The sequence below is a fragment of the Aurantivibrio infirmus genome (assembly GCF_054767315.1).
Genome location: NZ_BAAFSK010000001.1, coordinates 57672 through 173014, shown reverse-complemented (window position 1 = coordinate 173014; position 115343 = coordinate 57672). Strand labels below are relative to the sequence as shown.

Annotated in this window: 101 protein-coding genes and 1 other RNA gene (1 of these 102 only partly in view); 55 read left to right on the top strand and 47 right to left on the bottom strand. The window is 43.6% G+C overall.

Annotation, left to right across the window (positions count from 1 at the left end):
• The 8 genes from ubiE to tatC all read left to right on the top strand — a co-directional run.
• Positions 1–291: the final stretch of a bifunctional demethylmenaquinone methyltransferase/2-methoxy-6-polyprenyl-1,4-benzoquinol methylase UbiE gene (gene ubiE / locus ACYUCY_RS00755; RefSeq protein WP_460224523.1), read on the top strand. The gene continues 477 nt to the left of window position 1, outside the view; only the last 291 of its 768 coding nucleotides appear in the window; its start codon lies off the left edge, out of view; it ends in the stop codon at positions 289–291.
• Positions 292–350: 59 nt separating this feature from the next.
• Positions 351–986 (top strand): ubiquinone biosynthesis accessory factor UbiJ, encoded by a 636-nt coding sequence (locus ACYUCY_RS00750; protein WP_460224522.1) that lies wholly within the window; start codon positions 351–353, stop codon positions 984–986.
• Positions 987–1040: 54 nt separating this feature from the next.
• Positions 1041–2675 carry a ubiquinone biosynthesis regulatory protein kinase UbiB gene (gene ubiB, locus ACYUCY_RS00745; RefSeq protein ID WP_460224521.1) on the top strand — a complete coding sequence of 545 codons (1635 nt, stop codon included), beginning with the start codon at positions 1041–1043 and terminating at the stop codon, positions 2673–2675.
• Positions 2676–2741: 66 nt separating this feature from the next.
• Complete coding sequence (gene hisI, locus ACYUCY_RS00740) at positions 2742–3152, top strand: phosphoribosyl-AMP cyclohydrolase (RefSeq protein ID WP_460224520.1); 411 nt, start codon at positions 2742–2744, stop codon at positions 3150–3152.
• 38 nt (positions 3153–3190) lie between these two features.
• Positions 3191–3526: a phosphoribosyl-ATP diphosphatase gene (locus tag ACYUCY_RS00735; RefSeq protein ID WP_460224519.1), complete on the top strand. Its 336-nt coding sequence runs from the start codon at positions 3191–3193 to the stop codon at positions 3524–3526.
• Between the two features lie 79 nt (positions 3527–3605).
• Complete coding sequence (locus tag ACYUCY_RS00730; protein ID WP_460224518.1) at positions 3606–3830, top strand: Sec-independent protein translocase subunit TatA; 225 nt, start codon at positions 3606–3608, stop codon at positions 3828–3830.
• A 12-nt stretch (positions 3831–3842) separates the two neighbouring features.
• Positions 3843–4340 carry a Sec-independent protein translocase protein TatB gene (tatB, locus tag ACYUCY_RS00725; protein WP_460225098.1) on the top strand — a complete coding sequence of 166 codons (498 nt, stop codon included), beginning with the start codon at positions 3843–3845 and terminating at the stop codon, positions 4338–4340.
• Positions 4341–4355: 15 nt separating this feature from the next.
• Entirely contained in the window at positions 4356–5141 is a 786-nt protein-coding gene (gene tatC / locus ACYUCY_RS00720; RefSeq protein WP_460224517.1) for a twin-arginine translocase subunit TatC, read from the top strand.
• Between the two features lie 257 nt (positions 5142–5398).
• On the opposite strand, the gene ACYUCY_RS00715 is transcribed toward tatC, so the two are convergent.
• From ACYUCY_RS00715 to pip, 3 genes are all read right to left on the bottom strand, one after another.
• Positions 5399–5620 (bottom strand): hypothetical protein, encoded by a 222-nt coding sequence (locus ACYUCY_RS00715; protein ID WP_460224516.1) that lies wholly within the window; start codon positions 5618–5620, stop codon positions 5399–5401.
• Positions 5621–5775: 155 nt separating this feature from the next.
• Positions 5776–6219 (bottom strand): D-aminoacyl-tRNA deacylase, encoded by a 444-nt coding sequence (gene dtd / locus ACYUCY_RS00710; RefSeq protein ID WP_460224515.1) that lies wholly within the window; start codon positions 6217–6219, stop codon positions 5776–5778.
• Between the two features lie 181 nt (positions 6220–6400).
• Complete coding sequence (pip, locus tag ACYUCY_RS00705) at positions 6401–7366, bottom strand: prolyl aminopeptidase (RefSeq protein WP_460224514.1); 966 nt, start codon at positions 7364–7366, stop codon at positions 6401–6403.
• A 216-nt stretch (positions 7367–7582) separates the two neighbouring features.
• Here pip and ACYUCY_RS00700 point away from each other — a divergent pair, with 216 nt between their 5' ends.
• From ACYUCY_RS00700 to ACYUCY_RS00690, 3 genes are all read left to right on the top strand, one after another.
• Entirely contained in the window at positions 7583–8170 is a 588-nt protein-coding gene (locus ACYUCY_RS00700; RefSeq protein WP_460224513.1) for a DNA-3-methyladenine glycosylase I, read from the top strand.
• Between the two features lie 217 nt (positions 8171–8387).
• Entirely contained in the window at positions 8388–9083 is a 696-nt protein-coding gene (locus ACYUCY_RS00695; protein ID WP_460224512.1) for a tetratricopeptide repeat protein, read from the top strand.
• Between the two features lie 36 nt (positions 9084–9119).
• Positions 9120–10265: an MbnH family di-heme enzyme gene (locus tag ACYUCY_RS00690; RefSeq protein ID WP_460224511.1), complete on the top strand. Its 1146-nt coding sequence runs from the start codon at positions 9120–9122 to the stop codon at positions 10263–10265.
• Between the two features lie 10 nt (positions 10266–10275).
• Here the strand turns inward: ACYUCY_RS00690 and typA are convergent, their stop codons facing one another.
• From typA to thiI, 4 genes are all read right to left on the bottom strand, one after another.
• Positions 10276–12081 (bottom strand): translational GTPase TypA, encoded by a 1806-nt coding sequence (typA, locus tag ACYUCY_RS00685; protein ID WP_460224510.1) that lies wholly within the window; start codon positions 12079–12081, stop codon positions 10276–10278.
• A gap of 170 nt (positions 12082–12251) precedes the next feature.
• Positions 12252–14669 (bottom strand): bifunctional diguanylate cyclase/phosphodiesterase, encoded by a 2418-nt coding sequence (locus tag ACYUCY_RS00680; RefSeq protein ID WP_460224509.1) that lies wholly within the window; start codon positions 14667–14669, stop codon positions 12252–12254.
• 206 nt (positions 14670–14875) lie between these two features.
• Positions 14876–15352, bottom strand: a complete 477-nt coding sequence (locus ACYUCY_RS00675; RefSeq protein WP_460224508.1) for a hypothetical protein — start codon at positions 15350–15352, stop codon at positions 14876–14878.
• 2 nt (positions 15353–15354) lie between these two features.
• Positions 15355–16812, bottom strand: coding sequence for a tRNA uracil 4-sulfurtransferase ThiI (gene thiI / locus ACYUCY_RS00670; RefSeq protein ID WP_460224507.1), 1458 nt, complete (start codon positions 16810–16812; stop codon positions 15355–15357).
• A gap of 470 nt (positions 16813–17282) precedes the next feature.
• Here thiI and glnA point away from each other — a divergent pair, with 470 nt between their 5' ends.
• The 7 genes from glnA to ACYUCY_RS00635 all read left to right on the top strand — a co-directional run bounded on the left by glnA (position 17283) and on the right by ACYUCY_RS00635 (position 25169).
• Positions 17283–18689 carry a glutamate--ammonia ligase gene (gene glnA / locus ACYUCY_RS00665; RefSeq protein WP_460224506.1) on the top strand — a complete coding sequence of 469 codons (1407 nt, stop codon included), beginning with the start codon at positions 17283–17285 and terminating at the stop codon, positions 18687–18689.
• Between the two features lie 395 nt (positions 18690–19084).
• Positions 19085–20176, top strand: coding sequence for a nitrogen regulation protein NR(II) (gene glnL / locus ACYUCY_RS00660; protein ID WP_460224505.1), 1092 nt, complete (start codon positions 19085–19087; stop codon positions 20174–20176).
• On the top strand, positions 20163–21578 hold the full coding sequence (gene glnG / locus ACYUCY_RS00655; RefSeq protein ID WP_460224504.1) for a nitrogen regulation protein NR(I): 1416 nt from the start codon (positions 20163–20165) through the stop codon (positions 21576–21578). The genes glnL and glnG overlap by 14 nt, the downstream gene beginning before the upstream one ends.
• A gap of 231 nt (positions 21579–21809) precedes the next feature.
• Positions 21810–22664 (top strand): HDOD domain-containing protein, encoded by an 855-nt coding sequence (locus tag ACYUCY_RS00650; protein ID WP_460224503.1) that lies wholly within the window; start codon positions 21810–21812, stop codon positions 22662–22664.
• 118 nt (positions 22665–22782) lie between these two features.
• Entirely contained in the window at positions 22783–23295 is a 513-nt protein-coding gene (locus ACYUCY_RS00645) for a chorismate--pyruvate lyase family protein (RefSeq protein WP_460224502.1), read from the top strand.
• Positions 23296–23432: 137 nt separating this feature from the next.
• Positions 23433–24218: a hypothetical protein gene (locus tag ACYUCY_RS00640; RefSeq protein ID WP_460224501.1), complete on the top strand. Its 786-nt coding sequence runs from the start codon at positions 23433–23435 to the stop codon at positions 24216–24218.
• Positions 24219–24296: 78 nt separating this feature from the next.
• Entirely contained in the window at positions 24297–25169 is an 873-nt protein-coding gene (locus tag ACYUCY_RS00635; protein WP_460224500.1) for a dienelactone hydrolase family protein, read from the top strand.
• Positions 25170–25493: 324 nt separating this feature from the next.
• On the opposite strand, the gene ACYUCY_RS00630 is transcribed toward ACYUCY_RS00635, so the two are convergent.
• The gene (locus ACYUCY_RS00630; RefSeq protein ID WP_460224499.1) at positions 25494–26093 is read right to left on the bottom strand and encodes a peptidylprolyl isomerase; all 600 of its coding nucleotides are present in this window, start codon (positions 26091–26093) and stop codon (positions 25494–25496) included.
• 18 nt (positions 26094–26111) lie between these two features.
• Complete coding sequence (locus ACYUCY_RS00625) at positions 26112–27104, bottom strand: hypothetical protein (protein WP_460224498.1); 993 nt, start codon at positions 27102–27104, stop codon at positions 26112–26114.
• A 128-nt stretch (positions 27105–27232) separates the two neighbouring features.
• Here ACYUCY_RS00625 and ACYUCY_RS00620 point away from each other — a divergent pair, with 128 nt between their 5' ends.
• The 3 genes from ACYUCY_RS00620 (at position 27233) to ACYUCY_RS00610 (ending at position 31900) form a co-directional block, all read left to right on the top strand.
• Entirely contained in the window at positions 27233–29461 is a 2229-nt protein-coding gene (locus ACYUCY_RS00620; RefSeq protein WP_460224497.1) for a PQQ-dependent dehydrogenase, methanol/ethanol family, read from the top strand.
• Between the two features lie 263 nt (positions 29462–29724).
• On the top strand, positions 29725–30996 hold the full coding sequence (locus ACYUCY_RS00615; RefSeq protein WP_460224496.1) for a serine hydrolase domain-containing protein: 1272 nt from the start codon (positions 29725–29727) through the stop codon (positions 30994–30996).
• Between the two features lie 103 nt (positions 30997–31099).
• Complete coding sequence (locus ACYUCY_RS00610; RefSeq protein WP_460224495.1) at positions 31100–31900, top strand: SDR family oxidoreductase; 801 nt, start codon at positions 31100–31102, stop codon at positions 31898–31900.
• Between the two features lie 82 nt (positions 31901–31982).
• Here ACYUCY_RS00610 and ACYUCY_RS00605 read toward each other — a convergent pair whose 3' ends face one another.
• The 4 genes from ACYUCY_RS00605 to ACYUCY_RS00590 form a co-directional block, all read right to left on the bottom strand.
• Positions 31983–32330: a rhodanese-like domain-containing protein gene (locus tag ACYUCY_RS00605; RefSeq protein ID WP_460224494.1), complete on the bottom strand. Its 348-nt coding sequence runs from the start codon at positions 32328–32330 to the stop codon at positions 31983–31985.
• A gap of 126 nt (positions 32331–32456) precedes the next feature.
• A complete protein-coding gene (locus ACYUCY_RS00600) occupies positions 32457–32852 on the bottom strand; it encodes a VanZ family protein (protein ID WP_460224493.1) in 396 nt (131 codons plus the stop codon).
• Positions 32853–32855: 3 nt separating this feature from the next.
• Positions 32856–33362: a protein-export chaperone SecB gene (gene secB, locus ACYUCY_RS00595; RefSeq protein WP_460224492.1), complete on the bottom strand. Its 507-nt coding sequence runs from the start codon at positions 33360–33362 to the stop codon at positions 32856–32858.
• 114 nt (positions 33363–33476) lie between these two features.
• A complete protein-coding gene (locus tag ACYUCY_RS00590) occupies positions 33477–33884 on the bottom strand; it encodes a rhodanese-like domain-containing protein (RefSeq protein ID WP_460224491.1) in 408 nt (135 codons plus the stop codon).
• A gap of 348 nt (positions 33885–34232) precedes the next feature.
• On the opposite strand from ACYUCY_RS00590, the gene gpmI reads away from it, so the two are divergent.
• The 5 genes from gpmI (at position 34233) to ACYUCY_RS00565 (ending at position 40234) form a co-directional block, all read left to right on the top strand.
• Positions 34233–35780 (top strand): 2,3-bisphosphoglycerate-independent phosphoglycerate mutase, encoded by a 1548-nt coding sequence (gene gpmI / locus ACYUCY_RS00585; RefSeq protein WP_460224490.1) that lies wholly within the window; start codon positions 34233–34235, stop codon positions 35778–35780.
• 109 nt (positions 35781–35889) lie between these two features.
• Positions 35890–37041 carry a murein hydrolase activator EnvC family protein gene (locus ACYUCY_RS00580; RefSeq protein WP_460224489.1) on the top strand — a complete coding sequence of 384 codons (1152 nt, stop codon included), beginning with the start codon at positions 35890–35892 and terminating at the stop codon, positions 37039–37041.
• A 255-nt stretch (positions 37042–37296) separates the two neighbouring features.
• A complete protein-coding gene (locus ACYUCY_RS00575) occupies positions 37297–38733 on the top strand; it encodes a S41 family peptidase (protein WP_460224488.1) in 1437 nt (478 codons plus the stop codon).
• Positions 38734–38791: 58 nt separating this feature from the next.
• A complete protein-coding gene (locus tag ACYUCY_RS00570; RefSeq protein ID WP_460224487.1) occupies positions 38792–39784 on the top strand; it encodes a divergent polysaccharide deacetylase family protein in 993 nt (330 codons plus the stop codon).
• Between the two features lie 219 nt (positions 39785–40003).
• On the top strand, positions 40004–40234 hold the full coding sequence (locus ACYUCY_RS00565; protein WP_460224486.1) for a DUF6316 family protein: 231 nt from the start codon (positions 40004–40006) through the stop codon (positions 40232–40234).
• 207 nt (positions 40235–40441) lie between these two features.
• Here ACYUCY_RS00565 and hisF read toward each other — a convergent pair whose 3' ends face one another.
• From hisF to ACYUCY_RS00525, 8 genes are all read right to left on the bottom strand, one after another.
• Positions 40442–41215: an imidazole glycerol phosphate synthase subunit HisF gene (hisF, locus tag ACYUCY_RS00560; protein WP_460224485.1), complete on the bottom strand. Its 774-nt coding sequence runs from the start codon at positions 41213–41215 to the stop codon at positions 40442–40444.
• A gap of 39 nt (positions 41216–41254) precedes the next feature.
• The gene (hisA, locus tag ACYUCY_RS00555; protein ID WP_460224484.1) at positions 41255–41989 is read right to left on the bottom strand and encodes a 1-(5-phosphoribosyl)-5-[(5-phosphoribosylamino)methylideneamino]imidazole-4-carboxamide isomerase; all 735 of its coding nucleotides are present in this window, start codon (positions 41987–41989) and stop codon (positions 41255–41257) included.
• 66 nt (positions 41990–42055) lie between these two features.
• Positions 42056–42709 (bottom strand): imidazole glycerol phosphate synthase subunit HisH, encoded by a 654-nt coding sequence (gene hisH, locus ACYUCY_RS00550; RefSeq protein WP_460224483.1) that lies wholly within the window; start codon positions 42707–42709, stop codon positions 42056–42058.
• Between the two features lie 161 nt (positions 42710–42870).
• A complete protein-coding gene (gene hisB / locus ACYUCY_RS00545; RefSeq protein WP_460224482.1) occupies positions 42871–43464 on the bottom strand; it encodes an imidazoleglycerol-phosphate dehydratase HisB in 594 nt (197 codons plus the stop codon).
• A 324-nt stretch (positions 43465–43788) separates the two neighbouring features.
• Positions 43789–45057, bottom strand: coding sequence for a UbiH/UbiF/VisC/COQ6 family ubiquinone biosynthesis hydroxylase (locus tag ACYUCY_RS00540; protein WP_460224481.1), 1269 nt, complete (start codon positions 45055–45057; stop codon positions 43789–43791).
• Between the two features lie 71 nt (positions 45058–45128).
• Positions 45129–46385 (bottom strand): 2-octaprenyl-6-methoxyphenyl hydroxylase, encoded by a 1257-nt coding sequence (ubiH, locus tag ACYUCY_RS00535; protein ID WP_460224480.1) that lies wholly within the window; start codon positions 46383–46385, stop codon positions 45129–45131.
• A gap of 30 nt (positions 46386–46415) precedes the next feature.
• Positions 46416–47729 carry a Xaa-Pro aminopeptidase gene (gene pepP, locus ACYUCY_RS00530; protein WP_460224479.1) on the bottom strand — a complete coding sequence of 438 codons (1314 nt, stop codon included), beginning with the start codon at positions 47727–47729 and terminating at the stop codon, positions 46416–46418.
• Between the two features lie 70 nt (positions 47730–47799).
• The gene (locus ACYUCY_RS00525) at positions 47800–48381 is read right to left on the bottom strand and encodes a UPF0149 family protein (RefSeq protein WP_460224478.1); all 582 of its coding nucleotides are present in this window, start codon (positions 48379–48381) and stop codon (positions 47800–47802) included.
• 319 nt (positions 48382–48700) lie between these two features.
• On the opposite strand from ACYUCY_RS00525, the gene ACYUCY_RS00520 reads away from it, so the two are divergent.
• From ACYUCY_RS00520 to ACYUCY_RS00505, 4 genes are all read left to right on the top strand, one after another.
• Positions 48701–48910 carry a TIGR02449 family protein gene (locus ACYUCY_RS00520; protein ID WP_460224477.1) on the top strand — a complete coding sequence of 70 codons (210 nt, stop codon included), beginning with the start codon at positions 48701–48703 and terminating at the stop codon, positions 48908–48910.
• A gap of 76 nt (positions 48911–48986) precedes the next feature.
• Positions 48987–49286 (top strand): cell division protein ZapA, encoded by a 300-nt coding sequence (locus ACYUCY_RS00515; RefSeq protein ID WP_460224476.1) that lies wholly within the window; start codon positions 48987–48989, stop codon positions 49284–49286.
• A 139-nt stretch (positions 49287–49425) separates the two neighbouring features.
• A non-coding RNA gene (ssrS, locus tag ACYUCY_RS00510) (6S RNA) lies at positions 49426–49602 on the top strand.
• 120 nt (positions 49603–49722) lie between these two features.
• The gene (locus tag ACYUCY_RS00505; RefSeq protein WP_460224475.1) at positions 49723–50391 is read left to right on the top strand and encodes a 5-formyltetrahydrofolate cyclo-ligase; all 669 of its coding nucleotides are present in this window, start codon (positions 49723–49725) and stop codon (positions 50389–50391) included.
• 128 nt (positions 50392–50519) lie between these two features.
• Here ACYUCY_RS00505 and ACYUCY_RS00500 read toward each other — a convergent pair whose 3' ends face one another.
• Together ACYUCY_RS00500 and ilvA are read right to left on the bottom strand one after the other, a co-directional pair.
• The gene (locus ACYUCY_RS00500; RefSeq protein WP_460224474.1) at positions 50520–50666 is read right to left on the bottom strand and encodes a hypothetical protein; all 147 of its coding nucleotides are present in this window, start codon (positions 50664–50666) and stop codon (positions 50520–50522) included.
• Between the two features lie 331 nt (positions 50667–50997).
• Positions 50998–52512 (bottom strand): threonine ammonia-lyase, biosynthetic, encoded by a 1515-nt coding sequence (gene ilvA, locus ACYUCY_RS00495; protein WP_460224473.1) that lies wholly within the window; start codon positions 52510–52512, stop codon positions 50998–51000.
• Between the two features lie 284 nt (positions 52513–52796).
• On the opposite strand from ilvA, the gene rpiA reads away from it, so the two are divergent.
• Positions 52797–53471, top strand: coding sequence for a ribose-5-phosphate isomerase RpiA (rpiA, locus tag ACYUCY_RS00490; RefSeq protein ID WP_460224472.1), 675 nt, complete (start codon positions 52797–52799; stop codon positions 53469–53471).
• Between the two features lie 25 nt (positions 53472–53496).
• On the opposite strand, the gene ACYUCY_RS00485 is transcribed toward rpiA, so the two are convergent.
• From ACYUCY_RS00485 to ACYUCY_RS00470, 4 genes are all read right to left on the bottom strand, one after another.
• Positions 53497–54456, bottom strand: coding sequence for an alpha/beta hydrolase (locus ACYUCY_RS00485; RefSeq protein ID WP_460224471.1), 960 nt, complete (start codon positions 54454–54456; stop codon positions 53497–53499).
• Between the two features lie 161 nt (positions 54457–54617).
• Positions 54618–55820, bottom strand: a complete 1203-nt coding sequence (locus tag ACYUCY_RS00480) for a tetratricopeptide repeat protein (RefSeq protein WP_460224470.1) — start codon at positions 55818–55820, stop codon at positions 54618–54620.
• A 365-nt stretch (positions 55821–56185) separates the two neighbouring features.
• Positions 56186–57250, bottom strand: a complete 1065-nt coding sequence (fba, locus tag ACYUCY_RS00475; RefSeq protein WP_460224469.1) for a class II fructose-bisphosphate aldolase — start codon at positions 57248–57250, stop codon at positions 56186–56188.
• 117 nt (positions 57251–57367) lie between these two features.
• Positions 57368–58414: a phospholipase A gene (locus tag ACYUCY_RS00470; protein WP_460224468.1), complete on the bottom strand. Its 1047-nt coding sequence runs from the start codon at positions 58412–58414 to the stop codon at positions 57368–57370.
• A gap of 198 nt (positions 58415–58612) precedes the next feature.
• On the opposite strand from ACYUCY_RS00470, the gene argJ reads away from it, so the two are divergent.
• Positions 58613–59797, top strand: coding sequence for a bifunctional glutamate N-acetyltransferase/amino-acid acetyltransferase ArgJ (gene argJ / locus ACYUCY_RS00465; RefSeq protein WP_460224467.1), 1185 nt, complete (start codon positions 58613–58615; stop codon positions 59795–59797).
• Between the two features lie 96 nt (positions 59798–59893).
• Here argJ and ACYUCY_RS00460 read toward each other — a convergent pair whose 3' ends face one another.
• The 3 genes from ACYUCY_RS00460 to ACYUCY_RS00450 form a co-directional block, all read right to left on the bottom strand.
• Positions 59894–60181, bottom strand: a complete 288-nt coding sequence (locus ACYUCY_RS00460; protein WP_460224466.1) for an encapsulin-associated ferritin-like protein — start codon at positions 60179–60181, stop codon at positions 59894–59896.
• Positions 60182–60243: 62 nt separating this feature from the next.
• A complete protein-coding gene (locus ACYUCY_RS00455) occupies positions 60244–60996 on the bottom strand; it encodes a class I SAM-dependent methyltransferase (RefSeq protein WP_460224465.1) in 753 nt (250 codons plus the stop codon).
• A gap of 16 nt (positions 60997–61012) precedes the next feature.
• On the bottom strand, positions 61013–61423 hold the full coding sequence (locus tag ACYUCY_RS00450) for a GFA family protein (protein ID WP_460224464.1): 411 nt from the start codon (positions 61421–61423) through the stop codon (positions 61013–61015).
• Positions 61424–61658: 235 nt separating this feature from the next.
• Between ACYUCY_RS00450 and ACYUCY_RS00445 the strand changes: the two genes are divergently transcribed.
• Positions 61659–62150, top strand: a complete 492-nt coding sequence (locus ACYUCY_RS00445; RefSeq protein ID WP_460224463.1) for a GNAT family N-acetyltransferase — start codon at positions 61659–61661, stop codon at positions 62148–62150.
• Positions 62151–62209: 59 nt separating this feature from the next.
• On the opposite strand, the gene ACYUCY_RS00440 is transcribed toward ACYUCY_RS00445, so the two are convergent.
• The 4 genes from ACYUCY_RS00440 to tkt all read right to left on the bottom strand — a co-directional run bounded on the left by ACYUCY_RS00440 (position 62210) and on the right by tkt (position 67276).
• Positions 62210–62881, bottom strand: coding sequence for an outer membrane protein (locus tag ACYUCY_RS00440; RefSeq protein WP_460224462.1), 672 nt, complete (start codon positions 62879–62881; stop codon positions 62210–62212).
• Positions 62882–63000: 119 nt separating this feature from the next.
• Positions 63001–64155: a phosphoglycerate kinase gene (locus ACYUCY_RS00435; RefSeq protein WP_460224461.1), complete on the bottom strand. Its 1155-nt coding sequence runs from the start codon at positions 64153–64155 to the stop codon at positions 63001–63003.
• 48 nt (positions 64156–64203) lie between these two features.
• Positions 64204–65223, bottom strand: coding sequence for a type I glyceraldehyde-3-phosphate dehydrogenase (gap, locus tag ACYUCY_RS00430; RefSeq protein WP_460224460.1), 1020 nt, complete (start codon positions 65221–65223; stop codon positions 64204–64206).
• Positions 65224–65290: 67 nt separating this feature from the next.
• Positions 65291–67276 carry a transketolase gene (gene tkt / locus ACYUCY_RS00425; RefSeq protein ID WP_460224459.1) on the bottom strand — a complete coding sequence of 662 codons (1986 nt, stop codon included), beginning with the start codon at positions 67274–67276 and terminating at the stop codon, positions 65291–65293.
• 347 nt (positions 67277–67623) lie between these two features.
• Here tkt and ACYUCY_RS00420 point away from each other — a divergent pair, with 347 nt between their 5' ends.
• The 6 genes from ACYUCY_RS00420 to ACYUCY_RS00395 all read left to right on the top strand — a co-directional run bounded on the left by ACYUCY_RS00420 (position 67624) and on the right by ACYUCY_RS00395 (position 76464).
• Positions 67624–68637 (top strand): ArsR/SmtB family transcription factor, encoded by a 1014-nt coding sequence (locus ACYUCY_RS00420; RefSeq protein ID WP_460224458.1) that lies wholly within the window; start codon positions 67624–67626, stop codon positions 68635–68637.
• A gap of 39 nt (positions 68638–68676) precedes the next feature.
• Positions 68677–69831 carry a methionine adenosyltransferase gene (gene metK, locus ACYUCY_RS00415; RefSeq protein WP_460224457.1) on the top strand — a complete coding sequence of 385 codons (1155 nt, stop codon included), beginning with the start codon at positions 68677–68679 and terminating at the stop codon, positions 69829–69831.
• A 30-nt stretch (positions 69832–69861) separates the two neighbouring features.
• Positions 69862–71256, top strand: coding sequence for an adenosylhomocysteinase (gene ahcY / locus ACYUCY_RS00410; protein WP_460224456.1), 1395 nt, complete (start codon positions 69862–69864; stop codon positions 71254–71256).
• A gap of 169 nt (positions 71257–71425) precedes the next feature.
• Positions 71426–72154 (top strand): 16S rRNA (uracil(1498)-N(3))-methyltransferase, encoded by a 729-nt coding sequence (locus tag ACYUCY_RS00405; protein WP_460224455.1) that lies wholly within the window; start codon positions 71426–71428, stop codon positions 72152–72154.
• 150 nt (positions 72155–72304) lie between these two features.
• Positions 72305–73285, top strand: coding sequence for an ABC transporter substrate-binding protein (locus ACYUCY_RS00400; protein WP_460224454.1), 981 nt, complete (start codon positions 72305–72307; stop codon positions 73283–73285).
• A gap of 23 nt (positions 73286–73308) precedes the next feature.
• Positions 73309–76464 (top strand): hybrid sensor histidine kinase/response regulator, encoded by a 3156-nt coding sequence (locus ACYUCY_RS00395; RefSeq protein WP_460224453.1) that lies wholly within the window; start codon positions 73309–73311, stop codon positions 76462–76464.
• Positions 76465–76554: 90 nt separating this feature from the next.
• Here ACYUCY_RS00395 and ACYUCY_RS00390 read toward each other — a convergent pair whose 3' ends face one another.
• From ACYUCY_RS00390 to pilG, 8 genes are all read right to left on the bottom strand, one after another.
• Positions 76555–77034 (bottom strand): chemotaxis protein CheW, encoded by a 480-nt coding sequence (locus tag ACYUCY_RS00390; RefSeq protein ID WP_460224452.1) that lies wholly within the window; start codon positions 77032–77034, stop codon positions 76555–76557.
• Positions 77035–77135: 101 nt separating this feature from the next.
• A complete protein-coding gene (locus ACYUCY_RS00385; RefSeq protein WP_460224451.1) occupies positions 77136–78179 on the bottom strand; it encodes a chemotaxis protein CheB in 1044 nt (347 codons plus the stop codon).
• On the bottom strand, positions 78179–84334 hold the full coding sequence (locus ACYUCY_RS00380) for a hybrid sensor histidine kinase/response regulator (protein ID WP_460224450.1): 6156 nt from the start codon (positions 84332–84334) through the stop codon (positions 78179–78181). The genes ACYUCY_RS00385 and ACYUCY_RS00380 overlap by 1 nt, the downstream gene beginning before the upstream one ends.
• A gap of 229 nt (positions 84335–84563) precedes the next feature.
• On the bottom strand, positions 84564–85412 hold the full coding sequence (locus ACYUCY_RS00375) for a CheR family methyltransferase (protein ID WP_460224449.1): 849 nt from the start codon (positions 85410–85412) through the stop codon (positions 84564–84566).
• Between the two features lie 40 nt (positions 85413–85452).
• Entirely contained in the window at positions 85453–87681 is a 2229-nt protein-coding gene (locus tag ACYUCY_RS00370) for a methyl-accepting chemotaxis protein (protein ID WP_460224448.1), read from the bottom strand.
• A 169-nt stretch (positions 87682–87850) separates the two neighbouring features.
• Positions 87851–88411: a chemotaxis protein CheW gene (locus tag ACYUCY_RS00365; RefSeq protein WP_460224447.1), complete on the bottom strand. Its 561-nt coding sequence runs from the start codon at positions 88409–88411 to the stop codon at positions 87851–87853.
• A 34-nt stretch (positions 88412–88445) separates the two neighbouring features.
• Positions 88446–88808, bottom strand: a complete 363-nt coding sequence (pilH, locus tag ACYUCY_RS00360; protein WP_460224446.1) for a twitching motility response regulator PilH — start codon at positions 88806–88808, stop codon at positions 88446–88448.
• A gap of 103 nt (positions 88809–88911) precedes the next feature.
• Positions 88912–89304 (bottom strand): twitching motility response regulator PilG, encoded by a 393-nt coding sequence (gene pilG, locus ACYUCY_RS00355; protein ID WP_460224445.1) that lies wholly within the window; start codon positions 89302–89304, stop codon positions 88912–88914.
• 367 nt (positions 89305–89671) lie between these two features.
• On the opposite strand from pilG, the gene gshB reads away from it, so the two are divergent.
• The 4 genes from gshB (at position 89672) to ruvX (ending at position 92824) form a co-directional block, all read left to right on the top strand.
• Positions 89672–90631, top strand: coding sequence for a glutathione synthase (gene gshB / locus ACYUCY_RS00350; RefSeq protein WP_460224444.1), 960 nt, complete (start codon positions 89672–89674; stop codon positions 90629–90631).
• 48 nt (positions 90632–90679) lie between these two features.
• Positions 90680–91582, top strand: a complete 903-nt coding sequence (locus ACYUCY_RS00345) for an energy transducer TonB (RefSeq protein WP_460224443.1) — start codon at positions 90680–90682, stop codon at positions 91580–91582.
• 123 nt (positions 91583–91705) lie between these two features.
• Positions 91706–92371, top strand: a complete 666-nt coding sequence (locus tag ACYUCY_RS00340; RefSeq protein WP_460224442.1) for a YqgE/AlgH family protein — start codon at positions 91706–91708, stop codon at positions 92369–92371.
• Between the two features lie 27 nt (positions 92372–92398).
• Positions 92399–92824 carry a Holliday junction resolvase RuvX gene (gene ruvX / locus ACYUCY_RS00335; RefSeq protein WP_460224441.1) on the top strand — a complete coding sequence of 142 codons (426 nt, stop codon included), beginning with the start codon at positions 92399–92401 and terminating at the stop codon, positions 92822–92824.
• A 35-nt stretch (positions 92825–92859) separates the two neighbouring features.
• Here the strand turns inward: ruvX and ACYUCY_RS00330 are convergent, their stop codons facing one another.
• Both ACYUCY_RS00330 and ACYUCY_RS00325 read right to left on the bottom strand, forming a co-directional pair.
• Positions 92860–94002 carry a PilT/PilU family type 4a pilus ATPase gene (locus ACYUCY_RS00330; RefSeq protein WP_460224440.1) on the bottom strand — a complete coding sequence of 381 codons (1143 nt, stop codon included), beginning with the start codon at positions 94000–94002 and terminating at the stop codon, positions 92860–92862.
• A 122-nt stretch (positions 94003–94124) separates the two neighbouring features.
• Positions 94125–95159, bottom strand: coding sequence for a type IV pilus twitching motility protein PilT (locus ACYUCY_RS00325; RefSeq protein ID WP_460224439.1), 1035 nt, complete (start codon positions 95157–95159; stop codon positions 94125–94127).
• Between the two features lie 155 nt (positions 95160–95314).
• Between ACYUCY_RS00325 and ACYUCY_RS00320 the strand changes: the two genes are divergently transcribed.
• The 7 genes from ACYUCY_RS00320 to rdgB all read left to right on the top strand — a co-directional run bounded on the left by ACYUCY_RS00320 (position 95315) and on the right by rdgB (position 101290).
• On the top strand, positions 95315–96028 hold the full coding sequence (locus ACYUCY_RS00320) for a YggS family pyridoxal phosphate-dependent enzyme (RefSeq protein WP_460224438.1): 714 nt from the start codon (positions 95315–95317) through the stop codon (positions 96026–96028).
• A 111-nt stretch (positions 96029–96139) separates the two neighbouring features.
• Complete coding sequence (gene proC / locus ACYUCY_RS00315) at positions 96140–96955, top strand: pyrroline-5-carboxylate reductase (protein ID WP_460224437.1); 816 nt, start codon at positions 96140–96142, stop codon at positions 96953–96955.
• A gap of 64 nt (positions 96956–97019) precedes the next feature.
• On the top strand, positions 97020–97565 hold the full coding sequence (locus ACYUCY_RS00310) for a YggT family protein (protein WP_460224436.1): 546 nt from the start codon (positions 97020–97022) through the stop codon (positions 97563–97565).
• 44 nt (positions 97566–97609) lie between these two features.
• Positions 97610–97912 (top strand): DUF167 domain-containing protein, encoded by a 303-nt coding sequence (locus ACYUCY_RS00305; RefSeq protein ID WP_460224435.1) that lies wholly within the window; start codon positions 97610–97612, stop codon positions 97910–97912.
• Positions 97913–98114: 202 nt separating this feature from the next.
• Positions 98115–100118, top strand: a complete 2004-nt coding sequence (locus tag ACYUCY_RS00300; RefSeq protein WP_460224434.1) for a dynamin family protein — start codon at positions 98115–98117, stop codon at positions 100116–100118.
• A gap of 58 nt (positions 100119–100176) precedes the next feature.
• Positions 100177–100689: a DUF4426 domain-containing protein gene (locus ACYUCY_RS00295; protein ID WP_460224433.1), complete on the top strand. Its 513-nt coding sequence runs from the start codon at positions 100177–100179 to the stop codon at positions 100687–100689.
• Positions 100682–101290, top strand: coding sequence for an RdgB/HAM1 family non-canonical purine NTP pyrophosphatase (gene rdgB / locus ACYUCY_RS00290; RefSeq protein WP_460224432.1), 609 nt, complete (start codon positions 100682–100684; stop codon positions 101288–101290). Before ACYUCY_RS00295 ends, rdgB begins: the two co-directional genes overlap by 8 nt.
• 56 nt (positions 101291–101346) lie before the next feature.
• On the opposite strand, the gene ACYUCY_RS00285 is transcribed toward rdgB, so the two are convergent.
• The 3 genes from ACYUCY_RS00285 to ACYUCY_RS00275 all read right to left on the bottom strand — a co-directional run bounded on the left by ACYUCY_RS00285 (position 101347) and on the right by ACYUCY_RS00275 (position 107802).
• Positions 101347–102279 (bottom strand): glutathione S-transferase family protein, encoded by a 933-nt coding sequence (locus ACYUCY_RS00285; protein ID WP_460224431.1) that lies wholly within the window; start codon positions 102277–102279, stop codon positions 101347–101349.
• A 160-nt stretch (positions 102280–102439) separates the two neighbouring features.
• Positions 102440–105979 carry a translocation/assembly module TamB domain-containing protein gene (locus ACYUCY_RS00280; protein ID WP_460224430.1) on the bottom strand — a complete coding sequence of 1180 codons (3540 nt, stop codon included), beginning with the start codon at positions 105977–105979 and terminating at the stop codon, positions 102440–102442.
• Entirely contained in the window at positions 105976–107802 is a 1827-nt protein-coding gene (locus ACYUCY_RS00275) for an autotransporter assembly complex protein TamA (RefSeq protein WP_460224429.1), read from the bottom strand. The genes ACYUCY_RS00280 and ACYUCY_RS00275 overlap by 4 nt, the downstream gene beginning before the upstream one ends.
• Positions 107803–107886: 84 nt before the next feature.
• Between ACYUCY_RS00275 and hemW the strand changes: the two genes are divergently transcribed.
• The 5 genes from hemW (at position 107887) to ACYUCY_RS00250 (ending at position 115030) form a co-directional block, all read left to right on the top strand.
• Positions 107887–109089 carry a radical SAM family heme chaperone HemW gene (gene hemW / locus ACYUCY_RS00270; RefSeq protein ID WP_460224428.1) on the top strand — a complete coding sequence of 401 codons (1203 nt, stop codon included), beginning with the start codon at positions 107887–107889 and terminating at the stop codon, positions 109087–109089.
• A gap of 145 nt (positions 109090–109234) precedes the next feature.
• A complete protein-coding gene (gene trxA, locus ACYUCY_RS00265) occupies positions 109235–109561 on the top strand; it encodes a thioredoxin TrxA (RefSeq protein ID WP_460224427.1) in 327 nt (108 codons plus the stop codon).
• A gap of 701 nt (positions 109562–110262) precedes the next feature.
• On the top strand, positions 110263–111522 hold the full coding sequence (gene rho, locus ACYUCY_RS00260; protein ID WP_460224426.1) for a transcription termination factor Rho: 1260 nt from the start codon (positions 110263–110265) through the stop codon (positions 111520–111522).
• A gap of 71 nt (positions 111523–111593) precedes the next feature.
• Positions 111594–113063 carry a 4-hydroxy-3-polyprenylbenzoate decarboxylase gene (gene ubiD / locus ACYUCY_RS00255; RefSeq protein WP_460224425.1) on the top strand — a complete coding sequence of 490 codons (1470 nt, stop codon included), beginning with the start codon at positions 111594–111596 and terminating at the stop codon, positions 113061–113063.
• Between the two features lie 218 nt (positions 113064–113281).
• Positions 113282–115030: a methyl-accepting chemotaxis protein gene (locus tag ACYUCY_RS00250; RefSeq protein ID WP_460224424.1), complete on the top strand. Its 1749-nt coding sequence runs from the start codon at positions 113282–113284 to the stop codon at positions 115028–115030.
• Positions 115031–115343: the final 313 nt, after the last annotated feature.

The following is a 115343-nucleotide window of genomic DNA, read 5'->3' as shown; positions in this document are numbered from 1 at the left end:
ATGTTACGAGTTCTCAAGCCTGGCGGGCGTTTGTTGATTCTAGAATTTTCAAAACCACAAAATGAATTGTTAGCGAAAGCCTACGACACCTACTCGTTTAAATTATTGCCAACGATGGGCAAGTTAGTCGCCAATGATCCCGACAGTTATCGCTACCTCGCCGAATCTATTCGCATGCATCCAGACCAAGACACGCTTAAGTCTATGATGGTCGACGCAGGCTTTGAGAAATGTGAATTTTTTAATCTTACCGGTGGCATCGTTGCACTGCACAAAGGAATCAAACCTTGAGAGCAACGGGTATCAAAAAAACTGTCTCGCGAAGCACGAGCGAATCAAAGTAAGTTGTGATGATTGATAAAACGCTGCAAACGGCCATCGGCTTAGTTGTCGAAAAAACAATAAACACTGCACTTCGCTACGATCCAGCCTCGCAACTCGCGATTGCAAAGCTAAGCGGGCAAGTGTTGGCGGTTGAATTAAGCAAGCCCAGCTTTATTTTTTATTTTTTGCCGAACACCGACGGCATAAGCATTCAGAATTATTTTGAAGGTGATGTAACGACAAAAATCAAAGGCTCAGCACTAGCGCTTGCTTCTATTGCCAATGGCAACAACATGAACTTGGCGGATTCCGGCGTCGAAGTATTTGGCAACACCGGCCTGCTCATCGAGTTGCAAGGGATAATGCAAAATCTTGATATCGACTGGGAAGACGCATTGAGCGATGTACTGGGTGATGTCAGCGCACATCACCTAGCCGATAGTTTGCGAGGCTTGGGCAGCTGGATCGATGGCAGTAAAAATAGTATTCGCCGACTAACAAGTGAATACTTAAGTGAAGAACTTAAAGCCACGCCGAGTCGCCCAGAACTGAATAAGTTTTATCAAAATGTCGACGCCTTACGAATCGATACCGATAGAGTTGCGGCAAGAGTTTCACAACTACTCACCAAATTGAATCTGAACGATAGAATAAAAAATTAGCTTAAAAATTTATTTTTTATATGTATCGGCCAAATGAAAAGGATCACTTAACTTTTGATTAGTTTTTTTCGCTTCCTCGTAATATTTCGAACTTTACTTAAATATCGTCTCGATACACTAGTAAAGGAGTTTGACTTACCACTGCTACCGCGTGTCTTATGTAAAACCCTGGGCTTATTACCTACGCCAAAAACCGATCGTGGTATTCGATTACGCAAAGCTTGCGAAGATCTTGGTCCGATTTTTATAAAATTTGGGCAGCTACTATCAACCCGTCCCGATATCGTTCCTAGCGACATCTCCACAGAGCTGGCTAAACTACAAGACGACGTGCCGCCTTTTACAACTCAAGAATTCGTCCAGATTGTTGAATGCGAACTCGGACAAAGCGTAAGCGAATTGTTCGCGAGTTTTGAGCAGCAAGCGCTCGCCTCTGCTTCAGTTGCACAAGTTCATGCGGCAACCATGCACAATGGCAACCAAGTTGTCGTTAAAGTGATTCGCCCCGGAATCGAAAAAACGATAGCAAAGGATATTCGTTTGATGCACTGGTTGGCGCGAATTATCGAGGCAAGTTCCGCTGACGGAAAACGCTTACGAGCCATTGAGGTCGTCGAGGAATATAGAAACACTATTATTAACGAACTCGATTTAAAACGCGAAGCATCGAACGCCTCACAACTCCGTCGAAATTTTTCTCAATCACCATTGCTCTATGTACCAGAAGTAGTTTGGTCAATGGTAAGAAAAAACGTGATGGTAATGGAACGCATTCACGGTATCCCGGTTACCGATATCGCCACGCTCAATGAAAGCAACACAAATCTCAAACTATTGGCTGAACGCGGCGTAGAAATATTCTTCACGCAAGTGTTCGAACATAATTTTTTTCATGCCGACATGCACCCAGGAAATATTTTTGTCGACATTAAAGATCCTAAGCAACCCAGTTATATCGCTGTTGATATGGCCATTGTTAGCTCATTGAATCAAGATGATCAATATTATGTCGCACGAAATTTATTGGCGATGTTTCGTCGCGACTATCGCATGGTCGCAGAACTCCATGTGTTTAGTGGCTGGGTCGACAAAGACACCAACGTAAATGAATTTGAAGCGGCGATTCGAAGTGTTTGCGAACCCATTTTTGAAAAACCCCTAAAGGAAATTTCTTTCGCACAGGTCTTGGTGACCTTATTTCAAACCGCACAACAATTTAATATGACGGTGCAACCGCAATTAGTATTACTGCAAAAAACTCTCATCAACATTGAAGGTTTGGGTCGCCAACTTTATCCAGAACTTGATCTTTGGACCACCGGCCACCCCTTTATGGAAAAATGGCTACAAAATCGCTTTCACCCAAAAACCCTACTGCAACAATTAAAACGCTATGGGCCTGAGTGGATGGAGAAGTTTCCTCAGATCCCAAATCTTGTCTTTAGTGGGCTACAGCAACTCGGTCAATTCGAAGAGCAATCAGAAAGCCTGTGCCGCAGCATAGAAACCCAAAGCGTCAAACAGTCACGCTCTCGTCGTCGCCACTGGATCGCCGTCGCCGCTTTCATTGGTGCCGGAATCGTCGCTTGGCCGCAATTAATCCAGTCTGCATCACAATCCTTAGCGATACTCCCCGCCACCAGTCTAGTATTACTGGCAATAGGCGCATTGGCCCTGTTATTGCGGTAGAATTGCCAGCACACAAAATCCTCACTCGTAGCCAGACTCTTACGCCAACAATATTTGAGCAAATTCATGACTCTTGACTCTTCAATAGTTAATAACTATCTAGACGCTATCCGCTGGACGGCTGAAGGACTCGTTCCCGCTATCGCTCAAGACGCTAGCAGTGACAGAATTCTAATGATGGCATGGATGAATCGAGAGGCACTGGCGCTGAGCGTAGAGGAAGGGCAAGCTGTCTATTGGTCTCGGTCTCGGTGTAAACTATGGCGCAAAGGTGAAACGTCTGGACACATTCAAACAATTAAAGAAATTCAGCTTGATTGCGATGCCGACGTTATTTTATTAAAAGTGGAACAGCAAGGCGGGGTCGCCTGTCATACCGGCAGACAATCTTGTTTCTTTCGCGTATTACGGAATGGCGAATGGAAAAGTTTTGAACCCATTGTCCGCAACCCCAGTGAGATTTACCCAGGAAACTAGATTAGTAATCTTAGATTTAGAACAAGCAGAATTTTGGTATGAATGACACCTTAAGCAAACTTTCAAGCCTACTGGATGAGCGCAAAAAAAATAGCGACGACGAAACATCTTATGTTGCTAGCTTGCATAGAAAAGGTCTCAATAAAATTCTCGAAAAAGTCGGTGAAGAATGTACCGAAACAGTTATAGCGGCGAAGGATGCCGAACAAAGTGGTGATAATAGCGCGTTAATTTATGAGACCGCTGATTTATGGTTTCACTCCTTAGTGATGCTATCCCACTTGGGAGAATCGGCTGACGCTGTTGTCAGCGAATTAGAAAAGCGCCTAGGAAAATCAGGCATCGAGGAAAAAAACTCTCGAGAGAGTAAATAAACTGTAAAGTTTTAATACAAAATTTAATATTGATAACGTGGCGTAGCGTTTACGCCGTTTATAGAAGTTGGAGAAATTTATGAGTCCGAGTTTTTGGCAATTATTAATCGTTTTTGCAATCGTCATTTTGATTTTTGGCACTAAGCGCCTAGGTAATATCGGTAGCGACTTAGGGAACGCCATTAAGGGTTTCAAGAAAGGTATAAAAGATGATGAAAAGCCTAGCGTAGAAGATAATTCTTCTGAAGCGAATCAAGAAAAAGTCATCGAAGGTGAAGCCGAAAAGGTTCAACAGGATAAATAGTTCGTGCTGAATATGGGTTTCACTGAATTGCTTTTAATAGCGGGCATAAGCCTTTTGGTCATTGGCCCGGAACGACTACCTGAAACTGTTCGCAATGTGAGCTTGTGGGTTGGTCGTCTTAAACGTGGGCTGCGCGACGCTCGCCAGGAAATAGAAAAGCAAATCGGTGCCGATGAAATCCGCCGCGAATTACACAACGAAGAAGTGCTTAAGAATCTCGAAAAAATTCGCAGTGATGTAAACGAGTCGATGAAAGATGTAGAGAATTTCGACCCACTGTTAGAAAACCCCGAGGCCGAACTGGCTAAACACGACGCGAATAACGATATCGATGATGGACCATCGTTTGAATACCCTCCCGGTACAGAACCTGAAGCCAACACAATAGCTTCAAGCTCCCCTGAGACAGATCTAAGCTCTCCTGAAACAAACGAAGTAATTAATGACATCGCGAATAAAGACGTAGGTGTATCAGACACTGATACCAACTCACAACATAAATCTGCGTAAGTAAAACACCTTCCTATGAGTGACACTAATTCCCAACAAGATCAAAACAACGATAGTGCTAACGACGTTGAATTACCTCTAGTACAGCATTTGCGTGAGCTTCGTGACCGCTTATTAAAAAGTTTATTGGTAGTGGTGGGGATTTTTGCTTCATTGGTTTATTTTGCAGACAATATTTATTCCTTTATCGCTGCGCCAATTAAAGATGCCTTACCGGAAGGCGCCAACTTAGTAGTAATAGGTCTGCCCTCAACAATTTCTGTGCAATTGAAGGTTACTTTTTGGGCCTCCGTCATGATCGCGATGCCGATCATCATTTTTCAAATCTGGCGCTTTATTGCCCCTGCCTTGTACCAAAAAGAAAAACGCATTGTGATTCCACTTTTTGCTTCGACGGTTGTGCTTTTTTATTCTGGCTTGGCATTTTCGCGCTACGTAATCTTCCCGCTGGCATTTCCGTTTTTGGTTGGCTTTGCACCGGCAGATGCGCAAGTAATGCCCGACATTAAGGAATACCTAAACTTAGTGCTGCAATTATTCTTCGCATTCGGCTTAGCGTTTGAAGTCCCGGTCGCAACATTTTTATTAATTTGGTCTGGGGTCACCGATTCTGAATCCTTAGCGAAAATTCGACCTTATGTTTTTATTGGCTGCTTTGTCATTGGTATGTTTCTTACACCACCGGATATTTTTTCACAGACACTACTCGCCTTGCCAATGTGGCTGCTATTCGAGCTAGGGATTTTGTTTGGGCGCATGGTTCGACCGATAGAAAAAGAACAACAAGCGGATGCCGGCTAGACTAAATCATCGCGATCGCGGATCTTTGATGAAAGAAATATTGTGGCAGAAAACCACTTTTTGAAATGGCTAAACTTTGAAGTAGATAAGCTTTGAGATAGCAAGGCTTTGAAATGAACCTTCTAGTGATACCGACTTGAGCTGATCGCTCGAACACTACCTTCAAGCCTTATGATTCAACTCAAGCGTTGTAGAAACTCCGCCAAATAATTCACGCCGAGCCCTACTTAAAAATTACCGTATTAAGCAGTGTAGAGCTACGCGAGTATGACTAAAACCCAACCTAAGAGAGCAAATAGAATTGCATCTTTCGCTTTGGCCCAGTTAAACAAGCCATAAAAATAGGCAGCGGGTGGTAAAAATACCGAACACAGACCCCAGGTGAAATCATCACTAAATGAGGCAATCACCAGCATTATCCAACTCGCCAACAAGATGGCTAGGCCGAAAGTTAATAAGGCAGCGGAAGTGGGTTCCATGGGTATCTCCTAAACTAATTCTGTTTTCAATTTTGGCCCAGAGCCACAATCAGCCCAATTTTGGGAGCGCGCATCATACCAGTCCTCTCAACAAACTTTAAGCCCCGTTAGTGCCTATTTGTACTTTAGCCTACCTGCGACAGAGTGCACTGTGGTTACACTTCAAGTAAAAACGTAACGGGGCCATCGTTGACGAGAGATACCTGCATATTGGCCGCGAAAGACCCTGTTGCCACCCGAATACCAGGCTGTTCACCTTTAAGCCTAGCAACAAATTTGTCATAGCAGCGCTCCGCCTGATCCGGCGCCTCTGCCATCGAAAATCCGGGCCGCAGACCCTTACGGGTGTCCGCCGCTAAAGTGAATTGGGATACCACCAATACCCCTCCAGATATATCGAGCACACTCCGATTCATCTTCCCCTCGTCATCGGCAAAAATTCGATAGTTGAGGATTTTATGAGCCAACTTCTCAAGCTTGCTATCGTCATCATGCTTTTGCACGGCAAGCAGCAATAAAATGCCCTGCTCGATACTACCGATGACTTCATCATCAACACTAACACTTGCACTGCTAACACGTTGAATTAGACCACGCACTCAAAGCCCTCCTAGCACATGATTAATCGGCGGATAAGGAATGAAAAGTGTGGAGGCGGGTGTTTCTGAATACATCCTAGTGCTTGCTCAGGTGACTGTTTTCTCGAGTGGCTAGCTTTTCGAGTGGGCAGTTTTTTTAAGTGATTTTTTTCGGGGCCAGCCACCAACTTAGATAGGCATTTTAAATTGGGAAATCTTCTTCAAATCGATAAGCCATATCACGGGTCGCCCGCACTAAGGCGTCGACGATACTGGGCTCACGTGAGGAATGTCCAGCATCGCGAATAATGTGTAACTCCGATTCATGCCAAACACGATGCAATGCAAAAGCATTATCTAAAGGACACACTGCATCATAACGACCATGAACAATGATGCCGGGAATATTCGCCAGCTTATCGGCGTTTTGAAGAATGCTGTTTTCATCCATGAAAATATTATTGACGAAATAATGCGCTTCAATTCGCGAAAGAGACATTGCCTTATGTGGATCCGAAAAATCTTCGACCACTTCATGATTAGGACGAAGCGTTGCGCACAGCCCCTCCCATATTGACCAAGCCTTCGCAGCGCCCATTTTCGCAAGCTCATTGGCGCCAGTTAATCGCGAATAATAGGCTTTAATCATATCGCCTCTTTCTGGCTTCGGAATCTGATGTAAAAAATCTTCCCAGTAGTCCGGAAATAATCGGCTCGCTCCTTCTTGGTAAAACCAACTCAGATCTTCTTTGCGACACAGGAAAATTCCTCGCAAAATTAAACCCAGTACTTTTTCAGGAAACTTCTCCGCATAGATTAAACTCAATGTTGAGCCCCAAGAACCGCCAAAGAGAATCCACTTTTCAATACCTAAGGAACTTCGAATAAATTCCATGTCTTCGATCAGCGCTTCCGTTGTATTGTTCTCAAGCTCAGCGTGAGGTGTAGAGCGCCCAGCACCGCGCTGATCAAATAAAATAATCCGGTATTTTTCCGGATCGAAGAAACAACGGTCTTGCTTACTACAACCGGCACCAGGGCCACCATGAACAAACAAAACCGGAATACCGTCGGGGTTACCGCATTGCTCCATGTATATGGTATGCACGGAGTCTACTTTTAGATTCTTAGTTTCGTAGGGTTTGATATCTGGATAGAGAATAAGCATTGCTGAACCTTTCGGATATATCTAAACGAATGTATACCATGGGCCGGACTGTTTGTATTGAGCGGCCAATTTAACACTTGAATTTAACCAGTGTAGACTAAACGACTTGTTTTGGCATCGGTATCAATTCTCAAAATGTTAGAATTATCCCTTTAATTTCCCCGAAACTCGACTAGATCAACTGTACTGCGCAGCCTTATTTTCGAGAACACGCTAATGAAGAACAAGTTGGATAAACGATGCTCCTGGTGTCATGGAGACGCCCTGTACGAGGCCTATCACGATAACGAATGGGGGGTACCTCTGTATGACGATGACAAATTATTTGAATTTCTGCTCTTAGAAGGCGCACAAGCGGGTTTATCATGGATAACTGTGTTAAGAAAAAGAGAGGGTTATCGCTTAGCCTACGACAATTTTAATGCAGAAAAAATTGCTCGTTACTCTGATAAAAAAATTGAAAAATTACTAAGCAATCCAGAAATAATTCGCAATCGCTTAAAAGTTAACAGCGCGATTAAAAACGCTAAAGCTTTTTTAAAAATAAAAAAAATTGAATCAAGTTTTACAGATTATATTTGGCAGTTTGTCGACGGAAAACCAATACAGAACCACTGGGAGTCGATGGGAGATGTTCCCTCCTCAACGCCCATTTCTGATCTGATGAGTAAAGACTTAAAAAAACGCGGCTTCAACTTTGTTGGCAGCACGATTTGTTATGCATTCATGCAAGCAACCGGAATGGTAAACGATCATTTGGTTTCCTGCCCTAGCTACAAGCCTTGTCAAACTGACAAAAAATAGCACATAAAAATGTAGTCGGTGATCACTTTATTTTCAGAACAATTGAACTTTATTGCCAGATTGGCGTACTCAATAATGGCAAAGCTTGAATGAGAAACCATGGGTTAAGATTACTAGTTGAATTTCAGGTTTTGGAATAAGGGCATGTAGGCGGAGTTTTTATCTGAGTATTTCGCCATATATGCTAAAAATAATTAACTGCCAGGGAACACATGTCATGACAAATAAAATAATCTACATAACTTTAGTGCTGTTCGCATTTTCCGCTCCCAGTTTTTCCGCGCCAAGTGGGGGCAGTGCTGGCCCATCCAACGATAGCTATAATTCTCAACCAAGAAAAAGCAAAGAACAGATTGCGGTTGAACGCTATCAAAAAGGCTTAAAGGCTCGGGACCGCGCATGGAAATATGAAGAACAGGCGCTCACTGAAAGCAATGAAAAGAAACAACAAAAACTGCTTAAGAAAGCTCAAAAACAATATAAAACAGCACAAAAAAATTATAAGCGCGCGCTAAAAACCATTGCTAATGCTTATGAGATCCACACTGATCTTGGCTACGCCTATCGAAAAACGGGAGAGTATGATTTATCGCTCGCCTCCTATGATGAAGCATTGCGATTACAACCTGCGTATACCGAAGCCATCGAGTATCGTGGTGAGGCTTTTTTGGGTTTAAATAGGCTTGATGATGTAAAGACTAGTTACATGGTTTTATTTCGCAATGACCGAGAAAAAGCCGATATTCTTATGAAAGCCATTCAACAATGGATTGCCACGGCCGCTGACAATAATGATGTATCTGAAGCGGCTAAGTCAGAGTTCTCTGCCTGGGCTTCCGAGCGTATACAACTCAATCAGCAAAGTTTAGATTTAAGCCCCGAAGCGACGAATCCTTGGAATGCGGCAACGTAAACAACGCTTTACCTTTTAAATCATCGTGACTTGCCAATGAAATTTACCGCTGCAACAACACTTTTTTTATCAAGCCGCTTTGTTACAGCGGCTTTTTTGTTTTCTTTCTTACCGATTGCACATGGCCAAAATCTAGAAACTCATTCGAATGATTCAAGTTATCAGTGGAATCTTCCGCCAGGCTTTCCACTTCCTTTCGTTCCTGCAAATAATCCCATGAGCGCTATCAAGGTCGAGCTTGGACGTCACTTATTTTACGAACCCTTGTTGTCGTTTAATGAGCTCTATACTTGCGCGAGCTGTCATCAACAAGACAAGGCATTTACTGACGGGAAAGCCCAGGCGATTGGGGTTACTGGAATTTTACATTCTCGCAGTGCGATGTCCTTAACAAACGTTGCCTACAACCCTGTATTTAGCTGGGCTAGCGAAAAGGTTAGTTCTCTAGAACAACAGGCCTTAATCCCGCTTTTCAATACAATGCCAGCGGAAATGGGCTTAACGCAGCCAATCAGTAAATTGTTAATTAGGCTCGAATCAAAAAATACTTATCTGGCGATGTTCCAACAAGCATTTCCAGAAGATGGCGAGTGGATCACACTGAATCAAATAACAAAAGCCATTTCAGCTTTTGAGAGAACATTGATCTCGGGGAATTCCGCTTATGATCGCTACTTATTTTTTGATGAAAACGACGCTCTCGATGAGTCGGCAAAACTAGGTATGAAATTATTTTTTTCAGAAAAAACAGCTTGTGGACAATGTCATTTCGGGATCAATTTTTCCAGCGCTTCACGCTACGCTGACTTACCCGAATTTCCTACAGAATTTCACAACACCAATCTTTACCAATACTATCCGGAAGATGATACGGGCATCCATTTAGAGTCCGGAGAGGAAGAGGATAGGGGGAAGTTTAGAGCACCCACCTTACGCAATATAGCGTTGACAGCGCCCTACATGCACGACGGCAGTATCAATACACTGTCAGAAGTTATCGACCACTATGCCAAAGGGGGCAAAACAAATAGAACTGAAAACAACCCTCGAAGGAGCCCGCTCATTCGAGGGTTTGAAATTTCGGAGAGGGAGAAAAAAGCACTAATAGATTTTTTATTAGCGCTTACAGATTATGAATTTATCAAAAACGAAAAATTTTCTAACCCGAACACAGCACAATAATTTTCACAATTTATTTTGCGCGCTTACGCTCGTTCTCAGTGAGTAATTTTTTTCTAATACGAATGCTGGCTGGCGTGACCTCAACCAATTCATCGTCCTCAATAAATTCTAGCGCTTGCTCTAATGTATGCTTGATCGGTGGCGTTAAAGTTAAAGCCTCATCCGTTCCGGATGCACGTACATTGGTGAGCTGCTTACCCTTAATCGGGTTAACCGCCAAATCATTTGATCGAGAATGAATACCGATAACTTGACCTTCGTAAATATCTACGGCATGTCCCAAAAATAATCGGCCACGCGGCTGTAAATTGAAGAGCGCATAAGCGGCAGTTTTACCTTTCAACATACTAACCAAGACACCATTTTGACGTTTTGCAACTTCGCCATCTTTAACTGGGCCATAGTGGTCAAAAATACTGGTCATAATTCCGGAACCGGAAGTAAGCGTCAAAAACAAACCACGAAACCCAATCAAACCGCGAGAAGGCATAATAAATTCTAAACGCACCCGGCCTTTGTTATCGGGTTCCATGTTAGTGAGCTCTGCTTTTCGCAAACCCAGCTCTTCCATGATTGCACCTTGATGCTTTTCTTCAACATCAATAACAACTTGTTCAAACGGCTCTTGAATCTGGCCGTCGATTTCTTTTTTCACAACTTCTGGGCGCGACACACCCATTTCATAACCTTCGCGACGCATGGTTTCAATAAGCACAGACAAATGTAATTCACCGCGACCTGATACGATAAATTTATCCGGCGTATCGCCCTGCTTTACGCGTAGCGCAACATTGTGAATCAGTTCTTGATCTAAACGGTCTTTAATATTTCGCGTGGTGACGAACTTACCTTCTTTACCTGCGAAGGGTGAATCGTTAACGATAAAAGTCATGCTAACCGTCGGCTCATCGACACTCAATGCGGGCAATGCTTCAACCACTTCAGGATCACACAAGGTATCTGAAATACTTAAACCGTCGATGCCATTAACACAGACAATATCACCAGCGTTGGCCAGCTGGGTTTCAACTTGCTCAAGACCCATATAGCCTTTTACGTTTAACACTTTGCCTTTGCGTTCTTTGCCGTTCGCACTTTTAACGACGACTTGCTGATTCGGTTTTAGCTTGCCTCGAGTGATGCGACCAACACCGATAACGCCTACATAACTATCGTATGCCAGCGCTGAGACCTGCATTTGGAATGGTCCGTCTGGATCCACATCCGGCGCGGGGACCCGTTCAGTAATCATTTCATAGAGCGGCGTCATATCTTCCGCCATGTCTTCCGGATCGTTCCCAGCGATACCATTAATCGCCGAAGCATAAATCACTGGAAAATCTAACTGCTCGTCAGTAGCGCCTAGATTGTCGAAGAGGTCAAATACTTGATTTAAAACCCAATCAGGTCGAGCACCAGGGCGGTCTATTTTGTTGATAACTACAATCGGGCGCAGCCCTTGTTCAAAGGCTTTTGAGGTGACGAAGCGGGTTTGTGGCATGGGGCCATCAACCGCATCAACCAAAAGAAGTACCGAATCCACCATCGAAAGCACGCGCTCAACCTCACCACCAAAATCGGCGTGCCCTGGGGTGTCGACGATATTGATTCGGTAATCATTCCAACGAATAGCGGTGTTTTTGGCGAGAATTGTAATCCCACGCTCTTTTTCCTGATCATTGGAATCCATGATGCGCTCCGCACCTTCGTCCTTGCGATCAAGGGTTCCCGATTGACTCAGGAGTTTATCAACCAGGGTGGTTTTACCATGGTCGACGTGTGCAATAATCGCAATATTGCGTAGTTTCTCAATCACTTGGAACCTCGATATAGGGTACTGCGGACGGGATGGATATCACGGCAGGCTAAAAATGGCTCGCGATTATACCTACGGGATTGGAAAACACAAAGAAATCAGCGCTCTGAGTTAGATGATTTTGTTTGGGTCTTAGGCGGAATAGCGAGCAATAACTACCAAAATACCCGCTAAGACATCGCGAGATAACTTGGATCTTCTAGAAAGGCCATCACCTCATGGCTAGGTAATGGTTTAGAAAATAAAAATCCTTGCCCCTGATCGCAACCATGCTCCATTAAAAACTGTAGTTGCTCAGTGGTTTCAATACCTTCAGCAATGGTTTTAACCTTTAACTCTCGACACAAATTTAGCAGCGAAACGACAATCGCCCGAGCTTCACTATTGTGAATAACGTTGGCGGTAAAACTTTTGTCGATTTTGACGGTATCGATAGGAAGCTTGCGCAAAAAGCTAAGGGAAGAGTAGCCTGTTCCGAAATCATCTAAACTGATTTCAACACCCAGCTCGCGTAACGCATGTAGATGATGAATAGCTAAGGTTTCATCCTGTAAAACACTCGTTTCAGTTAATTCAATCTCAAGTCGTCGTGGCGATAAGGAAAAGTGCTCCATCATCATCGCAAGCTGATCAACCAAATCGGTTTGTGACAATTGTCTTGCAGAAATATTAACGGCGATGCGGACCCCATCCGGTAATACACTTTCCCACAATTGGATTTGCTGCATCGACTCACCGAGCGTCCAGTTACCAATATCGCGAATCAAATTGCTCTCTTCTGCTACGGGAATAAATTTTCCAGGAAGAATCATGCCTTTATCTGGGTGCTGCCAGCGAATCAGTGCTTCGAAGCCCACGGGTCGCATATCTACCAAACTAATTTTTGGCTGATAAAACATTCTAAATTGGTTTTGCACCATCGCCACTTGCAATGCATTTTCCAATGCCAAACGTCTATGCACTTGTTCGTTAATGGCGGAGGTAAATATATGGTAATTATTTTTTCCTTTCGCTTTCGCTTCGTACATTGCCAAATCGGCGTTACGTAAAAGGGTATCTGCATCAGAACCGTCATCGGGAAAGATTGCAATACCAACGCTAGCGCCAACGTGAATTTCACTTTTAGAAATATAAAAAGGCTCGTTGAGATCTTGAATAATACGCTCAGCAACAATTGCTGCATCGTGCGGTGCTTTTAAATTTGTTAAAATCGCGTTGAACTCATCACCACCCCGACGACTAATTAATTGATCGACAGAAGTAACACCACTTTGCTCAAATAATAGATCAGCCTGACGCAAACGATTTTTAAGGCGCTCGGAAATTTGTACAAGCAATTCATCTCCCGCTTCATGACCTAAACGATCGTTTACTTTTTTAAAATCATCGAGGTCGATAAACAACACCGCCGTCTTCCATTGGCCGCGTTCAGATTGGTTTAACAAACGATTTAAAGTTTCACGCAAGGTCGTTCGATTTGGAAGCTGGGTTAGTGGATCAAAATACGCAAGCTGACGAATACGCCGACTGGTTTGACGCAACTGCTTACCCATCTGGCGAAATGCTAGCGCTAACTCCCCTAATTCATCCTTCGATTTAACGGTTATTTCGGGCTTGAAGTCACCGCGTGCGATCAGTCGTGTAGCGTAAATTAATTTCTGTATAGGCTTGATGGCGATATTGTTAACGATGAAATTAAAAACCAACCCGGATAGTAATAAGGTAAGACTCAATGTCATCGAAAAAATAATAATATAGGGCATTTTACGCTGCAGGATGAGCCCATTGTCCGTTATAGACGCTAACCAAAAGCCACCATTTAACTTATCAAGTGTTAGGAAATAACTGTTGCCACCGCGATCAAAATTTTCGGCAACAAGATTGTTATTTTCGTTATCCCCTTTAGCCAATTCGGCCATTGGTAAAGCACTCAGCTCAATATCATCGAGAGGTGTAAGCAAACGCCCTGCGCTATCAACAATAAAAAAACGATTCAAGATATTCGCTTGTATCGACACAATTTCAGTTAGCGGCTGAACTTCAGCCACCAAGGCAACGTAACCCAAAATGAGTGAATCATTTTTTGAGTCTTTTACCGGTGCAAGAACAATTGCACTGCCTCGCCTGCCACCATTACTTTCGAGCAAATGATGAACACTAACTTCATCGCCCGCCAGATTAGCGAGCGAAGACAAATCCGTCATCTGATTTTTTACGCTTTGATTTCTCGCTTTCATAACCAGGGGTTGCGAGAAATCTGTTTTCTTAATTAATTGGTACTCTTCGAGATTAGAATAGCTGCTTAGAAAACTTAGCGCGGTGATTTCAGAACCGCTGGAAACTGAACTACTGGGGTTTAGTAGAGAAATAACTTCGGAATTTTTTGAAGCGCTGTCAGCGGCTTCAATAAGGATATTAAAATATCGATTTACCGAGTCCGCCAAGGTCAGCGTCAACTCGGTTTGCGAAGTGACCGCATCTTTGCGCAACTGGTCGTCGATATATACATAACCCACACCACCTAAAATAATTAAGGGTGCTAGCAATAATCCAAACCAAACCAGGAGTAACTTTACGCGTAATCCCATAATATTAAATTCATCTAATTAGGAATATTAAACAGCAACGACGCTTCGTTGCTGACAGAGGTGTCACTAAAACAGATTATTCTGTCGAAAATATTCCTCAAATTATCGTTATATGCGACAAGAGATAAATTTAAAAAATTTCCCTTTCGTCAAACCTTTCGCGGCAAGAAAGACAGGGCTGAACAAGGTGCAATTCAACTACAGAATTAAAAACCAAACACGTTGCTATCGGATTCGCGAATTGGCTTGGCACCCACTTCCTTCTCCGGCATGCTTTCAAAATTAACCACTGTTCCGCGCGAGCCATGTACAAAACAATTCACAAAATGACGTTGGCTAACATTGCCACGCTCATTTCCCGGGTATAAGTCCGCATGGAAAAACAGCTTGTAGCGATTCGCTTTTTCATCAAAGCGACTTGAGTGTGCGTCTGGTGTTAGCAATCTCAAGCGCTCGCCAAATTCGTCTTTTGCTTCCGCCTCGCAACTTAGCTGGGCGTCAGTATGAGTAACATTCCGGTAACCGCCGTTTTCGTCCTTGTCACTACCCGAAAAATTAAAATCGATTTCCCCGCTGACGTAGAGTGTAACGACAATCGAAACCCCGATCACGCCTATGGCTCCGCCAATAAACCCAACGGCTCGCAAAGGGGTCGAACGGCGTGATTTGGACTTCTTCTTCATGGCTAATCCTCGGCTTGATACACCCCCACATTTTCGAAGCCCTCATCTCGCAAGTGGGCCGCATGTAACTGGCTCATTACGCCTTTGTCACAATACAGGAGGTAAAATTTGTCCTGGTCGAGTGTTTGAAATTGTGTATTCAATTTGTAAAAGGGTATTTTGAGTGTAGCTGCGGAAACCGTCAGCGGCTCAATTTCGGCCTCATTGGGGTGCCGGATATCGACAACGACATCACTTTCTTCTAATTTTTTCGTGACCGATAAGGATTCAAGCTCGCCGCCGAGATCGTTAGCGACTTCGCTAATCGCCATATCCCTGCGCGCTTCGTAGGCTGCATCCAATATCTGCCAATTGAAGTTCGCCTCTTCGGCCTCAATGCGCTCAATGGTCGCGCGGGTCGTGGGTTTGACCGAGATCACGCCACAGTACTCGGGCATATTGGCGGCGTACTCTTCAGTCCCTATCGCTCGAGATAAATTGATAATCTCACCCTTGTCCATCGTAATAAGCGGCCGCAGCACCAACAATTCAGTCACTGAATTGATGACCCGTAGATTGGTCAGGGTTTGACTGGAAACTTGAGCCACGCTTTCCCCAGTCACTAAGGCGCCAATTTTTAAGTCGCGAGCCACCTTCGTTGCCACCCTTAACATCATCCGCTTTAACACCACTCCCATTTGAGAGTTGTGGACATTCTCTAAAATCTCGCTCACAACACCCTCAAAAGGCACGCTTATAAACCGTACATTGTGCGATGCTGCGAACTTCTGCCAGAGGTAATAACTTACTTCCTTCACGCCTAGCTCATGGGCTCGCCCACCGAGATTAAAGAAACAAAAATGAGTGGTTAAGCCTCGCTTGTTAGTAAGATAGCTCGCAACCGTCGAATCGAAGCCCCCGGAAACCAAAGAAAGGACTGGCTCTTGAGTTCCGAGCGGATAACCCCCCAAACCCTGCTGCTGCTTCAACACTATAAAACAGCGCTGTTTTACGATTTCCAAACGGATGGTGATGTCTGGGTTCTTTAATTTCACCTGAGCTGATTCGCAACCGCGATTCAACACCGCGCCGACCATACGCTCCACGTCTATCGACTTAAAGGCATGCTCGCCAGAACGTTTCACCCTTACAGCAAAGGATTTACCCATTAAAGATTCCTGCCAAATCAATAGCACCTGGGGGCCGATATCTTCTATTTGCTCGAAATCAAATACGGTCACTTCTGCGAAATAAGCAATTCCTGGAGTATTCGCCAACACCCCTGCTACCTTCGCGGTATCCTGTTTGGAGTCACTCGGGGCGACAATATCGAACTTATCCCAACCCGCTTTAACTTCTATCCCCGCGACTAAAGATTTCAGCAAGCGGTGCAGATTGCGTCTCAGCTGCTTTACGAAACGCTTACGGACTGGCGGGCTTTTAATAGTAATTTCAGGAAAAAACTTAACAACAAAATGCATGTAGACGTAAAACTCCAATATGTATTGAATTCAGCTCGAAAAGTTTGAGCACAAGAGGGGCTGAGCAACTCGGCCTAATTCTCGCCGCGAAGTATAGGCTAAGCACTACAGCAACTCATCGACTAGCGATTAGAATGGAATCGGAATCTATACACTATGAATACAATATTTAGAGACAGCACCCTCAAGAAGCACCGATAGCACCGTTATGGATCACTTTTACCCAAAACGAACCTATTTGGTGCACACCTCGCTCTATTTACGCCAGACTTATGTCCTCATGCCCCGTTTTCCTTGGGCTCTAGAACTGATGTAGAATGGCAAGCGTTTTGCTAATTCACGAACATCCTTTAGCTTGATCTACGATCTGCAATGATCCTTGGGGCAGCAATAAGGAGTGTGAGGATCAAAATCCCTATAAAACTTTTAAACCATAACGATTTGGCTAGGCCATTATTGGAGGACCCAGCATGTCAGAGAACACTCTGAAATTAATAAAAGAAACAGAAGCTCAGTGGGTTGATCTTCGCTTTACAGACACTATCGGCAAAGAACAACATGTATCAATTCCTGCATCAGTTGTTGATTCCGACTTTTTTGAAGAAGGTAAAATGTTCGATGGTTCTTCTATCGCGGGATGGAAGGGTATTAACGAATCAGACATGATTTTGATGCCAGATGACTCTACTGCTTTACTTGACCCATTCACCGACGAAGCCACCGTCATCCTTCGCTGTAATATTGTTGAGCCTTCATCGGGACAAAGTTATGAGCGTGATCCACGTTCAATCGCGCAAAAGGCAGAAGATTACTTAAAATCAACCGGTCTCGGTGATAAAGCGCTGTTTGGTCCTGAGAACGAGTTTTTCGTTTTTGACGACATTAAGTGGGGCGCAGACATGTCTGGCGCTTTCTACAAAATTTCATCTGAAGAAGCAGATTGGTCTTCTGAGCACCACTTTGAAGACGGTAACATGGGCCATCGGCCTGGCGTTAAAGGCGGTTATTTCCCAGTTCCTCCTGTCGACTCACTACACGATCTACGTGCAGCAATGTGTGCTGCGATGGATCAAATGGGCTTAGACATTGAAGTTCACCATCACGAAGTAGGCACTGCGGGCCAATGTGAAATCGGCGTTGGCGCAAATACGCTTGTTAAGAAAGCTGATGAAGTTCAGGTTTTAAAATATTGCGTTCACAATGTGGCGCACTCCTACGGCAAAACAGCGACTTTTATGCCTAAGCCATTGGTAGGTGATAACGGTAGTGGTATGCACGTTCACCAATCGTTTATGAAAGACGGCGTTAACCAATTCGCAGGTGATGCGTATTCAGGAATGTCTGAAACGGCGTTATTTTACATTGGTGGCATCATCAAGCATGCGCGCGCCTTGAACGCTTTCTTGAACGCCTCAACAAACTCCTACAAGCGTTTGGTCCCTGGATTCGAAGCACCAGTCATGTTGGCTTATTCAGCACGTAACCGTTCTGCATCAATCCGAATTCCTTTCGTTCCTAGCCCGAAAGGCAAGCGCATCGAAGCACGTTTTGGCGACAACACAGCAAACCCATACTTAGGTTTTGCCGCCTTCTTAATGGCTGGCCTCGACGGTATTAAGAATAAAATCCACCCTGGTGATCCAGCTGACAAAGATTTGTATGACCTTCCTCCAGAAGAAGCCGCAGAAATCCCAACTGTTTGCTCTAGCCTTGAACAAGCATTGCAGGCACTCAGTGATGACCGTGAATTCCTCAAGGAAGGTGGCGTGTTCACTGATGATGCGATCGATGCATACATCAGCTTGAAGTCAAAAGAAGTTCAGACTTTGAACATGACAACTCACCCAGTTGAATTTGATATGTACTACAGCGTTTAATTTAATCGCAAGCAACAAATTAACCCCCTATCGCGCGAGCTATAGGGGGTTTTTATTGCCCATAGTTTGGGTGCTAAACCACCATAGATTTGATAATCCTATCTCGACTCACCAACACGAGCCAAAATTTGGCTTCTAAACAATCAATACGCACCAGAATCAACCACCCCTTGAAGTACTGATCTCCTAAGCTTACATCAACAGCGCATCACTGTTAGTGCGCCATACGCGCAATCTGCACCAATTTGGATCACGTTATTAGCTTTTCTGCTACACTCGATTAACCCAACGCCCGTACAAGTCGCGAGATTACTCACTCCCCAAAAAGTCCCTCCGAGTTAAGCAAACTGGTTTATTTTTTGCAGTCGTCCCGCTAATTACATAAGGCTTTATTCATGTCGCAAGATCTCGACTTCAAACTTTTATTGGAAAACTTATCGACCGCAGTTTTGGTTGCTGATAGCCGCTTGAGTTGCCAATACCTCAACCCCGCTGCAGAAGTTCTGTTTGCTGTGAGTCGAGAGCAAGTGTATGGAGGACCCATAACGAATTGTTTTTATGAGTCTGAATCAGCGCTAGAGACCTTCCAAACCGCAGCGGATCTGCAAGACAACTACACCAAACGACAGGTGCTTTGGCAGATTCCCAATGGCTCAAAGGTTACCGTGGATTATTCGGTAACGCCGATCGGAGAGAATGCGAGCCTATTGATCGAAATTCAGCACCTCGATAGATTGCTGCGGATTAGTCGCGAAGAAGCGACTTCTGCGACGCAAGAAACAACTCGAAATTTAGTTCGCGGGTTGGCCCACGAAATTAAAAACCCTCTGGGCGGGATTCGTGGCGCGGCGCAACTATTGGCTAGAGAGTTACCCAATGAGAGTTTGGAAGAATATACCCACATCATCATCCAGGAAGCCGATCGTTTACGTAACTTGGTCGACAAAATGCTGGGGCCACACCAGCCTTCATCGTTTGATTTCATTAACGTTCATGAAGTTCTGGAGCGTGTGGCAGCAATCATTCATGCAGAATCCGCCGGCAGACTTGTCATCGATAGAGACTACGATCCCAGTATTCCGGCCTTAGCCGCGGACAAAGAACAACTTATCCAGGCAATCCTGAATATCGTCCGCAACGCTTGGGAAGCTCTTGAAGACGCAAACATGGTCGACGAAGGCAATATAACCTTGCGAACCCGCATACAGCGGCAATTTACAATCGGACGTTTTCACCACAACCTGGTTTGCCGAATAGATGTAATCGATAACGGCCCGGGGATTCCATCTGAGTTAATCGAAGATATTTTTTATCCGATGATTTCAGGACGCGCAAAAGGCACCGGGCTCGGCCTCGCCATCTCACAACAATTAATTAGTCAACATTTGGGTTTTATCGACTGCGAAAGTTTGCCGGGCAGAACTCAATTCTCAGTTTACATTCCTTTAGAACAAAACGATTCGGATCAAGCAAATGCAAAAAACTAATCAGGTATGGATTATTGACGATGACCGCTCTATCCGCTGGGTATTAGAAAAATCTCTACACCAAGCAGGCATCGAAACTTGCAGCTTTGAGAGCGGCGACAGAGCGCTTACGCAAATGCGCAGCCAAACCCCCGAGGCGGTGATTTGCGACATCCGTATGCCGGGAATTAATGGCCTGGAATTATTAAAAACCTTACACAAAGATAACCCCAGCGTTCCCGTAATTATCATGACGGCACACTCCGATCTCGACAGTGCAGTTGCCGCTTATCAAGGCGGTGCTTTTGAATACCTCCCCAAACCTTTCGATGTCGACGAGGCACTGGCCGTAACCCAACGCGCTCTTGCTCACGCTAAAGAACAAAGGGGCTTTTCAATTGCGGAAAAACCCGATATTGGAGGCGAGATAATTGGTGAAGCACCAGCAATGCAGGAAGTTTTTAGAGCGATCGGACGCTTGTCACAATCGAATATTACCGTACTCATTAATGGCGAATCCGGCACCGGTAAAGAATTGGTCGCCCACGCCTTACATACTCATAGCCCGCGTCGTGAACACGCTTTTATCGCATTAAACATGGCAGCCATTCCACGGGATTTAATTGAATCAGAATTATTTGGTCATGAGAAAGGCGCTTTCACCGGCGCTGGTGCACAACGTTCTGGTCGTTTTGAACAAGCTAACGGGGGAACATTATTTCTTGATGAGATTGGCGATATGCCAGCAGAAGCACAGACTCGATTGCTACGGGTTTTGGCCGATGGCGAATTTTATCGAGTAGGTGGCCATACGCCAGTTAAAGTTGACGTACGCATTATTGCTGCAACTCATCAAAATCTTGAGCAATTAGTTGATGCAAATCGTTTCCGAGAAGATTTATTTCATCGCTTAAACGTGATTCGAATTCATATTCCAAAATTGTCCGATCGCCGCGAAGATATTCCTAAATTAACCAAACATTTTTTTCATAAAGCAGCGAGCGAATTAAACGTCGAGCCAAAAATATTATTGCCCGCAACAGAAAACTATATTTGTAGTTTGAATTGGCCCGGTAACGTTCGGCAGCTAGAAAACACTTGCCGCTGGATCACCGTTATGGCGTCTGGCAGGGAAGTTCATTTGGAAGATTTGCCGCCAGAATTGATCGACCGTAAAGACACCAGCCCTCCTGCCGGGGACTGGGAAAATGCTTTGCGATCTTGGGCTGATCAAGCCTTGGCTCGGGGTCAGAATGACATCTTATCGGAGGCCGTTCCCACCTTTGAAAAAGCCTTAATCGAAACCGCTCTCAAACACACTGCAGGCCGAAAACGTGATGCGGCTAACTTGCTCGGCTGGGGTCGTAATACTTTGACTCGAAAACTAAAAGAACTCGATATCGCGTCGTCTGGATCAGATTGATCACTATCTTTCGAACAAGTTTTAAATAAAAACTAGCGATCTTATTTAGAACTTTACCTTCGCTAATACACACAGAGCTGAATCGCCGGCTGCTCCCAAGGCCACATCGGCTCTGGCTTAGATCAATATAAATTATCGTGACAAAATTTATATAACTTAGCTGCGCGATCCATTTCCTTGTCTATACTGAAATTAACAGTAAATTTCAGCCATTCGAAGACAGGTATTGTTATGACTAGCGACGATTTGACGGCCCTCTACAAAGAGGTACTTGATCGTGTCCTCAAGGAAGATTTTCGCCTACCCAATCTACCTGACATAACGATGAAGGTTCGCGCCGCGATTGATTCAGACAATACCACTGCTGAAACTCTAACCCAATTAATCTCCAAGGATCCATCTCTTACAGCACATTTAATTCAATGTGCATCGAGCCCTATTTATCGACGCCCCGTCCCTCCAAAAACACTGAGCGAAGTGATTGGACTACTAGGGTTCGCCGCAACAAATAGCTTGGTAATGTTGCACAGTGTCCGAAATATGATTGAACTGAAAACAACTGTCGAAAAGCATTTGTTTAATCACACCTGGGAACGGCTCATTGTTAAAACCAGCCTTGCTTGCTTCTTCGCGCAAAAATTAGGTTACCGTCCTGTCGATCAAGTACAGATGGCAATGTTGTTAACCGAAGTCGGTTCACTTTCAGTTTTATCCTCAATGTTAGAAGGGCCCGAACCACCGAACCCCGCCGTTTATTTTCAAATGTGCCGCCAATACAGTAAAGCCCTAGGCGACGTACTGTTAAGAAAATGGGGTGTTGATTCCTCAATTATTAAAATGCTGCGCCACTGTGGTCAATGGCAAGAAACCTGGGAAGAGAAAATAAATCTGCTAGACATTGCGAACTTATCGCTTTACTACACGGTCTTGTTGACCGTCAAAGAACCTACCCTACCAAATTTAGACACCTTAGCAGTATACGAAAAGATCCCGAACGATTTACGGGAGTGCGACAAAGCCAACTGGCTTAATCTAGTTACTGAGAACAACGATGAAATTCAAAGTTTTATCAGCTCACTAAAATAAGCACCTCTCAATCTAAAAGCTAAGTTTCCAAAAAATCTCGACGTAAAGCGCAGCCTTTTAGTTGCGCTTCGCGTATCATGTCGCGTTTTAAAATGCCCCAAAAAAGCGATGAAAAGTGATGCCCCTAGCGCACAATATTAAATTAAGTTTATTTCAGCGAGTTTTATTACATTCCGATGGGACGGTAACTGATCTAATTTCTACCTACCTCCAAAGTCCTATTCATGTCACCAAGTTGAAGCAAGAGATTATTTTTTCGGAAACATTAGAATACCTCAAAGCCCCTAAAGACTCGGAGCTATTAGCAAGAAAGATTTTATTAACCGACACTAAAAATGATCACTATCTTTATGCGGAATCCATTTTCGTTTTAGATCGAATGGAAAAAAAGTTTCGCGTCGAGCTATTAGAGACCGAAACCCCCATTGGCTTACTGTGGCAACAAGAACGCACTGAGACTTTTCGCGAACTCGTCGATCAGCGATTAGAAAAACAACCGTCATTACAACAATATTTCAAAAACGCCAAAGACGATCAGTTCTTATCCCGCACCTATCTGGTTTACCAGGCCGGCGCCCCCCTTGGTCAAATTACCGAAAAATTCCCTTTTTCTTATTTTTGCGAGTCTTAACAGCGACGGTCGATGTAAACCACCAACAAGAATCTGCACAATTTTATTTCGATGTGATGAAATTGGCAGCCGCTACATTGCAGAAGCTCGATAATCCTTTAAACTGAGCGACAACTAAAAACTGCGAGGAGCACGAAATGAAAGCCGTCAGGACAATATGTTTACTTGTTTTAGTCGCTCTGCTTGCCCTAGGAGGGTTGGTATATTACGGATTGAATAACCTTGATCGTTTTGTCGTTCAGGCAGTCGAGCACTTCGGTACTAAAGCGGTGGGAACTGAAGTAAGTTTGGACAGCGCCAACATCGAGGCTCAGCGAGGACGCGTTGAGCTATCAGGTTTTCAAATTGCCAACCCACCAGGATTCGACAGCCAATACGCTTTCGCTTTAAACAAGATAGTTACGCAAGTTGATTTAAACCTCGCATTAGCCGATGAAAGCCAGGCCATTAATGTTCGAGAGATCAGTATTGACGGCGCCAGCGTAATTGCAGAACAAAAAAACCTTACTGACACTAATCTCACCACCCTTGCCGACATGCTTGGCAAAAATTCTGGGAATTCGAGCACGCCACAAGAGGGATCGAATGATGCGCCAGGCGCATCCAGGCGCATCAAAATTGGCAGCTTCACATTTAGCAACGCTAACATTTTGCTGATTACAGAAGAATGGGGTGAGCGTAATATTAAGCTACCTACCATTAGCGTAAAGAACCTAGGCGGCAACGAGGGTATGTACCCAGAAGCGCTAGCAACCGAGCTAATGGATATTGTTTTGGCGCAAGCCGAAACAGCAGTCACCAAAGAAATCGAAAGCCTCGGTAAGAAGAAAGTACGGAGTGAACTAAAAGACCGATTGAATGAAAAATTAGATGATGAGCAAAAAGAAAAATTAGATGGCTTAAAGTCCCTTTTTGATCGCTAAAGCCTGCAAAGTAATATCTCAAGCCTCGTCGAAATAACGACGAGTGAATTTAAATCTTAACAGGAGAGGAAAGAAAAGATGCCCAAGCTCTTATCAATTGGTATCAGTATATTTATCAGCGTTTTTTTATTGGCCTGCGAAACAAAGACGAATCAAGTATCAGAAAACATAAGCGAAGCAGAAAACATTGCGAATGAAAGATCGAACCCTGAAATTATCAAGAAAGATATCCGTGGCGAAGAAGTTAGCTATCAAGTCGGAGACACAACTCTCACCGGTTATTTAGCTTTTGATGCCAATCAAAGAGGCCAGCGCCCAGGAGTGATCGTTGTTCACGAGTGGTGGGGGCACAACGACTATGTACGCACACGCGCACACATGCTCGCCAGTATGGGTTACACCGCATTCGCTTTAGATATGTATGGCGACGGCAAACAAGCGGCACACCCTGATGACGCCCAAAAATTCATGATGGAAGTAATGAGCAATGCCGAAATGGCACAACAACGTTTCGTTGCCGCTCGTGAGATTTTAGAACAACACGAAACAACTTACCCCGATAAAACTGCTGCGATTGGTTATTGCTTTGGCGGAGCTGTGGTCTTGCAAATGGCCAGAAACGGCTTAGATCTAAATGGCGTAGCCAGTTTTCACGGCAACCTAGCCACTGAGTCGCCAGCGATGGAGGGCCAGGTCGTCGCGAAAATTCTCGTCATGCATGGTGCCGATGATCCGTTTGTTCCGGAAGAACAAGTAAAAGCTTTTCAAATGGAGATGGAAGGTGCAGCAGCAGATTTTGAATTTATCACCTACCCGGGCGCTGTCCATGCTTTTACCAATCCGGGCGCCACCGCGATGGGCGAGAAATTCAGCTTACCTTTGGCTTACGATGAAGAAGCCGATACAAAAAGCTGGACTAGATTAGAAGCATTTTTAAAAGAAATTTTTTAATTTACCAAGAACACTTATTGGCGCAGGATTAAGGCTGCATACATTCAGCTTAGTCCTGCCTAATAAATAGCGGACTATTCTTATAAAGAGCTAAAGCTCATATCTTCTTCAACATGCTTTTTAACTCCGAAGCGATCAATAACTTTAAAAACCTTTCGTTAAGCGCCCGACGCGTTATCGATATACTCAACCAGAAAAATTGCTTAGTTAATCGAAAATAGTAGTATGTGTTCGCAGTCTAAAAATATACTACCGAAATACTCATTGAAATCGCTTGCTTATATATTTCCAGTTAATTCTTTATTGCTATGTCAATAAAGATCGCTAAAAAGAAAAAATTGACATCTTTGTCACATGTTCAATAACCACCGCATCAGTCGGAACATCGCGATGAAAACCTTGCGTCGAGGTGGACACGGCTTCAATCTCTTTCACCACTTCCATCCCTTTAACCACCTTACCGAACACCGCGTACCCTGGGGGCCGAGTTACAAAATCTAGATTTACGTTATCGTTCACATTTATATAGAATTGAGAAGTTGCGCTATGTGGGTCATTCGTTCTCGCCATAGCGATAGTACCTGTCGCGTTCGAGATTTCATTCTCGGCCTCATTTTGAATCGGTGCACGCGTGGGTTTTTCAGTGTATTGGTTGCGGTAAAATTCTTCGGTAAAACCACCGCCTTGAATCATAAAACCGGGAATCACACGATGAAAAACTGTGCCGCTGTAAAAATCATCATCAACATAGGTCAAAAAATTTTCAACCGTTATGGGTGCTTCTTTTTCGTATAGTTCAATAACGATATCGCCCATGCTGGTTTCTATTTTTACTTTAGGGTTCTGCGAGGATAAATATAAAACCCCGCCCCCAAGCGCTAGAACTACCACCAAGGAAACCACGACTATCATGTTCGTCTTCATCACTACCTCTTTGTTTTTCTACATTTCATAAAATTCAATCAATATGCCGTCCGGCCCCGTCAGTAAAAATGCATTTTTCACCTTAAGCCCTGTTGTAGAATGATCGCTTAATGCTTGCAAAGAAAATTCTGGGAAAGCGTTGCTAAACTTCGAATATTTCGATTTAAGATCTTGAATCTGAATTTGAATGAGTGAAAATCCAATTTTTTCATCTGGCCTAGCACTCCAAATATCCAAACCATTACTCGCTTGAAAAAATTGTATGGCGAAATTCTCAACTCCACAGATGTCCGACGAGCTGGATTCGCACTGTAAAAATTTAATAATTTTATCGATTGTTTTTGTCGCGTCATTTTTATTCTCGACAAGTAATCCGAGTCTGAAGCGATCTCTGCCAGTTAAATAGTTTTTATTATCCACAAACTGAATCTGTATTTGATTACCATCTGCGTCGAGGACTGATGCGACTTGATAAGCTTCACCGCTAGCAAAAGTCTTTGCTTCGAGTATCGGATTCCTACCCGTAACATGTAATCGTCGCAACACTTCTGTTTTTGCTTCTTGAGGCATATTAATTGACAACAAGCGTATACCTCGGGCTAAGTTTGCGCCGCCCTTTAGTTTAGGTAGTTTTTCTCTCGCAATAACGAAATGTAATTCGGCGCGTAAGTTGCTGTCTTCAAGTTGGTAACGCATTATTGAGTAAGCATTATCAATCAACACGTCAGGCAAGCGCGTTAAACCCAGCGCTTTACCATAAAAACGATCAACTGCTATCGAGCTGGATGCTGAAATAACCACGTTCATCTGCTGATTTAAATTCTGAATTTTCGATTCTTGCGCTGTTTGATCAGATTGAGCACTGGCCACCTGGGAAATATTAAGTGTCAGCACACAGATCAATATCGAAACTAAAGATTTAAAATGGATAGAGCGCCTGTCAGCAATGTCGTTGTAGGATTCGCAAAAATTTAGGCGTATACTCGATTTTACAAAAATGTTTAAAAACATAATAAAAAACTTGCTCTTATTTGGGTCAAAAAACATAAGAAATCTTTTCGGGATTATTATTTTCTTTAAATGTTTTAGCGCCTGATTTTCCCATAAAACAAACTGAGCACAAATCATAAAGGCTAATTATGCGTAAATTATTATTCGTTGTTGTTCTTCTCGGCGCCGTATACGGCATTTATTTTATGTCGAATTTGGGTGAGCAAATGCAAACGAGCTCACCATCTTCAAGCGCGGATACCAGTGTTAGCACCTCGACTGCCCTTAACCATAGTGCTGCAAATGTCGATGGTAATCGCATTCGCCAGGCTGACAGCGAGCCTGAAAACTGGCTAGCTCATGGGCGAACTTATGATGAATCACGCTTTAGCCCTTTGCAACAAATCAACGATCAGAATGTGTCTGAGCTAGGGCTGGCATGGTCCTTCGACACCAATACCAGCAGAGGCCTAGAGTCCACGCCCATTGTTGTAGATGGAGTTATGTATTCCACCGCCTCATGGAGCGTGGTGTTCGCCCATAACGCGAAAACGGGGGAACTGTTGTGGAGCTACGACCCGAAAGTGCCTAAATCCTGGGGTGCCAATGCCTGTTGCGATGTCGTCAATCGCGGTGTGGCAGTGTGGGAAGGCAAGGTATTCGTCGGAACTATCGACGGCTACCTCGTCGCCCTTGATGCCGCTAATGGCGAACAACTCTGGAAAACCAACACCATCGATCGAGAAAAACCCTACACCATCACTGGCGCTCCTCGTATCGTAAAGGGAAAAGTCATTATTGGTAACGGCGGCGCTGAATACGGGGTAAGAGGATACGTCACCGCGTACGATGCGCAGAGTGGAGAGCAAGCGTGGCGATTTTACACAGTGCCCGGCAATCCCGCCGATGGCTTCGAGTCCCCTGCCTTAGAAGAAGCCGCCAAAACCTGGTCAGGCGAGTGGTGGCAATACGGTGGCGGTGGCACTGCCTGGGACTCAATGGCCTATGATCCAGAATTAAACTTGTTATACATCGGCACCGGCAATGGCTCCGTTTGGAATCGCGAGGTACGTAGCCCAGGTGGCGGAGACAATTTATATTTGTCTTCTATCGTCGCCATCAACCCCGACTCTGGTGAATACGTATGGCACTACCAAACCACGCCGGGAGATAGCTGGGACTACACTGCGACCCAACACTTAATTCTTGCTGACTTGGAGCTCGACGGCAGTATCCGTAAAGTCATCATGCAAGCACCGAAGAATGGCTTCTTCTATGTCATCGACAGAACCAATGGAGAATTTATTTCCGCGAATAATTATGTCCCAGTGTCTTGGGCGACTCATATAGACCCCGACACTGGCCGCCCTGTCGAAACTGCCAACGCTCGCTATCAAGCGGCAAACCCTCTTGCTGCGCTAACGCCGGAGCAAGTGGTCGATACCTTAAAACAACTTTCTGATGCCGATTTCGAAAACGCTTTTCACAAACCCGGCCCATTAGGCGGCCACAACTGGCACCCTATGTCATACAGCAAGCAAACCGGATTAGTGTATATCCCCGCGCTAGAGATTCCCTTTGCTTATGGGAATGAACCGCAATTTAATTTTATTAATGGGCGCTGGAATCTCGCTGTCGATCCACTGCTAAATATGCCAACCGACGACAAAGAACTGGATGATCGCATCGATGGCTTATTGCGTGGCCACATCAGTGCTTGGAATCCCGTTACGCAACAAGAAGTATGGCGAGTTCAACACGCCGGAAGTTGGAATGGCGGCATTTTATCGACGGCGGGCAATTTAGTTTTTCAGGGCACGTCCCACGGACAGCTCGTCGCTTACGCTGCGGACACCGGTGAGCAATTGTGGTCAGCACCAACCCAAACCGGAACCGTCGCACCGCCAGTCACCTACTCCATCGATGGCGAGCAATATGTCACGGTCGTGGCGGGCTGGGGTGGCGCGTTTCCGTTAGTCGCTGGAGGCGCTGCAGAAAAAATTGATACTCAGCATCGTGGCCGCATATTGACTTTCAAACTCGGTGCCAATCAACAGCTTCCAGCAATCGAAGCAGATGCGCCGCTTCCAGATATCCCTGCTCTAGAAGCAAGCGCCGAGCAAATATTAAACGGCAAAGCGGTTTACCATACCTATTGTGGTGTTTGTCACGGTCCCGGTTTACACGGCGGTGGCGTGATAGCAGACCTGCGCCACATGGGCATCGCCAAGCATAATATTTTTAAAGACATTGTCTTGAATGGCGTATTTAGCGACTTAGGAATGGTGAGTTTCGCGGATGTCATCGACGAACAGCAAACTGAAGATATCCAAGCTTACATTATTAGCGAAGCCGCGAAATTGAGGGCCTCACAATAAATTAACGCTTAATGTCGATAAGTCAGCATTGGAATTTTCTAATGCTGACTTAAATTGAATTGCTCGACAGCTAAAAACCCCTTTCTCAATAGATAACAATAAGTAGGGCATACTTTTTCAGTTACAAATCTTGATAGTCAATCAGGGTCTTCCAGCACCGCGAACTGATAGAATGCCTGCCAAATTCAAAACCACGAAATATTTTTATATATAAAAATAGCCCTACAATTAGTGTTAAAACCATCAATAATATCGAGGCTTTTATGCGCATACTTGCAAGCTTACTTACCCTAATTTTTATTAGTGCCTGTTCTTCGACGATAAGAACAGCAGATGTTCATGCACAAGGTTTATCTTTTGCCAAGCCGGAAAGCGTTGGCCTTTCATCCACGCAACTCGCCACCATTGATCAAGTGCTCAAAGAGTACATTGCTGATGATCAGCTTGTTGGTGCTGTAAGCATGGTCGCGCGAAAAGGCAAAGTTGTTCACTTCGAAAACTTCGGTGATTTAAACAAAGAGAGCGGTGCCGACATGGAGAAAGATAGTTTATTTCGCATCTACTCAATGTCTAAACCCATCACTACCGTCGCCGCAATGATGCTCTACGAACAAGGAAAGTTTCAATTAACCGATCCCGTCGAAAAATATTTACCTGAATTCAAAAATATTTTGGTACTCGAAAACGGCACGCCGGTAAAACAAAACAAGACCTTCACTATTCAAATGTTGATGTCCCATACGGCAGGTTTTACCTATGGGGTATTTGGTAATACTCCCGTAGATCAGCAATACCGAAAAGCAGGAATTCTGGGCAACAAAGATCTTGCGGAAATGGTTACGGAGTTGAGCAAGATACCTTTACAAAATCAACCGGGTACACAGTGGCACTACAGCGTTTCAACAGATATTTTGGGCCGCTTAGTAGAAGTGATTTCTGGGCAAGCATTTGATGAATATCTAGCACAACATATTTTTCAACCACTTGGTATGAATGACACCTTTTTCCAAGTTCCTCAAGACAAGCTCAATCGTTTTGGCACCAACCATCGCTACAATCCGCAAACAAAAAAGTTAGAAGTATCTGAAGGCGTAACTGACAGCCCCTACGTAAAAGATGTGACGTTTTTCTCTGGCGGCGGCGGCTTAGTTTCTTCTGCTGAAGACTATATGAAGTTTTCACAAATGCTACTCAATGGCGGTGAATTTAATGGTCAACGCATACTGGGCAGAAAAACTATTCAATACATGGCGCGAGACCACCTAAACGGCTTAACCGCAAATGTAAGTGGCGAAGGCTTAGCGAATCGGCCCGGAGCAGGTTTCGGTTTAGGCTTTGGAATTCTGAATGACGCTGCCTTATCTGGCGTAATTGGTTCCGAAGGAGAATATTATTGGGGCGGCGCGGCCGGCACAATTTTTTGGATCGACCCCGTCGAAGAATTGATTGCCATAGTAATGATCCAGCATATGAATGTGCAGATACCGCTCCGCAATACTATTAAAGCGATTACTTATAGCGCAATCACGAAGTAACGCAAAGTAAATTTACTCTATTTGCTTTTAAGCAAAACAGTTTTTGATTGGCATAGATGCGAGTCGAAATTTAATTTTTTAATATATATTTTAGGAAGAATAAATGTCGTTAAAAATTTCAGATTTATTTTCGGTACAAGGAAAAGTAGCCGTTGTTACCGGCGGATCGCGAGGGATTGGTAAAATGATTTCTCAAGGCTACGTCGAAAACGGCGCGAAAGTTTATATCAGCGCACGCAAAGCCACACAGTGCATTGAAACCGCCGAAGAATTAAGCAAGCTCGGTACCTGTATTGCGATCCCTGCAGATCTTTCCACTAAAGAAGGACGCGACTCTTTCGTTGGGGCAATTAAAGAGCGAGAAAATAAAATCGATATTCTTGTTAATAACGCAGGGGCCGCCTGGGGAGCGCCTTTCAATGAGTATCCCGATGAAGGTTATGACAAGGTGATGGAAATCAATGTCAAAGCGATTTTTACATTAACCCGAGACCTGCTGCCGCTGCTAACAAAAGATGCTTCACAATCCTCTCCCAGCAAAGTCATCAACATTGGCTCTATTGACGGTCTTAGGATTTCCTCTACCGATAATTATGCCTACGGAGCGAGTAAAGCCGCGGTACATCATCTGACAAAAAACCTTGCGGTTCGTTTAGCAGAACAGGGGATAACCGTGAACGCCATCGCGCCTGGACCCTTTGAAAGTAAAATGATGGCCGCGACACTAGATAAATATAAAAAATCAATTGAAGCGAGTAATCCCATGGGCCGAATCGGTGCGCCGGAAGATATGGCCAGTTTAGCGATTTATTTGGGCTCGAAAGCGAGCAATTATGTGACGGGACAAATAATTGCTCTAGATGGTGCCGCACATATGGCAATCGTAGGCCGAACAGAAGAGTAAAAAGATTTTACAAAATAGAAGTCATAAAAAAAACCCGGCAAAGTATGCCGGGTTTTCTTATTATGCAAACTCTACTAGAAAATTATTTGTCGGCTGATTTCGCCATCAATTTTTTAGCGTCATCCATACCGCCGACATTCACCACGTCCGTATAGCCCATCTTCTCTAAAGATTTTTGTGCAATTCCAGCACGACCACCACTACGGCAATGAAGCCTTATCGGTGTATTTTTCTCAAGGTTGAGTGAGGCGATTTTATCTGCGACTTCAGTATGAGGAATATGAACGACACCCTCTAAATGTTCTTTGTTATATTCTTCAATTGAGCGAACGTCTATCCACACCTCTTCTGCCGCACTAACAGATACGGCAAATAATATGGCACTGAGTACCAGCACTAAGCGAAAACAACTATTATTTAATACCTTCATAACTTACTCCCCCGTTTAGAATTAGACCTGAAACATCATACCAAGTCTTAGTTTCAATTAACTCGATCTAGTTCCCTCTTAATCTGATAAATCTAGCTAATAAATGTTATTTGGCTTAGGAGTTTCCTAATACTTGGTAAAAAACTTATTGCAAAACAAAACAACAAATCGCCAGAACAGAAAAATAATAAGGTAGCCAATCAATATACCAATAGCATTGGCTAGCAAATCCGAAAGCTGGAAATCCCTTCCTGTAAACCCTTGCAGTATTTCCATTAGGAACGAATAAGCAAGTAAGGCCAGTCCAGGTAAAAGTCCAAAACCGGCTTTGTGCCAGGCGAAGCGCAAGGAAATTAACAGCGTTCCCCAGCACAAGACATGTAAAAACTTATCCCAAACCGAAATAAAAATTTCGGCAGGCTCAGGACTCAATGTCAAGCAGGTGGCTGCTACAATTAAAACACCAAACTGCGCCCAGCCAACTATTGCGAACCACTTCGAATAAGCACCGGAAACTATCATTGCTTAGTTAATACTTTTGTTTTCTTCCGCTTTTTCTGCTTTTGCATTTGCTTGTGCGATCGCATTTGCAAACAAAGCATCGAAGTTTACTGGCGGTAACATCAAGGGAGGAAAACCACCTTTCACTACAGCATTATCGACACTCTCTCTCGCGTAAGGGAATAATATCTGCAAGCAAACTGTATTTAACACTTGAGTCAACTGATTAGCTTCCAGGCCTTCGACAAAAAATATACCGGCTTGTTGAATTTCAATTAAAAATACAACGTTATCGTCAATCTTAACGGTAATCGTCAAAGACAAAACTACTTCGTAAGTCGAGTCATTTAGTTTTTGATTTTTAGTGTTGATTTCTTGATTGACCTGCGGCTTCCAAGCTTGATTGAAAGCACTAACACCCATTGGCGCTTCGAAAGATAAATCTTTTATATACACTCGCTGAATCGCAAATTTTTGTTCATTACTTGCTGCTTCGTTTTGCTGTTCAGCCGAACCTGTTGTCTCTGCCATTACTCGGAATACTCCGTTTTGTTTGATATGAGTTAATGTTTTCTTGTCGACAATAAAAATGTATTACTTATCGATGATTATAAATTTGATTTGCTTAAAACCCTGAAACTGTTTTTACTTGACCAGCGGTAAGTTCTGATTTTCCCACTCCGCCAATCCGCCACTTAAGCGCGCCACATTAAATTCTTTAGTTCTAAGCGTATTGCCAACACTTCCAGCATGCTGCCCAATTTTATCGACTAAGATGATTGTTTTTTCTTTGCTGGGTGTTAACTCTTCCCAGCGATCATTAATTTTATTGAACGGAATGTTAATTGAATTAACGATGTGGCCTTTTTTAAAATCCGCAGGCTCTCGCAAATCCACCAACAAGGCTTCATCTTTATTCACCAGGCGTGTGACCTCATGAATCGAAAGTGTTTTCCCGCCACGACGTTTTTCATTCCAAATAAATGCGTATACGAAAACCAATAGAGCGGACACTAACAAGTACTGCTCACTTATAAATACAAAGAAATCCACGAGTAACTATCTCACCTCAGTTTTAGAATTATTCCCCTTCGCCCTCGAAGTTAGCCAGCTTTGCGGGCCTCCCAAATCGGGCCAGAAATTGGGGCTGGAGTATACACCATCAATTCAGCGATTTGTTGTTGCCTGAACGTGTCTGCCGATACAGAGATCGAGCAAAGCCGTGGTGATCAGCAAGTTCTGATTCCAGCGCAGACACACAACTCGAATCTGTCTTTAACCTTGATAAGCTGCGTATATTCAGTACTAGACCATAGAGTTACGGACTATAAGCCAGTAAAATAACTCACTTTATCTGCCCACCAAGTAAAAATTCACACCGATAGGAAAATAGTTAACTGCATGACCAGTCCCAAGAAATCCGTAGTACTCATCATCATCGACGGCTTCGGCTACTCTGAAAACGCCAAGTACAACGCTATTAGCGCCGCAAACGCACCGGTATGGGAAAAGCTCTGGAGTAGTAGGCCAAAGACATTGATTCACACCTCTGGACTGGCCGTGGGCCTACCCGAAGGACAAATGGGCAACTCTGAAGTTGGCCATATGACCCTGGGCGCTGGCCGGGTTGTCTACCAAAACTTCACCCGTATCAACAAAGCCATCGCCGATGGCGAGTTCGACACCAACCCTGTTTACACTCAAGCAATTGATAAGGCCATTAACGCCAATGCAGCGGTGCATATTCTTGGCTTACTTTCACCTGGCGGCGTTCACAGCCACGAAGATCATATCTTTGCGATGATGAGATTGGCCGCCAAACGAGGTGCCAAGAAAATTTACTTGCATGCTTTTTTGGACGGCCGCGATGTCGCACCACGAAGTGCAAAACCTTCACTAGAAAAAGCGGAAAAATTATTTACCGAACTTGGCGTTGGTAAAGTAGCCTCTATATGTGGAAGATTTTTTGCACTCGACCGCGACAACCGCTGGGATCGTGTCGAATCTGCCTACAATTTGCTTGCTTCGGGCAAAGCAGACTACCAATATACGAACGTATCTGAGGCCATAGAAGCCGCTTATCAACGCGAAGAAAACGATGAGTTCGTTAAAGCGACAAGAATTGGTGAAGAAAATTCTGCGCCCGTCGCTATCGAAAACAATGACAGTGTTATTTTCATGAATTTTCGCCCAGATCGTGCGCGCGAAATTACACACGCGTTTGTCGATGAACAATTTGATCACTTTCCTCGCAAACATATTCAGCTCTCAGACTTTGTTCAAACCACTGAATATTCGGCAGACATTAAAACACCCTGCGCTTACCCCCCCGAAGATTTAAAAAATTCAATGGGCGAATATCTCGCCAACCAAGGTAAAACACAATTACGTATTGCAGAAACTGAAAAGTACGCTCACGTGACGTTTTTCTTTAGCGGCGGTCAAGAATCTCTGTATAAAGGTGAAGATCGAATTCTAATTCCCTCGCCCGATGTCGCCACCTATGATTTAAAACCTGAGATGAGCGCCTACGAATTGACTGACAAGTTGGTCGAGGCCATTGCATCTCAACGATTTGATTCTATTATTTGTAATTATGCCAATTGCGATCAGGTCGGCCATTCCGGTATTTTTGATGCCGCTGTGAAAGCAGTTGAAGTAGTCGACGAATGTTTAGAAAAAGTGTTGGCCGCTTGTGAAAAGGTGGGTGCGGAATTGTTGATTACCGCAGACCACGGCAACGTCGAGGAAATGTTTGACGAGAAAAGTGGCCAAGCCATGACTCAACACACAACGCTTCCGGTTCCTCTTGTCTATGTAGGCAATCGCAAACTGTCCCTAGCTGAGGGAGGGAGCTTAGCTGATATTGCCCCCACACTCTTGGCACTAATGAATATTGAACAACCAAAAGAAATGACCGGGAAGAATTTAGCTTTATTTGAGGACTAAAAATTTAAACCAAAGAAATAGATAAATGACATATTTTATGCAAATAAGATGCACAACTTTACCAAATAAACCCTAACCATACTTTAATCTAAAAAGAGGAATGCACGTGATGAAAATATTTTTTCGCCTCCTGTTACTCGCCAGCGTAATGTTAATTACGCTACCGAGTATTGCTCAGGATTCACAAGCCAGTGAAGGAGAACAGAAAGCAAAGCTCGAAGAATTAAAACAAACAATTGAGGATCTCAAGCAAGAGCTAGAATCAATTAAAAATGATCGCGATGGCTTATCAAGAGATCTAGAAAACAACGAAACCGACATCAGTGATTTATTGGAGAAAATCGAAAAAATCAAAGCTGAGTTAGGCGAGCAAGAACAAGCTTTGCAACAACTCAACTCAGATAGAAAACTATTAGCACAGGAGCAGAACTCTCAAAAAAAGCACATAGCCCAGCAGGTTAGAGCGGCATACCAGCTGGGCGGTCAAAGCAATATTAAATTATTATTAAATCAAGATAGTCCCGAAGCAGTCACCCGAATGCTGAGGTATCACGATTACTTTCTTTCAGCACGCACGGAAAAACTCGCGGACTATCTTCTAAATATTACCAAGTTAGACAAAATTGAACCAAAAATAATTGAAACTAAAAACTCACTAGAAAAAAATCAACAAACGTTAAAATCACGCTATAGCGATCTCTCGAAAGCCCAAGAAGCTCGTAAGAAAAACTTGGCGCGCTTAGAAAAAACTATCGTCAATAAAGATTCTCAACTACAAAAATTGGCGCAAGATAGACAGCGAGTAGAAAAAGTTCTCAACACAATTCGCGAAGCCTCCGGATCTCGGCCTTTTTATTCCAGCTCCACTTCATTCTCTTCTCTGCGGGGGAAATTACCTTGGCCAACGAAAGGAAAGATTGCCCATCGCTATGGCAGCGACCGTGTCGCTGGTCGACTCAAGTGGGACGGTGTATTAATCCAAGCCGAAGAAGGCTCGCCAGTACAAGTCATTCACAACGGCATGGTGATTTTTGCTGATTACATGCAGGGTTATGGTCTGTTGATTATCGTCGATCATGGCGACGGCTATTGGAGCTTGTATGCGCATAACCAAATGCTCACTAAAAACGTCGGTACGCTCGTCAGCGCCGGAGAAACAATTGCTCAAGTTGGCAACAGTGGCGGTCAAAACCAGGCTGGATTATATTTCCAAATTCGTAAAAATGGCGAAACTACTAACCCTGGTCAATGGTGCGGTTAAATATGAGCAACAGATTCTCTAAATAAGGTCATTTGTCCGTTCACGGCGAGTAAACCCTATCCTGTCCAACTCTTAGTTACTTCCTTTTGCTAATTTCGTAAATTCTGTACGAATACTAAGTTCGAATGTGTAAAAAATCATAAATTAGCGACAATATCGAATTTTAAGCACACTTGCGGGTCTACAATTAATCATATTGAAATTTCGACGTACCACGGCGTATACCAGTCAACTATTCGGCACAGGAGTGTCTTAATGAAATCTTCGCGTTTGTCTCGCTCAATTGCCGCAATTACCTGCGCCTCTGCTCTAGCTCTTCCTTTAGCGCTTTTCGCAGACGAATCTGAGCTTATTGACGCCGACACACCGGCCCTAGAATCTGAAAATACCGCCAGTACAATTAAGAGCGCAGGCAGCAACCAGAGTTTATTACCCCTAGAGGAGCTACGAACCTTCACTAAGGTCTATCAACATATTCGCCAAGACTATGTCGAGGATGTTACCGATGCGCAGTTACTAGAGTACGCAATTAAAGGCATGCTCGCTGAGCTTGACCCTCATTCCTCTTATCTTGATCAATCCTCGTTTGAAGACTTACAAGAAAACACCACTGGTGAGTTCGGCGGTCTCGGTGTACAAATTCAAATGGGTGAAGATGGCTTAATTAAAGTGATCGCACCAATTGATGACACACCGGCCAAACGCGCCGGTGTAGAGGCGGGCGACCTCATCGTTAAGCTTGCTGACAAACCGGTTAAAGGCATGACCCAGGATGAGGCCATCGGCATGATGAAGGGCGTACCGGGTACCGCGATAAAAATTACTATATTGCGTGAAGGCGCCAATCAGCCAATCGAATTCGATATTGTGCGTGATGTCATTAAGGTCGCCAGTGTCCGCTCCCGGCTTTTGGAATCCCAATATGGCTATCTCCGTATCGCTCAATTTCAAGTCAACACTGGCGAAGATCTCAAGAAAGAAATCAACAAATTAAGCGAAGAAGCCGAAGCACTTAAAGGTCTAATACTCGACCTCCGCAATAACCCTGGCGGTGTTCTTGGAGCCTCAGCTGAAGTCGTTGACGTGTTTCTAGATCAAGGACTGATTGTTTACACAGAAGGGCGAATTCAAGGTGGCGATTTACGCTTTGAAGCAAACATTGGCGATATTACCAATGGCCTGCCAGTCGTAGTGCTCATCAACGGCGGCTCTGCATCAGCATCAGAAATTGTTGCGGGAGCACTTCAGGATCATCGACGAGCCATCATCCTCGGCACTGATAGCTTTGGTAAAGGATCGGTACAAACCGTCATTCCAATCAGCGAAGATCGTGCAATCAAGCTCACCACCGCTCTCTATTTCACACCCTCAGGGCGCTCCATTCAGGCACAGGGAATCAAGCCAGATATTTTTGTTGAGCTTGCTAGATACACAGCGATAAAACCTCAATTGCGCACCACAGAAGCCGATTTAGGAAATCATCTTAGCAACGGGAATGGTGGCGAAGAAAACGGGTCTTCAAAACGTGACTCCTCTGAAAATTCAGCGACTGAAATTTTAGAGCGTGACAATCAGTTGTTTGAAGCGCTGAACCTCTTGAAAGGGATCAACGTCTTTACCCAAGGCAGCCAAGTTAAACCAACCATTGCAAGATCCGAAAGTGAAACCGAGCCTGCTAGCAGTGCGCATTAAGCACAGCTAAGATACACTCCAAGCCTTAAACACCTTAACGACTTGCAGAGCGAGCTCGATGTTTTCAGTCTTTCAAAGGATTATGATTCGACTCACGCTACTAATAAGCTGTCTATCTTGCGCAGTTTTTTTTACCCTCCCCCTACAAGCCGAAACCTCTAGCACTCATCACAGCGCTGGAGGTTTTAGCACGGGCAGTTTAAACACTGATAGTTTGAACACGAGTAGCTTTCACGCCGACAATTACAGCTCGGACAATATTGCCCAACGATTACCAACGTCAAACACGGCTCGCATCGCTATCATCATCGATGACATTGGCTATAGCTGGCAAAAAGGCGAGCAAATCGCACAACTCCCCGGGCCCGTAACCGTATCCATCTTGCCGCACAGTCCCTTTGGTGCTCGCCTCGCTAGCCTTTTTCACGAAGCCGGCAAAGAGATTATGCTTCATGCCCCGATGAGCAATATCTTGAACAAGCCGCTTGATGAGGGCGCCTTAACTACGGAAATGAGTAAACAAGTATTTTTACATACATTGAGGGATAGCCTAGATTCCCTGCCTCATGTGGTGGGGGTGAACAATCATATGGGCAGCTTGCTAACTCAGCATGAACAACCCATGAGATGGCTGATGGCAGAGCTTAAGCACCAACAACTGTATTTTATTGACAGCCGCACCAGTCCAAACAGTCAGGCTTGGGAAGTAGCACAAAAGTACTTGTTACCGAGCTCAAAAAGAGATTTTTTTCTTGATCACGAGCGCGGCGAAGCAGCAGTCAAGAAACAATTCGATCGTTTTATAAACTCCGCAAAACTTCACGGTCAAGGGATAGCGATCGCTCATCCTTACCCTGAAACACTCTTATTATTAGAACGACAAATCCCCCAACTAAGCCTGCAAGGTATTGAATTAACTAGTGTCTCCGAATTATTAGCAGTAGAACTCGAAGACTTTCAAGACACTCCAATTAACACTATGAACAGCGCCGTAGATAGACAAACTGACTATATAGACAGAATACGAACAACAATTTCGCATAAAAAATAAATATCAGTATGATAAATCAATATATGGCATTGATGATTATTCAGGCTATCATTGCGGGATAGCATTTGATGTTAGCGCTACAGCAGCAGAACTGCTCTGTAATATTAAGATGTATTCACTTAGAAATTTAATGCACTGCAAATATTAAGTGAGCCTTACTTTAATTTAAAAAGGCACATGATGAGAAACGTGTTTGCAAAGAGAATAGGAACCTCAGCTATGAAATTAAATCGTACTGGCGAACAGGGAAAATTACCGGAAAGAAACGACCGCTACTACATGAAAGAGGAATACTGGTACTACACTACTCGCGAAGGTGTAGATATTGGCCCTTTCGATTCTCTTGATGACGCTACTAATGGTGCAAGTGAATTTATTGATTTCATCAGCGCGGTTGAGCCTGGTTTTGTTCGAACGCTTGAGCAATACGGTAACCAAGCAGTCGCCTAAAAATTCCGTTTGAAATTTCTAAAACCCAGCATGGCAACATGCTGGGTTTTTTTCGTTTACATATTTCGTTTGCGGCGTTATTGGAATCGAACTTTTTTTAAGATCAATCCACTTATGAGAGAATGTTCAGGGCATCTGTTTAATTTAGAGTTTTTTTGAGAGAACAGAATTTATGTTGCAATCGCAAAAGACTTTACATTCCTCGACTTAAAGTCGCACTTCAATTCCTTGCTCTTGCATGAATTGTTTTGCTTCGCCAACGCTGGACTCTTGGAAATGAAAAATACTTGCGGCCAATACCGCACTTGCTTTTCCTTGTTTTATACCATCGACAAGGTGTTGCAAATTGCCAACCCCGCCGGATGCAATAACGGGAATATCAACCGCTTCACTAATTGCTCGCGTAAGCTTTAAATCAAAACCGTCTTTGGTGCCGTCTTTATCCATACTCGTCAATAAGAGTTCGCCCGCACCGTACGCTGCCATTTTTTTCGCCCACTCAATCGCGTCAATCCCTGTAGATTTTCTTCCACCGTGAGTAAAAATTTCCCAAAGTGGTGCTTCATCGCTTTCACTCACTTGCTTTGCATCAATGGCAACAACAATACATTGCGCGCCGAAACGTTCGGACGCTTGTTTAACGAATTCTGGATTACTAACCGCGGCAGAATTAATTCCGACCTTATCGGCGCCTGCATTTAACATGCGACGAATATCTTCGATCGTTCTAATACCACCACCAACGGTGAGTGGGATAAATACTTGTTCAGCCATACGCTCGACTGTTTGCACCATCGTCTCGCGACCTTCATGTGTGGCGGTAATATCAAGAAATACCACCTCATCGGCACCCTCTTCATCGTAGCGCTTGGCTACTTCGACGGGATCACCTGCGTCACGAATATCCAAAAACTTTACGCCCTTAACGACACGACCACAGTCAACATCAAGACAAGGTATTACCCGTTTTGCCAAACTCACTGCAAACCCTCTATAGATATTTTAAAAATATTTCACAAATTATTTTTGTTCGTCACACCACTTTTGCGCGACGGCAAGATCTAGAGTTCCTTCATAGATCGCTCTGCCAGTGATCGCGCCCATAATTCCATCTTTAGCGAAAGGCTGCAGCGCTTGAATATCGGAAAGTTTTGAAACACCCCCGGAGGCAATCACAGGAATTTTTGAAGCACGGGCCAACTCGACAGTGGAATCAACATTCACACCCTGCATCATTCCATCTTTGGCAATGTCCGTATAAATAATTGCACTCACCCCGGCGCCAGCGAATTCATTAACCAAATCTGTCGCACGCACAGTTGATACTTCAGCCCAACCTTCCGTAGCAACAAAACCAGCCTTCGCATCGAGGCCGACAATAATCTTGCCAGGAAATTCTTTACACATGTCTCGCACAAAATCCGGATCAGTCAATGCTTTCGTACCAATGATTACGTAATCTACTCCCGCCGATAAATAAAACTCGACGGTGTCTTCACTGCGGATACCACCACCAATTTGAATCGGTAAATTCTGGAATTTTTTTGCAATTGCCGTAACGACATCGCCATTTACCGGCGCACCTACAAAGGCACCATTTAAATCAACCAAATGCAATCGGCGTGCGCCTTGATCGACCCATTGTTGTGCCATTGCTACGGGGTCATTAGAAAACACTGTAGAGTCTTCCATTAAACCTTGTCGAAGTCTTACGCATTGGCCGTCTTTTAAATCAATCGCGGGTATTACAAGCATTTCTAAAATCCAAAAAAATAATAAATTTAAATAAAAAATGGTTTTTTTAACTACACTAAAAGCCTGCTAAATTTTTCCATCCCAAGAAACAAAATTTTTTAACAATTGCAAACCATCGGTATGGCTTTTTTCTGGGTGAAATTGTGCTGCGAACAAATTGTCGCGAAATAAAACCGAAGTAAAATCCAAACCGTAATGAGTCTTACCAGCCAATTGGCTCTCGTCGCTCGCCTCAACATAATAACTGTGCACAAAATAAAAACGGCTGTTATTGGCGATGTTTTTCCACAAGGGGTGATCGACAGTTTGCTCAACTCGATTCCAACCCATGTGAGGGATTTTTAATTCGTCTCCCGCTTCATCTTTCATATGACTGGGGAAACGACGAACTTGTCCCGGCAAAATTCGCAAACATTCTATTCCATTGTTTTCATCGCTACGCTCCATCAAGGCCTGTAGGCCTACACAAACCGCTAATACAGGCTTACCATCAGCAAGCGCTTGTTTAACAATGGCGTCAACATTGAGTCGCAAAATTTCACTCATGCAATCGCGAATCGCGCCAACGCCTGGAAAAATAATATGATCGGCTTGCGCAATCGCATTAGGTTCCGCAGTGATATCTACGGCAACATCCGGTGCAACATTTTTAATGGCACTAGCAACGGAATGCAGGTTACCCATTCCATAATCAATTATGGCCAGGCGTTTCTGTGTCATGGCTAATCTCTGGATAATTGTTCTGAGTAGTTGTTCTAGATAATGGTTTTTTCTTTACTGATCGCTGGCTCTAGGTTTTTATTCAGCAAGAACCAAAAAACTAACTAAGATCCTGGACGCGTGTTAGGGAACCTTTGGATAAGCAGGAGATTCTTGGTTGCTTACAGCGAGCCTTTGGTTGAAGGCATCACACCACTCATACGTGGATCCATCGCTACCGCCATACGCAAGGCTCGACCAAAGGCTTTAAATACGGTTTCAATTTGATGATGGGCATTTCCGCCTTTCAAACAGTCAATATGTATCGTCACTTGTGCGTGATTGACGAAACCCTGGAAAAACTCTCGAAACAGCTCAGTATCAAATTGGCCAATGCGCTTCTGAGTGAAATCTAGGTTCATAAATAGGCCGGGGCGGCCAGAAAAGTCGATTACCACTCGAGATAACGCTTCATCTAAAGGCACATAAGCATGGCCATAGCGAACAATGCCTTTTTTATCGCCAATTGCTTTAGCCAAAGCCTGGCCAAGAGTAATTCCGATATCTTCCACCGTGTGATGATCATCAATATGCGTATCGCCCTTGCAAGAAACGTCTAAATCGATAACGCCATGGCGAGCAATTTGGTCAATCATGTGCTCTAGAAACGGCACACCCGTCGCCATCTTGGCTTTACCGCTGCCATCTAAATTAATAGTGACGGCAATTTCGGTCTCAAGCGTGTCACGTTTTACTGTGGCCGATCTATCGGTCATCGATCTTTCCTCGAATTGTGGCGGGAGCAAACAAGGCGCGAATTATACTGGTATCCCGCTTCTAACGGCTAGCACATTGCTAAATTCAGGAAAACCTGAAGTAACTACCAAAAAATTCCTATGTTTGGTTGAAAACCACCGCTTTCCTTCAACTCAAAACACGAAGCGCCCATCTTCAGAGCTTTAACGAAAATATATGTGCTTAGTCAACTATCGTGATCAAAATTATATTGAATGTAACTGATGGTTTTTAAAGCAGGTTTAGTCATAAAGACGGTTATTTTTCTCCATCCTCAGTAAATTTCGATCCTTATAAGCTGAGTACTACAAGCCCAGAGCGTGTTTAACAATGGCATTTTTCAGGAGTGGAATTCGGTTGATTGAAGTCATTCCAATATTGCGGCTAGTACTGACAACTGGGTTCACACTCTCGAATAAACGTTTAAAGCCCTCCATCACCGCCATCATTTTTAGGTTCTCATCTTTTCGCTCTCGCTGATAACGCTTAAGGATTGAAAAGTCGCTTAGTGGCAGCTGCCTACTGATGGCTCGATCAATCTCTGCCACTAAGACAGCAACGTCTTCAAGACCAAGATTCACTCCTTGCCCAGCCAAAGGATGAATCGTATGGGCCGCGTCACCAACTAAAGCAATACCAGGCTTAACATAATCTATGGCATGGCGCTGGATGAGCGGAAAAGCGTACCGTTTAGCCACCGACTCGACCCGCCCCAAGCGAAACTCGAACTCTGCACCGAGTTTTTCCGCAAATTCATCGTCTTTCATCGCCATAACTGCCGGCAACTGTGCATCCGTCAATGACCAAACGATAGAGCTGTGATGGTCATCCCCGCTCTCAGTCAACAAGGGTAAAAAAGCAAGGGGCCCGGTTGTCATAAAACGCTGCCAAGCGGTAAATGCGTGGGAGTGTTCGGTTCTCACCGTCGTCACTATTGCTTGTTGGCCGTAAGACCACTCGCGAGTGGGCATTGCCAGCATTTTTCGAATCGCAGAGTTACCGCCGTCAGCGGCCAGCACCAAATTACTACTCAAAACGCGATTACCAGTAAGCTGTAAACTTGTTTGCTTTAATGCATTGTTTTTGTTTGTGGCGCTTTGATTGTTATCGGTGCGTGATGCAGATTCGAACTCGCTTTTTTGAATTGACTCAACTTTTTCGCCGCGAATTAGCTCAACATTTTTGAAGGAGCTGAGTTTTTCTAACAAGGAATTCAACACCAAAGAGTTTTCAACAATATGACCAAGGTTGTCTTGTTTTACGGCGACATCTGAAAAATCAATTGCCGCTGTACCTTCTCCATCCCACACGTGCATCTTATGATAAGCGCAAGGTCGACCCGCTTCGATAGCAGACCATACGCCGAGATCGTTAAACAATAGCTGTGATTTACGAGTTAAGGCGACAACCCGAGGATCAAAACTAATATCAGAATAATGTTCTGGCGGCTTACCCGGCTCAACAATCGCAATGGATAATGCCTTGCCGTTCTGCAACGATGCGAGAGCACAGGCAAGCGTTGCACCAACAATTCCGGCGCCGACAATCACAATGTCGAATTTATCTTTATCCATTTATTAATTTTAGCTCGGCGAACCAAAGATGATTACTGATTTTTGTATCAAAAAAAACCAAAGAATTTAAACTAAGCTAAACCCATGGTTTGTTGTGAGAATTGCTTTTTAATCGGCGGAATGGCTTCCATCGAAAGCAAACCTAAATTCCGCAATATTGATTTACTCAAATTATCATTAGAAAACCAACGAACAAAATTATCACTTAGCTGAATCGTTTTCCATTGATCTCCCTCTTGAGTAGCAAGGTAGTTTTGCAAACGTTCTAAGTCACCTAAAGATTCTTTCTTCGAATCCACCATCGACAAAGTATTCGCTAGTGACTCACAATCTCTTAGCGCTAAATTAAAACCTTGCCCCGCAACCGGATGTAAAAAGTGTGCGGCATTTCCCATTAACACCAGGGAGCGACGCACTTGCTCCTTCGCAACGACTAAATGTAAGGGGTAACTTTTTGGAGGACTTATTCGCACAAAATGGCCCTGACGAAACCCAAATCTTAATTGCAACTCTGCAATTAACTCTTCTTCGGATTTTTCCATCACTTGCTCAATAGCATTTGAGGGTTGCGTCCAAACCAATGCCATTTGACAGCTACTCGGGCTTTCGCCGAGAGGCAATAACGCAATTGGACCTTGATCGGTAAAACGTTCGTAAGCAATGCCTTGATGCGCAGCTTCACATTCTACGTTAGCGACAAGCGCACTTTGTCGATAGTCTTTTTTATTGACCCCGATACCTAAGGATTTTCGTAATGGCGAATCAACGCCGTCGGCCAAAATTAATAGCTGGCAGTCCAGATCTTGCACCCCCCTTTCCGATTCTGATCGACTTTCTATTGTTAAGCGGTATCCATCACGAATAGGTTTCGCGTGTTTCACATTTGCGGGGGCAATAGATTTAATTTTTTCATTTTTCTGCAAATGACTTAGAAGAACTTGCCCCAACCAATTATTTTCTACGACATAACCGAGGGCATCCAAATTAAAATCTTTCGCCGACAATTCTACGCCACCGAAATGTCCTTTATCAGAAACATGTACTCGAGCAATTTCCGTTGTATGTTCTTGCATTAAATCCCATAGACCGCAAGCGCTTAGTATATTTCTTGAACCAGCAGACAATGCAGTTGAACGGGAGTCGAAACTCGATTGAAAGACAAGATTTTGTTGCGTATCTAAAGGGAAAGATTCGGCGATGACAATCGACCACTGAGGATTTTTACGCTGTAATATCAGCGCCAAACTAATCCCCACCATGCCACCACCAACAATCGCGATATCAAAAGTTTGGCAACTATTGTTTTTTGTAGTGAGCTGATTCGACAAATTAGCTATCCAAAATATTTTTTCGATTAATTAAGAAGCCATTAACGCTTCAATATCTGCAGTGGTTTTCGGCACTCCCACGCTCAGCTCTTCGCATCCTTCTTTAGTGATTACCACATCATCTTCAATACGAATACCGATGCCCCGCCATTTTTTATCAACGCTTTCATCATCGGGCGCAACGTAAATGCCAGGCTCAACTGTCATAACCATTCCTGGCTCCAACACTCGCCATTCACCACCAACTTTATAATCGCCAACATCGTGAACATCCATACCTAACCAATGACCAATACGATGCATGTAAAACTGTTTGTAAGATTCTGATTCGATACAATCTTCAAGCGAGCCTCTTAACAAGCCCAACTCAAGTAAACCCTCGGTAATAACTTTCACCGAAACTTCGTGAGGATCATTCCAATGATTCCCCGGTTTAATCGCCTTCATTGCTTCGAGTTGCGCTTTCAACACAAGATCATAAATTGCTTTTTGTTCTGGAGAAAATTTCCCGCTAACAGGGAAAGTGCGGGTGATGTCCGCCGCATAAAAATCTAATTCGCAGCCCGCATCAATTAAAAGCAAATCGCCATCTTTTAATTTTTGATTGTTTTCAATGTAATGCAAAATACAAGCGTTATCACCTCCACCGACGATGGGATTGTAAGCGACTTCTCGAGCGCCACTATAGCCAAACTCATGACGTAACTCTGCTTCAATTTGATATTCAAATAATCCGGGTTTGGTCACTTGCATTGCTCGCGCATGGGCTCGCGCAGAAATCTCGCCAGCTTTTTTCATGATTCGAAGCTCGGCGGTACTTTTAAATAAACGCATATCATGCAAGTAATGATCAAGGTCTAAAAACTCACCAGGAGGTGTCGCACCGGCTCTTACTTTCGCTCGAATCGTATTGACCCAATCCATTACCTGACGATCAAAATCAGAATTTTTTCCCATCGCGTAATAAACACGTTCAGTGCCTTCGATAAGGCCTGGTAAAATATCGTCGATATCATCAATTGGAAAAGCATCGTCTGCGCCGTGATCAACACAAGCGCCATCCGGACCGGCAATATAGCCGTCCCAAATTTCTTTTTCTTTATCGCGTTCGCGACAAAACATGATGGTTTCGCCGTGTTCGCGACCGGGGATTAGCACTAGAACCGCAAGCGGCTCATTAAAACCACTAAGATAATAAAAATCGCTGTCTTGTCGGAATGAATAATCCGCATCGCGATTTCGAATATGAGTTGCCGCCGACGGAACAATAGCGATGCTGTTCGGCTCCATATGCTCCATCAATGTTTTACGACGACGTGCGAATTCTTGTTTGCTAATACCCATTGCAATATTCCCAAAAAATAAACGCGTTAAATTTACTTCGCTTGATCAAAAGAATTGTGTGATTTCGCTGTTAATGTAGTTGCTGTGAACTGACTTGCTCAGAAGCCCCTTCGGTCCCCGCGCCGATTTCGGCAAAAATGGTTAAAGCAGCGACACGGATATATTCGACGAGTTCCATAAGGTCGGATTCACTATCGGCTTGTTCTGGATCAATTTGCACGAATTCGGCGAAATCGCGCAGCGCTTCTGAAGTTTCTGCCGATAAACGGGTATCGCCAGTTACGCCTGAAGTTCCAAACCCCATAAGGAAACCTTCACACCAGCGACTCATTGCAACGACCCGCTGCTCGATGTCGACATCATCTTCTGGCAATAGAATTGTTAGTTCGAATAAATTGCTTTCGAGCTGTTGTAAGCTCACTGCATATAAAGAAACGAGGACCGGATTAGCCGTTTCACTAGTATTTCCCAGGGCAAGCGGTAACTCTAAAAATTTAAATGCGCTTTGCACCCAAGCTGAAGTCGAATAGCGCATACCCCCGCAAATTCGCCCGACAATAACACCGTGTAATTCGGCTGGGCTAACATCGCTACCCAGGACTACGAGCTCGTCGGCAAGATCATCGAAGCTCGGATTTGATAACTCAGACATAAGACCAAACCGGATTTACTAAAGAATAAAAACCGCGATCCTAACATGAATGAATCGCCGACTACATTGGCTCTAAATGCTCACCGCAGATTTCTCAGGCGGGCCATTTGGAGCATAAGATAGGGTGTTTTCAGCGGAAGGGTATAGTGTGTCACACAACAACAATTGACCACCACCAGTCGGGACCATATAGTACCGGCGAGATATTAGGGTAAATTTGACCTAGACTTTGAAGATGGGCTAATTCAGGGCCGTCTATATTTTAAAAAGATGCTCTGAAAATACCGCTTTTCCAATCACAACGACAGAATTTAAAGCTATGACTCAAGCGAATCTTGCCACTTTAGAAGCGAAACTAAATGAACTGATTCACCTTTGCGAAGAGCTACACCACGAAAACGAAGTCTTACGTGGCAAAGAAGCGGGTTGGGACTCTGAGCGAACGCGTTTAACAGAGAAAAATGAGCTCGCCAGAACCCGTGTTGAAGCGATGATTAAACGCCTTAAGAGCCTAGCAACAGAGGCGTAAGCCAGCCTAGCTCACTTTCTTTTCTCGCCATCCTTTTTTACACTGTTCGCTCACAACCCATGGACAACAATAAATCATGAGTGATAAAAATTTTATTTCCGTTAGCCTGCTGGATAAAGATTATCAATTAGCCTGCCCACCGGAAGAACAAGAGGCGTTGTATCGTGCAGCAAGGGGTTTGGATTCGCGCTTAAGAGCGATTAGAACCGGCGGGAATATTGTAGGGCTTGAACGCATACTGATAATGGCGGCATTAAATCTCAGCTATGAGCTGCATCTTTCTAAAGAAAATTCTTCATCTGGCACACTGGATGAGTCCGCATTACTTAGCCTCACGGATAAGATCGATTCCGCTCTCAACAAACTCAACGCCTAGGGAATAATGACTAAGCGGATCGCTTAACAAAGAGACAGAACGCATTCATCGTAACCATTCAGAATAGAAAACACTTTCTTCCTAACAAGAAAATCTCAACAATTCTGTCGCCATCTGACTTAAGCCGTTATACTTCTTTTTACCCCTGAGGTGTTGGCCAGTCGAAAAGTTCTTGAGCCGATAATACCTACCCGGGGATCCCGTGCAAATACGGTGTGCATGTCCGCTTGACGGAAAGCCTAATGTATTTCAGGGGTCACCACCTTGAATCTTTACGGTTCAAGGCCACCTCGACAGCGGCACTCTTGGGGCTCATTCAAATCACCTTATTTGGCTGGCGTTCTCGATAGTTAGATAAATAAATGTGTAACGATCATCGATATTCTCGCTCAGTAAACTCCTCCATCGAAAAGTCCCGATTTAGAATGTTATCTATATGACGGCAAGCCCTTCAGCTGAAAAACAAAAAACCAGAAAACAAATGCGAGAGCGGCGCAAAGCGCTTAGCCGCCATGAACAGCACGTCGCCGCCACCCAATTAGTCAAAATTGTCGAACGCCAGATGCTGTTTCAGCGTTGTCAGCACATTAGCTTTTATCTTGCCAACGACGGTGAAATTGACCCTTTTCACTTGATGATTGCCGCTCACACAATGAACAAGAATTGTTATTTACCTGTCGTTAAAAGCGATTCCAGCGGCACCTTGGATTTTGTTCGCTACTTGCCAGACTCTAAGCTCGTCGCTAATCAATACGGTATTCCTGAGCCTGTGACCACAGGCAACGAGATAATTTCACCGCAAAATTTAGATCTCGTATTCTTACCTCTGGTGGCTTTTGATCCCGCTGGGGGGCGCCTTGGAATGGGGGCTGGATACTATGATCGCACTTTCGCTGTTAAATCTGGCGAACGTAAATCACGGACCAAGCTGATCGGTTTAGCTCATGATTTCCAGCGCCTAGAACAGCTACCTACAGAGGAGTGGGACATTCCGATGCATGCCGTAATCACTGAATCACACGTATATACAACCGGCCTTGAAACGGCTGACGGACCCTATAAAGATGATTTTCTACCTCAAGATTGTCATACAACCCGCGGCTAAATACGCACTTTGCTCCCTAACACTTAAAGAACAGGCAAAAAAAAGCACCCTGTAGGGTGCTTTTTCGTAATCCTTATCGCTGACATCCACTGCTTGTTGGGACGAAAGCTAAAACCTATCCTTCATCATCATCGCTCGCTGACGATAACTCCTCGATGAAGAGCTGTTGGTACGGCTTGTTCTTCTTGATCAAAAACATTACTGAAGCTAACGGTACTAACGACTACGCCAACGACGAAGACAATCACTGCGATTGTGAGAACGTCGTTTTTCATAGAACTTACCTTTCTTGTTATGACTGTTTTTTGGCAAGGGCCGAATTTTATACACTACTTCGCGCCAAATGCCAAACTTTATCATGAGTTAAAAATCATAGTTTCAAGTATAGCTATAAGAACATCGTCTAAGGATTGGCAAGACTGGATTTGTGCCGCAGATCACATGAATCGCGCCAGCCCTCAGACCAAGTGTTCTTATCCAAGAATAATCGGTCGAAGGATTGCGCCGGTGCAAAGCAATTAGTGCTTTTTTATCGGGTTTTTTACTCAAAAATCAATCGGCAGAATTATCCACAACACCGCCGCGACTCTTGTGCTGGATGTCTGATTAACTAAGAAATAGCTTATAGGCGGGATTCTCTGACTCATCCCAATAGCTGTAATTGAGCTCATCTAGAAAAGATTCGACTTTATGCCTATCTTGCTTGGGAACTTGCAAGCCCACTAACACGCGCCCATACGCTGAACCATGATTCCGATAGTGAAACATCGAAATGTTCCAGCCGGTGGCCAAATGACTGAGAAATTTGAACAAAGCACCGGGCCGCTCAGGGAACTGAAAGCGATAAATAAGTTCTTCACCAACCTGGGGCGCATGCCCCCCCACCATATGGCGTATATGAAGCTTTGCCACTTCATTGTCCGTCAGGTCTTCCACCGCATAGCCTTTGCCCTGAAGCATCTCCACAAGCCGCTGACGGTCATCATCGTGAGGAGAAACCTGTAATCCAACAAAGACCTGCGCCGCGCTATCGTCAGCATAGCGATAATTGAATTCGGTAATGTTGCGCTTCCCAAGATCCTTACAAAATTTCTTATAAGCACCGGCTTTTTCTGGCAGGGTGACTGCAAATATTGCCTCCCGCTTCTCACCGATTTCGGTGCGTTCAGAAATATATCGAAGCCGATCAAAATTGGTATTCGCACCACTATCTACTGCAATCAGGGTTTGGTTCTCACAACCATTCGCCTCGACATATTTTTTTAAACCAGCCAAAGCAAGGGCGCCAGCAGGCTCAGCGATAGACCGCGTATCATCGAAAATATCTTTAATCGCCGCACACATTTCGTCGGTATTGGCGGTAATGACCTCATCGACAGTCTTTTTCAGAACACGATAGGTTTCCTTACCGATTTGTGCGACTGCAACACCTTCAGCAAAAATGCCGACTTCTTTCAAAATCGCGCGACGTTTTTTCTCAAAGGCTAACTGTAAACAGGCAGAATCTTCCGCTTCAACGGCGATGATTTTAATTTCTGGTCGGACATGCTTTATGTATGCAGCCATGCCAGCACATAGCCCTCCACCACCGACAGGAATAAAGATCGCGTCAATCTCACCCGAATACTGTCGCAATATTTCCATCGCTACAGTACCCTGCCCCGCGATCACGTCGGGGTCATCATAGGGCGGGATGTACACATAAGCTTTTTCAGCAACCAGTTTTTGCGAATGCGCAAAAGCCTCTTCAAATGTGTCACCCATCAAAACCGCTTTTGCGCCATTGCCACGAACTCCATCAACTTTAATTTGCGGGGTTGTTCGCGGCATAACGATGATCGCTGTAATACCTAGATGTTTCGCCGCTAATGCCAGCCCTTGGGCGTGGTTTCCTGCCGAAGCCGCTATCACACCACGAGCGCGTTGCTCTGGAGATAGCTGTAACAACTTGTTGTAGGCGCCGCGGATTTTAAAACTAAACACGGGCTGAAGATCTTCGCGTTTTAGCAATACATTATTGTTTAGGCGTTGCGACATAAGACGCGCTCGATCTAAAGGCGTTTCTATCGCTAGATCATATATGCGAGCATCGAGAATTCGCTTGATGTAAGTCTGGGGCATGGGTGTGTCATTAGTTGGTTTTTAAAGGCCAAACATAGTAATTCAAGCACAGCGGGAAGTCATGGTATTCATCGTCTTAGTTTTTGAAATTCCGAATAAATAGGGCTGTGATAATTTTCGAAATCAGTATAATTCGACAAACACAAATTGAATCAAGCGTATTAAAAATAAAAACTAACGCCTACTCAGATCCTGTTACCAAAACCCAGGCTGCCGAATTATAAGGGCAAGCAAATTATAGAAACCCGTACTCGCCGACTCACTAAAATTCAGAAACCAACCCTATGACTCAAGATCAATTAAAACAAGCTGTGGCCAAGGCCGCTATCGATTACATTCGGCCCAAACTTGAGACCAAAACCATCGTTGGGATTGGCACTGGGTCTACAGCCAATCACTTCATTGATCAACTCGGTGAGCTAAAACATCTTTTTGACGGTACCGTCGCCAGCTCCAATGAGAGTGCTGAACGTCTCCAGTCGTTAGGGATTCCGGTCTACGATTTAAATGCCGTTGATGGCATTCAATTTTATATAGATGGTGCCGACGAAAGTAATCATCAACTCGAATTGATAAAGGGCGGCGGCGCCGCATTAACCCGAGAAAAGATTGTTGCCGCAGTAGCGGAAGAGTTTATTTGTATTGCGGATCAAAGCAAATGGGTCGATTGTCTTGGCCAATTTCCACTGCCTGTTGAAGTCATTCCCATGGCTAGATCACACGCGGGTAGAGAGCTCGTAAAACTCGGACTAGATCCGGTTTATCGAGAAGGAGTCATTACTGATAACGGAAATTGTATTCTCGATTGTCACAACATGAAAATTAACGAACCTAAGCAGCTAGAAACCGCAATCAATCAGATTGTCGGTGTCGTTACCAATGGTTTATTCGCACATCGCCCCGCCGATATTCTTTTGCTTGGCAAGGATTCCGGGGTGGAATTAATTCGTCGTGACTAACTAAAAAGCCCAATCACCTGCAAAGCTATTTCTCATCCAAAAATGCTTTTATCGCTGCAAAAACTTGAGCGCGATACGGAGCACTCTCAGACACAAGATGATGTCGACCTTGCGGAACCATTTTCACTGTAGCGTTTGGAAATTTTTGTTTTAACTCTTGCAAGTTGTATTGCCAATCTACTGTTGTATCGTGGTCACCTTGAATGATAAGCACGGGCACTTCACTGGCTTTAAATGTTGGGAATTTAGCAATCCATTCCTTCATTGCGCCAACCCACTTAATCGGTAAGCGTCTCGGTTGTAATGGGTCAGATTTTTTTATGAAGGCTAAAAAATCTTGGTCGTGACTATTTTCCATGAATACTCGCGGCAGGCTACGAATAAAAAATCGGCTAATGGAATAAAGCCACTTATCTCTTTTCCATCCACAAGAACGAACTAATGGCCCAAGCAGTGCGACGCGTTTAAATGGCTCAAGCCCATCTGTTAACACATGCTGCATCAGAGCAATACACCCCGCACTTTGACCAACGCCGAACCAAGGTTTCGGCATAATATTTTTAAACGATACAATACAACTTTCTAAGGTCTCATAATACTCATCGAAGCTATCTATTGAAGCTCGCTCACCGCTACTTAAACCCATCCCTGGCAAATCGTAAGCGACGACGGCAAATTCATTTTGTAGAGAAAATCGTATCAAGTGATTAAACAAACCGACATGATCGAAATAACCGTGCAGGATAAAAATGGTACCGCGAGGAATTTCCGGTAACCAATAGTGTGCAAACACCGTATGACCAGAAGAGTTAAAGGTCCCTAAACCATGACGAACTCCTGGAATCGATTGTGAAAAATTAATTTTATAAAAATTAAGGTAGTTTTGAATATCGGGATTCTTAGTTAACTTTTCATCTTCATCAATCGAAAAAACTAAGGGAGAAAAAGCACTCGTTAATTGTTTAATATCTGGTGGCTTCAACATAAGTTAACAACGAACCTACTAGCAAAGACCTTCTCACGACTAAAGATACTTTATCGAGAAAGGTAATAAATGTATGGAGATGTGGAGTTTACACGGAGTGAATGAGTATCGAAAATAATATCAATATCAATTGAGAAAAAATATCTGCTGGTTCAAAGATTTCAACTATTGCTACCTTGCCACTCCGCTATCAAGTCTTGGTACTGAGAAATTAATTCTTCATCACTGGTCACACGCATTGCTCGCCTCATATTGATCACTGCTTTTTTAGTATTGCCAAGGCGCCACAATGATAACCCGCGTAAATAATAAAAACGATGCTCTTCACGGTAAACTCGGACGGCCCGATCCATTAATGCGAGAGCATCATCATACTCTCCGTTTTGATAAGCATTTTGTGCGAGCGCATAGCGATAATATGGATTGCGGAGCTTAACCTGATCACCATATTCACGTAACCGCCGAGCCAACTCAAAATCCTCTCGCTGTTCGTAAATAATCGATAAATTCGTTACCGCTGATACTTGCTGAGGGTCTAAGGCGATTGCCTGGCGGTAACTGGCCTCGGCCAAATCCAAATTACCCAGCCGCCGTTGGATGATCCCCATATTATTCCAGACGAAGGATTTTTTAGGTGCCACTTTCAAAGCTTGCAACATATAGGCTTTCGCTTTTTCCAGTTCACCGGCAACTAATGCTTCCATCCCAAAATTACTCAAGAAATGCCCCAGCGCTTCTGTATCTGAAATTCTCCGTCGAGGGTAAGTATCACTAAACCGGTCATAGCGAAAATCGACCACAGCATCTTGTTTGCCCCTCATCGGAACCAGAACATTCACATGTCTGTACTGCACCAAGGTATCTGTATCAATTGAAGCCCATTCCGGTGGCAATTCTACTTCCTGGAAATAAACATCAATTCCTAACTCCCTTGCCATAGCGATAAATAAAGAAGAGAAACCTACACAATTAGCCCGTCGCTCAGCAAAGACTTGCTCCGCAGTTAAAGTCGCGGTGTTTTCATACTGAATGTTTAGGCCAGGGTTATCAGTGATGGCAAAAAATAGATTCTCTACTTTGTCCCTTTTCGAACCCAAATCATTAACACCGTTTTTCAAAAACGAACGCATTTCATCGTTTACGGCTAACATCTCTGAGGTGCGTTTCGGATAGATTTCTGAGGTATAGGATGATGTTTGAGACAGTAATATTTTCACCAACTTGCTATCAGCTGGATCAATGGGTGGCTTGGTTGTCGCACAAGCAGACAGCAAAATTATCACTACAACCAATGCAGCACTGAACAGCCGCTTAAGCAAAGCGAGACTTAAAGACAATGGATATTCACTATGACGTCGTAACATGCTTACCTCTATTTGGCGTGGCAAAACCGTACAACAAAGTTTATTTAAAGAATACTTATTTCAAGAACGTACATTTAAAGAATGTTTGCTACAAGAATCGATATTTCACCATCAATATCACTAATCTTATTTTTTTATTTAAAGATGTAATGCCGTCATCACAAATCAAAACGCAATATATGGAGTATAGCGCCTGATTTACAAGTAACTATGACAGTTCGTCGAAAACTGGGTTTAAAACAGAAGAGATGTAAGCAGATGACACTCAAGGAACACGATTTGTGTCGAAATGTAACAAGACGTGTTTTTTGAAGAAATAGCACCACCCTACGTTGGTGTAGCGGTGGTGCTCTTATTCGATAACTTTAGTTAACCTGAGGTTTTAGCTCCCCTGATTCATATCGAACAAACATTTTTTCTAAACTCAAGGGCTTGATTTTTTCAGCATTGCCTGCAGTTCCAAAGGCTTCATAACGGAGGACACAAATCGCCTTCATTGCTTTCACCGTTTCAGCTAAATACTTTCGAGGATCGAATTCTGAAGGATGCTCGGCTAAAAACTTTCGTATTGCACCGGTTGATGACAAGCGTAAATCGGTATCAATATTTACTTTTCTAACGCCGTGCTTGATACCTTCGCAAATTTGCTCAATAGGAACGCCATAAGTTTCAGGGATTTCACCACCAAATTGATTGATCACCGCCAACCATTCTTGCGGCACGCTGGAACTTCCATGCATGACCAAATGCGTTCCTGGAATACGCTTGTTAATTTCTTTAATACGGTCAATGGCCAGAATGTCACCCGTAGGAGGCCGAGTAAATTTGTAGGCACCGTGGGAAGTTCCACAAGCGATGGCCAAGGCGTCAACCTCGGTGGCTTTGACGAACTGCGCCGCCTCTTCGGGGTCGGTAAGCATTTGATCGTGGGTCAAGCAGCCCTCTGCCCCCACACCATCCTCTTCACCGGCCTGGCCAGTTTCCAAAGAACCTAAACAACCCAGTTCGCCCTCAACAGCGACACCACATGCGTGGGCCATGGCGACGGCCTGCTGGGTGACCGCAACGTTGTAATCATAATCGGCTGGGGTCTTTCCATCTTCTCGCAAAGAGCCGTCCATCATGACTGAGCTAAACCCTAACTGGATGGATCGCTGGCAAATTGCCGGTGAAGTTCCGTGATCCTGGTGCATACACACTGGGATATGAGGGAATTCATCAATTGCCGCCAATATCAAGTGACGCAAGAATGGTGCACCCGCGTATTTTCTCGCGCCTGCGGAGGCCTGTACTATGACGGGGCTGCCAGTTTCGTCAGCAGCTTCCATAATGGCTCGCATTTGCTCGAGATTATTAACGTTAAATGCGGGGACACCGTAATCATGCTCGGCGGCATGGTCGAGCAATTGGCGAAGACTAATCAGAGCCATGAATCGTTCCTTTGTGGGATTTTGTGTTATTGAGAATGGTTAATCGAATATTTTCAGAATCTTAAGGTGCCGACACAGACAGTGCAAGTCCGCCACGCCTAATAGCCGACGCCATCACTAAAACCAGTCGCTGAGTACAACGCCTATACCTATGCGTCGATTGCGATGATTGTAGTCAATCAGTGTTTCACCATAGCCGTCATAATATTGGATGAAACCGCGTAATTTACTGCTAATTGGCATGCTAAAACTAATATCGACAGAGGTGTGATTTTCATCGCGTCTTAAGTTATTAAAGAAAATTCCGGTAAAGCGATATTTATCCCAGCGGTAGCCAACTTGAATATGCCCATAACCCAAATAACGCTCAATATCTGGGTTATCATCATCAGCGCTTTTTTCTTTTAAGCGATACCATAAGCGCAGTCCAACAGCCCAATCCTCATCTGCCCAAGCAGTATCGAACGTCACCCGATTCCAACTTCGAGATAACTCTCCAGCCTGGCCATTACTTTGGTGATTCAAGCCCAAGACAATATGGTTTAAGCGGCCATTAAAGATCGGTTCTTGTAAGGGTATTGCCCACAACAATTCGGGCTGGTAATTGTTTTCACGAAACGGGGAAGATAAATCCGAATTATATGCCTGCCATAAAGACAATTGTGTGAAGCCGAAATAAAGCTGATCGTCACCCAATAAAAAACGTCGCCCAATGGGCACTTTAAAACTGTATTGAAATTTTATTTCATATTGTTGTAATTCCTCACCCGGTGCCTCCATAAGCAATTCACTGTAGGGCTCCTCGTTAACTTCATCCAGGTAAGAAAGCGGCAAAATGTAAGAGCGGCGGTAAGGCAAAATACCAAAGCTATTCTCATATAGCGATTGCTCAGCCATATAGCGATTCTCTAATACCGTCGTTGGCACGCCTTCTTTGGCAGGCTCTATATTATCAACCTCAATTAATTCCTGATTTTCACTGCCGAGGCGTTTTTGGCTTTTGTCGTAACAAGCCAATCGTTGGCCGCCATTTTCAATTTTGGCGCAGTTTTCTAAGTTCGTATTCTCCTCCGCAACGGCACTGAGCGTGACCAAAGTGGCGACTATCAGCGTGGTGGCATAACGTGTTAGACAACAAACAACAAGCGCTAATTTTGTAGCCATAGTCAATTTAATTTTCACAAGAAAGTTGAAATAGGAACAACGATGAAGACGAAACAGGGGTCTCGATTAATCGGCAACGATGGTAAGATGCCAGCCCAGCGAGCGCAAGTCTTCGCCTGCTCGACGTTTTGTAGAAAGTGATTAATGTAGACCTATAAAGAGATAGCGCAATTCGCGCTGGCGTAATTTGAGGACACCATGACACAAGCTTCTTTTGACATCCCACAAGGTTTTTCTTGGTTTGGTAAAAATATCGGCATTAAAGATAACAGCAAAGACTTGGGCGGCATTCTGTCTCATTCACCCTGTGCTGCAGCTGCGGTATTTACCAAAAATACGATGCCTGGCGCTCCGCTTATTGTAGGAAAAGAACACATTGAAAACGGCCAATTGCAAGCGGTGATTGTCAATTCAAAAAATGCCAACGTAGCGACTGAATTGTCTGGGATCGAAGATTCGAGAACAATTTGCAATGTTGTGGGCCAATCCTGCGGAATTGCGGCAGACTTGGTATTCCCAAGCTCGACGGGTGTTATTGGTCGGCGTTTACCCATGGATATTATTCGCGACGGCTGCAAGTCCGTCTCTGCAGAATTTGGGCAAAGCGCTCAACATGTTTGCGATTTTGCAGAAAGCATCATGACTACCGATACGCGGCAGAAAATTGTTAGCGCCAAAGTTGGCAACGTAACTATCCTCGGTATTGCGAAAGGCGCAGGAATGATTGAGCCTAACATGGCAACCATGTTGAGCTACTTTATGACAGATGCGTACGTTTCCGCAGACAAATTAAACGCCATGCTGAAACGCGTGGTGAATAAATCTTTCAACCGTATTTCAGTCGACTCCGATACCTCGACTAGCGACACAGTAGTTATTTTAGCGAATGGTACCGAAGGCTCCGTCAACGAAATCGATTTTGAAAAGGCCTTAGAAAAAATTGCGATACATTTAGCCAAAGAAATTGCGCGCGACGGCGAAGGTGCAACAAAATTAATCGAACTTAAAATTTCCGGCGCCAGCACTGCAGAACAAGCTTTGTTGACGGCAAAAGCTGTTGTTAATTCCCCCCTGGTAAAAACCGCAATTTATGGAGCAGATCCAAACTGGGGCCGCTTTGTTATGGCGATAGGCAAAGTGTTTAGCTACAAAGTAGATATTAAAGAATTAGTAATCTGGTTTGGCGAGGGTGATGATCGACTCAGCATTAACGCAAAAATGTTGGATAACAACACGGTGCCCTTGGATGCGATTGCAAATCTACTAAAAAACGACAAGGTATTTATTGAAATAAAACTAGGTAAAGGGGAATTTAGCGAAACCGTCTGGGGCTGCGATTTAACCGAAGGTTATGTCAAAGTGAATGCGCATTACTCGACATGATCATTTCACCACTCTCGAAAAAGCGACCGTTGATTCGCCTGCAAATCTATGAGGTCGCGTTTTTTCAAGAAAACCGCATGAAAAATATTTTATTTATTACCTGTGGGCGATAGGTTTGTCGCTAAACAAATAGTCTTTCAATTCTTTATCGAATCTCGGGTCTTTGCGACGAATCCATTCTAGCACCATGGCGGCGTGTTCTTTTTCTTCGTCACGGTTATGGGCGAGAATTGCTTTTAATTCATCGTCTTTACAAGCATCCATCCGTTGGTTGTACCAATCGACGGCCTCTAACTCTTCCATTAACGATACTATTGCGCGATGCATGTCTTTGGTTGCATCTGACAATTCGTCTGGGGATTCATGAAAACCTTCGTTTGCCATAATTACTTGCCTTTATTAATGTTTGATTGGATATTAAGATATTACTCGTCGCAGAAACGTGTTCAAAGTTTTTTACCGAGATAAAGAATCAACGGCCAAGAAACCCGCCTTCGTTCATTTTCATTCACTCCCCAAGCCATTTTTAACTCATTCAAAATAAGTTCGATGGGATTTTCCTGTTGCTCTTGCTGGTATCTTTTTACTGCTGACCAAGTATTTAAATAACCTAACAATTCCGAGAAATTCCACTCTGCTGACATGAAAAATTTTGGCGCTTCCAAGCGCGGATAAGGAAAAGTTATTTTACTGAATCCGTCATCAAGTAACTCCCGTCCCTTCGGCCAGTATGGCCCGACGATTTCAGTGTGGAGCTTTTTAACGATCGAATCCAAAGGAGAATCAGTATAAATTAACTGGTACCCCCAGACTGCCAGCACTCCATCTGACTTTAATACCCGATTCACTTCACTAAAGAAAGCATCATGATTAAACCAGTGAACCGCCTGGGCTACGGTTATCAAATCAAGGGAGTTGTCGGGCGCGGCAATACTTTCCGCTGGGCTAGTAGAATATTGAATATTTATCTTTTTTTCTGCCTGCTTAATTTGCTCTTCACTAGCATCACTGGCAGAAACCGTTTGAAAAAAATCAGCTAAGGCTGTACTTGCCTGCCCATTGCCACAACCACAATCCCAAACATGTTGTGTTGTAGGCGCGAGCTCCGCGAGAAATTTAAATAATTCGTCAGGGTATTGAGGGCGATAAGTTTTATAGTCACTTGACGCATCTGAAAAATGATCTTTAAAGTTTTTCATCAACTTCTAGCTTGACTCACTCTTGCTTTCCCTCATCAAATGGGCCGCGTTGGTAATGAGGAATATCCTCATTCAACGTCACCCAAGGTAGCTTGCGAGACACAAAGGCCTCGCCTTTTGGCCAATAAGGCACGGGGTTGTCCAGACTCAATACGGTTATATCTAACCACGCAGATGACTCCTCACTACGCCAAAAAATCTGCGTTCCACATTCGCCACAAAATCCGCGAGTAACCCCTGGTGTACAGGAGATTTCTTTTATTCTTCCTTCTTCTAGGGCTACTTGCTCTAACTTGAACGTCGCCCACGTAACAAACGGAGCGGCATTAAATTTTTGACAATCCATGCAGTGACAATTTCCCACGTAGCTCGGCTCAGCTTCGCACTTAAAGCTCACCTGACCACATCGACAGCCGCCTGTTATCATTCAGCCTCCTGGATTGACTTCAACTTGTTTTAGCCTGTAAAAAATAGGATCTAGAATTTGGAGCCTACTAGATTTTGGAGTCTATAGTAGCGAGATTTTTGCTTCGATTAAACCGCTAGTAGTAAAATCGCAAAAGCCCCGTAAAATTGCATCGCTTGTTAAACTGGCCAGGCTTAACTACTCAGCTGGAATCAATATCTTTTTTGCAAATACCATTAAAAGAAAAATATTCGTTATGAGCATAAAAATTATATCGGCCGATTACCAAAGCCCTCAGCACGCAAAGGACATGGGCTTCCTGCTTAATCAATATGCCTTGGACCCGATGGGGGGAAATGCTGCGCTACCCGGTGAGATTACGGAAAATCTCGCGCACGAACTTGCAAAACGTAGTTACGCATTTACCGTATTAGCATATGTAGAAGACAAACCCGCCGGGATGGTGAATTGCTTTGAAGCGTATTCGACATTCGAGGGAAAACCTTTGGTCAATATCCACGATGTCGTAGTACTTAAGGGATTTAGAGGTCTAAAGCTCAGTATAAAAATGCTTGATGAAGTGGAGAAGATCGCCACAGAACGAGGCTGCTGCAAATTAACTCTCGAGGTATTAAGCGGAAATCATATCGCCAAATCTGCTTATCAAAAATTTGGCTTTGCGAGTTATATACTCGATCCGAAAAAAGGGGAAGCGGTGTTTTGGCAAAAAAAGTTATCAAACAACTAAGAAAAATGCTTAGCTACCAGTAAACCTAAGGGGGAAATAAATGTGCCAGCGGCTGTCACTCAGAAAATATATCGAATTCCAAAAGTGGTAGTATCAACGTCCACATTATCGACGAATAAATTATTACCGAAATCGAAAGTTTGATATTCAAACTCCAAGGCAAGGGAACGCGTAACATTGAATACTATGCCAACACCAAAATGGATTCCGCTTCCACTTTCACTAGCGCGTCCTACACCACCGAAATTATTGTCAGTAAATTTAGCGGTTATATTGCCTTGCGATAACCCGCCTTTGGCGAAGACATTAAACCGATTTCCAAGTCTTAAATTACCTATAACACTCACTTGAACAGACGACAGTTCAAATTCAGCAAAATCGGGAACACTCGGAATCGTCGAAACTATATTTCCCATGGAATCGAAAACAGGTACGGGAAAAAATGATGTTATTTCTGACGTAACATTATCAAATTTGAAATAACTAATTTCCGCCGAAAGGTTATCGTTAAACTTTCGACCAACAGCCAAGCCCGCAACCTTGTCGTTTTCACCTTCATCTTTAAAATCTGAAAAATTGAGAAAGAATTCAAAATCACTGACTTCCTGTTTTCCATAGGAAAGTTCAACGTATATATTGCTATATTGGGCATTTGCTTTTAGCACAAATAATAGATTGAGAGCCAAGGCCGCCAATATTATTGATGTTATCTTTGCTTCCTTTGAAAACATACGAGCTGCCTTTGCTGAGGACTTTGGCTACAACAATTAATTATGTTTCGCACGGTATCATGCTCATCAAGATTTAAACAAGCGAAATAAGCATGTGGGGGCTCAGCAAGCGCGATTTCTTATTTATTTTTTAATATCTCAACCGCCGGCAAAGCTTTACCTTCAACATATTCCAAAAAGGCACCGCCCCCTGTTGATATATAAGAGACCTTGTCTGCAATATCGAATTGATCGACTGCTGCTAATGTATCGCCACCCCCAGCAATCGAAAAACCTTCGCTTTCTGCGATTGCCTTAGAAATTATTCGAGTGCCCTCACTAAACTGAGAAAATTCAAATACTCCGACAGGGCCATTCCAAATAATTGTTTTTGCTTCTTTAATGTATGCAGCGAGAGCATTCGCTGAGCTTGGGCCAATATCTAGAATCATATCGTCCGCCGCGACATCGTCCGCCGATTTTAACGTCGCTTTCGCACCTTCGGAAAATTCTTTAGCAACCACAACATCCGTTGGTAATGGGATGGTTACTTTTTCGAGTAACGCTTTCGCTTTAGGAATTAAATCTTCTTCGCATAAGGATTTACCAACTGACTTTCCCGCCGCCGCCAAAAATGTATTGGCAATGCCACCGCCAACAATGAGCTGGTCGACTTTCTCAGACAAGGTTTCGAGTACCGTTAATTTCGTCGATACTTTGGAGCCCCCTACTATCGCAATCATTGGGCGTGCGGGATTCGCCAAAGCTTTTTCTAGCGCATCAAGCTCACCCGCCAATAACGGTCCTGCACATGCAAGTGGCGCATACTTTGCGACGCCATGGGTTGAAGCTTGAGCGCGATGGGCGGTTCCGAAAGCGTCCATTACAAAAATATCGCAAAGGCCCGCATAGGCTTTTGACAACTCATCGTTATCTTTTTTCTCGCCAATATTAAAGCGGACGTTTTCTAACAATACGACTTCGCCCTCTGCAACATTAAAATTCTCTCGCCAATCTTTTATTAAACGAACATCATCGCCAAGTAATTTACCAAGATGTTCAGCAACCGGTGCGAGGGAATACTCAAGATCATACTCGCCTTCGGTAGGGCGGCCCAAATGAGACATCAGAATAACCTTTGCGCCCGCTTTTCTCGCCAATTCAATAGTGGGTAAAGCCGCTCGAATACGTGCGTCCGAACTGACGACGCCGTCTTTGATCGGCACATTAAGATCTTCACGAATGAGCACTCGTTTATTCGCTAAGGGCTGATCTTGCATCAATTTTATTGACATACTTCCTCGCTGAAAATTCTCACAAACTATGTTGGTAAATTATATTTGTTATCTTTTCGCCATTTCGATGGCTACATCGATCATTCTATTGGAAAAACCCCATTCATTATCAAACCAGGTTAAAACTTTAATTAAACGCTTACCTGCAACCCTTGTTTGACCCGCATCAACTATCCCTGAATGAGGGTCATGATTAAAATCACAAGATGCCAGGAGTTCTTCGCTATAAGATAAAACGCCATTGAAATGCGCTTTAGAACCCTGCTTTAGTGCTTTGTTCACTGCATCCACGTCTACATCACGCTTCACAGTAAGTGATAAATCAATCGCCGAAACATTAATCGTGGGCACTCGCATCGCTTGGGCTTCAAAGCATCCAGACAGCTTCGGCAGTAAACGGTCAATCCCTAAAGCTAAACCGGTATCCACCGGAATAATCGAATGCATTGCCGATCGAGTTTTTCTAAGATCGGTATGATGATAAGCATCTATAACTGGTTGATCATTCATCGCCGAATGAATCGTCGTGAGTACACCGCTTTCAACCTCGAAAGCATCATCCAATAATTTAATTACTGGAACGATACAATTGGTGGAGCAAGACGCGTTAGAAATAATTTTGTCATCGCCACGAAGAGTATGATGATTAAAGCCATAGACGATGGTCGCGTCGACATCTTCAGCGCTATTTGCAGGCTGAGAAAATAACACTTTTTTTGCACCGCTAGAGAGATGTTTTTCCGCCGCCAATCGATCAGAAAAACTACCGCTACATTCCAGCACAATATCAATATCGAGTTGCCGCCAAGGCAAACTTTCAAGCTCTGCTTCATGCAACAAGCGAATTTTATGATCGCCAACGATTAATAAATCTTTATCAAGATGAACTTGCTGGGGAAACTTACCGTGAGTAGAGTCGTACTGACAAAGATAGGCAATCGTCGAACAATCGGCTAATTCGTTTATTGCAACAATTTCAAGCTGATCGGTTTTTTTAGATTCGTAGAGCGCGCGTAAAACGCAACGGCCTATACGACCAAAACCATTGATGGCTATACGCGTCGACATACTCTTTCTCTAAAAATAAATTCTTGAAATAGCAATGTACTACTTCAAAGGCCTAATTAAGATGCCCTTATTGCAAGCTGTTAGCGACGTCGATGATGTTGTCCACGGTAAAACCGAATTTCTCCATCAGCACACCGCCGGGAGCAGACGCGCCAAAACTTCTCATGCCAATAACTTTACCGTCGAGACCAACATATTTATGCCAGTAATCGGCATGTCCGGCTTCAATTGCAATGCGTTTGCGCATACTACTCGGCAACACTGATTCTTTATAATCACCATCTTGTTCTGCAAACAATTCAGCGCAGGGCATTGAGACAACTCGAGCATTCGTTAGCTTTTCAGCTGCAGCCATGGCGATCTCAACTTCTGAGCCCGTCGCAATTAAAATAATTTCGGGTTCGCCACTACTATCTTTCAGGATATATGCGCCTTTGCTGATATTTTGTAATTGATTGCCGTCTCTTTCTTGTGCCGGCAATCCTTGTCGCGAAAAAATTAACGCGCTTGGCGCATTGCGTTCTTCAATCGCAAACTTCCAAGACACTGCCGATTCAACGGTATCGCAAGGCCGCCAAGTATATAAGTTTGGTGTAGAACGCAATGCTGTCAATTGCTCAACGGGCTGATGCGTCGGGCCGTCTTCACCAAGACCAACAGAATCATGGGTATAGACAAAAATATGCGCTTGCTTCATTAACGCCGCCATACGTACTGCGTTACGTGCGTACTCCATAAACACCAAAAAGGTTGCGCTGTAATGAATAAAACCACCGTGTAAAGCAATGCCATTGCCCGCTGCACTCATCGCGAATTCTCGCACACCGTATAAAATATAATTTCCGTTTGCATCTTCTCGAGTAATGGGTTTTGATTTCGACCACTTGGTTAAATTAGATCCGGCCAAATCGGCAGAGCCGCCAATTAATTCCGGCAATAAAGCACCATAAGCTTCGATACAATTTTGTGAGGCTTTGCGTGTGGCTAATTTTTCCATTTTTTCTTGGCATTCTTGAACGTAATGCTCAGAGGCTAAATAAAAATCCTCAGGCAATTGCCCTCGGACGACGCGGCGCTCAAACTCAGCAGCCAATTCCGGCTCAATTTTTTTGTATTCCGCAAATTTTTGCTGCCAAGAACTTTCAAGTTCTGAACCTTTCTCTTCTGCGTTCCATGCTTGGTAAATATCATCAGGGATTTCAAATGCTGGATGAGTCCACCCAAGCGTGTTCCTTACTAGTGCCACTTCTTCTTCACCAAGGGCGGCTCCGTGACAACTTTCTTTTCCTTGCTTATTGGGGGAACCAAAGCCAATAATCGTTTTACAACAAATTAAAGTCGGCTTTGTAGTATCTTGTTTCGCAGCATTAATTGCATTGTTAATCGCTGCACTGTCATGACCATCAACATTGCTTAGCACTTGCCAGCCATAGCTTTCGAAACGTTTCGGTGTGTCATCGGTAAACCAACCTTCTACTTCACCATCAATTGAAATGCCGTTATCGTCGTAAAAAGCGATTAGCTTACCTAAGCCTTGAGTACCCGCAAGCGAAGCCGCTTCGTGTGAGATACCTTCCATCAAGCAGCCATCGCCTAAAAACACATAAGTATGGTGGTCAACGATATCGTGACCTTGGCGATTAAATTGCGCGGCAAGAACCTTTTCCGCTATCGCCATACCCACTGCATTCGCAAAGCCCTGGCCAAGTGGGCCAGTTGTCGTTTCTGCTCCAGGAACGTCTTCGTATTCAGGGTGACCTGGCGTTTTAGATCCCAATTGGCGGAAGTTTTTGATTTCTTCGATCGACAAGTCGTAGCCGCTTAGATGCAGCAACGAGTAAAGCAGCATAGAACCATGACCATTGGAAAGGATAAAACGATCGCGATCTGGCCAGCCGGGGTTACTAGGGTTGTGTTTCAGATGATCATTCCACAACACTTCGGCAATATCAGCCATGCCCATGGGTGCACCTGGATGACCGCTATTCGCGCGCTGAACAGCATCCATACTGAGTACTCGAATGGCATTGGCTAATTGATTACGGCTTGGCATGAATACGAACTCCTAGGGGGGCAAGAACGGCGAATTGGCTGCTTCTGCTTCTTGGTCAGATTGGGCCTCAAAAAAGTGGCGTATTGTCCCCTACGGACGGAGTAGCGTAAAGCTCTGGTAGCGACCATTCCCCTGTTCTTGATCATATTTCCCAAAAATCTCAATTAAGCCCATTAAAGGGTGTCTTTTTCCTGATGGAACAACAGCTTGCAGATAACGCACGCGGTTAATTAGAGGGGATTGAGACAGTCACCGCAATCTATATCAATATTTTTTGATATAGATGAGCTTAGCTGTTAGAATCCTGCGTCTTTGCCCTACTAACCTCCAAAATTCTCAGACCACCCATGTCCAGAGCACAATTAAATCATCAGAATTCGATGGCAGAGCCTTTGGCAGAACTTAGTGCTCGTCTAAAAGCGGCCGCTGATCCATTGCGAATTGAGGTATTACGGGTTTTATCCAGAGGCTCCTACGGCGTATTGGAGCTCTGTCGTATTTTTGATATCAAACAATCAGGTATGAGCCACCATTTAAAAGTCATGGCCAATGCCGGTTTGGTCGCGACGCGGCGCGAAGGCAATTCGATCTATTATCGCCGTGCGCATTTCGCCGCTAACCACCCTCATCACAGTTTACAAAGCGCTCTATATTCTGCAGCAGATCAATTGGATCTCAGTAATGAAGTTCGCAGCCGCCTCGCTGAAATCCAACAAGAAAGAGCGCAAGCATCAAAAGTTTTTTTTGCGGAAAATGCTGATAAATTTCGTGCCCAACAGGATCTCATTGCCAGCTATCCGATTTATGGCGACCATGTTTCAGAAATGCTCGCTAAGATTCATCCCCACAATACTGATTCAGTGTTAGAAGTCGGGCCCGGCGAAGGTGAATTTTTAGAAGTACTCAGTAAGCGTTTTAGAAAAGTTTATGCGCTTGATAACTCCGCTAACATGCTAAATAAGGCTAAGGTCTTCGCGGAATCGCAACAACTCAATAATATTTCTTTTATTCTCGGCGACACACAATCCGTCGCGAACACCAATCTCAAAACTACCCAAGCCTCAGCGATAAAAGTTGATTGCGTGGTAATGAATATGGTGCTTCATCACACGCCCTCACCTGGTGATATTTTTCAAGACCTAAGCTCAATCTTAAAAACAAACGGTAACATTATTGTTACCGACCTATGTCGCCATGATCAGCAATGGGCATCAGACGCTTGTGGTGATCTATGGTTAGGTTTTGAACCGCCAGAGTTTTCAAATTGGGCTAAGGCCGCTGGGCTTGAAGAAGGGCAAAGTAATTTTTTCGCACTACGTAATGGTTTTCAAATTCAATTTCGACATTTTTTTAAATCTTAAATTACTTATTATCATTTTTTAAACGGAGAACAATTCAACATGGCAAATTATTCTGTTTTTACATCTGAATCAGTTTCAGAAGGTCATCCTGATAAAATGGCTGATCAGATTTCTGATGCGATTGTTGACGCAATATTAAAAGACGATCCCGAATCTCGCGTCGCGGTAGAAACCATGGTTAAAACCGGTATGGCAATTGTTGCCGGTGAAGTTAGAACCTCTACTTACGTCGACCTAGAGGATTTAATTCGCGAAGTCATTTTAGACATCGGCTACGATTCTAGTGATGTTGGATTTGACGGCGCTTCTTGTGCGGTCCTCAATGCTATTGGTAAACAATCTTCCGACATTGCCATGGGCGTTGATGAAGGAGAAAAGAAAGAGCAAGGAGCCGGCGACCAGGGTTTGATGTTTGGCTACGCTACAAATGAAACAGACGTTTTAATGCCAGCGCCTATTTACTATTCTCATCGCTTAGTTGAGCGCCAAGCGAAATTACGCAAAGAAAAAGTGTTGCCTTGGTTGCGACCGGACGCGAAAAGCCAAGTGACTTTGCGCTATGAAAATGGCAAGCCTGTTGCCATTGATGCCGTTGTACTGTCTACACAACATAATCCTGAAGTTAGCCAAGCGAATATTCGCGAAGCCGTTATGGAAGAAATCGTAAAAAATGTGCTTCCCGCAGAATGGCTGCATAAAGACACTCTCTATCATATCAACCCAACTGGCCAATTTATTATCGGCGGTCCCGTTGGCGACTGTGGTTTAACAGGCCGTAAAATTATTGTTGATACTTACGGCGGCATGGCACGTCATGGTGGGGGAGCCTTCTCTGGAAAAGATCCTTCAAAAGTAGATAGATCAGCAGCGTATGCTACGCGTTATGTGGCAAAAAATATTGTTGCGGCTGGCCTAGCCGACCGCTGTGAAATTCAAGTCTCTTATGCTATTGGCGTCGCCGAACCGACTTCAATTTCAATTGAGACTTTCGGCACTGGCAAAATTAGCGATGAGAAAATTAGCCAGTTAGTTCGTGAACATTTTGATTTACGACCTTACGGCCTTATTGAAATGTTGCAATTAAAACGACCCATCTACCGAGATACTGCGGCCTATGGTCATTTTGGACGTGAAGAAGAAAACTTCACTTGGGAAAAAACCGACAAAGCTGAACTTTTGAAAAGTGCGCTTTAACAACTATTCGACTTTTATTAAGGAATTAACATGACTGCTAACGCAAAAAATCTTGAAAACTTTAGCGACTACAAAGTTGCTGACATTTCCCTAGCTGACTGGGGAAGAAAGGAAATTGAAATTGCCGAAGGTGAGATGCCCGCACTAATGGCGCTGCGGGAGCGCTATAAAAAGGAACAGCCTTTAAAGGACGCCAAAATCCTTGGTTGTATTCACATGACGATACAAACTGCCGTTTTAATCGAGACCTTGGTTGAACTTGGCGCTGAAGTTCGCTGGTCGTCTTGCAATATTTTCTCAACACAAGACCACGCAGCTGCTGCAATCGCCGCCGTTGGCATTCCCGTTTTCGCATGGAAAGGCGAAACCGAAGAAGAATTCTGGTGGTGTATCGAGCAAACCATTTTAAAAGACGGCAAACCTTGGGACGCCAATATGATTCTTGATGACGGTGGCGACTTAACCCAAATTGCTCACGAAAAATACCCACAGATTCTCGATCATATTCATGGAATTTCTGAAGAAACCACCACCGGCGTTCACCGTTTAGTCGACATGCTAGAAAAAGGTGAATTAAAAGTTCCTGCGATCAACGTCAACGATGCGGTAACTAAATCTAAAAATGACAATAAATACGGTTGTCGTCATAGCTTAAATGATGCGATTAAACGTGGTGTCGATCACTTAATGGCGGGTAAAAAAGCGCTTGTGATTGGTTATGGTGATGTTGGAAAAGGCTCCGCTGCTTCACTGCGCCAGGAAGGCATGATCGTAAAAGTCACTGAAATTGACCCCATCTGTGCAATGCAAGCATGTATGGACGGCTTTGAAGTAGTTTCTCCGTATAAAAACGGAAACAACACCGGCAAGGTTGAAGACATTGATCTAGAAGTGCTCGGAAAAACAGATATCGTTGTTACCACAACCGGTAACGTCGACGTATGTGATGCGGCGATGTTGCAAACCCTGAAAAATGGTTGTGTTGTCTGTAACATCGGTCACTTCGATAGCGAAATTGATACAGCTTACATGCGCAAAAACTGGGAGTGGGAAGAAATTAAACCACAAGTTCACAAAATTCATCGTAACAAAGCGACTAAAGATCATTTGATTTTGCTTTCAGAAGGTCGTTTGGTGAATTTAGGTAATGCAACGGGTCACCCTTCACGAATCATGGACGGTTCTTTTGCGAACCAAGTGCTTGCACAAATTTATTTGTACGAAGATAGGTTCGCAGAACTTCCTACAGATCAGCGCTTTAATAATCTGTACGTTAAAATACTGCCCAAGAAGCTCGATGAAGAAGTCGCACGTTACATGGTTGAAGGTTTTGGCGGTGTAATTACAACAATGACTGACCAACAAAGTAAGTATATTAACTTACCTGTTGCCGGACCTTATAAACCAGAGAGCTACAAATACTAGCTGGCTGATTTCAGCCTGTTTAGATAAAAATTCTTATTCTAAACACCAAAAAACGGGGATGAATGATTAACATTGTTCATCCCCGTGCTTTTTTTGGCTTCACAAAATATACTGCAAAATAATAATTAACTTAAATCAAATCTAAGCGGCTACTGGCGAAGCGATTCCTATGCGTATCCCAAGAATTTTCAGTGATCAATTACTTGAACTTGAATCCGAAAGCGAGCTTGATACCTCAGCGTCTCACTATGTCGCTACGGTGTTAAGAATGGACGCCGGTCGCGAGCTGGTAATCTTCAACGGTCAGGGTGGAGAGTACTCTGGTCGACTAACGAAAGTATCGAAAAAATCAGTGCATTTTGTCCTCGATAAATTCATTCCCGAAAATAAACAATCGCCATTGATCAGTGAACTCGCGATAAGTGTCTCTCGCGGCGAACGCATGGATTGGCTTATTCAAAAAGCCACAGAACTAGGTGTCACTAAAATAACCCCGATTATTAGCGAGAGAACGGAAGTTAAATTATCTGGTGAGCGCGGCGACAAAAAACTAAATCACTGGCGACAAGTCATCATAAGTGCCTGTGAGCAATGCCAGAGAAATATTTTGCCAACGCTCAACCCCATAATCTCCCTAAGTGATTACCTTGGTAGCACTCAACACGATTTGAAACTCATCTTACACACCAATAACAGTGCTCTTAATTTCAATAACATCGAAAAACCGCGCGATGTCACTTTCTTGGTCGGACCCGAAGGAGGATTTAGTGATACCGAGTTTGCAATCTGTCAGCAAAAAAGTTTTCTCGCCTGGCAGTTAGGGCCAAGGATCCTGCGCACAGAGACTGCACCGATTGCGGCTTTAAGCCTGCTGCAGCATCGCTGGGGCGATATATAGAATTTTTCAGTATAAAACCACTCTCCCTTCCTACTTCTATGCCTTTACCCGTTCGATAATTTCAACTCTTTAGCCTGATCTTTTGACCCTTAATCCTAAGCAGCTATGCTTAAGTTAGGTGGGTTTATCGGGATTTCTGGGAGAAAATTTTTGAAAAATGTAGGTATCGCACTGTGCGTAATTTTGAGGAAGAAAATCATTTTATTGATAGCGTTAACGCTATGTAGTGCTTGTACTAAAAATCCAGAACCGCCTCTCACCATTGCTATTAACCCTTGGCCTGGTTATGAGTTTTTGTACTTGGCCGAACATCAAGGCTTCTTTGAACAAGTAGGCGCGAATATCAAACTAGTGCAACTAGCATCTCTAGCAGATACGCAAGCGGCATACATAGGCGGCAGAACTGATGGCCTGGCTGGAACGCTGATAGAATCTGTGCAAGCTGAGCTACTCGGCGGCGAGCCTTTAAATGTTATTTTAATTCCCGATTATTCCAACGGTGGTGATGTGGTAATCGCCGGCAAAGAAACTAATACAGTAAGTGACTTAAAAGGATTAAGGGTTGGTTGCGAAGTTTCAAGTCTCGGTATCTATTTTCTACAGCGGACCTTAGCTTCAGAAGGGCTTTCTATATCTGACGTTGTGGTAATAAATGTTACTCAAGCTGATGGGGAACAAGCTCTTCTCGAAGGAAAAATTGATGCCTTCGTCTCCTATCCACCTGTTTCTATCAATCTATTAAAACACGATCAATTTCACTCAATATTTTCTAGCGCTGATATCCCTTATGAAATAATCGATACGATTAGCTTATCCGTCCAAAGCATTGAAGAAAACCCAGGAATCGTTGAGAAAATTCACGATGCATGGCAATTATCTTTAGATTTTTATCGCGATGATCCAAAAACGGCGATTCAAATAATGGCGGAGAGAGAAGGAGTTTCTACCAGTGATTTTGAAGACGTGCTCGCCGACTTGATAATTCTCGACAAAGCGCAACAGAGAGAATTATTTAGCGAGCCCGAAGATATTCAAAGTTCATTAAAAAATGTTTGCCAAGTACTCGTGAATATTGGGTCGCTAACCACACAATGCGAAGACCTACCCAATATCGTATATAGCAATGAATAGATTTTCTGCCAAATCGAATTGCAATGAATAAATTAATCGATTTCCGATCGCTGCCGTACAAAATCGGTGCTCCTACGGTGTTGGTATGCGTAGTTGTATTTTCACTGATTGCATCTTTTTTCTATCATGAAAACACCGAATTTATTCGTAAGAATATTGATAACGAAATATCTTACATTGAGAACACTCTGAATATTGCCCTTGAAGGAAACACGACTACTGGCGACTTTAGACGAGTTATTAATGCGCTAGGCTCTGGAAAGGCTATCGAGCGCTTAATACTAATCGAGGAATACAGCGGCACCATTGTCGCGGACACACAAAACCAGCACCTGGGAAAACATTACAATAGCACTCTCTCTAAACAACAATTGCAAACTATAGAAATACATCTCGGGTCTAAAACTCGCAGCATAATCAGTGATGGAAGCAAAGAATACATTGCTGAACGCGTCAATCTGATAAGCCCCGGCGCTAATCGCCTAAGACCCTATCTAGTATTTCTGATCTACGATAAAACTTTCGATCTCGAAATCGCCAACAGAAGCCTTTTAAATATTATTATCGCTCTATCAATCGGTTTATTTTCACTACTTTCCCTTGCATTCCTCGTTCAATATTTTGTGTTGCTAAAACCTTTGCGGAAAATTATTCACACGATAAGAAGGCAAACGGAATCTGATGAACTCCTAACAATTGGCATCGATACTAATGATGAACTCGGATTACTTGCAAAGCAGTATGACAAACTTGCGGCGCAGACAAACTTAAAAGAAAACACATTAAGACAACTTTCTTTGCGAATGGAAGTAGCACTAGATGCCACAAATCTAGGTGTGTTTGAATTTGATTTGAAGTCTAACACCCATATTTGGAATTCCCGTATGTATGAAATACTGGGTCTTGACCAGGAAAAATTTATACCGACGATATCTAGCTGGTCCGATTGTATTCACCCCGACGAGAAAAATATTGTAGAGGCGAAGTTATTACACGCGATTAAAACAGGTGAAAGTTTTACTTTCGAGTACAAGGTTATTCAACCCTCCAACACCATATGTACGGTAAGAACCTTCGTAAAAACAGTATGTAATAATCAAGGGAACGTAGCTCGCTTGGTCGGTACTTTATTCGACATTACTGAGCAAAAATTGTTATCTAAGCAACGAGAAGATGCGTTAATTAAGGCGGAGGAAACCGCCAGATTGAAATCTGAGTTTCTCGCCAGTGTCAGTCATGAAATTCGAACACCGATGAACGGCGTTATCGGTATGGTTAACCTGTTATTAAAAGGTAAGCTAAATGAAAAACAACTACAGTATGCTCAGATTGCGAAAAGTAGTGCCGAATCCTTATTACAGTTAATTAATGACGTTCTGGATTTTTCTAAGATTGATGCGGGCAAACTTGAATTAGAGCTTATCGATTTTGATCTTCCTGAACTACTTGGAAACTGCGTCGAATCCTTGGCCATAAAAGCACAGGAAAAGAACATTGAACTGATTTTGGATACCACTTCACTTAACAGTCAGTATGCAATGGGTGACCCAAATCGTATACGCCAAATAATAACGAATCTAGTCGCAAACGCTATAAAATTTACCGAGGCGGGGGAAATTATAGTCTCGGCATCCACCAATATCTCTACCGGTGGCGAATTGAACTTCAGTTGTAGTATTTCAGATACTGGTATTGGAATTCCACAAGAAAACATCCCAAATTTATTCGAATCTTTTACACAGATCGACGCCGGTACTACTCGAAAGTATGGCGGCACGGGCTTGGGACTGGCCATAGTTAAACAACTATGTTCGATTATGGGTGGCGATGTAAGTATCACTAGTGAAATCGGAACGGGCACCACGGTAACTTTCAGTGCTCAGCTATCAAGCTGTGAAAAAACCAGAGCAGATTTCCAAGACTTTAATTTTAAAGACACCAGAATACTTGTGGCCGAGAAAAATGGAACTGGTCGAAGTGTTATCAATAAGCAGCTCGAGCTTCTAAGTGCGAGTGTTGATGTGGTCGAAGATGCTGCTAGTGCATTGCAGAAGGCTGAATATGATATTTATTCGCTAATCCTTATTGATCAAAACCTCAGTGACTTTTCTTGTTTTGAGCTGGCTGACAAGATCCGTAAGATTCCCAAACAAAGTCAAAGTGTTTTAGTGTTAATGAACAGACTTGCCGATTTAAATATTCTTGAGGAATCTACAAATACTGATTTTGATTTTTCAATTTCTAAGCCGATTACTCGCGGCGGTTTGGTCGGTGTAGCACGTGAACTAGCATCTCGCAAACGCGTAAAAGTGTCCGAAATGAAAGCGACACCCATCGAGAAATCCAGACCGGAAAAAATGATTCAAGTTTTGTTGGTTGAAGACAATCCAACAAATCAAGCGGTAGTAATCGGTATATTGGAAGATTTCAATCTAGAAATTGTCACGGCAAACAATGGCCTAGACGCCCTGAATGAATTAGACAGGGCTGAGAGTGATAAGTTTTTTGAATTAGTTCTCATGGATTGCCAAATGCCCGTGCTTGATGGATATCAAACGACTCAACAGATTCGTAATGGCGAGCTCAAGCTCCATGGCGACCGCTACAAAAATATTCCCATTATTGCCTTAACAGCTAATGCTGTATTGGGAGAACGGGAAAAATGTATTAATGCGGGAATGAATGAATATATCCCCAAGCCGATCAATAGCGATTCGTTGATTAAACTTATTCGTCAATTTCTGCCTAGCATGATTGCTTGCGATACAACTCCTTTAAATGAAGAAGCTGAGCTTTTGAAAAATGAGGACCCTACTTTTACGAACGCAGACAAAATTTGGGACAAAAAGTTGGTGTTAGATCGCGTCCGTGGTAAAGAGGAACGCCTAGATATGCTAATCGAATTGTTTCTTAAAAACACGCCACAGCTAATTTCACAATTAAAGGATCACGCAGGAAAATCAGCGATTACTGATGTCGCGAAGATCGCACACACAATCAAAGGTTCAGCTGGAAATATAAGCGGGTTACAGCTACAGGAAACTGCGAGCAAAATTGAAATAGCCGCTAACTCTAATACTCAGGACGAAATAGAAATTCTGCTACCCAGTTTAATCGGGCATTACCAAGATTTAGCCAAGCTTCTTGAACAAAACAAGCATCAAGCTTATAGAAATTGAAAGTTCATCTGTACAAGATATCGCTTAGAAAAATTTAAGCGGTATAGTTTAGCTAAAAATAATAGGTCGATGATCTAGATAAGGCACTAATCAACCAGCAAGTTTAATAATTGCTTCTTCGATTGCGGTGGTATTGGGGATAATGACTGACTCACCAGCATGGTAAACGGACATTAAATCAAACGCTTTTAATTCAGCATCTTCGGTTTGATGAATCTCGTCTGATTTAACCCGCGACAACCTTGGAATACCTTGTGTTGCCAAACCTAAGAAAGGCAGACGTTCGTCAACGCCGGTATTATTAAGCACTGCGATTCGACAAGTGCCAGAATAATCGGGTACTGCCTCGCCATTTAGGCCTTCAAAACTCACCAGTGGAATCATTTGGTCACGCCACGAAAAATTACCCAAATACCAATCAGGCATATCGTCACTGCGCTCTGGGTATTTAAATGGCACCATCTCGGCCACGGTAACAGTGGGTAATAACAATAAACCACCAGCAATGGGAATCATCAAGCTGGCTACTTCCGTCGCCGTTTGGTTTTCTAAAGCTTGTGGTTCGTTCATGTTATTACCTGCAATATTTGTTTCGTATTTTAAAAAGCGACTAAACTATTTATTTACATTAAATTTTTTACTCGAGCCTTAACAAAAAGATCAAGCAAAGTTTAACTTCCCGTTGCTGCTCTCGAATAACGAATATTTTGTATCTCTTTAACAAGTTGTTGAGCCAATGAGTAGGGAGATCCCTTAAATTCCACACTTCCCGTTGCCAATGCTGACTCTGGCATCGAGTCACTCGTACAACTACTCGGGGTTTGAACCCACACCTTGCCACCTTTTCTACTCATCATCCGGCAACTCGCCGCGCCATCATCGCCCATTCCGGTAAAAATAATTACGCCAGCCCGTTCACCGTAGCAATGAGCCACATCAGCAACAATACTATCGACCGAAGGATTGTAGCGAGTCGCCCAACCTTCTTCACCAACAACAAAAGTACCATTTGCTGCAATTTCAGTATTTTTATCCGCGGGCACAATGGCAACATGATTCGCTCGAATTACGTCGCCATGCTCAACAATATGCGCTGGATAGTTGGTATGTTTACTCATTACCTGCGCGAGTGTGCCATCAAAACCTTTATCAATATGTTGGACATAGACGAAACCAATATCCAATCGCGGTGGTAGCTCACTCAAAAATTGCTTTACTACCGCAGGACCTCCAGTTGATGCCGCTAATACCCAGACGCGCTGTGCTATTCCGTCACGAGATTGTTCTAAATTTATCGTGCCGCTTAATTGCTTGAGCTTATCCATCAAGCGCCGGGACCATGCTCGGTATGCTTCTTCATGTGCAACGGGTATTTCACCATCGCAGAACAATACCGGTGCATCTAAGGTGTCTAACCATGCATCAAGATGGTCGCTGTCGTGATCATCAATTTCAGCATTGGTATCGACGTCTATTACCCAAGCATCAATTCGCGGCGAATTTTCTTCGTTTTTCGTTTGCGAAAGCTTATCGGCTTGAGTTTTTTGTTCTACTAAAGCGCCGGAATTTGCCGAATTACTTAATTGGTTTTTCAAATCTGATATTAATAAACAGGTACCGACTTGATAACCAAATTCTTCAATTAAGAATCGTAGAGTGCGATGTTGTAATTGCGTATAAGCTAGCAAACCAATACACAAAGTTGAACTCGCCACTATAAGTCCGGCTGTTCGCCAATTAGCTCTTTGATATTACTAAGAAGTTTTTCTTCCTGATAAGGCTTACCCATGTAATCGTTCACGCCTAAGCTAAGTGCGCGATCACGATGCTTCTCTCCAGTACGGGAAGTAATCATAATAATGGGAATATTTTTGAGGCGGCTAGTACTGCGAATATTTTTTGCAACTTCAAACCCGTCCATGCGTGGCATTTCGATATCCAACAACATTAGATCTGGAATTTGATCTTGTAGTGTTAACAAGGCATCGGCACCATCTTTAGCAGTAATCACTTCGTAACCTTCCCGCTCTAAGAAACGAGTCGTTACTTTTCTCACGGTTACTGAATCATCTACCACCATGATAGTTTGTGCTTTATTCACTTCTTCAGTTACAGAAGGTAGAACATTAATTTGTTGGCCAGTAGGCGCTAACAGAGCCATCTCTTTACGGATCATCGCGTGAGGATCAAGAATAACAACCACGCTACCATCACCCATTACCGTAGCACCGGACAAGCCTTCTACGGCACTGAATTGTTGCCCTAAACTTTTTACAACAATCTCACGGCTACCCATCAGCTTATCAACTTGGATCGCCATAACATGCTCAACAGTACGAACAAGCACTACCGGCATAGGTAATGCTTGGCCCGCTAGTCGCGGTAAATTATTAGCGTCCAACATGCTGCCTAAGTAACGCACGCGATAATTTTCACCGGCATACTCGAAACGTGCATTCTCATCTTGATAGTAATGCTCTAGCTCGAATGGGCTGACGCGCACAATACCTTCGATGGTATTAAGAGGAATCGCATAATTATCTTCGCCGATTTGAATCATCAACGCGCGGTTTACAGAAACCGTAAATGGCAAGCGAATAATAAATTCTGTGCCTTGGCCTTCGCGCGAATTAATAAACATCGAGCCGCCAAGTTGTTTGATTTCAGAATGCACGACGTCCATACCGACACCACGACCTGAAATTTGGGTAATTTTATCGGCGGTACTAAATCCTGCATTCAAAATAAATTGCATAATATCGTGGTCGCTGAGTTGTGCTTCTTCACTCATCAGTCCACGTTCAATTGCTTTTTCGCGAATACGTTTTAAATCTAAGCCGCGGCCATCGTCGACTAAACGCATTAGAACGTCACCGCCTTCTCGTCCAAGACTTAAAACAATTCGACCTGTTTCAGCTTTGCCTTTTTTAATGCGCTCTTCGCCAGGTTCAATACCGTGGTCAACCGCATTTCGTAACATATGCTCTAGAGGAGCGATCATTCTTTCTAATACGGAACGATCTAATTCACCTTCAACGTTATCAAGCTCGAAGCTTACGTGCTTACCCAACTCCGTAGAAATTTGTCTAACGATACGACGCAATCGAGGCACTAATCGAGAGAAGGGCACCATACGCGAACGCATTAAGCCTTCTTGAAGATCGGTATTAATCCGTGATTGTTGCAGCAATAAAGTTTCTGTATCGCGAGTCTTATCGTTTAAGGTTCCCGTCAAATCCATTAAATCCGACGCGGACTCCATTAATGAACGCGATAATTGTTGTAACTGTGAGTAGCGATCCATTTCAAGTGGATCGAAATCCTCTGCTTCTTCCATCTGTTCTTGACGGAAGATCATCTGTGCTTCTGTTTCAATATCCAAGCGTCGAAGTTGTTCTTGAACACGCTGCACCGTGGCTTCCATTTCGTCAATGGCATAGCCCAATTCAGAATTCTGTTCTTCAAGTCGGCCACGGCTGATCGATGTCTCACCGGCAAGGTTAACCAGCTCTTCTAATAATTCCGCAGAAACCTTCACCACTTCTTGCGGGCCTGCACGACGTGCAGCTACCGATGGTTTAGGTCCGTTCCCGCTATGTTTGTTAACAGTGAATTCTTTGCTGCCCGCTGCTGTTGTTGCACCACTTGGTGTTGCCGGCATCTTTGGCTTCGGTGCGAAAGGTAAAATATTTGCACGTGAAGACTTATCATCTAAATCAGCATCTGGCGTTGCGTCTTCAATAGAAGGTTCTGAACTAGAGACTTCTTGGTCTTGCTCAATCTCAGCCACAACGTCGTGTTTTGATTCAAGCGGCACTTCTTCGGTTTCAATTACTTCTGCAGGTTTATCTAGGGATTTTTCATCGAACTCCGCAGACGCAGACATAATCTCTTGTAAGCCATCTGGCATATGACCATCGACACGGGCTTTTACTTTATCGGTGCCATTGATCAGCTTATCTTGGTAATCGTGCACGATCGCGAAGAAGTCCGCATCAACATCAACGTTCTCGCCTTTCGTAATCAAAAACGATTCGAATTCATGGGCCAGTTCGCCTAAACCCATTAGACCCGCCAAGCGAGCGCCGCCTTTCAAGGTATGCAAAGAGCGCTTTAATGATTCGACTTGTTCTTTATCAGACCAATCTTCTTCCCATTGATGCACAGCGCCATCGATCTCTTCAAGTAATTCTTCGGCTTCTTCAATAAAGATTTCAAAGATTTCTAAATCAACTTCTTCGCTATCATCAGACTCATCAACTTCTGCTACTTCTGTAGCTTCCGGCGTTGTCGGTTCAAGAGTAGGCTCTTCAATTTCTAAAGAAACAGGTTCTACTATTTCATCTTGAGAAATATTAATTTCGATTTCATCTGCAGTAGTAGATCTATTGTTCAGATTAACGTCGATAACTTCTGGTTCGATATTCTCTGAATCGACATTTTCAAGATCAGTAATTTCTAGTTCAGAAATTTGATTTTCCGCAAGGTCATCTACTGCTTCAAAGTCAGCAATTTCAATCTCTTCTTGATTAGAGCGACTCTGCCCAAAGCTCGGGATCGTATTCACGACGTCGTCTGCGGAATTGATAACTTCTGCTAAATCGGTTTGTGTCGTTTCACTAATCGCATTTAGGTTTTGACCAACAGCAACTGAATCAATCATATCGAGTAATTCAGAATGCCCAAGTGTCAGCACGCGATAAACTTTATCATCAGCAGTTAATTTCGAATCAATAACCAATTCGTAGACTTGTCGAAGCTGTCGACTCAAGTTCGCCATTGGCGGCAAGTTAGCGTGTTCAGATCCGCGTTCCAGTGTGGCCAATTCAAGCACCATTGATTGCGCTTGAAGATTGTCGAACTTTTCCTGCTGCCAATCCAAAAGTATTTCATCAGCATCAAGCAGCAACTTGACCTCTTCGGCCATAAAAATAGACAGCAATTCTGGGTCGACTTTTTTCGCCGTAGCGCCATCTTCTTCTTGTCGCTGTCGAACCAGTGGTGTGACATAGCGATCTTTAAGTTCTGCAACTCTCGCTAAATATTGAGATAAACGCGGAATTTCTAATTCTTGCCCTAACTCAATTTGCGAAAGAACACTTTGAATGTATTCAACACCGTCTTTCAATAACTGCAATATATCAGTATCAATAATGACCTGATAAATTCTTAATTCTTTTACAAAATGTTCAAGGGGCGTCACGAGCTCGGCGATGAGTTTCACATCAGCCATGTGCGCGCTACCTTTTAATGTATGTAATGCGCGCTGCATTTGTTCGCTAGGGGGTGTAAATAGTGGAGCGGAATCATCCATCTCCGCAATATAATGTTGCACGACTTCTAAATGAGTAATCGCTTCTGATCCAAAAATAGACCACAGCATAGCATCGGTTGCATCGTCGTCTTCATCGCTTGATGCAGTGCTTGCCGTCTCAACAACGACAGAATCATCTTCCATTAGCGCGGCAGGCATTTCACCTTTCGACAGTTGCTCTGCCCATGCCGAAAGTTTTTCACACGCATCTGGATGCGGGTTAGCTTGTCGATGTTCAAAGGCTGAAACTAATTCAGGTAACAGGGGAAGAACTTTTTGAATTAATGCAACATGACCGTCGCTCGCAGCAACTGTATTGTCGAGCACTCGGTTCAACATGTTCTCAACGGCCCAAGCCAACTCACCAACATCATTGGCGCCAACCATTCTTCCACTACCTTTTAAGGTATGGAAACCGCGACGAAATTCAATCAGCGCTTCTTGATCATCAAAATCCGCAGCCCATCGTGGGAAAAATTCATTAATCGTATCCTGAACTTCTGCTGCTTCTTCGATAAAAATTTCGAGAATTTCATCGTCGATGAGATTATCTTCATCATCTTCTGCCAACGTACTTTCGGCAACATTTACGCTTGCCGGCTCAACTACATCGCTCGCCGGAACTTCATTGTTTTGGGCTTCAGCCGATGCTTCATCGACTTGTGTTTCTTCAGGTTTTTGAACCGCTAAGTTGTCGAGTTCTTTCGCCGCAATATCTAATTCGTCATCCAGTTTTGGTACACTTGCGTGATCAGATTCATCGCGCTCTGGAAGCTCACCGATTTCAACTTCTTCAAGCGACGCCATCTTCCCAAGCACACTCGATACATCAGCATCATCGTGGCTTCGCATTGAGCCGCCGCTGCGTAACGCCGTAGGGATTGGATAACCAAGGGACTGTACACTTTCTTCCGCTACGCCGAGTAACAATTCGTCGTCTTCTTCACGATCGCCGCTAAGGCGCTCTAAATAATATTCAACACTCGCTATGGCATCTGCCAGAGTATCCAGGGTTTGCCATTCTGGAGTGGCTTCTTTTGCCAACAACTGCTGCTCTATATAGCTTGCACAAGAAGTCAAAATTGCAGCGGGTTTTGGCAATGGCATCATGTCGAGGCCACCACTAATTTCACGTAAATGATTAGGTACACTGATCAAATGATCGCGATTCCATTGCGATGCAATATATTCAATAATTGCGTCTTTAGCCTGCTCTAGACCATTGCGGGATTCGCGTAAAACAGATTCTTGCGCCTGATCCAGTGCATTAACACTTGGGTCATAAGCATTCGCGTCACCACGACCGGTGCCGCTCGCCATAAGTTCTAAGGAGCTTTCGATTTCAATTATTTTACCGGCAACTTGCATCAGTAAATCGGCAGGAATTTCTTCGTCTTCAGCAACCGCCGCTAATTTTTCACCTTGCGCTAAAATTTGTTTGCGCAAATCACCAATGCCCAACACTGCCATGGTATCGGCAACACGTTTAATAATCGGCAAGGCTTCGGTAACATCTGCTTTTTCTTTATCAGTTAAACTAACGTCAAGAGCATGCTTAATCGCGTCCAACTCATCTTTTAATGCGGTAACGACAGATCGTATTGCGTCTAAATCGGGTGCAATAATTTCTTCGTCGACGCCATCGACAGATTGCTTGTCAGTGGGCGGTAATGCTGTTTCTAAATTGTAAGCGCTTTTAATTCGGCGAATATGCTTGCCATCTTCTGGCGCGCGCGCGATGTAGTAGAGTAAATTTTTAATTAATTCATCATTGGTAAAATTATTGAGAGCGGAAACACCATCCACTTCTAAATTTTTAATTTCTTTATCTATCTGACGTAACAAATTTTTAACCGAAGCGCTGGCTTCAATGGCTTCAGACTCCAAACCCTCTAACAGTGCCAAGGAAATATCCCAGAGTGGCTGCCGAGCAGTCCCTTGGGTTAGTTTTCTTAAACGGCCAAAAACCTTATACAAATAACCAATATTATCTGCGCGCGCAACATCACGAATGACACCCGCGGCGGCCGCCTGATACATTTTACGAAGTTTCAGAATAATGATACTGAATTGATTTGCATCAATCGCACCAGCTGCATTTTTATCAGCAATATGGTGAGCGGGAGCAAGGTTCGGCGTAAATAATTTGGTTTCTGTTAACAACGCTTCACCGCGAACAGTTCGCAGGTCGTTAAGTAGAGGAAGAACAGAAGAAGGGTGGTCTTTACGATTAGATTTAACTTGATCGAGATAAACCGGCATTTGCAGAATCGCGCGCATTAAAACTTCTTGCGCTTCAGATTCATTGCGAACCGATTTATTCATTAATGCTTGGGCGAGATTTTCCATCTCTTCCGCTAACAATGCGGCGCCATAAAATTCCACCATCTGCAAACTACCGTGCACCTGGTGAATATGAGTCAAGCAAAAGCGAATTCGGGTAGTATCTTCGGTATTCTCGACATAAGCTTCCAAGGCCTGACGAGCTTGTTTTAGGGTTTCCCCTATTTCACCGATTACCCATTCTAATGCTGCGTAGCTGCGATTATCAGCCATACCGTCGCATCTCTCGTTTTGTTTTTGACTGCATGTGTCGCTGCGATAGTTGCTGCATTAACGCTTGCTTTGCCAAAATCGATTGTTGTAAAAAATCAATGAACACATCTTGTTAAGGGAATTTTTAAAATTAATCTTTAACTAAAAAATTTTGAAATTTCACCCTAAGCTTGTTTCGTTTATCAACTTCGTTTTTGTATAACTGTCAAAAGCCACTTAAAAGCAAACTTTATACTTTTACGTAAGCCTGAACATTACTGTCTACTAAAGGCTTCAGCTCTGGATGCTTCCAGTCAACCATTTCACCAAGACCAATAATTAAAAGTCCGCCAGGTTTTAAATGATCAACAAAGCCTTGTAGTATTTCACGTCGACGCCAGCGTCGAAAATAAATTAATAAATTTTGGCAAAAAACTACATCCATTTTTTCAACTGGCATCGATTTGATTTCTAGTACGCTGCCTTGAGAAAAACATAATCGATCTTGGAGCTTATCTGCTACTTTGTAGCGACCATCACCAAGATCTTTAAAATAGCGCAGCTTTTCGTTTTCGCTGATGCGCTCTAACTTTCGCTCGTTGTATATACCTGCCCGAGCTTTGCTCAATGCCGGCATACTGATATCTGTCGCAAAAATTCCAAAGTAGGGCTTTAACTGCGCCCAATCAAAACAATCGTTGAGAATCATCGCTAAGGAATACGGTTCTTCTCCTGTAGAACAACCGACACTCCAAACATCAAAACTCCCTTCCAATGTTTTATTACTTATTTTGTCTTGAAGTAGTTTTCTAACCGCTTCGTACGAATGTCGATGGCGAAAAAAGCTGGTCTCTTTAACCATGAGCCGGTCAACTAAAACCGACCACTCTGCTTTTCCCCAAATTCCATCGGTTACTTTGTCAAAGTATTCCTCATAATTTTCAAACCCAAGTTCACGCATGCGCATGGTTATCTGGGTTTGTAAAAATGCTAATTGTTGTGGATTTAGCAGTATCCCGGTACGTTCTTCTAGCAGCTTTCGCCACTGATCAAATTCTTTTTCCGTTAACGCAGCGGCAGTTTGTAAAGTCCACGCCATTTAGCATCCTTCTTTAATCTCGAACAAATCTAAATTTCTATTAAGCAATTGCTTCGCGATTATCTTCTGAATCATCATCAGACATGATATTAATTTCTAGATCATCGTCGTTTTCACTCAAAGCAAAGTCTTCATCGTCAACTGCACTATCCATTGATAAATCAACCGCTTCTTCTAAGGTTTCAACGTCATCTTCATCAACGGCAACTGCTTGCATTTGCCCTGTATTCATAGGTCCAAATGTCATTGCCAAATCTTTCGGTAAGGTGAAACCCGCAACCGAATCACGTAAGTCAGAAGCCATCTCTGCCAAGTTACCAATCGACTGTGCCGTTGCACTGGTACCCGCAGAAGTTTGCGATGTAATTTCTTGAATTACGTTCATCGTATTTGATATGTGGCCAGCTGAAGAAGCTTGCTGACGTGCGGCGTTCGAAATGTTGTTAATCAATTCTGCAAGAGACGACGATACGTTCTCAATCTCTTCCAGTGCCACACCCGCATCCTGTGCTAGGCGAGCTCCGCGTACCACTTCCGCCGTTGTTTGTTCCATCGAGATAACAGCTTCGTTAGTATCGTTCTGAATGGTTTTAACCAATGCTTCAATCTGCTTGGTCGCAGCGGCTGAACGTTCCGCAAGCCGCTGTACCTCATCCGCTACCACCGCGAAGCCTCGACCCGCGTCACCCGCCATCGATGCCTGGATCGCAGCGTTAAGTGCGAGGATGTTGGTTTGGTCAGCAATGTCGTTAATCAACGATACGATGTCTCCAATTTCCTGTGAAGATTCACCGAGTCGTTTAATACGTTTTGAAGTGTCCTGAATCTGTTCACGAATTGTATCCATACCGTGAATAGTATTTTGTACCACTTTCGCACCGTTGTTCGCGATCGATACCGACCGCTCCGCAACCGCTGCTGATTCAGATGCGTTCGCAGATACTTGGTCAATCGTTACGGCCATTTCATTTACCGCCGCCGATGCCCCAGCAATTTCTTGTGCCTGATGCTCCGAAGCCTCAGCAAGATGCAATGCGGTTTGCTGCGTGTCTTGCGAAGCGCGCGATACATTTACAGCTGTTTCGTTAATTCGCGAAACCAAGATTCTTAATTGGTCAATCGTGTAGTTAATAGAGTCAGCAATCGCACCAGTAAAATCTTCCGATACCGTAGCGGTCGTTGTTAAATCACCATCTGCGAGATCGGCTAACTCATCGAGTAAACGTAAAATTGCCGATTGGTTTCTTTCATTGGTATTTGCAGTATCCACCAAGGTTTTTCGTGTACCGGCATAAGTTTTCAAACCGATCACACCCAACAATACAACCGCCAAGATACCAAAAAGTAAAATCGTAATATTGTTTGGTTGCCGCGAAGATGCCTGCGCGCTAATTTGATTTGAAAGATTACTGAGTGCACCAAGAAGCAAAGGTGAATCATCAAGAATTTGGTTATAGGATTGTCGTGCGCCGAATAATGAAGGAGACGCTTCAAAGATATCGCGTACCGATTTATTTACGAAATCAAACAATTCGCCAATAACATCAAGACTGTCCGCTGCGTCCGTATCCGAAACGCGCGAGATACCTAAGGTGTTATTACCAGAACGCATCCCTTCTAAGAACGTACCAAACAAACGCGCATCCGAGTTAAATTGGTCAGCTGCTGATGATGAATCTGCACCACCCGCCAACATCTTTTCTACGTTTCGACCAATACGCTCAGCTCGCCAAGTTTGTTCTTGTGCTGTCGCAACCTGATCCGCTGGTGCGCCATTTTCTAGCAGGATATCTTTAATATTTTCGTGTTCAGCCTGAAGCTCGGGAAGTGATTGGTTTAGGGTCGATGCCACATCAGTCAGGAGGGTAATTCTTTCTCGGTTATTTACGATGGTTTGAGCATTCTCTCGAACTTTTTCCCATACCGCTCTAAAGCTTGCGAACTCGCCCGCAACTTGCGTTCTCGTTCTCGCATCTGCCGACTGCAAACTTAACCAAGTTTGAGACATCGTATCGACAACGCTCTGCAGCTCGATAAACGATGCTTCATTACCATTTGTAGCATCACGGGCCAGACCCGTTAACTGGTATGACGACGCGCGAAGTTCGTTGACCAGCTGCAAATAACCCTGATCTTGCGCACTGTTACGCAATACCAAGAAGATGCTACCCGCCATCAACACAAGGCTGGCGACCAACAGGCCGACTAAGACCAGTGTCCCCTTATTTCCCTGTGAGGAGGAGGAGGTTTTTTTAGTTTCAGTTTTCATGCTACGCGCTCCTGAGCGTCTGTGCGTTTTGGGAGGACTTGAGCCAAACTAGCGAAAATCGACCACCCACGTTGTTCGTTTTAACTTACTATCTAACTTACTGTTATACCTACCATTCCCTGCTCGACCGGCTTCAAGACCCGATGAAAATCAATCCTGTAGGGAACAATTAACTTGCTGCATTCACAAAACTGGGTTCTTCTGCAAGCTTCGAAGGACTGAACACAAACCACTGCTCATCATCACTGCCAACCGCACCGCGATTTTGCGAGTAACTGCCCTCAACAAACGCCCGAACTGATTCAGGCAGCTCTTTGATTTCATTTGAATAAGAATCGATAGGAAAATGCTGCATACCGAGAGCGGCATCTACCACTACACCGGAATACAAACCGTTGGCTTCGAGAACCAATACACGGTGTTTTTTTCGTGCAGAATTGAGTCGCCCACCTAAAAATACCGCCAAATCGAACAACGGCAATAAGCGGCCACGGACATTTGCAACACCCAGAACCCAGGGTTGTACACCGGGTAATTTGGTATAACTTGGCAACTCTAACAATTCTGAAATTTCGCCCATTGGCGCGACGAAGTAGCGATCAAGCACGTTAAAGCCAATACCGCTCCATTGCTGAACCGTCTCTATCTGAGAAGGCAAACCTTTCGCAGAACGTTTACTTTTCTGCGCAAGATCGAGTAGAGCATTAAATGCGGCTAATTGGTTGGACATAGTTTTTATCTTTGATCGTTAGCGAAATACTTACTTAAGCCATGACTTGCCCGATGGTATCCATCAGCAACTTTTCTTCGATTGGCTTCGTAAGGTAGGCTTTAGCCCCTTGGCGCATACCCCAAACACGATCAGTTTCTTGATCTTTGGTGGTTACGATAATCACTGGAATTCCAGCTGTTTCGGCGTGTTTTCGCAATTGACGAGTGGCTTGAAAACCGTTCAAGCCCGGCATTACGATATCCATTAAAACAACATCGGGTAATTCTTTTTTAGCGGTCGAAACGCCATCTTCACCCGTCTCCGCCGTGATAACGGCGTGCCCATTCTTTTCCAACATGCTAGTTAGCTTGTAGGTTTCGGTTGGAGAATCGTCGACGATTAGTACTCTAGCCATAAAAAAACTCCGAAGCGTCCTGTTACTTTAAATTTATGTTCTTAAAAACGATTACTTTTCTAGCTTTTTAATTTTGTGCTTTGCAATTGCGCTTAACGTTGAATCAAGAAGCCTGCGCTTGTTGTTTAACATGGGTTTCAATTGCACCCAGTAGCTCGCTCTTACTAAATGGTTTCGTTAAATATTGGTCAGAGCCGACGATTCTTCCCTTCGCCTTATCGAACAAGCCATCCTTACTCGATAACATAATGACCGGAGTAGATTTAAACTCGCTGTTGTTTTTGATCAGAGCACAAGTCTGATAACCATCGAGTCGCGGCATCATGATATCGACGAAAATAATGTCCGGGCGCGTATCAGCAATCTTCGCCAAGGCATCGAAACCATCGGTTGCCGTGACGACCGCACACCCTGCTTTTTTCAACAAAGTTTCAGCAGTTCGCCTGATGGTTTTGCTGTCGTCAATTACCATGACCTTCAGACTTTCTAGGTTCATATCTCTACCTTTTTATGACCTTTTTATAGGATCAATTCGCGTTTGATAACTACATGTATTTACGCGGTATATTCGTTTTATTTAACTAACCGCTCAGTTTTTAATCTTTTAACACAGTTTTCAGGTATTATCTATAACCGCCTGAATCAACGGCAAAAATTGGATATTGAGCTGCTCTGGTAGTACTCACTTCGCGCTAAAACAGCAGCGTTTAACTTTTCTGTTTATAATCGCTGATCGCACAATTCAGGCTCAACTAGCGAAGGAAAGTTAATTCTCTTTCGGTGCCAAATAATCTAGAGTCACGCGAGTTTAAAATCACTGTTTTTCAGTCGAACCAATCACTTAATCGGACGACGTGCTATTTATGAGTATCAAACTAGGGGTTGTGATGGACCCAATCTCCTCCATCAATTTTAGCAAAGACACGACACTTGTCTTTTTACTTGCGGCGGCGAAACGTGGTTGGGACCTCGAATATATGGAACAGGGTGACCTATTCCTCGACCACGGCTCGCCCAGAGCCTTTTCCAGTAAATTAGCGGTCTTTGATGATCCCGACCAGTGGTTTGCATTGGATGACAGGCGCACCATAAATCTCGATGAACTGGACGTAATACTGATGCGAAAGGATCCTCCTTTCGATAGCGAATACATTTATTCGACCTATATTCTTGAAGCCGCTGAGCGCCTGGGAACTCTTATCGTCAATAAGCCGCAGAGCCTAAGAGACTGCAATGAAAAAGTATTCGCCACACAATTTCCGCAATGCTGCCCACCCGTTTTAGTCAGTCGCGATATTCAAGGCTTACGGGCATTCCACAAAAAACATAAAGACGTTATTTATAAACCGCTCGACGGCATGGGCGGCACCGGGATTTTCCATTGTGGTCCGGATGGGAGGAACCTCGGAGCCATCATCGAGACCTTAACCAACAACGGCCAAAACTCCATCATGGCTCAACGCTACATTCCCGAAATTAAGCAAGGTGACAAGCGCATTTTGCTCATTGATGGCGAAGCTATTCCCTATTGCTTGGCGAGAGTGCCGGCGGAGGGCGAGACGCGAGGCAATCTGGCAGCCGGTGGCACCGGCGTACCACAGCCATTGAGTGAACAAGATCGCTGGATTGTGGCCCAAGTCGCGCCAACGCTAAAGGAAAAAGGGCTACTATTTGTTGGTTTAGACGTGATAGGCAAATACCTAACCGAGATAAATGTCACGAGCCCAACTTGTGCCAAAGAGATCGATAAAAAATACGATACTAAGATCGGTGATCGGTTGATGGACGCTATTACCGCTCTATTATCTAAATCAAGCGGCTAATACTTAGTTCGAAAGCCGACAAAACACAGCGGATAAATTTAGGAAACTATGTCGCAGTTAGAAACACAAGCAATCATTGCAAAGAACGCCGTTGGTGCGGGTGATCGCCTAAGTTTCGCTATTTTTTTGGCGACCGCTTTACACGGTTTACTAATACTGGGTATCGGTTTCAATATAGCCACTAAGCCAAATATCCCCGCCACGTTTGAAGTCACGATCGCGACGTTTAAAAGCGCCGAAGCGCCGGACAAGGCCGACTTTCAGGCGCAGTTTAATCAAGAAGCTAGCGGTACTTTGGATGAAGTCAGGGAGTTAACGACGCGAGATCCCGCACCGTTTACGGATACACAAATCCGCGATGTAAATCCGCTTCCCGAAACGCTGGCCATTAAAGCCAGCGAATCTCAGCCGCTCAATCAGCTATCAAGTGAAGCAAGCTCAAACATTAAAGTCAGCCAAGTCCCTAAGCCAGAGGAAATTGATCAACGAACACCGCAAGAAGGTCGTGACCGGCAAGCACAGGCGACCACATCAGAAATAGCGAGTCTACGGGCAAAAAGAGATCAACAAAAACAAGCTTATGCCAGCAAGCCAAGAATAAGACGCCTGACTTCAGTTTCAACAACCTCGTCGACAGATGCTGAGTATTTAAATCATTGGGAACAAAGAATTAAAAAAATTGGCAACGAAAATTTTCCCCAAGAAGCGCTCGACAAAAGAATTTTTGGCCAACTTCGATTGGTCACCGTGTTAAAAGCCGACGGCACTATTGTTAGTGTTGACTTGTTACAATCCTCCGGCCACAACTTACTCGACCATTCCGCCCTGCAAATTGTACACATGGCAGCACCTTTCCCGCCTTTCCCTCCTGAAATCGCTAAAGAAGTTGATCAACTAGAAATCATTCGCACATGGTTGTTTGATATCACTGGGCTATCAACGTCTAATTAACGATTGCCCTAATCTAGACACCTTTAATTCTATTTGTAATTTCTGGCGAATCTTTCCCGCTAGATAGCATAGAAACCGCGAAAGCCCTTGTAATAGCATCTAGATGACCCAATACTACTTTTTATGACTTCAAACACGCAAAAAGAAAACCAACACTCTCTTGACGGGCAGACTAAATCTCCCAGAGATTTCAGTCCTTATAGCCTGCGCAATCATTTTTTAATTTCGATGCCAAACCTGGAAGACTCTTATTTTTCTCAAACCGTTACCTATATTTGCGATCACACTGAAAATGGTGCACTTGGCATTATCCTGAATAATCCACTCGATGTGAAAGTCAGTGAAATATTTAAGCAACTCAACATCAGTGACAACAAAAATATCGCGATTGAGAATGAAAGTTTAACAAAGAGTGTTCAAAACATTGGTGAACAAGCGGTTCTGGCTGGCGGACCTGTGAATGTTGATCGCGGATTTATTTTGCACAGTGCAGGGCAAGAATGGGAGTCCACACTAAAAATATCCTCCACAATTAGTCTTACTGCTTCAAAAGATATTTTGGTCGCTCTTGCTGAAAATAGAGGGCCAGAAAAAGCGCTTGTCGCCTTGGGTTATGCAGGCTGGGATCCTGGCCAACTGGAAGAAGAAATCACCGCGAATAGCTGGCTTACGGTTCCTGCTGACGACCGAATAATTTTCGATGTGCCTTTCGAACGCCGTTGGGCTAGCGCATCTAATTATCTTGGCATCGACATCAATAGTATTCATACGATGGCTGGTCACGCCTAGCTATACCAACAAACTAAGCTGCAACCCATGTCTAAAACTCTCATTGCATTTGATTTTGGTACTCAATCCATTGGCTTGGCTGTCGGCCAAACTATTACCAGTACCGCAACTGAATTGACGCCAATTAAAGCGCGAGATGGAATTCCAAACTGGGAGAATGTAGAAAAAATACTAAGAGAATGGGAACCAGATAATTTGGTGGTGGGCTTACCATTAAATATGGATGGTAGCGATAGTGAAATGTCTAAGCGCGCGCGAAAATTCTCAAATCGCCTACGAGAAAAATATAAATTACCAGTCGAATTAATCGATGAGAGATTATCAACTTATTCTGCAAAAAACGAAGCCATGGATAGGAGACAAACGCTAGACTTTAGCAAAAACCCTGTCGATTCAATTGCAGCACGTTTAATTCTTGAATCTTGGTTTGAGAAAAATAATTCTACAAACTAATTCTGCTCTCGAAAACAAACTTAAACTTAAAAATACTAAAACAGTTTCCCTGTATCTTTCTCATCTTCCTGAATCGTTAATTCGTCCGCTGCATTACTAAGGTAAGAAGCATCTGTTTCAGACGCAAGCTTAATCATTAAGCGTAAGTCATTCGGCGAATCAGCATAGGACAGAGCATCTTCATAAGTAATTTCGCCGCGATCGTACAGTTCGTACAAGGCCTGATCGAACGTCTGCATACCCAAATCGGTTGATTTTTTCATCAACTCTTTAAGCTCATGAACTAAGCCCTTACGAATTAAATCCTGCGCTAATGGTGTGTTCAACATAATTTCCATACACGCTCGACGACCATTTCCGTCCGGTGTTGGAATTAACTGTTGCGCTACAATAGCTCGAAGATTTAATGACAAATCCATCCACAATTGCGAATGACGATCAGCCGGGAAAAAATGGATGATCCTATCCAAGGCTTGGTTAGCGTTGTTTGCGTGCAGGGTACACAAACATAAATGACCAGTTTCTGCGAAAGCAATTGCGTGATCCATCGTTTCTCGCGAACGAACCTCACCGATAAGAATGACGTCTGGCGCTTGTCGTAAAGTGTTTTTCAACGCAACTTCAAAAGAGTCTGTGTCGATCCCCACTTCGCGTTGCGTAACAATACAACCTTGATGCTGATGAATAAATTCGATGGGATCTTCGATGGAAATAATATGGCCTTTACTATTGCGATTGCGATGACCAATCATCGCCGCTAGCGAAGTGGACTTACCTGTACCGGTCGCACCAACAAAAATAACCAAGCCACGCTTAGTCATCGCCAGCTCTTTAATAATTTCAGGAAGACCTAACTCATCTGGTTTCGGAATATTTGTTTCAATACGACGCAATACCATCCCAGCCAAATTGCGCTGGTAGAAAGCACTGCAACGAAATCGCCCAATACCGCGCGCGCTAATCGCAAAATTTAATTCTTTAGCATCAACAAATTCAGCGCGTTGGCGCTCGTTCATCACACTCAAAACGGTTTCACGAGCTTGCTCTGGAGACAGCGGCGAGGTGGTTACCGGAACAACTTTTCCGTGTAACTTAATTGATGGTGGTACGCCGGCGGTTATAAACAAATCCGACGCGCCTTTTTCTACCATTAAACTTAAAAGTCTATCAAAATCCATCAACTAATCCTCTGCGACACCAAGCCTGTTTTTTGCATTTATAAATTCATAAATTATTCTAGGAGATCTCTGAATGAAAACTTTCTACGCCAACTTGAAAATAAGAATCTATTCGGAATTTCCTAAAAGTTTTCCGGCATTTTTGCTTTTTCTTTCGCAACGTCACGATTAATAATTCGACGCTCTACCATATCCGCTAGACATTGATCCATGGTCTGCATGCCATGCGATCCACCGGTTTGAATTGCAGAATACATTTGTGCCACTTTATCTTCTCGAATTAAGTTTCGAATTGCTGAGGTACCACGCATAATTTCATGCGCCGCGACTCGCCCACCACCATTCTTTTTTAACAATGTTTGCGACACTACTGCCTGTAGCGATTCCGACAACATAGATCGCACCATGGATTTCTCATTAGCGGGGAATACGTCAACAACCCGGTCAATAGTTTTTGCTGCGGAGGTTGTATGCAATGTACCAAATACTAAATGGCCTGTTTCCGCTGCGGTTAATGCTAAACGAATGGTTTCGAGATCACGCATCTCACCAACCAGAATAATATCTGGATCTTCACGTAGTGCTGAACGCAGCGCTTCCGAGAAGCCATGGGTATCGCGATGAACTTCGCGTTGGTTGACCAAGCATTTTTTACTTTCGTGAACGAATTCGATGGGGTCTTCGATAGTGAGGACGTGTTCATATTTATTGTCGTTGATGTAATCCATCATCGCCGCAAGCGTCGTCGACTTACCGGAACCCGTCGGACCGGTAACCAGAACCAAACCCCGTGGCACTGCACAGATATCTCTGAAAACCTGCCCCATGCCCAACTCTTCCATCGTCAACACTTTCGACGGAATGGTTCGGAATACTGCCGCCGCACCGCGGTTTTGATTAAAGGCATTAACACGGAATCGGGCGACACCAGGTACTTCAAAAGAGAAATCGGTTTCGAGGAACTCTTCATAGTCTTTACGCTGTTTGTCGTTCATGATCTCGTAGATCAAACTATGAACCTGTTTGTGCTCCATAGGCGGCAAGTTAATTCGTCGCACATCGCCATCAACACGAATCATCGGTGGCAAGCCTCCGGAAAGATGTAAATCCGAAGCGCCTTGTTTGGCACTAAACGCCAACAGTTCCGTAATATCCATTCGACTACCCTAGTATGTATACGATCAATCTGTGAACAATATTGCTCACATAGTTTATTTATTTAAAGTCAGCAGCTTAGGCTGTATTGTTAACAACTTTTTGAAGCCATAATTAAGCAATGTTTGTAACCCATTCAGATACGCTTTAAAAGTCTATGAATCACCTGCGCGACAAACTAAGCAAAGTCCACGACCGAGTGCAGCATGCGGCTGACAAAGCCCATCGGGATAGCGATGATATTCGCGTCATTGCCGTGAGCAAAACCCGCCCGGCAAGCATGTTGCGAACTGCATTTGAATTCGGCCAAGATCGCTTCGGCGAGAATTACCTGCAAGAGGCCTTACAAAAACAGCAACAGCTTAGCGACTTAGCTATTGAATGGCACTTCATTGGGCCGATCCAAAGCAACAAAACCCGCGATATCGCCACGAATTTTGACTGGGTTCACAGTGTTGACAGGCTAAAAGTTGCTCAAAGACTGAACGATCAGCGTCCAAGGCAACTGGCGCCCCTCAACGTCTGTATACAAGTAAATATAGATGAAGAATCGTCAAAAAGCGGCGTCGTAGAAAAAGATCTCTTGAGCCTGGCGCTAGCCATACAAAACTTGCCTCATATTCGCTTACGAGGCTTAATGGCGATCCCAGTAGCCCACGATACATACGCCGAGCAATTCGCGGTCTTTAAGCGGGTTCAACAGGCCTTCCAGCAGCTCAAAATTGATCTATTAGCGCAGGGCGCCAGAGGCGAACATTTGGATACTCTATCAATGGGGATGTCGGGTGATATGGAAGCAGCTATTGCGGCGGGCGCGACTTTTGTACGTATCGGTACCGATATATTTGGCGAACGTGCGGGCAAAATGTAAAGCCTAGGAATAATCTACTCAACACTTGCAGGCTAGCGATTCTAGTCAGCATCCAACGCATTTGAAATTAATTAGATATATTTATTTAAAGAAATTTTACAGAGAGGACAAATGAGTAAAGCAACGATTACATTCGTTGGCGGTGGCAACATGGCTAACAGTATTATTGGTGGATTGGTGGCGCAAGCATACGACCCCAAAAAAATTATTGCCTGCGACCCTCTGGAAACAAACTTAACAGCATTAAGCAATTCTTACGGCATCAACACCAGTACAGACAACGCTACTAGCGTCGCGAAAGCACAAGTAGTTGTGTTGGCTGTGAAGCCGCAAATTATGAAAATTGTTTGCGAACAAATTCGAGAAAATATCGAACATAAACCACTTATCATCTCGATTGCTGCTGGTATATCTATCGCAAAATTTACTGACTGGTTAAATGCTGATTTACCAATAATTCGCTGCATGCCCAACACACCTGCGTTGGTACAAGCCGGTGCTACAGGTATATTTGCCAATTCACTAACCAGCGAAGAACAAAAACTGCAAGCAGAAGATATTCTTAAAGCCATCGGCATTATTGAATGGCTAGATGAAGAGAGGCTTATTGATGCAGTCACGGCTTTATCAGGTAGTGGTCCAGCGTATTTTTTCTTGCTTATGGAGGCAATGATCGAAGCCGGAATTGATCAGGGCTTATCGCCAACAATCGCCAACAACCTCGCCATACAAACCTGCCTCGGTGCCGGTCTATTAGCACAATCTAGTGACGTTGATGTCGCAGAATTGAGAAAAAGAGTTTCTTCACCTGGGGGAACTACTTTAAAGGCTTTAGAGTCTTTTCAAGAAGATGGCCTGACTGCGAGTGTGAAAAAAGCGATGGCTGCCGCGGCGAATCGCGCCGCAACATTGGCTGAAGAGTTTTAGTTTTTGATTTAATATTTTTTAACAATTTTGATTTTAATCTTTTATAAAGTTGGTGATTAATAAGATGAATTTCACGGGTGGCTTCGAGTTCTTATATTTAAATTTGTTTAATTTATATTTATTAATTGTGATTGCGCGATTTGTTTTACAGATAGGACGAGGTGATTTCTATAACCCGCTTTCGCAATTTATTTTCAAAGCGACGTCGCCACTATTGACGCCCTTGCGAAGAGTTATCCCTGCTTTTGGCCGAACCGACACGGCCTCCATCGTTTTATTCTTGGCTTTAGTCATAATTAAATTAGTGTTTTGGATTTTATTATTTAGCAGGGGTGGTTTTGGCTCTCAATTTGGAATTTTAGTTTTGTTGTCTGCGTTAGGCACGGTGATTAATTTTTTCTTGGTAGTGATTTTCGCTACAGTAATATTGAGTTGGATTAGCAGCCCCTATCACCCTATCGCCGGCGTAATTCGATCAATGGCGGAACCACTTTTAGGTCCAGTCCGACGACTCATTCCTCCGATTGGAATGCTTGATCTATCGGCGATGATTGTTTTGCTATTTCTATTTTTTATACGTACTTCGTTCAACCTACAGGTCATACCTTAAAAGACAAATGCAAACAGAACGCAAAGGTACCCGGCAATAATTAAATGAGTCATTTCAACTGGCACGCCGACTCTCAACTGCTCATCAACTGCTTGATTCAAGCTGGGAACAAAACCGACGCGATTGTCGGTATTCACGATCGCCGCCTAAAAATTAAGATCACTGCCCCAGCAACAGAAGGTAAGGCAAATAGGCACTTGATAACGCTGTTTAGCCGCTGGTGTGGAGTGCCTAGCTCTCGAGCGAACATTGTGAAGGGCCTAACCAGTCGTCAGAAAACCATTGCGATCGTCGAGCCTAAAATGCTGCCCGCCGAGTTAAAGATAGAAGCCGAATTGTGCGGATGATTTTACTAGATCTTCCCAGGTCGCTGAAAATACGCGGGAATTTTGATCAGGCTGGAGATCTTGATGACAACATAAGATTTAACGAGACGAGAAATTTACCGAGACAAAGCATTCTTTGCGCCGTTCAGCGCCTTCCCTCAAGACGAGAATTCGGTTTTAATACAAGCCTTTAGACACTATTTTCACTCACTTGGGCACAACGATGGATGTAAGATCGCTTTACCGTCAAATGGCGAGTTACGATCGCTGGAAAAGCGAGCTAGAAGGGCAATTGTCGTCCTTCCAAGCCTGGTTCCGCACCTACCGCATCAAAAGCACTGAGGCACAAAATTCCCTCGCCCACGCTTCTGCACTATTAGCAAATAATCATTTCACTCTGGCTTGTGTTGGTGAGTTTTCCCGGGGTAAAACCGAGCTCATTAACGCCTTGCTGTATTCGGAATACGGCCAACGTCTACTGCCATCCCACCCTGGACGCACCACTATGTGTCCAACTGAAATCTTCTACGACCCTGATACCGAGCGGTGCTGTGTACGCCTGTTACCAATTGAAACTCGCCGCACTACCACAAGTATTGAGAGTTTTAGACGCATACCAAAAAAATGGGTGTGTATCTATTTTGATCCTCGGAACCCAAAACAAGTCGGGCAAGCAGTAGCGCAAATTTCAGCAACCAAAGCCGTAACGGAACGCGAAGCGCGTCAAATGGGCTTTGACAATCGCATGCTGACGCGGCACCCCAAAGATCGCAACATGGTTGAGATCCCCGCTTGGCGACACGCACTGATTAATTTAGATCACGCACTACTCCGCCAAGGTTTAAGAATCATTGATACCCCTGGGCTCAACGCCTTAGGTAATGAACCCGAGTTAACCCTCAATACTTTACCCAAAGCCCATGCGGTTATTTTCCTTCTCTCAGCTGATGCTGGTGTGAGTGCCAGTGACATGGCGATTTGGAACGAGCATATTGAAGTGCTCCGCGAGAATCAGGGTATCTCCGTATTAGTGTTATTAAATAAAATTGATACGCTCTGGAATGATTTATATTCGCAAGAAGAAGTGGCCCGCGCGATTCGTTCCGTGCGAGAAACAACTGCTAGACAATTAAAACTGCCCATCGAGCATGTGGTGCCAATCTCTGCCAAAGAAGGTTTATTAGCAAAAGCTTCCAACGATAAACCGCGCCTGCTGCGCAGTAGTTTATTAAAAATGGAAATGTTACTCGCCGAAAGAATTGTCGAAAACCAAAGAATAATTGTTAATCACCGCTCGATTGGTGATGTTATTTCAATCGCAAATAACACCTATCGTGTTTTACAACGTCGTAATCAAGAGTGTAAAAATGAATTGGCGATGCTCAGCGCTAGTGCAAGCAATGACGCGCAGTTACAAACTTTGGAGAAATTGCGTCGCAATATTAAAGATGCTCACACTGGCTATCACAAACAATCGCTAGCCTTACGCTCTAGCCAACGTCTATTAGACCGTCAAAAATCTTCGCTTATTGCCCCTGTTAGCTCTCTTTTATTAGAACAGCTAATTAGCACAACCACGGACAAACTTAATCAGAGTTGGACCACTGTCGGATTATCAAAGTGCATTAGTGAATTTTTTGATATTTTAGAAAAAAATATTGAAAACATGGGCCGCGAGGCGCAACAAGCTAATCGTGTATTGACGGCGATATACCAACGACCCGAACATAGCGAAGGCGGTAAAGACTCCTTAGAACGTCACTTATTTGCTATTGCGCCTTATCAAAAACATTTGGGCCAATTAAAGTACCAAGCGAATCAATTTCGTTTATCTTTAGACACTCTTTTCGCTAGTAAAAGTAAAGTCATTGATCGCTTCGTACAATCTCTCGTTCGCGAAGTCCGCGCCTTATATACAGCACTTGAAGAAGATGTCACACATTGGGTATCTCAAGCACTAACTCCGCTGACACATCACAACCTATACCAAAAACAATTGCTCGAACGCCATATGATGCGGCTAGCGAATTTAAACAATGAAAATCGCGGTGCGGATTCGCAATTGCAAGAATTACGCACCAATATCGTTTCTCAAGAACAAGCACTCAGAAAACTGACTGAAATCGTCAAACATATTAATGCTTGTACTCCTGCGAGCCTAACAAAATCTCATAACGTCATTAGTCTTGACGCTGCTAGAAAAGCCGCCACAGCGAGCGGTATTTAAGCTCACAATCTTGCTATCCTCTTTAGATTAAGCACCTAACAACGCAAAACAATAAATCATGATAAAACCCAGTCAGTTATTTTCTTATGTCTTCGCTACGTTCTTATTAAGCTCGCCTATATTTTGTCTCGCGCAGAGTTCTTTTCAGCAAGAAACATTAACACCGCAAATGCTAGCGCAAAAAAAACCGCCCTATGAAAAATTTGAAGATGTCACGGTGCACTTCAGTGTATTTAATAGCACCCAAATACAAGCGGACATTGCTAAACTTCATGATTTAAAACGCGCTTCGAATACCGTCTTAATCAATATCGCAGTTATCGACAATAAAAGCCCACAAAGCGGCGGCAAACCTGCCAAGCTGAAGGGCTTTGCAGCGAATCTGATGCAGCAGCGTAGAGCATTAGAATTTAAGGAAATCCGCGAGAACGATATTGTCTATTATTTAGCATCGCTGCGATTTAATAACGAAGAGATAATTCATTTTACAATCGAAGTCGAACCTTTAATTGAAAACTCAACAAAAACGCACACCGTAAAATTCACCAAGACCCTATATACCAATGACTAATTATCCAAGTATTGTCATCGCCAGTAACAATTCAGGTAAGTTAGCGGAATTTCAGCAACTATTAGCAAATCTACCTTACACCGTAATCCCACAATCAGATTTCGGTTTAGCTTCCGCTGAAGAAACCGGCTTGTCCTTTGTTGAAAATGCAATTCTTAAAGCACGCCATGCTTGCAAGCAAACCAACTTGCCATCAATTGCCGATGATTCCGGTTTAGCAGTAGATGCGCTACGTGGTGCTCCAGGGATTTATTCCGCACGTTACGCGGGAGAAGAAGGAGATGACGAAGCAAACAATGCGCTTTTACTGGAGAATTTAAAGCATATTCCTGAAACCCAGCGCGCTGCTCACTTCCATTGCGCACTCGCATTTATGCAACATGCAGATGATCCATCACCAATAGTTTGTCAGGCATCTTGGCATGGACAAATTTTATTTGAAGCCGCAGGTAAAAACGGCTTTGGTTATGATCCGCTTTTTTACCTACCCCACAGTGGCTGCAGTTCTGCCGAATTAAGTGCCGAACAAAAAAACAAAATTAGCCACCGTGGCATGGCGATGCAAAAACTTTTAGCAGAGTTTTCTAATTTGCAATTTTAAGCGAGGCCTAAATATTTTTGGCTCGCCAAATACAATCTGCGAGACCGATACTATTTTTATTGCGCTTTTTTAGCAAAATAGCAAAAGCGCGGAAAATGGACTGCCACTGCTCCAGCACGCTCATCAACTCGCTGTACGACCATCTCTTCTTCGTTACTCAACAGCAATTTACCAGCAACAATATCCATCCCATAGTCAGCGGGCGTTACCTCTACTTCATCCCCGACGGCGATGCCTTCTAAATCGGAACCACCAGGGCTAACAATAGTTTTTGCTGCATTGGCGATACTAATAGCATCGGCACTGGAAATTTCGCTACTTACACCATGGCCTATTTCCTTCATCCTTTGAAGCCACTGGAGTACATTTGGAAAGGGTTTAAATATTTCTTGTAAAACTTGGACACCGTTAACGAACCACATTGGATGATAAACAGAAAAATCCGCAATAGTTAAATTATTCCCAAAGAGATATTTTCTTCCATCAGCCAACTGGTTTTCAAACTTTCTTAGGTAAGTCGCATAAACAGCTCTTGCTTCATCCGCGCTTATTTTACGTTGCACGCCATTTTTTCTAAGCGCTGCTCTATCAGCGACAAAGGCTTGTATCATTTTTTCTGGAACACCAGCAAATTTTTGCGCTAAGGCCTGAGGCTGAAAAACAAGCGCAACCGAGATAGGAAACAAAATACTATCTGCCCAAGTCGCTACAGACTCCAAAGTAAATGCATTTTCACGAGGATACAAAGTCGCTTCATCCGACAACTGATCAAGTTTTTTAGCGATCAATGCGGTATCACAATATATATCTGCACCAATTTGAAGAATAGGTGTTTTACGATACCCTCCCGTTAAGGCCACTACATCTGGTTTCGGCATTACATTTGGAATGGTCACTGATTTCCAAGAAAGTTTTGTCGCACCTAGCAAAATACGCGCTTTCTCAGCAAAAGGTGAAGCGGGGTAATGATGAAGGATGATGTCGGACATTAAGGTCTCCTAACGACTAGAAATTTATTTTAAGTCTGTCTTTGAAAATGAAAACTGAAGGGAGTCTAAGTAAGAAAAGTGTGACTGTATATTTTTAGTTGCTTGATTAACAGATGATCCTTTAAAAAAATAAATTAAAACTCCAATAACATTCATCGCGTTAGTCGCGTTCAAACGACCACAATAAATCCAGCGCGCTGCTTTCGCCGCTAACTGCCTCTAAGGTTAAATTTTTTCTCAAGCGATAATCTAGCGTTAAAGTATTGACAGCATCAAAAACGCCGACGCCGTATCTCACCATCAAGTCAGGTGTGAGGTATCCGCTCAAACCAATTTGCGTGCCGTCATCTCCCGAACTTGTTGCTATTTTTAAATCCTTAATACCGAGCCTTTCCGCCGCCCGACGTGTCATGCTCAAACCCGTATTGGACTCTAGGGCATAACTCAAGGCCGCTTCGGCAGCGGCTTGTGTTGGGTCAAATTCTGAACCATCTTCATATCCCGGCGGGTTTCCCGTTAAGAGATAACTGAATTTTTCTTGGTCAGACATATTTGGCCTAGAGAACAAAGTGATATTTGGTTTGCTCGCGGCGCCTGACGCTCTTAGGCCAACTTCTATATCGTTAGTAATGTTATCTCGAACAGCTTCTAAACGAATTTGTGGGTTTTCTATATCGCTCACAAAAATCAAATCGCCACTATTGATTTTTAAATTCTGTCCATAGGCTTTGTAACGACCTTCAACTAGTTGTACGACCCCGTCGCCTCGCAACAATCCACCGTTTTCTTGTTTAATCCTAAGCTCACCTTTCAAATTGGTTTCCAATCCAAAACCGGTGAATTTCACATCATCACCTAACTTCACCGCTAATTCTGTCGAAATGGTACGCTCATTCGGTGTTTTTTCTTGACCGACTATCACCGTATCTGCAGAAGTAGACAGGGCCTGTTCTGGTAGCGCTTTAATTAAAATACGAGCCATCGGTACGACGACTTCACCACTCAAAACAAGCGCCTCTGGTGACATTTTGAATACTAAGTCCGGCGATACCCGTACAATCGAATTTACATCAGGCTTTAAAGTGAAATCCTCTGCTTTCAAATCAAGTTCACCGCGCCAAGAAGCATCTTGCCGCCATTCGAACTCTCCTTCTATTTGTCCACTGCCTTCTAGCGCTTGAAATGAACCTTTAACATTTGCATTCGAATTTTTAACAGTCAACTGCATTTCAATCGCTGACAAGGGTACGGGGAGCGCGCTCGACACAAACTCACCTTTTTGCAAAGTAATGTCGCCGTTAATCAAAGGAAATTCTAGATTACCCGATAAGTTTATATTCGCATCTACCCTGCCATCTAATTTATCTCTAGGGTTGGGAAAAATAAATCCCGAATAATTCATCAGTTGCAGAGCATTTATTTTTGCATTGCCAGATAAATTTTCTCCGGCTAACGTTACCTGACCATTGCTTGTGCCGCTTTTTTTACTTTCAAAATTCCACGCAAGTAAGTGTTGGCTGTTTTGCCAAGACCAATCAACATCGACTTCGGTAATATCTAAATTTACCGGTATTTGCGCCTCTCTTTTCCAGACGAAGCCAATTTGATCGCTTAAAATTTTTGCTTGAGCAGTAGGTGTTGTTAACAATTTTTTTCCAGATAAGGAGAAGCCCCAATCACCCGACAACTCCATATCAGCATCTAAAAAGGATTGAATCCATTGAATCTGCAACCCGGACCCTTGCAAAGATAATTCGTGTAAGTCGCCAGCTGAAAACTGAATGGCTGTTACGCTACAAAGTCGCGCTTCTTCATAAATAAAACAAAAATTAGAAACCTGGGCCGCCTTACTTGGAACTTGGAAATCTATTCCCAATGGTGAATCCAACTTCCATCCATGTATTTCATTAGCGAGAGCATAATCGAGGTTTAATTCTCCGCATTCACCGGACCATTGTTCAAACGCTGTGCTTTGATTCGAATTAAAACCACCGGAACAAGAAAGCAGAACGGCTACTTGATCGAAATCTTCTACACCTTCAAAGCTCAGCGACATACTGTGCTGATCTACATTACCTCGCCACTTCAGCAATGAGTTTCCATAAAGTTGCTGCGCTTTTTGCAAACCATTCACGCTTATTTCGAAATCCCCATCGCGCTGACTGGTGCCAAACCAATTAAAACTAGCGCGAGCTTGTGCGATTTCTAAATCACTATAGATAAACTGGTTAGCCTCCAATTCACCGTTGACGAAGATATTATTTAATCTCCCTGAAAGCCTTACAAAACCACTAAGCGCCCCTTCTGCATCAGGGATAAATTTATCTAATACAGGTAAAGTAATATCGATACTTAGATCTGAATCTCGGTCAGGAGAAAAAATGCCATTAGCAACTAATTTATTTTCACCCTGCTGAACTAAGAATTGCTCTGCCGTTAATTCCTCATTTTGCCAAATCAACTGCCCCGACCCCGACAGAGCCTCTCCCATAAGATCGCCGCTAAACTCGTCTAAATTAATAGCGATAGTTAATTTTTCATTCTCAAGATGAACTTCATTTGTTATTCGTCCTGAAACAATACCGGTCGCTGCAGCCTGCCATTGATTTATATCCACCTCTTGCCAAGCGACTTCTCCCTGCCAGTGTAAAGTATCGCTGTAGTTCAGTTTACCCAGGGCATTCACTTGCCCCTTTGGTAATAAAAGCTGCAATGCATCAATTTGAGCCGAATCACTTGTTAGCTGAACATCTGCATTTAGTTCGTTAAGCCCAGGCCAGAGCGAATTTTCAAAAGTAGATTTTAAATGTAGAGTTGGTGCTAAGGCGGGACCATCAATATTCACCAACATTTCTGACACGGAAACTGAGTTGTCGGCATTTATAAAGGTGATGGTTTCATTGATGTTTAGTTTTGCGCTCAACATCAAATCTGGATGCAACGGTTCTAAATTAAATGATAACGACACTTTTGCGGAATCTTGAATATAAGCGTCAACTAAATCTCCGGAAATGAGAGCATTAACCTTTCCTTCTAACTGGGCTAAATCGCCAGACAATATTACTGATACTTGTCCGAACCGATCTCCCCCCTCACAACCAATGGCAGCATTCAGTGGGTAATCTTGGAGTAATTCGACGTCAGCAGTGATATCCCAGTTACAAAATTGGTCTTTACTCGAAAAATAACGCAGGTCTACATCACTTCCCTCAAACTCAGCACCGGCATTTATTTTTTCTGCGCTATAAAGTTCATTACCATCTTGCATTATTTCCAGTTTTGTAATCGAAAGCCTCTCGACGACAGCCCTTAACGGCAAAGATATCTCGGGCAGCACTAGTGCCGAATCGTCTTTTTCATTTTCATTGCTGACTAAATCGACTTGTAAAACTTCAATATCAATCGATTTAATACAAAGCGAAATTCGCAGTAAACAACTTGGCGAAACCTTAATTGCTGCATTTTTTAAATTTACATTTAATTCCGCTGCAGTGTAGCTCAAGTCAAAATACAAACCTTCAACAAAACTGCCTTTCAATTCACGAATATCTAAACCAGATAGACTCTGCTCTGCTTTGGAAACGGCAAAACGCGAAAAGGCTGCAGAATAAAGTACAAAATAAACAACAAAATACAATGTCAGTAAAACGGCAGGGATAACTAACAGCCAACGTAATCTTGAAGAAAAAAACTTCTTCATATCGGCGCACCGATATAGATATGGAAATTAACGCCACTCTCCCTTTCATTATTTATTGGCGTAGCAACATCGACAGAAATATATCCAACGGGAGAGCGCCATCGTATGCCAACGCCAGCGCCCGTACTAAATTCATCACCTTTATACAAAAACGGCAAGCCTTCACTATCTTCTTTTGATGTTTCATCACTTACAGCGGATCGACCACTGTCAACAAAAAAAGCAGCTTTCCAATTTTTTGCAAATTGATATCGGTATTCGATTCCTGCGGCTACTAGGGATTCTCCACCCGTTAGTTTATTGTTCGAATCGAGAGCGGAAATAGTTTCGAAATCATAACCTCTCACCGTCTGATCACCGCCGGTAATAAAACGATGCGACGGAGGCACATCTAAAAAACGATCGGATCTAACTTCACCTAGTTCTACGCGTGTTAGAACACTGTGCCTGTCAAAAAATGTGTTTATAGTGCTTAGACCCGTGTTTAGGCGTTGAAAATTTGAATCTGAACCTAAGGCTTCAGCGCTAAAAGAGAAGTTTACCCAAACACGAAAACCATCAATTGGATCACTTGCCGCTCCAGTATATTTTCGATAAGACCAACGAACACCTGGAATCAGATACGTACCGCTCTTGGCGTCGTCGTCACCCTGTATCGATGTCTCGTTTTCCAAATCAATATGGTAACTGTAGCGCCAAGAATCATTTACCACACGATTATAAGAAAGTCCGGTGGTAAATTTTTTAATTTCAAAATCCTCAGTTACCTTTCTCTGCCAGCCGGTGTCCAAACCAATATATTTATTTTGCGGATGATCCCAAGGAATCTTGTACTGCGAAGTAATTTCTTGCTCGACTGGAGATAACTTTAGTTGAGAGTTAATACTGTCTCCTCGACTATTAATCCTTGGCATAGCCCAACGAACCTTCCCCCGTACTGAGGTATCAGTTCCATAACCTATTCCGGTTGAAACCCGATGCGATGCCAAATCTTGTAAATTTACAGTTAATTGAGTTTGATCGGGGGGACGTTTTTCAACATCGATCGCCACGCTATGGAAGTATTCAGAATTGAGTAGTTTATTGTAAATATCGCCGACAATACTCGCGCTAAACCAATCACCAACCGGCGCTTCAGAAATGCGCTCAAGCAATTCGGAGGACAACGCTGTCCCGGTATATTGAACATCAGCAAGCCGATAGCGCTCGCCGATGTCTACATGTATAACAACGTCCGCGGTTTTCTTTTCGACATCAACCCGCAATTGGTTACGCAATAGTTTTGCATCCATATAACCTTGATCATTTGCAAAGATTAATACTTCACGCTTAAAACGTTCGTAGCGTGAATGGTCGAGCTTTTCTCCATTTTTAAATGGATGGCTATCGATTAAGGTTTGAAAGCCCTCTCCGACAGGCTTATTATTACTGAAAACCTTTAGGTCAACTCGTCCCCACAACACCGGATCCGCTAGTTTAAAATTTAATGTCAGTTCTTCTTCTTTAAGTTGGTATTCAATTTCAAACTGGTAATAACCTAAAGCATGTAATCCAGTATCAATTGCCGGCTGTAACATTTCTTTTATTTCTAGAATTGAGCTTCCCGAAAGGTTATCCCATCGTGCTAGATGTAAACGGACATTTTCTTCCAAAGGATCACTAAGGCCATTAATCTTTACATCAAGATCAGCGTGAGCACTAAGACTGCTCAGCAAGAAAAGAAGTAAGACTAATTTATACTTTTCGAACATAAGTTTATTGAAGACACTAAATTCTAAGTTTGCTTCCGCTGAAAAGACCATTTGAACAAGCTGTTGCCACACACTAAAGGTCCGCAGTTTACCGTTTTATCCTTGTTAAACCACCAACAAATATTCCTATTAAGTACCGAAAAGAAAATCATCACGATGACTAAAAAAAATACCTCTATAACGTCTGCTCTTCGCCCTTTAGCGTTACCGCCCCTCAGCGTCTACGTGCATATCCCGTGGTGTGAGCGAAAATGCCCTTACTGCGACTTTAATTCGCACACCACACAGCATCAAATTCCAGAAGCGCTTTACATTGACTGCCTAGTAAGGGATATCGAACAACAACTTACACATATTCAAAACAGAAAAGTAAGCAGTGTTTTTTTTGGTGGCGGCACCCCCAGTCTATTCTCTGGCTCTGGCATAGCGAGTATTCTCAGTCGTATTAATGACCATATCGACTTCGCCCCTGATATTGAGATAACCCTGGAAGCAAACCCAGGAACAACCGAGCAAAAACGGTTTAGGGAATATTTAAAAGCAGGTGTGAATCGCTTATCTATTGGTATTCAAAGCTTGAACGATTCACAGCTGAACGCCCTCGGTCGTATACATGATAGCCAGCAAGCCATTTCAGCCGTCAAAGCGGCAAAAAGTGAGGGCTTTGACAATTTTAATTTGGACTTGATGCATGGACTGCCAAATCAGACCCTAGAGCAGGCTATCGACGATCTCGCCCAAGCAGTGCAACTGGGAGCCAAGCATTTATCCTGGTATCAGCTCACAATCGAAAAAAATACCGCCTTTTACAAACAACCGCCTACCTTACCCCACAACGATTTACTCGCTGATATCGAGAGTGAGGGCTTCAAGTTGTTAGCGCGAGAAGGCTATCAACAATATGAAATTTCAGCTTTCGCCACAGAGAATCACCAGTCAAAACACAATTTAAATTATTGGCGCTTTGGCGATTACATTGGAATTGGTGCTGGCGCCCATAGCAAGATTACCCATGCGCCTACCAACACCATTATCCGCAATCAAAAAACTCGTCTTCCCGACGACTACATGGATCATCTCAGTAAAACAATCAAAACAACCGACGAATCTGCAGGTTTATGGCGAACCGTCGAGACTTCAGCCCTGCCTCTAGAGTTCATGATGAACTGCCTAAGGCTAGTGGATGGCGTTCCCAGCGTTTATTTTCAACGCTATACCGGATTACCTTTGCAGGAAATTGAAGGCGCTCTCACACGACTGCGCGCGCAAAACCTGATGGCAGAAAGCTCAGAAAGAATTGCAAGCACCGAACTAGGGCGTCGATTTTTGAATAATGCTCTAGAAGAATTTATGGCTTGAGATTCCTATCTTCATCCCCATATACTTATGCAACTAACCGAGGCCAACGTAAGTCGTTTTACCTTGCTGATACTTCCTTCAACAAGATCAACATAAGACAGGCTGCTCGATTAAACTAAATTTATCTTTTTTGGAGACCACCCCTATGAGTGAAGCCATTGTTCATGTTACTGATTCTAGTTTCGAAGACGATGTATTAAACGCTAGTGAACCAGTTTTAGTGGATTTCTGGGCCGCATGGTGTGGGCCCTGTAAAATGATCGCGCCGGTACTTGATGAGCTTTCAACCGAGCTTGCTGGAAAAGTAAAGATTTGCAAGATGGATGTTGATGGCAACACCGAAACACCAGCGAAATACAATGTACGCGGCATCCCTACCCTAATGTTGTTTAAAGGCGGGAACATGGAAGCAATGAAAGTTGGCGCACTATCGAAAACCCAATTAACGGATTTCATCCAAACAAATACCTAATTTGAACGAAAACCTCTATTTTTTGTGCCGCTGGTCTAAAAACCGCGGCATTTTATTTTGCACTGCCGAAAAATAGCCGCTATACTCGCGAATATCTCGCTAATTCCTTGGCGTAGATTCATTCCAAGCTCTGGTTCCCCTTATCGTTGTTACCAACAATAATCGTATTCTATCCAAGCGGAAAGTAATCAATGATAAGGTTATGTGTTGCGCCATCTGTTGATAAGCAGATACCTAGGAACGGCGAATACTCGAATCAAACTGGCCTGAATTTATCGCGAGCTAACTAGTAATTAATCTGCTTCTAATTTAAACCTCTATCAACTAAGCAGATAGAACAAGAAACAGAAAATGCAATATAGGCAATTTCGCTTTACTGCATTTGCAACCTGAGCTGTAAAAACTAACTTAATAAAATGACGGTGTTTTATTTGTATTTTTTTGCAAATAAGACTACATATTGAATACACATAAAGTAATTCAGTGCAGCTAGCGTTCGAGAAATCGAGACGCACCTAAACAAGCACCTTTATGCTTAAAATATTGCACTAATATTTGAACAGTAAATTAATCAATTAATTAGAACAATCAACACGCTCGGAAACCAATACTTATCTTTCTTCTCGTTTTGACTTTACTTCTAAAGTCTTTCGCGTATTCCTTTAACTCAAACTTCCATTTAACCAGCTAACGTTACCCCTATGAATTTAACTGATCTAAAAACCAAACCTATTGAAGAACTAATTGGCATCGCTAAAGAAATGGGGCTAGATAATATGGCCCGGTCTCGAAAGCAGGATGTTATTTTCAACATCCTAAAGCGCCATGCAAAAAGTGGCGAAGATATCTCCGGGGATGGCGTACTCGAAATTTTACAAGATGGATTTGGATTTCTACGATCTGCAGATAGTTCATATTTGGCTGGGCCCGATGATATCTACGTATCACCCAGTCAGATTCGACGATTTAATTTACGTACCGGTGACTTCATTGCGGGGAAAATTCGTCCTCCTAAAGAAGGCGAACGTTATTTTGCTTTATTAAAGGTCTCGGAAATCAATTTCGATAAACCTGAAAACTCTAGAAACAAAATTCTTTTTGAAAACCTTACCCCTCTTTTTCCAAATCAGCGTTTAACTTTAGAAGCCGGTAATGGCTCTACTGAGGATTTGACGGGTCGCATTATTGATCTAGTATCACCAATCGGAAAAGGGCAACGCGGACTGATCGTTGCTCCGCCAAAGGCCGGTAAAACGATCATGATGCAGCATATTGCGCAATCAATAATTCGTAACAACCCCGAATGTCACTTGATCGTTTTGTTAATCGACGAACGTCCTGAAGAAGTAACAGAGATGCAACGATCCGTGCGCGGAGAAGTTGTCGCCTCTACTTTTGACGAGCCACCTACCCGTCACGTGCAAGTCGCTGAGATGGTAATTGAAAAAGCGAAGCGCTTAGTAGAACACAAAAAAGACGTCGTCATTTTACTCGACTCAATTACTCGACTAGCGCGAGCATACAACACTATCGTACCTTCATCTGGGAAGGTCCTAACCGGTGGTGTTGACGCCCACGCACTTGAGAGGCCAAAACGTTTCTTCGGTGCTGCACGAAATATCGAAGAAGGTGGCAGCCTATCGATTATTGCTACCGCGCTGATTGATACCGGTTCAAAAATGGACGAGGTTATTTACGAGGAATTTAAAGGTACGGGCAACTTAGAGCTACATCTTGATCGAAAAATAGCGGAAAAGCGTATCTACCCCGCAATTAATATTCGTCGTTCTGGCACCCGCCGCGAAGAATTACTGATGAAGGAAGATGAATTACAACGCGTCTGGATTCTACGTAAATTGCTACATGACATGGAAGACGTCGCAGCAACAGAATTTCTTGCTGGAAAACTGAAAGACTTTAAAACTAACGATGAGTTTTTTATGTCGATGAAGCGAAAATAAAAAACAATAAAGTATTTGTTTTCGAAATTCCAAGATTCAAAAGTGCGATCTAGAGAGTTATTTTTTAACTTATGAAATATAAAGACCTTCGCGACTTTATTGAAAAATTAGAATCCATGGGTGAACTCAAACGTATTTCTCACCCAGTTGATCCAATTCTTGAAATGACGGAAATTTGCGATCGCACTTTAAAAGCTGGCGGCCCAGCCTTGCTTTTTGAAAACCCCGTTGGTTTCGACATACCCGTCCTAGGCAATCTATTCGGCACGCCTAAACGTGTTGCCATGGGTATGGGGCAGGAATCTGTAGAAGCCTTACACGAAGTCGGCAAGCTACTCGCCTTTTTAAAAGAGCCTGAACCACCAAAGGGTCTTAAAGACGCCTGGGAAAAATTACCCATCTTTAAACAAGTGCTCAACATGGGGCCAAAAGTTGTTAGTAAGGCGGCCTGCCAGGAAATTGTTTTAAAAGGCGATGATGTCGATCTGAGTAAAATACCTATTCAAACCTGTTGGCCAGGTGACGTCGGCCCATTAATTACATGGCCATTAGTTATTACTCGTGGCCCCGAGAAAGAAAGACAAAATCTCGGCATATATCGAATGCAGGTAATAGGAAAAAATCGTGTCATCATGCGCTGGCTGAGTCATCGCGGTGGTGCTTTAGATTTTCGCGATTGGCAAAACAAATACCCCGATCAACCCTTTCCTGTTTCCGTTGCGCTCGGTGCTGATCCAGCAACCATCCTCGGTGCGGTAACACCGGTACCCGATACTTTATCTGAATATGGTTTTGCTGGCTTGTTACGTGGCGACAAAACAGAAGTTATCCAAAGCCTGAGTAACGATCTTCAAGTGCCCGCTAGTGCGGAAATAATTTTGGAAGGCAGCATCGCTGCAAATGATCTCGCCGATGAAGGTCCCTTTGGCGATCATACCGGCTATTACAATGAAGTCGAAAAATTTCCTGTGTTTACTATCAATACCATCACCCACCGCAAGAATCCGATTTATCACAGTACTTACACCGGCCGACCACCAGACGAACCCGCTGTTTTAGGGGTCGCCTTAAACGAGGTGTTCGTTCCCATCCTACAGAAACAATTTCCCGAAATTGTCGATTTTTATTTGCCTCCGGAAGGTTGCTCTTATCGCGTTGCCGTTGTCACGATGAAGAAACAATACCCCGGCCATGCTAAACGCGTAATGATGGGAGTGTGGTCTTTTCTGCGGCAGTTTATGTACACCAAGTTTGTTATCGTCACCGATGACGATGTCAATGCGAGGGATTGGAAAGACGTGATTTGGGCAATGACAACTCGGATGGATCCCGCGCGCGACAGTGTCTTCGTCGAGAATACACCTATCGACTATCTAGATTTTGCCTCGCCTGTTGCTGGTTTAGGTTCTAAAGTCGGATTCGACGCAACCAATAAATGGCCTGGTGAAACTTCTCGGGAATGGGGTCGGCCTATCGAAATGGATCAATCGGTAAAAGATAAAATCGATAGTATTTGGAATGAATTGGGCATTGAGCCCTAAAAACTCGCCTCACTTAATCAATACTAAATAATAAAAATCCTGCTTAGTACTTTTCGAAATTTTCTTGCACCATCGCTAATCTGTTGTTCATATTCCAAAGCACCAAGCCTTTCTTACTGTCTCGCAATTTTCTGCCGATCGTCTAGCCTTTCTAATGACGCCTAGTTTTTAGGGGCATTATTGATATACCTGACAATTCCCAGCGATGGACGCGAAAGATGGCAGTTTCAATTCTTCATAATTTAGCGATTCGCAAACGCATTTGGCTCTTAGTATTCTGCTCAATCGCGGCGTTGGCTGGTATTGCCACTCTTGATCTTCTGGAAGCTCGAACGCAATTCACCAAAATGAAGCTAGAGCAATACGAGAAGCTCGTCAGTGCTGCGGTTAAAAATGTTGATTACTATTACCAACAATCGCAAGCAGGAACAATGACCGAGATCGAGGCTCGCCAAGCCGCAAAGGCGGCCTTGCAACACATGGCCATTAACGAACGAGAATATTTTTTCATCCACGAAACGCGTTTTAACTTACTGGTCTCCCATCCGTTTATAAACACTTTCAATGATAATACCGAGGCAGGTGTACAACTCGGTAGGGCGATCTACGAAAACTTATCTAAACAAACGACTGAAAAATACGGCAATAGTTTTAATTTGACCAGCGCCGGGAAACTCTGGTCTGATACTTACCCGAATAATAATTCGGGGTTTATAGAATATTGGCTGTACTTACCGCAAGGAGAAACCACGTCGCTAACGGTTCCCTATACAGATGAAAAACCGCATTCTGAAGCGGAACACAAAGCTTCTTATGGAAAGCGGTTCGAACCTTGGAATTGGTTAGTTATGACCGGGGTTTACATGGATGATGTGAATGCCACATTTCTTTCTTGGTTAAAGTTTCTTGTCCTAAATGCAACCATTGCGATTCTAATACTTTTGGTTTTAGGTCTGTGGATTTCACTCTCCATTTCTAAACCTCTGCGAGCTATTACCGCATTGATGATCGACATATCGAGTGGTAGCGGTAACTTGACGAAACGATTAAGCTCGAAGGGTCGCAACGAGCTAACTCAATTTGCCGACGGCTTTAATACATTTGTCGAAAAAATTACCGATATCATTCAGAAAGTCTCACGCACGACAAAATCAGTAGCAAGTCACTCATCAGACCTCTCACAATCAATGGAGCGTACCGTTGCACTCGCTGACGAACAATTAGCGGAAACCGAAATGCTTGCGAGCGCCACTAACGAACTATCTTATTCGCTAAAAAGTGTTGCGGAGCGCGCGCAAAACTCCTCAAAAGCAGCAAGCTCTGCTCAGGAAGCCTCTGATCAATCTTCTGAAGTTATGGCCAGAAATATTGAAGCAATCAATGCGCTTACCGAAGCGTTATTAAATACCCAAAGCGAGGTCGAAAATATGGAAGCCTTTAGCGATAAAGTTTCTTCAGTGCTGGAAGTGATTGTCGGTATCGCCGAACAAACTAATTTACTCGCACTTAATGCTGCGATTGAGGCTGCACGAGCTGGCGAGCAGGGACGAGGTTTCGCCGTCGTAGCTGACGAAGTAAGGACCCTAGCTAGCAGAACACAAAATTCTACTTCAGAAATTCACACCATTATTGAAAACCTACAATCCGGAACACAACGCGTGGTTCACGCAATGAAAGATGGTTTAAAGAATTCTGAAATCTGTGCAACAACAGCGACTGAATCCAATCAGGTGTTAACGCAAGTAAAAGCCTATGTAGAAGAGATCACACAAATGAATATCGACATCGCTGCGGCGGTAGAGCAGCAATCGAAGACAACACAAGAAATTGCGGAAAGTAGTCAAAAAATTGCCGACAACTCTAAACGTACGCTCGATGATAACGAGAAAAACCAACAATCAAACCAGAGCATGAGTACGCAAGTACAGGACGTCGATAATCTGGTTAAGCAATTTAAGATTGATTAAGCCCAGGCTAAGGTACAAAACATCAATAACAATACGTAAATAGTTAACGGTGTTATAAAACCCCCTAATATCTCCTCTGCGCTTAGAAACCCAATATATTGACCCCTTAGTCAAAAAAACTCCGCTAGTTAATTTGGTTCTTTCCAGAACTTTTACGTCTTCCTCACCTTGGTAGTTCTGAATTATTTGGTCTAGGCTTTATACAATGACCCGCTTTTTTTTTATTGTTATTGCTCTACCTAGAACAAGGCAAATCGCTAGGACGAATTAATGGCTACACCCCTCATGCAAAAACTGTATATTCGCCAGCGAA

Excerpts from the sequence above, each read along its gene's own strand:
- ACYUCY_RS00750 (WP_460224522.1), top strand. The coding sequence starts at position 351 with ATGATTGATAAAACGCTGCAAACGGCCATCGGCTTAGTTGTCGAAAAA.
- hisI (WP_460224520.1), top strand. The coding sequence starts at position 2,742 with ATGACTCTTGACTCTTCAATAGTTAATAACTATCTAGACGCTATCCGC.
- ACYUCY_RS00735 (WP_460224519.1), top strand. The coding sequence starts at position 3,191 with ATGAATGACACCTTAAGCAAACTTTCAAGCCTACTGGATGAGCGCAAA.
- ACYUCY_RS00730 (WP_460224518.1), top strand. The coding sequence starts at position 3,606 with ATGAGTCCGAGTTTTTGGCAATTATTAATCGTTTTTGCAATCGTCATT.
- tatB (WP_460225098.1), top strand. The coding sequence starts at position 3,843 with ATGGGTTTCACTGAATTGCTTTTAATAGCGGGCATAAGCCTTTTGGTC.
- tatC (WP_460224517.1), top strand. The coding sequence starts at position 4,356 with ATGAGTGACACTAATTCCCAACAAGATCAAAACAACGATAGTGCTAAC.
- ACYUCY_RS00715 (WP_460224516.1), bottom strand. The coding sequence starts at position 5,620 with ATGGAACCCACTTCCGCTGCCTTATTAACTTTCGGCCTAGCCATCTTG.
- pip (WP_460224514.1), bottom strand. The coding sequence starts at position 7,366 with ATGCTTATTCTCTATCCAGATATCAAACCCTACGAAACTAAGAATCTA.
- ACYUCY_RS00700 (WP_460224513.1), top strand. The coding sequence starts at position 7,583 with ATGAAGAACAAGTTGGATAAACGATGCTCCTGGTGTCATGGAGACGCC.
- ACYUCY_RS00695 (WP_460224512.1), top strand. The coding sequence starts at position 8,388 with ATGACAAATAAAATAATCTACATAACTTTAGTGCTGTTCGCATTTTCC.
- ACYUCY_RS00690 (WP_460224511.1), top strand. The coding sequence starts at position 9,120 with ATGAAATTTACCGCTGCAACAACACTTTTTTTATCAAGCCGCTTTGTT.
- ACYUCY_RS00680 (WP_460224509.1), bottom strand. The coding sequence starts at position 14,669 with ATGGGATTACGCGTAAAGTTACTCCTGGTTTGGTTTGGATTATTGCTA.
- ACYUCY_RS00675 (WP_460224508.1), bottom strand. The coding sequence starts at position 15,352 with ATGAAGAAGAAGTCCAAATCACGCCGTTCGACCCCTTTGCGAGCCGTT.
- thiI (WP_460224507.1), bottom strand. The coding sequence starts at position 16,812 with ATGCATTTTGTTGTTAAGTTTTTTCCTGAAATTACTATTAAAAGCCCG.
- glnA (WP_460224506.1), top strand. The coding sequence starts at position 17,283 with ATGTCAGAGAACACTCTGAAATTAATAAAAGAAACAGAAGCTCAGTGG.
- glnL (WP_460224505.1), top strand. The coding sequence starts at position 19,085 with ATGTCGCAAGATCTCGACTTCAAACTTTTATTGGAAAACTTATCGACC.
- glnG (WP_460224504.1), top strand. The coding sequence starts at position 20,163 with ATGCAAAAAACTAATCAGGTATGGATTATTGACGATGACCGCTCTATC.
- ACYUCY_RS00650 (WP_460224503.1), top strand. The coding sequence starts at position 21,810 with ATGACTAGCGACGATTTGACGGCCCTCTACAAAGAGGTACTTGATCGT.
- ACYUCY_RS00645 (WP_460224502.1), top strand. The coding sequence starts at position 22,783 with ATGCCCCTAGCGCACAATATTAAATTAAGTTTATTTCAGCGAGTTTTA.
- ACYUCY_RS00640 (WP_460224501.1), top strand. The coding sequence starts at position 23,433 with ATGAAAGCCGTCAGGACAATATGTTTACTTGTTTTAGTCGCTCTGCTT.
- ACYUCY_RS00635 (WP_460224500.1), top strand. The coding sequence starts at position 24,297 with ATGCCCAAGCTCTTATCAATTGGTATCAGTATATTTATCAGCGTTTTT.
- ACYUCY_RS00630 (WP_460224499.1), bottom strand. The coding sequence starts at position 26,093 with ATGAAGACGAACATGATAGTCGTGGTTTCCTTGGTGGTAGTTCTAGCG.
- ACYUCY_RS00625 (WP_460224498.1), bottom strand. The coding sequence starts at position 27,104 with ATGTTTTTAAACATTTTTGTAAAATCGAGTATACGCCTAAATTTTTGC.
- ACYUCY_RS00620 (WP_460224497.1), top strand. The coding sequence starts at position 27,233 with ATGCGTAAATTATTATTCGTTGTTGTTCTTCTCGGCGCCGTATACGGC.
- ACYUCY_RS00615 (WP_460224496.1), top strand. The coding sequence starts at position 29,725 with ATGCGCATACTTGCAAGCTTACTTACCCTAATTTTTATTAGTGCCTGT.
- ACYUCY_RS00610 (WP_460224495.1), top strand. The coding sequence starts at position 31,100 with ATGTCGTTAAAAATTTCAGATTTATTTTCGGTACAAGGAAAAGTAGCC.
- ACYUCY_RS00605 (WP_460224494.1), bottom strand. The coding sequence starts at position 32,330 with ATGAAGGTATTAAATAATAGTTGTTTTCGCTTAGTGCTGGTACTCAGT.
- ACYUCY_RS00600 (WP_460224493.1), bottom strand. The coding sequence starts at position 32,852 with ATGATAGTTTCCGGTGCTTATTCGAAGTGGTTCGCAATAGTTGGCTGG.
- secB (WP_460224492.1), bottom strand. The coding sequence starts at position 33,362 with ATGGCAGAGACAACAGGTTCGGCTGAACAGCAAAACGAAGCAGCAAGT.
- gpmI (WP_460224490.1), top strand. The coding sequence starts at position 34,233 with ATGACCAGTCCCAAGAAATCCGTAGTACTCATCATCATCGACGGCTTC.
- ACYUCY_RS00580 (WP_460224489.1), top strand. The coding sequence starts at position 35,890 with ATGAAAATATTTTTTCGCCTCCTGTTACTCGCCAGCGTAATGTTAATT.
- ACYUCY_RS00575 (WP_460224488.1), top strand. The coding sequence starts at position 37,297 with ATGAAATCTTCGCGTTTGTCTCGCTCAATTGCCGCAATTACCTGCGCC.
- ACYUCY_RS00570 (WP_460224487.1), top strand. The coding sequence starts at position 38,792 with ATGTTTTCAGTCTTTCAAAGGATTATGATTCGACTCACGCTACTAATA.
- ACYUCY_RS00565 (WP_460224486.1), top strand. The coding sequence starts at position 40,004 with ATGAAATTAAATCGTACTGGCGAACAGGGAAAATTACCGGAAAGAAAC.
- hisA (WP_460224484.1), bottom strand. The coding sequence starts at position 41,989 with ATGCTTGTAATACCCGCGATTGATTTAAAAGACGGCCAATGCGTAAGA.
- hisH (WP_460224483.1), bottom strand. The coding sequence starts at position 42,709 with ATGACACAGAAACGCCTGGCCATAATTGATTATGGAATGGGTAACCTG.
- hisB (WP_460224482.1), bottom strand. The coding sequence starts at position 43,464 with ATGACCGATAGATCGGCCACAGTAAAACGTGACACGCTTGAGACCGAA.
- ACYUCY_RS00540 (WP_460224481.1), bottom strand. The coding sequence starts at position 45,057 with ATGGATAAAGATAAATTCGACATTGTGATTGTCGGCGCCGGAATTGTT.
- pepP (WP_460224479.1), bottom strand. The coding sequence starts at position 47,729 with ATGGGTATTAGCAAACAAGAATTCGCACGTCGTCGTAAAACATTGATG.
- ACYUCY_RS00525 (WP_460224478.1), bottom strand. The coding sequence starts at position 48,381 with ATGTCTGAGTTATCAAATCCGAGCTTCGATGATCTTGCCGACGAGCTC.
- ACYUCY_RS00520 (WP_460224477.1), top strand. The coding sequence starts at position 48,701 with ATGACTCAAGCGAATCTTGCCACTTTAGAAGCGAAACTAAATGAACTG.
- ACYUCY_RS00515 (WP_460224476.1), top strand. The coding sequence starts at position 48,987 with ATGAGTGATAAAAATTTTATTTCCGTTAGCCTGCTGGATAAAGATTAT.
- ACYUCY_RS00505 (WP_460224475.1), top strand. The coding sequence starts at position 49,723 with ATGACGGCAAGCCCTTCAGCTGAAAAACAAAAAACCAGAAAACAAATG.
- ACYUCY_RS00500 (WP_460224474.1), bottom strand. The coding sequence starts at position 50,666 with ATGAAAAACGACGTTCTCACAATCGCAGTGATTGTCTTCGTCGTTGGC.
- ilvA (WP_460224473.1), bottom strand. The coding sequence starts at position 52,512 with ATGCCCCAGACTTACATCAAGCGAATTCTCGATGCTCGCATATATGAT.
- rpiA (WP_460224472.1), top strand. The coding sequence starts at position 52,797 with ATGACTCAAGATCAATTAAAACAAGCTGTGGCCAAGGCCGCTATCGAT.
- ACYUCY_RS00485 (WP_460224471.1), bottom strand. The coding sequence starts at position 54,456 with ATGTTGAAGCCACCAGATATTAAACAATTAACGAGTGCTTTTTCTCCC.
- ACYUCY_RS00480 (WP_460224470.1), bottom strand. The coding sequence starts at position 55,820 with ATGTTACGACGTCATAGTGAATATCCATTGTCTTTAAGTCTCGCTTTG.
- fba (WP_460224469.1), bottom strand. The coding sequence starts at position 57,250 with ATGGCTCTGATTAGTCTTCGCCAATTGCTCGACCATGCCGCCGAGCAT.
- ACYUCY_RS00470 (WP_460224468.1), bottom strand. The coding sequence starts at position 58,414 with ATGGCTACAAAATTAGCGCTTGTTGTTTGTTGTCTAACACGTTATGCC.
- argJ (WP_460224467.1), top strand. The coding sequence starts at position 58,613 with ATGACACAAGCTTCTTTTGACATCCCACAAGGTTTTTCTTGGTTTGGT.
- ACYUCY_RS00460 (WP_460224466.1), bottom strand. The coding sequence starts at position 60,181 with ATGGCAAACGAAGGTTTTCATGAATCCCCAGACGAATTGTCAGATGCA.
- ACYUCY_RS00455 (WP_460224465.1), bottom strand. The coding sequence starts at position 60,996 with ATGAAAAACTTTAAAGATCATTTTTCAGATGCGTCAAGTGACTATAAA.
- ACYUCY_RS00450 (WP_460224464.1), bottom strand. The coding sequence starts at position 61,423 with ATGATAACAGGCGGCTGTCGATGTGGTCAGGTGAGCTTTAAGTGCGAA.
- ACYUCY_RS00445 (WP_460224463.1), top strand. The coding sequence starts at position 61,659 with ATGAGCATAAAAATTATATCGGCCGATTACCAAAGCCCTCAGCACGCA.
- ACYUCY_RS00440 (WP_460224462.1), bottom strand. The coding sequence starts at position 62,881 with ATGTTTTCAAAGGAAGCAAAGATAACATCAATAATATTGGCGGCCTTG.
- ACYUCY_RS00435 (WP_460224461.1), bottom strand. The coding sequence starts at position 64,155 with ATGTCAATAAAATTGATGCAAGATCAGCCCTTAGCGAATAAACGAGTG.
- gap (WP_460224460.1), bottom strand. The coding sequence starts at position 65,223 with ATGTCGACGCGTATAGCCATCAATGGTTTTGGTCGTATAGGCCGTTGC.
- tkt (WP_460224459.1), bottom strand. The coding sequence starts at position 67,276 with ATGCCAAGCCGTAATCAATTAGCCAATGCCATTCGAGTACTCAGTATG.
- ACYUCY_RS00420 (WP_460224458.1), top strand. The coding sequence starts at position 67,624 with ATGTCCAGAGCACAATTAAATCATCAGAATTCGATGGCAGAGCCTTTG.
- metK (WP_460224457.1), top strand. The coding sequence starts at position 68,677 with ATGGCAAATTATTCTGTTTTTACATCTGAATCAGTTTCAGAAGGTCAT.
- ahcY (WP_460224456.1), top strand. The coding sequence starts at position 69,862 with ATGACTGCTAACGCAAAAAATCTTGAAAACTTTAGCGACTACAAAGTT.
- ACYUCY_RS00405 (WP_460224455.1), top strand. The coding sequence starts at position 71,426 with ATGCGTATCCCAAGAATTTTCAGTGATCAATTACTTGAACTTGAATCC.
- ACYUCY_RS00395 (WP_460224453.1), top strand. The coding sequence starts at position 73,309 with ATGAATAAATTAATCGATTTCCGATCGCTGCCGTACAAAATCGGTGCT.
- ACYUCY_RS00390 (WP_460224452.1), bottom strand. The coding sequence starts at position 77,034 with ATGAACGAACCACAAGCTTTAGAAAACCAAACGGCGACGGAAGTAGCC.
- ACYUCY_RS00380 (WP_460224450.1), bottom strand. The coding sequence starts at position 84,334 with ATGGCTGATAATCGCAGCTACGCAGCATTAGAATGGGTAATCGGTGAA.
- ACYUCY_RS00375 (WP_460224449.1), bottom strand. The coding sequence starts at position 85,412 with ATGGCGTGGACTTTACAAACTGCCGCTGCGTTAACGGAAAAAGAATTT.
- ACYUCY_RS00370 (WP_460224448.1), bottom strand. The coding sequence starts at position 87,681 with ATGAAAACTGAAACTAAAAAAACCTCCTCCTCCTCACAGGGAAATAAG.
- ACYUCY_RS00365 (WP_460224447.1), bottom strand. The coding sequence starts at position 88,411 with ATGTCCAACCAATTAGCCGCATTTAATGCTCTACTCGATCTTGCGCAG.
- pilH (WP_460224446.1), bottom strand. The coding sequence starts at position 88,808 with ATGGCTAGAGTACTAATCGTCGACGATTCTCCAACCGAAACCTACAAG.
- pilG (WP_460224445.1), bottom strand. The coding sequence starts at position 89,304 with ATGAACCTAGAAAGTCTGAAGGTCATGGTAATTGACGACAGCAAAACC.
- gshB (WP_460224444.1), top strand. The coding sequence starts at position 89,672 with ATGAGTATCAAACTAGGGGTTGTGATGGACCCAATCTCCTCCATCAAT.
- ACYUCY_RS00345 (WP_460224443.1), top strand. The coding sequence starts at position 90,680 with ATGTCGCAGTTAGAAACACAAGCAATCATTGCAAAGAACGCCGTTGGT.
- ACYUCY_RS00340 (WP_460224442.1), top strand. The coding sequence starts at position 91,706 with ATGACTTCAAACACGCAAAAAGAAAACCAACACTCTCTTGACGGGCAG.
- ruvX (WP_460224441.1), top strand. The coding sequence starts at position 92,399 with ATGTCTAAAACTCTCATTGCATTTGATTTTGGTACTCAATCCATTGGC.
- ACYUCY_RS00330 (WP_460224440.1), bottom strand. The coding sequence starts at position 94,002 with ATGGATTTTGATAGACTTTTAAGTTTAATGGTAGAAAAAGGCGCGTCG.
- ACYUCY_RS00325 (WP_460224439.1), bottom strand. The coding sequence starts at position 95,159 with ATGGATATTACGGAACTGTTGGCGTTTAGTGCCAAACAAGGCGCTTCG.
- ACYUCY_RS00320 (WP_460224438.1), top strand. The coding sequence starts at position 95,315 with ATGAATCACCTGCGCGACAAACTAAGCAAAGTCCACGACCGAGTGCAG.
- proC (WP_460224437.1), top strand. The coding sequence starts at position 96,140 with ATGAGTAAAGCAACGATTACATTCGTTGGCGGTGGCAACATGGCTAAC.
- ACYUCY_RS00310 (WP_460224436.1), top strand. The coding sequence starts at position 97,020 with ATGAATTTCACGGGTGGCTTCGAGTTCTTATATTTAAATTTGTTTAAT.
- ACYUCY_RS00305 (WP_460224435.1), top strand. The coding sequence starts at position 97,610 with ATGAGTCATTTCAACTGGCACGCCGACTCTCAACTGCTCATCAACTGC.
- ACYUCY_RS00300 (WP_460224434.1), top strand. The coding sequence starts at position 98,115 with ATGGATGTAAGATCGCTTTACCGTCAAATGGCGAGTTACGATCGCTGG.
- ACYUCY_RS00295 (WP_460224433.1), top strand. The coding sequence starts at position 100,177 with ATGATAAAACCCAGTCAGTTATTTTCTTATGTCTTCGCTACGTTCTTA.
- rdgB (WP_460224432.1), top strand. The coding sequence starts at position 100,682 with ATGACTAATTATCCAAGTATTGTCATCGCCAGTAACAATTCAGGTAAG.
- ACYUCY_RS00285 (WP_460224431.1), bottom strand. The coding sequence starts at position 102,279 with ATGTCCGACATCATCCTTCATCATTACCCCGCTTCACCTTTTGCTGAG.
- ACYUCY_RS00280 (WP_460224430.1), bottom strand. The coding sequence starts at position 105,979 with ATGAAGAAGTTTTTTTCTTCAAGATTACGTTGGCTGTTAGTTATCCCT.
- hemW (WP_460224428.1), top strand. The coding sequence starts at position 107,887 with ATGACTAAAAAAAATACCTCTATAACGTCTGCTCTTCGCCCTTTAGCG.
- trxA (WP_460224427.1), top strand. The coding sequence starts at position 109,235 with ATGAGTGAAGCCATTGTTCATGTTACTGATTCTAGTTTCGAAGACGAT.
- rho (WP_460224426.1), top strand. The coding sequence starts at position 110,263 with ATGAATTTAACTGATCTAAAAACCAAACCTATTGAAGAACTAATTGGC.
- ubiD (WP_460224425.1), top strand. The coding sequence starts at position 111,594 with ATGAAATATAAAGACCTTCGCGACTTTATTGAAAAATTAGAATCCATG.
- ACYUCY_RS00250 (WP_460224424.1), top strand. The coding sequence starts at position 113,282 with ATGGCAGTTTCAATTCTTCATAATTTAGCGATTCGCAAACGCATTTGG.